The organism is Vibrio sp. Vb1127, from assembly GCF_033338735.1.
Lineage (GTDB): Bacteria > Pseudomonadota > Gammaproteobacteria > Enterobacterales > Vibrionaceae > Vibrio > Vibrio alginolyticus.
Map to the genome: position 1 here is coordinate 1 of NZ_JAWOTF010000014.1, position 96,708 is coordinate 96,708.

At 43.6% G+C, this 96,708-nt stretch carries 83 protein-coding genes and 1 pseudogene; 57 read left to right on the forward strand and 27 right to left on the reverse strand.

Going from position 1 to position 96,708, the window contains the following annotated elements; genetic code table 11:
• The 4 genes and pseudogenes from R7H07_RS17180 to R7H07_RS17195 form a co-directional block, all read left to right on the forward strand.
• Window positions 1–71 (forward strand): annotated as a pseudogene (locus R7H07_RS17180) (elongation factor Tu); the annotation flags it as partial.
• A 331-nt stretch (window positions 72–402) separates the two neighbouring features.
• Window positions 403–591 carry a (2Fe-2S)-binding protein gene (locus R7H07_RS17185; protein ID WP_005381360.1) on the forward strand — a complete coding sequence of 63 codons (189 nt, stop codon included), beginning with the start codon at window positions 403–405 and terminating at the stop codon, window positions 589–591.
• A 93-nt stretch (window positions 592–684) separates the two neighbouring features.
• On the forward strand, window positions 685–1,161 hold the full coding sequence (gene bfr, locus R7H07_RS17190; RefSeq protein WP_005381359.1) for a bacterioferritin: 477 nt from the start codon (window positions 685–687) through the stop codon (window positions 1,159–1,161).
• Between the two features lie 206 nt (window positions 1,162–1,367).
• Window positions 1,368–2,645, forward strand: coding sequence for a malic enzyme-like NAD(P)-binding protein (locus R7H07_RS17195; RefSeq protein WP_025768085.1), 1,278 nt, complete (start codon window positions 1,368–1,370; stop codon window positions 2,643–2,645).
• 112 nt (window positions 2,646–2,757) lie between these two features.
• Here the strand turns inward: R7H07_RS17195 and metJ are convergent, their stop codons facing one another.
• A complete protein-coding gene (gene metJ, locus R7H07_RS17200) occupies window positions 2,758–3,078 on the reverse strand; it encodes a met regulon transcriptional regulator MetJ (protein WP_005381353.1) in 321 nt (106 codons plus the stop codon).
• A 225-nt stretch (window positions 3,079–3,303) separates the two neighbouring features.
• Between metJ and R7H07_RS17205 the strand changes: the two genes are divergently transcribed.
• The 3 genes from R7H07_RS17205 to metF all read left to right on the forward strand — a co-directional run bounded on the left by R7H07_RS17205 (window position 3,304) and on the right by metF (window position 8,053).
• Window positions 3,304–4,464 carry an O-succinylhomoserine (thiol)-lyase gene (locus tag R7H07_RS17205; protein ID WP_005381350.1) on the forward strand — a complete coding sequence of 387 codons (1,161 nt, stop codon included), beginning with the start codon at window positions 3,304–3,306 and terminating at the stop codon, window positions 4,462–4,464.
• Window positions 4,465–4,479: 15 nt separating this feature from the next.
• Entirely contained in the window at window positions 4,480–6,888 is a 2,409-nt protein-coding gene (locus tag R7H07_RS17210; protein WP_017633523.1) for a bifunctional aspartate kinase/homoserine dehydrogenase II, read from the forward strand.
• A gap of 262 nt (window positions 6,889–7,150) precedes the next feature.
• Window positions 7,151–8,053, forward strand: coding sequence for a methylenetetrahydrofolate reductase (gene metF / locus R7H07_RS17215; RefSeq protein ID WP_005381345.1), 903 nt, complete (start codon window positions 7,151–7,153; stop codon window positions 8,051–8,053).
• Between the two features lie 70 nt (window positions 8,054–8,123).
• Here the strand turns inward: metF and R7H07_RS17220 are convergent, their stop codons facing one another.
• From R7H07_RS17220 to argE, 3 genes are all read right to left on the reverse strand, one after another.
• The gene (locus tag R7H07_RS17220) at window positions 8,124–8,663 is read right to left on the reverse strand and encodes a PadR family transcriptional regulator (protein ID WP_005382791.1); all 540 of its coding nucleotides are present in this window, start codon (window positions 8,661–8,663) and stop codon (window positions 8,124–8,126) included.
• 424 nt (window positions 8,664–9,087) lie between these two features.
• Window positions 9,088–11,721: a phosphoenolpyruvate carboxylase gene (gene ppc, locus R7H07_RS17225; protein ID WP_005381336.1), complete on the reverse strand. Its 2,634-nt coding sequence runs from the start codon at window positions 11,719–11,721 to the stop codon at window positions 9,088–9,090.
• 272 nt (window positions 11,722–11,993) lie between these two features.
• Window positions 11,994–13,130: an acetylornithine deacetylase gene (gene argE, locus R7H07_RS17230; RefSeq protein WP_005381335.1), complete on the reverse strand. Its 1,137-nt coding sequence runs from the start codon at window positions 13,128–13,130 to the stop codon at window positions 11,994–11,996.
• 144 nt (window positions 13,131–13,274) lie between these two features.
• Between argE and argC the strand changes: the two genes are divergently transcribed.
• The 4 genes from argC to argH all read left to right on the forward strand — a co-directional run bounded on the left by argC (window position 13,275) and on the right by argH (window position 18,508).
• The gene (argC, locus tag R7H07_RS17235; RefSeq protein ID WP_005381334.1) at window positions 13,275–14,279 is read left to right on the forward strand and encodes an N-acetyl-gamma-glutamyl-phosphate reductase; all 1,005 of its coding nucleotides are present in this window, start codon (window positions 13,275–13,277) and stop codon (window positions 14,277–14,279) included.
• Between the two features lie 21 nt (window positions 14,280–14,300).
• Window positions 14,301–15,092 (forward strand): acetylglutamate kinase, encoded by a 792-nt coding sequence (gene argB / locus R7H07_RS17240; protein WP_005381333.1) that lies wholly within the window; start codon window positions 14,301–14,303, stop codon window positions 15,090–15,092.
• Window positions 15,093–15,176: 84 nt separating this feature from the next.
• Window positions 15,177–16,391 carry an argininosuccinate synthase gene (locus tag R7H07_RS17245; protein ID WP_025768084.1) on the forward strand — a complete coding sequence of 405 codons (1,215 nt, stop codon included), beginning with the start codon at window positions 15,177–15,179 and terminating at the stop codon, window positions 16,389–16,391.
• Window positions 16,392–16,633: 242 nt separating this feature from the next.
• The gene (gene argH / locus R7H07_RS17250) at window positions 16,634–18,508 is read left to right on the forward strand and encodes an argininosuccinate lyase (protein ID WP_005381331.1); all 1,875 of its coding nucleotides are present in this window, start codon (window positions 16,634–16,636) and stop codon (window positions 18,506–18,508) included.
• Between the two features lie 194 nt (window positions 18,509–18,702).
• On the opposite strand, the gene R7H07_RS17255 is transcribed toward argH, so the two are convergent.
• From R7H07_RS17255 to R7H07_RS17265, 3 genes are all read right to left on the reverse strand, one after another.
• Window positions 18,703–18,984 carry a DUF3624 domain-containing protein gene (locus R7H07_RS17255; protein ID WP_025768083.1) on the reverse strand — a complete coding sequence of 94 codons (282 nt, stop codon included), beginning with the start codon at window positions 18,982–18,984 and terminating at the stop codon, window positions 18,703–18,705.
• Window positions 18,985–19,356: 372 nt separating this feature from the next.
• Window positions 19,357–20,829, reverse strand: coding sequence for a dihydrolipoyl dehydrogenase (locus R7H07_RS17260; RefSeq protein ID WP_047104141.1), 1,473 nt, complete (start codon window positions 20,827–20,829; stop codon window positions 19,357–19,359).
• 190 nt (window positions 20,830–21,019) lie between these two features.
• Complete coding sequence (locus tag R7H07_RS17265; RefSeq protein ID WP_005382781.1) at window positions 21,020–21,748, reverse strand: redoxin family protein; 729 nt, start codon at window positions 21,746–21,748, stop codon at window positions 21,020–21,022.
• A gap of 169 nt (window positions 21,749–21,917) precedes the next feature.
• On the opposite strand from R7H07_RS17265, the gene oxyR reads away from it, so the two are divergent.
• On the forward strand, window positions 21,918–22,829 hold the full coding sequence (oxyR, locus tag R7H07_RS17270; protein WP_005381326.1) for a DNA-binding transcriptional regulator OxyR: 912 nt from the start codon (window positions 21,918–21,920) through the stop codon (window positions 22,827–22,829).
• A gap of 52 nt (window positions 22,830–22,881) precedes the next feature.
• Here the strand turns inward: oxyR and R7H07_RS17275 are convergent, their stop codons facing one another.
• Window positions 22,882–25,443 (reverse strand): penicillin-binding protein 1A, encoded by a 2,562-nt coding sequence (locus R7H07_RS17275; RefSeq protein ID WP_005381325.1) that lies wholly within the window; start codon window positions 25,441–25,443, stop codon window positions 22,882–22,884.
• A 144-nt stretch (window positions 25,444–25,587) separates the two neighbouring features.
• Here R7H07_RS17275 and pilM point away from each other — a divergent pair, with 144 nt between their 5' ends.
• The 14 genes from pilM to rplI all read left to right on the forward strand — a co-directional run bounded on the left by pilM (window position 25,588) and on the right by rplI (window position 36,776).
• Window positions 25,588–26,604 (forward strand): type IV pilus biogenesis protein PilM, encoded by a 1,017-nt coding sequence (gene pilM / locus R7H07_RS17280; protein ID WP_017821733.1) that lies wholly within the window; start codon window positions 25,588–25,590, stop codon window positions 26,602–26,604.
• Window positions 26,588–27,163, forward strand: coding sequence for a PilN domain-containing protein (locus R7H07_RS17285; protein WP_206959977.1), 576 nt, complete (start codon window positions 26,588–26,590; stop codon window positions 27,161–27,163). The genes pilM and R7H07_RS17285 overlap by 17 nt, the downstream gene beginning before the upstream one ends.
• Window positions 27,156–27,749: a type 4a pilus biogenesis protein PilO gene (locus R7H07_RS17290; protein ID WP_033907305.1), complete on the forward strand. Its 594-nt coding sequence runs from the start codon at window positions 27,156–27,158 to the stop codon at window positions 27,747–27,749. The genes R7H07_RS17285 and R7H07_RS17290 overlap by 8 nt, the downstream gene beginning before the upstream one ends.
• Window positions 27,739–28,254 (forward strand): pilus assembly protein PilP, encoded by a 516-nt coding sequence (locus R7H07_RS17295; protein WP_005382766.1) that lies wholly within the window; start codon window positions 27,739–27,741, stop codon window positions 28,252–28,254. The genes R7H07_RS17290 and R7H07_RS17295 overlap by 11 nt, the downstream gene beginning before the upstream one ends.
• 25 nt (window positions 28,255–28,279) lie before the next feature.
• On the forward strand, window positions 28,280–30,025 hold the full coding sequence (locus R7H07_RS17300) for a type IV pilus secretin PilQ (protein ID WP_005382765.1): 1,746 nt from the start codon (window positions 28,280–28,282) through the stop codon (window positions 30,023–30,025).
• Between the two features lie 187 nt (window positions 30,026–30,212).
• Window positions 30,213–30,731: a shikimate kinase AroK gene (aroK, locus tag R7H07_RS17305; RefSeq protein WP_005381319.1), complete on the forward strand. Its 519-nt coding sequence runs from the start codon at window positions 30,213–30,215 to the stop codon at window positions 30,729–30,731.
• 32 nt (window positions 30,732–30,763) lie between these two features.
• Entirely contained in the window at window positions 30,764–31,864 is a 1,101-nt protein-coding gene (gene aroB, locus R7H07_RS17310) for a 3-dehydroquinate synthase (protein ID WP_005381318.1), read from the forward strand.
• 52 nt (window positions 31,865–31,916) lie between these two features.
• Complete coding sequence (locus R7H07_RS17315; protein WP_065274914.1) at window positions 31,917–33,428, forward strand: SPOR domain-containing protein; 1,512 nt, start codon at window positions 31,917–31,919, stop codon at window positions 33,426–33,428.
• Between the two features lie 69 nt (window positions 33,429–33,497).
• A complete protein-coding gene (locus tag R7H07_RS17320) occupies window positions 33,498–34,337 on the forward strand; it encodes a Dam family site-specific DNA-(adenine-N6)-methyltransferase (protein WP_005382762.1) in 840 nt (279 codons plus the stop codon).
• A gap of 92 nt (window positions 34,338–34,429) precedes the next feature.
• Window positions 34,430–35,101, forward strand: a complete 672-nt coding sequence (gene rpe / locus R7H07_RS17325) for a ribulose-phosphate 3-epimerase (protein ID WP_005381300.1) — start codon at window positions 34,430–34,432, stop codon at window positions 35,099–35,101.
• Between the two features lie 244 nt (window positions 35,102–35,345).
• A complete protein-coding gene (rpsF, locus tag R7H07_RS17330; RefSeq protein ID WP_005381299.1) occupies window positions 35,346–35,735 on the forward strand; it encodes a 30S ribosomal protein S6 in 390 nt (129 codons plus the stop codon).
• 8 nt (window positions 35,736–35,743) lie between these two features.
• Window positions 35,744–36,046 carry a primosomal replication protein N gene (priB, locus tag R7H07_RS17335; protein ID WP_005381298.1) on the forward strand — a complete coding sequence of 101 codons (303 nt, stop codon included), beginning with the start codon at window positions 35,744–35,746 and terminating at the stop codon, window positions 36,044–36,046.
• A 16-nt stretch (window positions 36,047–36,062) separates the two neighbouring features.
• Window positions 36,063–36,290 (forward strand): 30S ribosomal protein S18, encoded by a 228-nt coding sequence (gene rpsR, locus R7H07_RS17340; protein WP_000090472.1) that lies wholly within the window; start codon window positions 36,063–36,065, stop codon window positions 36,288–36,290.
• A 33-nt stretch (window positions 36,291–36,323) separates the two neighbouring features.
• Window positions 36,324–36,776, forward strand: a complete 453-nt coding sequence (gene rplI, locus R7H07_RS17345; RefSeq protein ID WP_005381278.1) for a 50S ribosomal protein L9 — start codon at window positions 36,324–36,326, stop codon at window positions 36,774–36,776.
• Between the two features lie 77 nt (window positions 36,777–36,853).
• Here rplI and R7H07_RS17350 read toward each other — a convergent pair whose 3' ends face one another.
• Complete coding sequence (locus R7H07_RS17350; RefSeq protein ID WP_005381276.1) at window positions 36,854–37,618, reverse strand: DUF481 domain-containing protein; 765 nt, start codon at window positions 37,616–37,618, stop codon at window positions 36,854–36,856.
• 221 nt (window positions 37,619–37,839) lie between these two features.
• On the opposite strand from R7H07_RS17350, the gene R7H07_RS17355 reads away from it, so the two are divergent.
• The gene (locus R7H07_RS17355; protein WP_005382759.1) at window positions 37,840–39,240 is read left to right on the forward strand and encodes a replicative DNA helicase; all 1,401 of its coding nucleotides are present in this window, start codon (window positions 37,840–37,842) and stop codon (window positions 39,238–39,240) included.
• Window positions 39,241–39,253: 13 nt separating this feature from the next.
• Window positions 39,254–40,330 carry an alanine racemase gene (gene alr / locus R7H07_RS17360; protein WP_031777284.1) on the forward strand — a complete coding sequence of 359 codons (1,077 nt, stop codon included), beginning with the start codon at window positions 39,254–39,256 and terminating at the stop codon, window positions 40,328–40,330.
• A gap of 266 nt (window positions 40,331–40,596) precedes the next feature.
• Here alr and R7H07_RS17365 read toward each other — a convergent pair whose 3' ends face one another.
• Genes R7H07_RS17365 through R7H07_RS17375 form a run of 3 tightly spaced genes read right to left on the reverse strand, consistent with a single transcriptional unit; the run spans window position 40,597 to window position 43,918 of the window.
• Window positions 40,597–42,219: a UvrD-helicase domain-containing protein gene (locus R7H07_RS17365; protein ID WP_069522809.1), complete on the reverse strand. Its 1,623-nt coding sequence runs from the start codon at window positions 42,217–42,219 to the stop codon at window positions 40,597–40,599.
• A complete protein-coding gene (locus R7H07_RS17370; RefSeq protein WP_242539624.1) occupies window positions 42,216–43,049 on the reverse strand; it encodes an ATP-dependent nuclease in 834 nt (277 codons plus the stop codon). The genes R7H07_RS17365 and R7H07_RS17370 overlap by 4 nt, the downstream gene beginning before the upstream one ends.
• Window positions 43,010–43,918 (reverse strand): AAA family ATPase, encoded by a 909-nt coding sequence (locus R7H07_RS17375; protein WP_242539623.1) that lies wholly within the window; start codon window positions 43,916–43,918, stop codon window positions 43,010–43,012. The genes R7H07_RS17370 and R7H07_RS17375 overlap by 40 nt, the downstream gene beginning before the upstream one ends.
• Window positions 43,919–45,276: 1,358 nt before the next feature.
• Here R7H07_RS17375 and qatA point away from each other — a divergent pair.
• The 4 genes from qatA to qatD are packed head-to-tail and all read left to right on the forward strand — an operon-like array spanning window position 45,277 to window position 50,205.
• Window positions 45,277–47,223, forward strand: a complete 1,947-nt coding sequence (qatA, locus tag R7H07_RS17380; protein ID WP_206959975.1) for a Qat anti-phage system ATPase QatA — start codon at window positions 45,277–45,279, stop codon at window positions 47,221–47,223.
• Window positions 47,223–48,083 carry a Qat anti-phage system associated protein QatB gene (gene qatB / locus R7H07_RS17385; protein WP_206959973.1) on the forward strand — a complete coding sequence of 287 codons (861 nt, stop codon included), beginning with the start codon at window positions 47,223–47,225 and terminating at the stop codon, window positions 48,081–48,083. The genes qatA and qatB overlap by 1 nt, the downstream gene beginning before the upstream one ends.
• The gene (qatC, locus tag R7H07_RS17390; protein ID WP_045544969.1) at window positions 48,080–49,444 is read left to right on the forward strand and encodes a Qat anti-phage system QueC-like protein QatC; all 1,365 of its coding nucleotides are present in this window, start codon (window positions 48,080–48,082) and stop codon (window positions 49,442–49,444) included. The genes qatB and qatC overlap by 4 nt, the downstream gene beginning before the upstream one ends.
• Window positions 49,444–50,205, forward strand: coding sequence for a Qat anti-phage system TatD family nuclease QatD (gene qatD, locus R7H07_RS17395; protein ID WP_206959971.1), 762 nt, complete (start codon window positions 49,444–49,446; stop codon window positions 50,203–50,205). The genes qatC and qatD overlap by 1 nt, the downstream gene beginning before the upstream one ends.
• 111 nt (window positions 50,206–50,316) lie before the next feature.
• Here qatD and R7H07_RS17400 read toward each other — a convergent pair whose 3' ends face one another.
• The 7 genes from R7H07_RS17400 to R7H07_RS17430 form a co-directional block, all read right to left on the reverse strand.
• Complete coding sequence (locus R7H07_RS17400; protein ID WP_139151471.1) at window positions 50,317–50,523, reverse strand: hypothetical protein; 207 nt, start codon at window positions 50,521–50,523, stop codon at window positions 50,317–50,319.
• Between the two features lie 77 nt (window positions 50,524–50,600).
• A complete protein-coding gene (locus tag R7H07_RS17405) occupies window positions 50,601–50,978 on the reverse strand; it encodes a hypothetical protein (RefSeq protein ID WP_242539622.1) in 378 nt (125 codons plus the stop codon).
• An 838-nt stretch (window positions 50,979–51,816) separates the two neighbouring features.
• Window positions 51,817–52,218, reverse strand: coding sequence for a hypothetical protein (locus tag R7H07_RS17410; RefSeq protein WP_206959967.1), 402 nt, complete (start codon window positions 52,216–52,218; stop codon window positions 51,817–51,819).
• Window positions 52,202–54,211 (reverse strand): hypothetical protein, encoded by a 2,010-nt coding sequence (locus R7H07_RS17415; RefSeq protein WP_206959965.1) that lies wholly within the window; start codon window positions 54,209–54,211, stop codon window positions 52,202–52,204. Before R7H07_RS17415 ends, R7H07_RS17410 begins: the two co-directional genes overlap by 17 nt.
• A complete protein-coding gene (locus R7H07_RS17420) occupies window positions 54,211–55,956 on the reverse strand; it encodes a site-specific integrase (protein WP_206959962.1) in 1,746 nt (581 codons plus the stop codon). The genes R7H07_RS17415 and R7H07_RS17420 overlap by 1 nt, the downstream gene beginning before the upstream one ends.
• Window positions 55,940–57,220, reverse strand: coding sequence for a site-specific integrase (locus R7H07_RS17425; protein WP_048852589.1), 1,281 nt, complete (start codon window positions 57,218–57,220; stop codon window positions 55,940–55,942). The genes R7H07_RS17420 and R7H07_RS17425 overlap by 17 nt, the downstream gene beginning before the upstream one ends.
• 68 nt (window positions 57,221–57,288) lie before the next feature.
• Window positions 57,289–57,669: a secondary thiamine-phosphate synthase enzyme YjbQ gene (locus tag R7H07_RS17430; protein ID WP_206959960.1), complete on the reverse strand. Its 381-nt coding sequence runs from the start codon at window positions 57,667–57,669 to the stop codon at window positions 57,289–57,291.
• Window positions 57,670–57,975: 306 nt separating this feature from the next.
• Here R7H07_RS17430 and pgi point away from each other — a divergent pair, with 306 nt between their 5' ends.
• Window positions 57,976–59,628 carry a glucose-6-phosphate isomerase gene (pgi, locus tag R7H07_RS17435; protein WP_005381270.1) on the forward strand — a complete coding sequence of 551 codons (1,653 nt, stop codon included), beginning with the start codon at window positions 57,976–57,978 and terminating at the stop codon, window positions 59,626–59,628.
• Window positions 59,629–59,727: 99 nt separating this feature from the next.
• Here pgi and R7H07_RS17440 read toward each other — a convergent pair whose 3' ends face one another.
• Both R7H07_RS17440 and zur read right to left on the reverse strand, forming a co-directional pair.
• Window positions 59,728–60,189, reverse strand: a complete 462-nt coding sequence (locus tag R7H07_RS17440) for a chemotaxis protein CheX (RefSeq protein ID WP_005381269.1) — start codon at window positions 60,187–60,189, stop codon at window positions 59,728–59,730.
• A 9-nt stretch (window positions 60,190–60,198) separates the two neighbouring features.
• Complete coding sequence (gene zur / locus R7H07_RS17445; RefSeq protein ID WP_005381268.1) at window positions 60,199–60,663, reverse strand: zinc uptake transcriptional repressor Zur; 465 nt, start codon at window positions 60,661–60,663, stop codon at window positions 60,199–60,201.
• A gap of 638 nt (window positions 60,664–61,301) precedes the next feature.
• Between zur and repA the strand changes: the two genes are divergently transcribed.
• Window positions 61,302–62,270 carry a plasmid replication initiator RepA gene (repA, locus tag R7H07_RS17450; protein ID WP_001909787.1) on the forward strand — a complete coding sequence of 323 codons (969 nt, stop codon included), beginning with the start codon at window positions 61,302–61,304 and terminating at the stop codon, window positions 62,268–62,270.
• Window positions 62,271–62,948: 678 nt separating this feature from the next.
• The gene (locus R7H07_RS17455) at window positions 62,949–63,176 is read left to right on the forward strand and encodes a pyocin activator PrtN family protein (RefSeq protein WP_170826434.1); all 228 of its coding nucleotides are present in this window, start codon (window positions 62,949–62,951) and stop codon (window positions 63,174–63,176) included.
• Between the two features lie 1,201 nt (window positions 63,177–64,377).
• On the opposite strand, the gene R7H07_RS17460 is transcribed toward R7H07_RS17455, so the two are convergent.
• Window positions 64,378–64,947, reverse strand: coding sequence for a competence protein CoiA family protein (locus R7H07_RS17460; protein ID WP_031841443.1), 570 nt, complete (start codon window positions 64,945–64,947; stop codon window positions 64,378–64,380).
• Window positions 64,948–65,711: 764 nt separating this feature from the next.
• Between R7H07_RS17460 and R7H07_RS17465 the strand changes: the two genes are divergently transcribed.
• The gene (locus tag R7H07_RS17465; RefSeq protein ID WP_017788943.1) at window positions 65,712–65,840 is read left to right on the forward strand and encodes a hypothetical protein; all 129 of its coding nucleotides are present in this window, start codon (window positions 65,712–65,714) and stop codon (window positions 65,838–65,840) included.
• 116 nt (window positions 65,841–65,956) lie between these two features.
• Window positions 65,957–66,922: an integrase domain-containing protein gene (locus tag R7H07_RS17470; RefSeq protein ID WP_001203214.1), complete on the forward strand. Its 966-nt coding sequence runs from the start codon at window positions 65,957–65,959 to the stop codon at window positions 66,920–66,922.
• Between the two features lie 299 nt (window positions 66,923–67,221).
• Here the strand turns inward: R7H07_RS17470 and R7H07_RS17475 are convergent, their stop codons facing one another.
• Window positions 67,222–67,698, reverse strand: coding sequence for a hypothetical protein (locus tag R7H07_RS17475; RefSeq protein ID WP_000131758.1), 477 nt, complete (start codon window positions 67,696–67,698; stop codon window positions 67,222–67,224).
• Window positions 67,699–68,083: 385 nt separating this feature from the next.
• Between R7H07_RS17475 and R7H07_RS17480 the strand changes: the two genes are divergently transcribed.
• The 3 genes from R7H07_RS17480 (at window position 68,084) to R7H07_RS17490 (ending at window position 69,660) form a co-directional block, all read left to right on the forward strand.
• Window positions 68,084–68,506, forward strand: a complete 423-nt coding sequence (locus R7H07_RS17480) for a hypothetical protein (RefSeq protein ID WP_000220974.1) — start codon at window positions 68,084–68,086, stop codon at window positions 68,504–68,506.
• A 417-nt stretch (window positions 68,507–68,923) separates the two neighbouring features.
• Window positions 68,924–69,232: a hypothetical protein gene (locus tag R7H07_RS17485; RefSeq protein ID WP_001277004.1), complete on the forward strand. Its 309-nt coding sequence runs from the start codon at window positions 68,924–68,926 to the stop codon at window positions 69,230–69,232.
• A 146-nt stretch (window positions 69,233–69,378) separates the two neighbouring features.
• A complete protein-coding gene (locus R7H07_RS17490) occupies window positions 69,379–69,660 on the forward strand; it encodes a hypothetical protein (RefSeq protein ID WP_206959957.1) in 282 nt (93 codons plus the stop codon).
• Window positions 69,661–69,702: 42 nt separating this feature from the next.
• On the opposite strand, the gene R7H07_RS17495 is transcribed toward R7H07_RS17490, so the two are convergent.
• Together R7H07_RS17495 and R7H07_RS17500 are read right to left on the reverse strand one after the other, a co-directional pair.
• Window positions 69,703–70,416: a hypothetical protein gene (locus R7H07_RS17495; protein WP_000988730.1), complete on the reverse strand. Its 714-nt coding sequence runs from the start codon at window positions 70,414–70,416 to the stop codon at window positions 69,703–69,705.
• 63 nt (window positions 70,417–70,479) lie between these two features.
• Window positions 70,480–71,337, reverse strand: a complete 858-nt coding sequence (locus R7H07_RS17500; protein ID WP_001015844.1) for a hypothetical protein — start codon at window positions 71,335–71,337, stop codon at window positions 70,480–70,482.
• 222 nt (window positions 71,338–71,559) lie between these two features.
• Here R7H07_RS17500 and R7H07_RS17505 point away from each other — a divergent pair, with 222 nt between their 5' ends.
• The 10 genes from R7H07_RS17505 to iteS all read left to right on the forward strand — a co-directional run bounded on the left by R7H07_RS17505 (window position 71,560) and on the right by iteS (window position 86,321).
• Window positions 71,560–72,930: a conjugal transfer protein TraH gene (locus R7H07_RS17505; protein ID WP_001232588.1), complete on the forward strand. Its 1,371-nt coding sequence runs from the start codon at window positions 71,560–71,562 to the stop codon at window positions 72,928–72,930.
• On the forward strand, window positions 72,927–76,385 hold the full coding sequence (locus R7H07_RS17510) for a conjugal transfer protein TraG N-terminal domain-containing protein (protein WP_206959956.1): 3,459 nt from the start codon (window positions 72,927–72,929) through the stop codon (window positions 76,383–76,385). Before R7H07_RS17505 ends, R7H07_RS17510 begins: the two co-directional genes overlap by 4 nt.
• Window positions 76,386–76,746: 361 nt before the next feature.
• Window positions 76,747–77,088, forward strand: coding sequence for a hypothetical protein (locus R7H07_RS17515; protein ID WP_000608474.1), 342 nt, complete (start codon window positions 76,747–76,749; stop codon window positions 77,086–77,088).
• A gap of 89 nt (window positions 77,089–77,177) precedes the next feature.
• Window positions 77,178–77,426, forward strand: a complete 249-nt coding sequence (locus R7H07_RS17520; protein WP_077672958.1) for a hypothetical protein — start codon at window positions 77,178–77,180, stop codon at window positions 77,424–77,426.
• Window positions 77,427–77,576: 150 nt separating this feature from the next.
• On the forward strand, window positions 77,577–78,197 hold the full coding sequence (locus R7H07_RS17525; protein WP_000128321.1) for a hypothetical protein: 621 nt from the start codon (window positions 77,577–77,579) through the stop codon (window positions 78,195–78,197).
• 34 nt (window positions 78,198–78,231) lie between these two features.
• Window positions 78,232–78,744, forward strand: a complete 513-nt coding sequence (locus R7H07_RS17530) for a FlhC family transcriptional regulator (protein ID WP_236111104.1) — start codon at window positions 78,232–78,234, stop codon at window positions 78,742–78,744.
• A 90-nt stretch (window positions 78,745–78,834) separates the two neighbouring features.
• Entirely contained in the window at window positions 78,835–81,615 is a 2,781-nt protein-coding gene (gene traN, locus R7H07_RS17535; protein ID WP_000233384.1) for a conjugal transfer mating pair stabilization protein TraN, read from the forward strand.
• Window positions 81,616–82,241: 626 nt separating this feature from the next.
• Window positions 82,242–82,790, forward strand: a complete 549-nt coding sequence (locus tag R7H07_RS17540; protein ID WP_001219760.1) for a recombinase family protein — start codon at window positions 82,242–82,244, stop codon at window positions 82,788–82,790.
• Between the two features lie 153 nt (window positions 82,791–82,943).
• Entirely contained in the window at window positions 82,944–84,062 is a 1,119-nt protein-coding gene (locus R7H07_RS17545; protein WP_033838957.1) for an AAA family ATPase, read from the forward strand.
• A 6-nt stretch (window positions 84,063–84,068) separates the two neighbouring features.
• Complete coding sequence (iteS, locus tag R7H07_RS17550; protein WP_001034302.1) at window positions 84,069–86,321, forward strand: S8 family anti-phage peptidase IteS; 2,253 nt, start codon at window positions 84,069–84,071, stop codon at window positions 86,319–86,321.
• 122 nt (window positions 86,322–86,443) lie between these two features.
• Here the strand turns inward: iteS and R7H07_RS17555 are convergent, their stop codons facing one another.
• Window positions 86,444–87,508, reverse strand: a complete 1,065-nt coding sequence (locus tag R7H07_RS17555; protein ID WP_001143855.1) for an Abi family protein — start codon at window positions 87,506–87,508, stop codon at window positions 86,444–86,446.
• Window positions 87,509–87,878: 370 nt separating this feature from the next.
• On the reverse strand, window positions 87,879–88,997 hold the full coding sequence (locus R7H07_RS17560; RefSeq protein ID WP_000146090.1) for a tyrosine-type recombinase/integrase: 1,119 nt from the start codon (window positions 88,995–88,997) through the stop codon (window positions 87,879–87,881).
• Between the two features lie 97 nt (window positions 88,998–89,094).
• Between R7H07_RS17560 and dusA the strand changes: the two genes are divergently transcribed.
• From dusA to R7H07_RS17595, 7 genes are all read left to right on the forward strand, one after another.
• Window positions 89,095–90,138 carry a tRNA dihydrouridine(20/20a) synthase DusA gene (gene dusA / locus R7H07_RS17565; RefSeq protein ID WP_277987617.1) on the forward strand — a complete coding sequence of 348 codons (1,044 nt, stop codon included), beginning with the start codon at window positions 89,095–89,097 and terminating at the stop codon, window positions 90,136–90,138.
• Window positions 90,139–90,302: 164 nt separating this feature from the next.
• On the forward strand, window positions 90,303–90,518 hold the full coding sequence (gene pspG, locus R7H07_RS17570; protein WP_005381266.1) for an envelope stress response protein PspG: 216 nt from the start codon (window positions 90,303–90,305) through the stop codon (window positions 90,516–90,518).
• A gap of 98 nt (window positions 90,519–90,616) precedes the next feature.
• Window positions 90,617–91,276, forward strand: a complete 660-nt coding sequence (locus tag R7H07_RS17575) for a TIGR04219 family outer membrane beta-barrel protein (RefSeq protein ID WP_064368809.1) — start codon at window positions 90,617–90,619, stop codon at window positions 91,274–91,276.
• A 157-nt stretch (window positions 91,277–91,433) separates the two neighbouring features.
• Complete coding sequence (locus R7H07_RS17580) at window positions 91,434–91,664, forward strand: hypothetical protein (protein ID WP_005381264.1); 231 nt, start codon at window positions 91,434–91,436, stop codon at window positions 91,662–91,664.
• Window positions 91,665–91,781: 117 nt separating this feature from the next.
• A complete protein-coding gene (locus R7H07_RS17585) occupies window positions 91,782–93,653 on the forward strand; it encodes an assimilatory sulfite reductase (NADPH) flavoprotein subunit (RefSeq protein WP_206959955.1) in 1,872 nt (623 codons plus the stop codon).
• Window positions 93,653–95,389, forward strand: a complete 1,737-nt coding sequence (cysI, locus tag R7H07_RS17590; protein WP_017821724.1) for an assimilatory sulfite reductase (NADPH) hemoprotein subunit — start codon at window positions 93,653–93,655, stop codon at window positions 95,387–95,389. The genes R7H07_RS17585 and cysI overlap by 1 nt, the downstream gene beginning before the upstream one ends.
• The gene (locus tag R7H07_RS17595) at window positions 95,382–96,161 is read left to right on the forward strand and encodes a phosphoadenylyl-sulfate reductase (protein ID WP_005382748.1); all 780 of its coding nucleotides are present in this window, start codon (window positions 95,382–95,384) and stop codon (window positions 96,159–96,161) included. Before cysI ends, R7H07_RS17595 begins: the two co-directional genes overlap by 8 nt.
• Window positions 96,162–96,708 lie beyond the last annotated feature (547 nt).

Consider the following 96,708-nt stretch of genomic DNA (forward strand, 5'->3'; position numbering starts at 1 on the left):
GTCTACGTTTCGCGATCCGTGAAGGTGGCCGTACAGTAGGTGCTGGTGTTGTTGCTAAGATCTTCGACTAATTCATAACGAATTAAACGAAATCTTGCACTGTTCTTCTTTTTGAAGAAAGCGCATCGAAAAGGGAAGCTTAGGCTTCCCTTTTTCATTTCTAGATTACATTTAGTTATAAGTGTTGAAATAAAAGACGTCACTTTTTCGATTTAAAAACAGAGTTTTACCGACTTTATTTCTTAACGCTTTTACTCACCCCTCTTAACCCTTTGATCTTTTCCTGCAGCGGTAAAATCGTTATAACCAAATATTCTGAGCGGATACCATAATGCGACTGGTAACAAGAACTATTCTTGTTTATATTGTTTGTCACAGATTAGTTTTATAGGTTTTTTGAGTATGTACGTTTGTCTTTGCCATGGTGTCTCCGACAAAAAAATCAGGAAGTTGGCGATAGATGAAGGCGTAACAGATATTAAAGGAATCAAAAAGTGCACGGCATTGGGCAGCCAATGTGGTAAGTGCATCAGACAGGCCAAGGAAATTTTAGCGGAAACTAGTTACACGGAATTTAAACAAGCCAGCTAATTGCTGTAAGTATGCAGTAATTATTTGCCTTACATTTTGACACCTTCTCATTTGCTTCTACATTTAAATGAAGCCAAAGAGGAGGGTTTTGTCATGAAAGGCGATCCAATCATCATTCAACATCTCAATAAAGTGCTCGGTAACGAGCTCGTCGCTATTAATCAGTATTTTCTTCATGCCCGAATGTATAAAGACTGGGGCTTAAAGCACCTAGCAGACAAGGAATATCACGAATCTATCGATGAGATGAAACATGCCGATCATCTAATTGAGCGTATTTTGTTCCTTGAAGGCTTACCGAACCTACAAGATTTAGGTAAGTTGATGATTGGTGAAGATACCAAGGAAATGCTCGAGTGTGACTTAAAGCTTGAAATGGCGGCTATTCCAGATTTAAAAGATGCGATTGCTTACGCTGAAGACATTCGAGATTATGTGTCTCGAGATTTATTCCAAGACATTCTTGAAGATGAAGAAGAACATGTTGATTGGCTAGAGACGCAACTTGGCTTGATTGAAATGTCTGGTATTGAGAATTATCTCCAAGCGCAATACGTGGACGAAGAGTAACGATACTATCTAAGTTTGCATACTCCAATAATAGTAATAAGAAAGAGCACCTGACTCGAAAATCGGGTGCTTAACCCCGTTATCTGGTCTAATCTCTTTTATTATCGGCTTTTTAAGGATATTGCTCGCAATCTTGCCTATGAAGTTTGATTTCTATCCGATAGAATTTATGCCCCCTTACCTAAAAATAAAAAAGAGAAACGTCCATGTCTGAAGACAACCACCAAGCAGCCACTCCAGAAGAAGAACATCGCCAAAAAGCATTGGATTACCATGCTTATCCAACTCCAGGAAAGATTGCTGTCGAACTGACAAAGCCTGCGGAAACGGCGGGTGATCTTGCCCTTGCATACAGCCCAGGAGTTGCAGAGCCAGTGCGTGAAATCGCACAAAACCCGGATAACGTGTACAAGTACACTGCAAAAGGGAACATGGTTGCTGTTATTTCTAACGGTACCGCTATTCTAGGTCTAGGTAACCTAGGTCCACTTGCATCTAAGCCAGTGATGGAAGGTAAAGCGTTACTGTTTAAGCGTTTTGCAGGTCTTGACTCTATTGATATTGAAGTTAAGCACCGCACGATCGATGAATTTGTTGATACTGTTGCGAGCATTGCAGACACTTTTGGCGGTATTAACCTTGAAGATATTAAAGCACCAGACTGTTTTGAGATTGAAAAGCGTCTGATTGAACGTTGTGATGTACCAGTATTCCACGATGATCAACATGGTACTGCTATTGTAACGGCAGCGGGTATGCTGAATGCAATCGAACTTCAAGGTAAGAAACTTGAAGATTCAACAATTGTTTGTCTTGGCGCTGGCGCTGCCGCTGTAGCGTGTATGGAGCTTCTGATCAAATGCGGCGCAATGCGCGAAAAAATCTACATGCTAGATCGCAAAGGTGTGATTCACACTCGTCGTGATGATCTTAATGAATATAAGCAGCTATTTGCGAACAATACAGATAAGCGCACACTAGAAGACGTGATTGAAGGTGCAGATCTGTTCCTAGGTGTATCTGGTCCAAACCTATTGCCAGCGGAAGCGTTGAAGTTGATGGCAGATAAGCCAATCGTATTCGCATGTTCTAACCCGGATCCTGAAATCAAGCCGGAACTTGCTCACGCAGTTCGTGATGACTTGATCATGGGTACTGGCCGTAGTGATTATCCTAACCAAGTTAACAACGTATTGTGTTTCCCATTTATTTTCCGCGGTGCTCTTGATGTGCGTGCAAGTGAAATCAATGATGAAATGAAACTTGCAGCCGTTGAGGCGATTCGTGAGCTAGCAAAAGAGCCTGTACCTGAAGCCGTATTGAAGGCTGCAGGTGTTGATAAGCTAGAGTTTGGTGCGGACTATATTATTCCAAAACCAATGGATTCACGTTTGCTACCACGTGTTGCAAAAGCGGTTGCTCAGGCGGCGGTTAATTCAGGTGTAGCTCGTATCGAGATGCCTGCAAACTACATGGAAGAGTAATATATCTTTCTGATGTGATACATAAAAATGGGACGCTATTGCGTCCCATTTTTTATGTCATTCATTTGGCTCGAGGCAAGAGTTATTACCTGAAACATTTTATCAGGCTTTTTTATTCTTCGTCGAATGACTCAAATTCGATGCCCATTTCCGTCATCAGCGCTTTTACTTCTGTTGGAATATCATCAGGACGGTCTTTACGAAGGTCTTCATCTGTCGGAAGTGGCTGACCTGTGTACGCGTGCAAAAATGCCTCGCATAGCAATTCGCTATTGGTTGCATGGCGTAAGTTATTGATCTGACGGCGAGTACGCTCATCAGTTAGCACCTTTAAAACTTTTAGCGGGATAGAGACGGTAATTTTTTTTACTTGTTCGCTTTTTTTGCCGTGCTCTGCATATGGGCTAATGTATTCGCCATTCCAGTCAGCCATTGCACACCTTCATTTATGTAATCGGTTAAAAATAATTTAGGTGCTGATTTTAGCTGCATTTACCGCCATAAGCAAAGACATATAGACGTCTAGAAGTGTTGACGTCTCATTTTTTGACGAGTAAAGTGAACATAACAGCAAAGGAAGCGTGTTGATCACTTTATGTTACTCATTAGATATAGCGCATTCCTATTTAGAAGTCATTACCCGTGAAAGGATACACCCATGAGCACTCGCAAACCTGCGACCATTGCAGTACGCACTGGTATTGAATCAGACAGCCAATATCATGCTGTCGTTCCACCTATTTATCTTTCCACTAACTATGGTTTTCCTGCTTTTGGTGAAGTGCCCAAGTATGATTACACACGATCTGGTAATCCAAACCGCGGACTGTTGGAAAGTGCGCTATCTGAACTCGAGTCTGGAAAAGGAGCGGTTGTTACTAACTGCGGTACGTCGGCATTAAATTTATGGGTTTCCGCTTTTCTCGGCCCAGATGATCTCATTATTGCTCCTCACGATTGTTATGGTGGTACCTATCGTCTTTTTAATACCCGAGCTAATAAAGGCGATTTTAAGGTTCAGTTTGTCGATCAATCAGACGAACAGGCTTTAGATGCTGCATTGGCACAAAAACCAAAACTCATTTTGCTAGAAACTCCGTCAAACCCTCTGGTTCGCGTAGTGGATATTGCAGCTACTTGTGAAAAAGCGAAACAAGTCGGCGCGTTAGTTGCGGTGGACAATACCTTTTTGACACCCGTGTACCAAAAACCTTTAGAGCTAGGTGCGGATTTTGTTATCCACTCCACAACAAAGTACATCAACGGTCATTCGGACGTAATTGGTGGGGTAATCATCACCAACACAGAAGCGCATGCAGAAGAGCTTGCATGGTGGGGCAATTGTATTGGTGCAACGGGCACACCTTTCGATAGTTACATGACACTGCGAGGTATTCGTACGCTTGGTGCTCGTATGAAAGTACATGAAGAGAGCTCACAGCAGGTACTGGCTTACCTACAGAAACAAGCGTTAGTTAAAACTATCTATCATCCAAGCCTGCCGGAACATCCAGGTCACGACATTGCTAAAAAGCAGCAAACGGGCTTTGGCTCTATGTTGAGTTTTGAGTTTGCTGGTTCGTTTGAGCAGTTAAAGGTGTTTGTGAAAGAGCTCCAACTGTTTTCATTAGCTGAATCATTAGGTGGTGTAGAAAGTTTGATTTGCCACCCGGCATCCATGACTCACCGTGCAATGGGTGAGGAGGCACTGGCGGAGGCTGGGGTCTCTCATCAACTATTGCGTTTGTCTGTCGGTTTGGAAGATGCACAAGACCTCATCACAGATTTAGAACAAGCGTTCGCTAAAGCTACCCAGTAATAGGAGACGATAACAATGACTGTACAACGTCAGCTGCATAAGTTTGGTGGCAGTAGCTTAGCAAACCCAGAATGCTACTTACGCGTTGTGGGTATTCTCAAAGAGTATTCGACAGAAAATGATCTTGTGGTCGTCTCTGCTGCAGGAAAAACCACTAATCGCTTGATTGAGTTTTTGGAAGGGTTAAATAAAGATGGCCGAATTGCGCATGAAGCGCTTCAAAGCTTAAGACAGTTCCAAACTGAGCTAATAGAAAGCTTGTTGGAGAGTGAAGCAAAAGAAGAGCTGTTAGCTTTATTACATGATGAGTTCAGTACTCTCTCGGAGCTGACTGCACCACTCACTAATGCGCAAAAAGCTGCGGTACTGGGACACGGAGAAGTATGGTCTGCTCGCCTATTGGCCGCGTTATTATCTCAACGTTCTATCCCTGCGGTTGCACAAGATGCACGAGCGTTTTTACGTGCAGAAGCGGGAACTCAACCAGAGGTTGATCGCGCTCGTTCATACCCTTTAATTAAAGAGATCCTCGCGCAGCATAACCATAAACGTGTGGTAATTACTGGCTTTATGGCTCAGAACGAGGCAGGAGAAACCATTCTACTTGGTCGTAACGGCTCTGACTATTCTGCAACGGTCATAGGCGCGCTTGCTGAAGTCAGTACTGTCACGATTTGGAGTGATGTTGCTGGTGTTTATAGTGCCGATCCACGTTTGGTGTCTGACGCTTGTTTATTACCGTTACTTCGATTGGATGAAGCCAGTGAACTTGCTCGCTTAGCTGCCCCAGTGCTACACAGTCGTACGCTTCAGCCTGTGGCGCAAAGTACCATGGACCTTAATCTCAAGTGTAGCTATCTGCCAGAGTCGGGTTCTACTCGTATTGAGCGTGTATTGGCATCTGGTCGTGGCGCTAAAATTATTACTTCACTGGATGATGTTTTATTGGTGCAGTTGTCTTTCATGCATGGGCACGACTTCGAAAAAACACAGAGTGATGTATTACAAGCGTTGCAGCGCGCGCAATTAGAGCCACTGGCATTTGAAGCTCAATCCGATCAGCACACGCTACGCTTGGCTTACACCGCAGAAATCGCCGGTGGTGCATTGAAACACTTGCAAGAGCTTGCGGTAGAGGCTGAAATTAAGCTAAAAGAAGGTTACTCGCTCTTAGCTGCGGTAGGTGCAGGCGTTACGAAAAACGCCAATCATTGCTTTGGCTTTTATCAGAAGCTAAAGCACTCTCCGGTAGAATTTATCTCTGAAACAGACTCAGGGCTGAGCCTAGTCGCTGTTTTGCGCCGTACTGATACCGAGGCGTTGGTTCAAACGATTCATAGCCAGTTGTTCCAAGCGCAAAAACGCGTGGCAGTGGCTTTATGTGGCAAGGGTAATATTGGTTCTAGTTGGCTAAATTTATTTGCTACGCAAAAAAGTGAGCTCGAAAAACGTCATGGTATGAGCTTTGATCTTGTCGCGGTTGTGGATAGCCAAACCTATTGGTTCGATGAGCAAGGTATTGAGGCGGCGAGTGTTGCTGAACGATTTGATGATGAAAGCATAGCAAACAATGGGGATTGGCTGGCACGTTTGGGAGCACTTAAAAGCTATGATGAAGCCGTCGTGCTTGATGTTACCGCGAGTAAAGAGTTAGCTCAGCGCTACGTAGAAATCGCACAGCAAGGCATTCATTTGATTTCCGCTAACAAAGTGGCCGGTTCCGCAGATAGTCAGTACTACCATCAGGTTCAAGATGCATTCGCTAAAATTGGTCGTCATTGGCTATACAACGCAACGGTTGGTGCTGGGTTACCGATAAACCATACCGTGCGAGATCTTCGTGAAAGTGGGGATGAAATCGTCGCTCTATCGGGGATTTTCTCGGGGACGTTATCATGGCTGTTCCAACAGTTTGATGGTTCTGTACCATTTAATGATTTAGTCGATCTTGCTTGGCAGCAAGGGTTAACCGAACCTGACCCTCGTTCTGATTTAGATGGCTCCGATGTAATGCGTAAGTTAGTCATCTTGGCTCGAGAATCGGGCCTAGATATAGAACCAGACAGCGTTAAAGTTGAGTCTTTAGTGCCAGAAGAATTAAGAGAACTGAGCTTAGATGATTTCTTCGATAATGGAGCGTTGTTGAGTGAAATACTTCAAGAGCGTCTGACAAAAGCACAGAGAAACGATCAAGTGCTTCGCTATGTGGCGCGTTTAGAAAAAAATGGTAAAGCAACGGTGGGAGTCGAAGCGTTGTCTCGTGAGCACGCGCTCGCCAACTTATTGCCATGCGATAACATTTTTGCCATAGAGAGCAAGTGGTACAAAGATAACCCTCTGGTCATTCGAGGACCAGGCGCAGGCAGAGAAGTGACAGCCGGCGCTATTCAATCCGACCTCAACCGATTGGCTGGTTTATTTTAAAGTTGCGATTGACCTAAAAACCCTGGAATTAATCCAGGGTTTTTTATTCCCCTATCAGTGCCATACTGAAGTCATAACCCGTGCAAAATGGCGAGATGATGCTCAAGTAGAAACTTGAACTATCTTCATTATTAACTTGAGAAAAATTCATAATTACAAGGTTGACATTAAATCGTATTCAATACATTCTGTAGACATATAGACGTCTAAACGTCGATTTTAAGGATTTGTTTTCGTGGCGGAGTGCCGCAGGGAGAGTAAGATGGGATATACGCACGCAGGCCATATCGACGCCTTGAACCAGAATATTGCTGAGTTATCAGATAACATCAATGTATCGTTTGAGTTTTTTCCGCCAAGCAGCGCTAAGATGGAAGAAACACTTTGGAATTCAGTGCACCGTCTTAAAACGCTTCAACCTAAATTTGTTTCTGTGACTTACGGTGCGAACTCCGGCGAGCGTGACAGAACACACTCCATCATTAAAGAAATTAAAGCAACAACCGGATTGGTTGCCGCTCCCCATCTCACTTGTATTGATGCGACTCGTGAAGAGTTGATTAATATTGCCGATGATTATTGGAACAATGGTATTGAAAATATCGTCGCTCTGCGTGGTGATATTCCTCCAGGTGGCGGTGCGCCTGATATGTATGCCTCGGATTTGGTTGAGCTGCTGAAATCACGCCACGATTTCGATATCTCCGTTGCTGCATTCCCTGAGGTTCACCCTGAAGCTAAAAGCGCTCAGTCTGACTTATTGAACCTAAAACGTAAGGTAGATGCAGGTGCAAACCGTGCTATTACTCAGTTCTTTTTTGACGTTGAGTCTTACCTGCGATTCCGTGACCGTTGTGTCGCAGCAGGAATTGACGTAGAAATTGTGCCAGGAATTTTGCCTGTATCGAACTTTAAGCAAGCGTCTCGCTTTGCGGCACAGAACAATGTGAAAGTACCAGGATGGATGAGCAAACAATTCGATGGCTTGGATGATGATCCGGTGACTCGCCAGCTTGTAGGAGCTAGCCAAGCTATTGATATGGTGCGTGTACTGAGTCGTGAAGGGGTTAAGGACTTTCACTTCTACACACTAAACCGTGCAGAGATGACTTACGCGTTATGCCATACGTTGGGTGTTCGTCCTCGCGCAGTAGTCGGTGCGTAAATCTGGTTTCAAAAAGATAAAAGGCTTGCCAAGTGGCAAGCCTTTTTCGTTTTATCAAAGCAAAAGGAGTTTAACCAATCACTTCAAGTTCAGTTAGAACTTCTTCTGCCCAAGTGATCCAAGTTTCACGTAACAGAAGGTTACGGCGAAGCGTTAGACGTTCTAGGCGAGCTTGTTTATCTAAAGTTGACGGCGTTGCGTAGTAAGCCGCTTCAATTTCTTTGTAGTGAGAAACCAGTTTGCGAGACTCTTCAACTAGCTCGGCGAGTTGGTCACGGAATGGAGCCGCAGGTTGAACGGCACATGCCATCAATTTCGCTGAAAACTCATCACGAACTGTTGGGTGTGCAGTTGGTTGATCAAACCACTCTCCTAAAGCGCTGCGACCAGCGTCTGTAATGGAGTAAACCTTGCGGTCTGGTTTGCCTTCTTGGGGTTCTAATACGCAAGTAACCAGTTCTTTCTCAGCCATTTTGTTGAGTTCACGGTACACCTGTTGGTGGCTTGCTTTCCAGAAGTAACCGATGCTAGCAGAGAATTCTTTAGTGATATCGTAACCGGTTGCGTCGCGAGTGCTAAGAACAGTTAAGATTACGTGTGGTAATGACATGTCTTCAATCCAAATGGTCAATAAACTTGTAAACAAGCTACTTATACTTTCAGCTGCGCTCTTACTGGCACTTGAGTTTTTTAATGTATAAGTAGCACCAACAATGTTGGTCCTGTCACCTTAAAGCCGTTTATCACCTAGAGAGATGGGGAGTCCCATCAAGGCTGGAGCAGGTATGATTGGATTTATGAGCTCTCAGCAGGCAGTAGTATATAAATAATAAGCATGAAGTGGAATAGTAGGACAAAATTACCCTAAAAAACTAACATAATAATCAATAGTGTTAACTTGTGGTTTTTTGTTCTTTTATTTTGGTATTTTTTGGGTCTATTATGGTTTATTTGACTGCTTTTGTTTTGGTGCGATTATCCTGTGATAAAAAAAAGCTGAGCATTTGCCCAGCTTTTTATTAAAAATGAAACGATTAGCCTGTGTTGCGCATACCAGCAGCAATACCAGCAATCGTCACCATCAACGCTTCTTCCAAGTTTGCAGAAGCTTCTTCGGTTTGACGCGTGCGGTATAGCAGCTCTGCTTGTAGCATATTCAATGGCTCAACGTAGATATTGCGTAAGCGAATAGACTCGAGTCCCCAAGGGTCATGCTGCATCAAGTTTTCATTGTTCTCTACATTCAGTACCGCTTTGATGTCTTCTTGAAGCTGAGCACGAAGCTTTTCACCGAGTGGACGGAGCGACTCATCCACCAATCGCTCATCGTAGTAGCGAGAGATATCAATATTACACTTCGAGTACACCATTTCCAGCATGCCGAGACGAGTTGAGAAAAATGGCCATTCGCGGCACATCTCTTCGAGCAATGCTTGGTGGCCTTTATCGATCGAGTATTGAATCGCTTCACCTGCGCCTAGCCATGCAGGAAGTACCAAACGGTTTTGACTCCATGAGAAGATCCACGGGATTGCACGTAAGCTTTCTACTCCGCCCTTAGGGTTGCGTTTTGCAGGACGAGAACCAAGTGGCAACTTGCCGAGTTCGAGTTCTGGTGTTGCTTGGCGGAAGTAAGGCACGAAATCTGGCTCGCCACGAACCACATTTCGGTAAGACTCACAGCTTACTTCTGATAGCACTTCCATCAAGTCGCGCCATTCTTGTTTTGGCTCCGGTGGCGGTAACAAGTTGGCTTCCAGAATCGCACTTGCATATAGGTTAAAGCTGTTTACTGCGACATCTGGGAGTCCCAGTTTAAAGCGGATCATTTCGCCTTGCTCTGTTACACGTAAACCGCCTTTCAAGCTTTTTGGTGGTTGCGACAAAAGCGCAGCATGCGCAGGTGCGCCACCGCGACCGACTGTGCCCCCACGACCATGGAATAGAGTTAGCTCAACGCCTTCTTCTTCAGCCACTTTAACTAACGATTCCATCGCATGATACTGAGCCCAACCAGCAGACATAACACCTGCATCTTTCGCTGAGTCAGAGTAACCAATCATGACCATCTGGTGGTTTTGGATAAAACCACGGTAAAGGTCAATCCCCATAAGCTGCTTAATGACCGATTCTGCGTTGTTCAAATCGTCTAGCGTTTCGAACAGAGGACACACATCCATGCGGTAAGGGCAACCTGCTTCTTGTAGCAGTAGATGAACGGCTAGTACGTCAGAGGCGGTACGTGCCATTGAAATAACGTAAGCGCCAAACGCTTCACGCGGTTGTGCTGCAACAATCTTGCAGGTATCCAAAACCTCTTTGACGGGTTCAGACGGTTCCCAATCACGAGGGAGAAGCGGACGTTTAGATGCCAGCTCGTTAGTTAGAAAAGCAATCTTATCTTGCTCACTCCATTGTTCGTAATCACCAATACCTAAGTAGCGAGTTAGTTCAGACAAGACGTCTGAGTGACGCGTGCTCTCTTGGCGGATATCAAGACGTACAAGATGGATACCAAATGCTTTTACGCGGCGTAGTGTATCCAGTAGTGAGCCGTTGGCTATTACACCCATGCCACATTCGTTTAGTGACTGGTAGCAGGCATACAGCGGTTCCCAAAGTTGCTCGACTTTTTGCAGTGGTGCTTTAACGGCCAGTTTTTGACCGTGGATCTTAGCATCGAGAATATCTTTGGTTTCATTGAGCAGAGTGCGTAATTGCTTCAGGATCGCACGGTATGGTTCGTGCTGATCTTCGCCAGCAAGTTCACGTACTTGATCGTTTGAAACTGTCATAGACAGCTCGCTGATCAACTCGTTAATGTCATTGAGATAAAGATCGGCGGCTTTCCAACGAGACAATAGTAAGACTTCACGCGTAACGTTGTGAGTAACAAACGGGTTACCGTCACGGTCACCGCCCATCCAAGAGGAGAAGTGCACTGGGCGAGCATCAATGGGTAAACCTTCTCCAAGGTAAGATTTTAGACGGTCATTCATCTCACGTAGGAAGTCCGGTACTGCTTCCCATAGCGAGTTTTCAACGACCGCAAAGCCCCATTTTGCTTCATCCAACGGAGTTGGGCGTTGTTGTCGAATCACGTCTGAATGCCAGCCTTGGGCAATCAGTTGCTCTAGGCGGCGTTCGGTTTTTCTGCGCTCTTTAGAAGAAAGATCGCTTAGCTCCAACTTTGATAAGCACTCGTTTATCTTGACCAGTTTGTTGATCATCGTACGGCGCGTAATTTCTGTTGGGTGAGCCGTCAATACCAATTCAATATTTAGATCACGAACCGCTTGGGCAGTGTCCAGTTTGCTCACATCGTTTTGTACCAGTTTAGAAAACAGCGAGTTAATCGCGTCTGGTTCACAAATGTGCTCTTCACAATGGCGTGAAATCGTGTGGTATTGCTCAGCGATATTGGTGAGGTTTAGAAATTGGTTAAACGCGCGAGTAACGGGCGTTAGCTGCTCATCAGGTAGATGTTTGATTTCTTCGATCAAGCTGTCCCTGTCTGCTTGATTCCCTGCTTGAGCTGATTTGGATAATTTACGAATGGTTTCCACTTTCTCGAAGATTTCTTCGCCATGGGCATCGCGAATGGTGTTACCCAATAAGTGGCCTAACATGCGCACATTACTTTTGAGTGCGGCGTATTTCTCGTTCATTGTCGTCCTGCCTCGTAAAAAAACTACATCCATTGTCCTTGTTAAGACTCCAATCTAGCGAAAAGCACCAGTTATAGTCAAATAAAGCAGACTAAGTTTGCAATTATTCCGCTGTCTCCTGATTTAGAGCAAATTTACGGCAGCCATAGAGTAAGAAGTGAAAATTAATTACAAAATAACAAGTTAAATAAGTGTTAAGACTAGCGCTAAATTGTGAAGATAAAAAGATGCAGCTCAATCGAGCTGCACAGACTTTTGAGCTTAAACGCGTATTAACAGCAGTACTTGACCATCGCCTTTGAAAGCACATCAATTGTGGGGTCGATAAAGTCGAAGGATAGAAACTCATCCGGTTGGTGGGCTTGGTCGATTGACCCAGGGCCGAGCACCAAGGTTGGACACAACTGCTGTAGAAATGGTGCTTCAGTACAGTAGTTCACGGTTTCTGAACTGGTTTGGCAGATCTCTTCAACACCACCAATAAATGGGTGGTCATGTTGGCATTCGTAACCTGGAATAGGCTCATGCAATGGAATAATCTCCAGTCTCCCAGGCCATTTCGCTTCGACTTCTTTTAATGCTCCGCGCAACATGTTCTCTAAACCATCAAGACTAATGCCGGGAAGAGGACGCACGTCGTAATGCAGTTCGCAGCAACCACAAATACGGTTAGCGCTGTCACCACCATGAATGTGTCCAAGATTTAGGGTTGGGCTTGGAATGGCAAAACCCGGATGGTGATATTCTTTAATCAATTTGTCACGCAGTTGCATCATGGCGAACATGACTTCATGCATGATCTCAATAGCGTTAACGCCAAGCGCTGGGTCCGATGAGTGACCGGACTTGCCTGTTACGCGAATGGCATTTGCCACATGCCCTTTATGACCTCGAATTGGTACAAGGCTGGTGGGTTCACCAATGATGCAGTAATCCGGCTTAAATGGGGCGTTTGCTGTGAAATGTCGCGCGCCCAACATGGTGGTCTCTTCGTCACAAGTGGCTAATACGTAAAGTGGTTTGCTCTGCTTGCTCCAATCGACTTTCTTCACTGCTTCATAAATAAAGGCGAAAAAGCCTTTCATGTCTGCTGTGCCTAAACCGTAGAAGCGGTTGTCTTTTTCCGTCAGTTTATGCGGATCAAAATTCCATCGCCCTTGATCGAATGGCACGGTATCACTATGGCCAGCAAGTAAAAGGCCACCTTCTCCCTCTCCCATACGTGCGATCATATTGTGCTTGCCTGGCTCGACTTCGATCACTTCAACGCTAAAACCCAGATCTTTAAACCAAGATGCGAGTTTTTCGATGACTTTTGCATTGCCCTGATCCCAGCTCGGATCCGTGGAGCTGATAGAAGAGGTGCTGATGAGTCCTTCATAGACCTCTAGAAAAGTTGGTAATTGCATGGATTCTTCAAATCTCCTGTTGACAGACAGACCACAAAAATGTAAAACACATATTAAATCATATTTAATGAATAAAAAATCAAAATAAAGCAAAAATTAAATATGAATAGTCATTTGAGCCTTTAAGTATATGGATGTCACACAATGCTAAAAACCACGATTATTGGAGCCAGCGGTTACACCGGCGCAGAGTTAGCGTTAATGGTTAATAAACACCCACAACTCACGCTATCAGGTTTATACGTTTCCGCCAACAGTGTTGATGCGGGAAAGAGCATCGCGCAGCTGCACGGTAAGCTAGCGGGCATCATTGATATGCCAGTTTTACCACTAACGGATCCACTGCAAATCGCTCAAGAATCGGACGTGGTGTTTTTGGCAACGGCTCACGAAGTCAGCCATAATTTAGCCCCAACTTTCTTGGAGGCAGGCTGTCAGGTATTCGATTTATCGGGTGCATTCCGTGTGAAAAGTGAAGGCTTTTACGACACTTTTTATGGCTTCGCACATCAACATAACAACTGGCTAGATAAAGCAGCATACGGCTTAGCTGAGTGGAACCAAGAATCAATAAAAACCACTCCTTTGATTGCAGTAGCAGGTTGCTACCCAACCGCTTCACAGCTTGCAATCAAACCTTTATTAGAACATGCGTTGCTCGATACCAACCAATGGCCAGTGATCAACGCAACCAGTGGTGTATCAGGTGCAGGGCGTAAAGCCTCCATGGTTAACAGCTTCTGTGAAGTGAGCTTGCAACCCTATGGTGTATTTAACCATCGTCACCAGCCAGAGATTGCTCAGCACTTGGGTTGCGATGTGATTTTTACTCCGCACCTCGGCAACTTTAAACGCGGCATTCTTGCCACTATCACCATGAAGCTTGCGCAAGGTGTGACAGAAGCACAAGTGGCACAGGCGTTTGAACAAGCTTATCAAGGCAAGCCTGCGGTGCGTCTTAAAGGCGACGGTATTCCACGTATTCAGGATGTCGAAAATACCCCTTTCTGTGATATCGGCTGGAAGGTACAAGGCGAACACATCATTGTGATTTCAGCTATCGACAACCTACTTAAAGGTGCATCGAGTCAAGCGATGCAATGTCTCAATATTCATTACGGTTACCCAGAACTGACAGCGTTGCTGTAGTCGTTGAAAGAGGGAAATGCGATGACGCAAACCAATCAAGCTCCTTTAGTCATTAAGCTAGGTGGTGCAGCTCTATCATGCACTCAAACCTTAAGCCAACTTTTTGGTGCCATTGCGGCTTACCAAAAATCGGCACAGCGACAAATCGCCATCGTTCATGGCGGTGGCTACCTAGTTGATGAGTTGATGGCAAAGCTTCAGCTTGAAACCGTAAAGAAAAACGGTTTACGCGTAACACCTTACGATCAAATTCCTGTGATTGCAGGCGCGCTTGCAGGCACTGCGAATAAGTTACTTCAAGGTCAAGCGATTGCGGACGGTCTTAACGCTGTGGGCCTTAGCCTTGCGGATGGTGGTTTGTGTCTTGTTGAAGAACTTGACCCAGAACTCGGCGCGGTAGGCAAAGCATCACCGGGTGACTCAGCACTATTACAAGCGGTGCTAAACACAGGTGCACTGCCGATCATCAGTTCAATTGGTTTAACCAAAGATGGCCAGATGATGAATGTGAATGCTGATCAAGCAGCAGTCGCGGTTGCGGGCGCATTAGATGCGGAGTTAGTCCTGTTATCAGACGTGAGTGGTGTATTAGATGGAAAAGGCCATTTGATCAAAACCCTGTCAGAGCAGCAAGCTAACTCGTTGATCGATGGACATGTGATCACCGATGGCATGATCGTCAAAGTTAAAGCCGCTTTGGAGGCCGCCAATGATCTTGGCCGTCCAATTGAAGTCGCGACCTGGCGTTACCCAGAAAAATTAGCACAGTTATTCGCTGGTGAAAGTATTGGTACTCAATTCTTGCCTCAATAAGCATCAGCAAAAGAATTCAATATTAGGAAGTCGTAGTTGGCACTGACCGCCGAGCGCAGCGCCAGTTAAGTTTGGAGAAAAAACATGAGCAAAGTGAACGTAAATAAAGTGGTAGTCGCATACTCAGGCGGTCTAGATACTTCAGTAATTATCCCGTGGCTAAAAGAGAACTACGACTGTGAAGTAGTGGCTTTCGTTGCCGATGTTGGTCAAGGTGCCGAAGAGCTAGAAGGCATTGAAGCGAAAGCAAAAGCCTCTGGTGCTTCTGAGTGCTACATCGCTGACTTGAAAGAAGAAATGGTCGCAGACTACATTTACCCAACGCTAAAAACCGGCGCGTACTACGAAGGTAAGTACCTGCTAGGTACATCAATGGCGCGTCCAATCATTGCCAAAGCGCAGGTTGAAGTGGCACGTCAAGTGGGCGCGGACGCTCTGTGTCATGGCTGTACAGGTAAAGGTAACGACCAAGTACGTTTTGAAGGCGCATTCGCAGCACTAGCACCGGACTTACAAGTGATTGCACCTTGGCGTGAGTGGGACCTAGTGAGCCGTGAAGAGTGTTTGGATTACCTAGCTGAGCGTAATATTCCTTGCTCTGCGTCTCTTACTAAGATCTATTCACGTGATGCAAACGCATGGCACATTTCGACGGAAGGCGGCGTTTTAGAAGATACGTGGAACGCACCAAACGAAGACTGCTGGGTGTGGACTGTCGACCCAGAGCAAGCGCCAAATGAAGCGGAATACGTCACGCTGAAAGTAGAAAAAGGTGAAGTGGTCGAAGTTGATGGTGAAGTGATGACACCATACAACGCACTGGTTTACCTAAACGAGAAGGGCGCTAAGCACGGTGTTGGCCGTATCGATATCGTGGAAAACCGTCTTGTTGGAATGAAGTCTCGTGGTTGCTATGAAACACCGGGAGGCACCATCATGATGGAAGCGCTGCGTGCTGTAGAGCAGCTTGTGCTAGACAAATCATCATTCGAATTCCGTGAGGAGCTAGGTCTAAAAGCGTCTCACCTTGTATACGATGGCCGTTGGTTTACGCCACTATGTAAATCTATCCTTGCTGCTTCAGAAGAGCTAGCGCAAGACGTTAACGGTGAAGTGGTTGTTAAGCTTTACAAAGGTCAAGCGACAGTCACGCAAAAACGTTCTGACAACAGCTTGTATTCAGAAGAGTTCGCGACTTTTGGTGAAGATGAAGTTTACGACCAAAGCCATGCAGGTGGGTTCATCCGTCTTTACTCGCTATCAAGCCGTATTCGTGCATTGAACAGCCAGAAGAAATAATCCCTTAACATCCATCTTGGATTGAATAAAGACCCGCCATTTATAGGCGGGTCTTTTGGTTTCTAAAAGCGGGTACCTAAATTTGGCTTGAATATATATGTAAAAATATTGAATTTATACTTTATTTTTTATCGAAATTGCCGTAACGTTGACACATAAGAAAAAGTGAGCAAATGACCATCAAATTGGTTACTACTCATTCGAGAACGTTAGAGTAAGCAATAGTCATCAGGAGAGACGCAATGGCATTATGGGGCGGAAGATTTACCCAAGCGGCAGACACCAGATTTAAAGAGTTCAATGATTCGTTGCGTTTTGACTACCGATTGGCTGAGCAAGACATCGTAGGTTCAATCGCATGGTCTAAAGCTCTGCTTTCTGTTGATGTGCTATCGGCAGAAGAACAGCAAAAACTGGAACTTGCTTTAAATGAGCTGAAGTTAGAAGTGATGGAAGACCCTCACCAAATTCTTCGCTCTGATGCAGAAGATATCCACTCTTGGGTTGAACAGCAGCTAATCAGTAAAGTGGGAGATTTAGGTAAAAAACTCCACACTGGGCGTTCTCGTAATGACCAAGTCGCCACAGACTTGAAACTTTGGTGTCGTCAGCAAGGTCAGCAATTGTTGATTGCTTTAGATCGCCTACAAGCACAAATGGTCCATGTTGCTAAACAGCACCAAGGCACCGTATTGCCAGGCTATACTCATCTTCAGCGTGCTCAACCTGTAACCTTTGCTCACTGGTGCTTGGCTTATGTTGAAATGTTCGAGCGTGACTACTCTCGTCTGAATGATGCCTTACAGCGTCTCGACACTTGTCCACTTGGCTCGGGTGCTTTAGCGGGAACGGCTTATCCGATTGATCGCGAACAATTAGCACATAATCTCGGTTTCCACCGTGCTACGCGTAATTCACTAGATTCGGTTTCAGATCGTGATCATGTGATGGAACTGATGTCGGTGGCGTCGATTTCTATGCTTCACCTTTCTCGTCTTGCAGAAGATATGATCTTCTACAATTCAGGCGAGTCAAACTTCATTGAGTTAGCGGATACGGTGACATCTGGTTCGTCATTAATGCCACAGAAGAAAAACCCAGATGCACTTGAGTTGATCCGTGGTAAGACAGGGCGTGTCTATGGCGCATTATCGAGCATGATGATGACAGTTAAAGCTTTGCCATTGGCGTACAACAAAGACATGCAGGAAGATAAAGAAGGGTTGTTTGACGCTTTAGATACATGGAACGACTGCATGGAAATGGCAGCTCTGTGTTTTGACGGTATTAAAGTGAATGGCGAGCGCACACTAGAAGCGGCGAAACAAGGTTACGCAAACTCGACGGAGTTAGCTGATTACCTAGTGGCGAAAGGCATCCCATTCCGTGAAGCTCACCACATCGTCGGTGTCGCGGTCGTTGGTGCTATTGCTAAAGGTTGTGCGCTAGAAGAGCTGTCTATCGAAGAGTTAAAAGCCTTCTCAGAAGTCATTGAAGCGGATGTGTATGACATTCTGACTATCGATTCGTGTTTGGAAAAGCGTTGTGCTTTGGGGGGGGTTTCGCCTCACCAGGTCGCTTACGCGGTAGAACAAGCGGATAAGCGCCTGAGCCAGCGTGACAGCTCGGCGGTGAAAGTGCGTCCTGCACGTTTGACGGACATTGAAACGTTGGAAGGTATGGTTGCTTACTGGGCGAACCTTGGTGAGAATCTTCCGCGCTCTCGTAATGAGCTCGTGAGAGATATTGGCTCTTTTGCGGTGGCTGAGCATCATGGTGAAGTGACGGGTTGCGCTTCTCTATATGTGTATGACTCAGGGTTGGCAGAAATACGCTCTCTTGGTATCGAAGCGGGCTGGCAAGGCCAAGGGCAGGGCAGTGCGATTGTGAACTATTTGGTTGAGAAAGCGCGCCAGATGGCGATCAAGAAAGTCTTTGTTCTAACGCGAACGCCTGAGTTCTTTATGAAGCAAAGCTTTTTACCTACATCGAAGTCATTACTGCCGGAGAAAGTTCTGAAAGATTGCGATCAGTGCCCACGTCAACATGCATGTGATGAGGTAGCGCTTGAGATCAATTTAATGGAGCAAGTGATCCAAAAAACGCATGTGGCATGAACTGAAGTTGTGGAGTGATTTTATTAGCATTCAATGACATAGTCATTTTCCTGTTTACTTACATCAGTATTCGCTAAAAAAATCGAAAAAATTTGGAACCTTTGAGAGGAAGCCCGGTCTATTAAAGTACCACTGCTTTTTCTTAGAAGAATCTAAGAGAGCCCCAGAACTGACATTGGTTTTGGGGCTTTTTTCTATCTGTCACTTTTCTCTTTTTTATTGGCCTTTTTTTGTCCCTTTCGACGTTGCCAAGGCAAGATGACAAAACGCATCCATAAGTGTAGAAACAACAAAACGTTGAAAGCGAAGCCGGCAAAGATCAAAGCGATCGACTCGATGCTTTGTGGATCATCTTTGAGCGTAAACCACCACACAATCCAACACAGTACAGAAAGTACCGTCAATTGATCCAAGCATCGTTGGCAACGTCCAAGTTTTTTCCAAAACCAATGTTCCTCGCAGCGGCGACAAGTCATAGTGTTTTCCAAACCATTAGTGTTGCTTCAGATTATATATCTAACTAAATGGTGGAAAGCGTTTCTTACACGGGCTTAGAGCGCCATGACACAACCAAAAATGGAAAGTTAGCTTTGTAAAAGCTTTGTGGCACGTAATTGATGTATGGTGTGCTGTCAGTCTTTAACAGGAAATATAATGATGTCGACAGAGTTGAAACTTGCGCTGAGTATCGCTGGTGGGTTCTTTATGATCGGTGTTGTCGCGATTTATATGGTCAGCCGCTATGCAATGATGGCAGCGTAAGAGAGATTTTATTGCGCCGAAGTAGCAAAGCAAAGCCTCGTTGATGACGAGGCTTTGCTTTATATTTAGATAGAAGCCTGAAAGCGTTAGCAGCCAGGGCCGCAGTCAAGACAATGTTTCACCATTTCTGGCCCTAAGTGTAGTTTTGCATTCAAATCACGTAGAGCGGTGCGGACGCCTTCTTCAATCACTGGGTGATAGAAGGGCATATCTAACATCTCAGAAATCGTCATCCTATTTTGGTGCGCCCATGCTAAAAGGTGAGCAAGATGCTCTGCATTCGGGCCCATCATTTCTGCACCTAAAAAACGTCCAGTGCCTTGCTCTCCGTAGACATGCAGAATGCCTTTATTACGAAGCATGACGCGCGAACGTCCTTGATTTTCAAACGAGACTTCACCGGTTGCGAAACATCCACATGTGCCTAGACGTGTTTCTAGTTGTTTATATGTTTCTCCAACCATAGCAATTTGAGGGTCGGAGAACACGGCTGAAATTGGTGAGCGACGCAGACCCGCACGAATATCTGGGAAACGGCCTGCGTTGTCTCCAGCAATACGGCCTTGGTCAGCGGCTTCGTGCAGCAGTGGAATTTGGTTACTTGCATCACCTGCGATGAAGATGCTCTCTACCGAAGTTTGCAATGTGTAGTGATCCGCCGTTGGTACGCCACGTTCATCGAGAGCCACATTGGTGTTCTCGATCGCCAGCTTATCGACGTTTGGACGACGACCCGTTGCGGCCAATACGTAATCGACAACGAAAGTTTCTAATTCACCATCATGGTTGATGAATTGGATTTCGACCTTGTCTTCGCCGTCATTGCCTGACGAAGCAATGCGTTTCATACTTTCGACTTTTACATCTGCATCAAGGTAGAACTCTTCCTTAAAGGCTTTATCTGCATACGCCATCACCTCTGGGTCTGTCAGTGGGCCCACTTGTCCTCCAAGGCCAAAGAGCTTCACGTTTACTCCTAGGCGGTGTAAAGCCTGACCCAATTCAAGGCCGATGACTCCTGGGCCAAATACTGCCACTGACTCTGGTAAGTCATCCCAGTCAAATACATCATCGTTAATCACTAGGCGATCACCCAGTTCATTCCAAGCTGCCGGATATGCTGGACGAGATCCTGTCGCAATAACAATGCGCTGTGCGGTGACCTGAGTATGATCATCTATGATGAGAGTGTGGTCATCGGCAAACTTCGCGTAGCCCGATAGTTTGTCTTCAGCGGGAATATCATCGACACTTTCAAGCACAAAGCCAACAAAACGATCGCGTTCGCGCTTTACACGATCCATAACTTCTCGTCCGTTAATTCGTACTTCACCTTGCGGGTGTATCCCAAATCCAGGTGCTTTTTCGATTTGATGAACACTTTCTGCTGCCGCAATTAACAGCTTAGACGGCATGCATCCGACACGAGCACAGGTTGTTCCGTAGGGACCGCCCTCAATCATTACCACGCTGTTGGTATGAGCTTTTGCTGCTCGATAAGCACCAAGACCAGCCGTCCCGCCACCAATAATCGCTACGTCGACATTAACTTGTTTCATCGTGAACTCTCGCTTTTGTTCTAAGCCAAGCTAGCTACATTGAGCTTGGAGAGTGAATTGGATAGTTGAATCTGGATAAGTAGTCACCTTATTGGCAGATAACTACTTATCTAGACTAGTAGAAGAAGTGGTTTAGGGTTGGCCTCCGAGCCAAAGGCACCGGAGACCGAGGGTGTAGGCTATGGACAGCTTAGCCTAGATACGCTTCTAGCTCTTCGCTACCGCCGATGTGCTTGCCACCGATAAAGACTTGTGGAACAGTCGTGCGACCAGATATAGCTCGTAGACTAACTGTTGTTGCGTCTTTACCCAGAATCACTTCTTCATATTGAAGACCGTGGTCAATCAGATTTTGTTTCGCTTTCATACAGAAAGGGCAGCCTGGTTTAGTGAACACCGTGATGGACTCTTGCGTTTTGTAGTCAGGCGCTATGTAGTTCAGCATCGTATCTGCGTCTGACACCTTGAATGGGTCGCCTGGTTCGTTTGGCTCAATGAACATTTTTTCCACTACGCCATCTTTTACTAGCATACTGTAACGCCATGAACGTTTGCCAAAGCCGATGTCATTTTTATCCACTAACATACCCATGCCATCGGTGAATTCACCATTACCATCCGGGATGAAGGTAATGTTTTCTGCTTCTTGGTCTTGTTTCCATGCATTCATCACGAACGTATCATTGACCGAGACACAAATAATCTCATCCACTCCGTGCTCTTTAAATACAGGGAACAATTCGTTGTAACGAGGTAGATGGCTTGATGAACAGGTTGGAGTAAATGCACCCGGTAAGCTAAATACGATAACGGTCTTACCTTTAAATAGTTCATCGGTCGTTACATTCACCCAAGAGTCACCTTGACGAACTGGAAAAGTAACTTGAGGGACTTGTTGACCTTCTTTAGATACAAACATAATGATTTCCTTTAACTATTTTAAATTATGCGTATAGAGCTTAGCGTTTTTCGTCGCTCTGTTTCGTTTTGTTGAGCCCATTATTGTAAAAATCCTTTGATAGCTCTAATCGTTTGGTGTTATGGTTTTGATAGGTATTAGCTATTGTTAAAGAAGCGAAGCGTGAATTATGAATATTCGAGATTTTGAGTACTTAGTTGCACTTGCGGAACATAAGCACTTTCGCAAAGCGGCAGAGGCATGTTTTGTTAGCCAGCCAACATTGAGTGGGCAAATTCGTAAACTAGAGGATGAACTCGGGACCACGCTTTTAGAGCGAAGCAGCCGACGTGTTTTGTTTACCGATTCAGGGTTACAGCTGGTGGAGCAGGCTAAACGCATCTTAAGTGAAGTGAAAACCTTCAGAGATATGGCAAGCGGTCAAAGCGGAGCCATGACTGGACCGATGCATATTGGTTTCATCCCGACGGTTGGGCCTTATCTATTACCCAAAATTCTGCCGCAGATAAAAGAAGCATTTCCTGAGCTGGAGCTATTTCTGCACGAAGCTCAGACACATCAATTAGTGCGTCAATTGGAAGAAGGCAAACTAGATTGCTTAGTTTTAGCTTCGGTTGATGAAACTGCGCCATTTAAAGAGATCGAAGTGTATCAAGAGCCATTAAGTGTCGCAGTGCCATGTGACCACGAGTGGGCCTCTCTCGACCATGTTGATATGTTGGAGCTGAATGGTAAAACCGTTTTAGCGTTGGGAGACGGCCACTGTCTGCGAGATCAAGCGTTAGGTTTTTGTTTTGCCGCTGGTGCAAAAGACGATGAGCGTTTTAAAGCCACCAGCTTGGAGACGTTACGCAACATGGTTGCTGCCGGTGCGGGGATTACGTTATTGCCTCAGCTTTCTATCCCTAATGAGAAGCAAAAAGATGGCGTATGCTACGTACCAGCTGTTAACCCAACCCCCTCGCGTAATATCGTGCTCGTATACCGTCCGGGCTCACCATTACGAGCTAGGTTTGAAGCTTTAGCAGCGAAGATTAAAGAGGTGTTGGCTTCTTATCCATCATTGAATGCTGCAGCATAAAAAGCAGAAATAAAAAGGGAGAGCTTGATGCTCTCCCTTGTGCTTTTGTGATTTAGAACAGTTCTTCTGCGCCAGAACCTGAAGAATAAATACTATCTTCTAAACGGTCGCCAGCGTATTCGGTAGGCTCCGTGCCTTTTTCAAAGTATTCGAACATTGATGTGCTATCTACCTTGTGCGTTAGCATACCGCTGTTGCGATCAATACGAACTCGAATAATATCCTCTGGAATATTTTTACCTTGCTCCGGCGTCCCTTCTAGCGCAACACGCATGAAGTCAATCCAAGCAGGCTCTGCGGTTTTCGCACCCGACTCGGCACCAGAAATTTGGCCTTGCCCTAGGTTGCTGTTAACTGTGGTGCGGCCAAGTGCACGTGAGTGATCATCAAAGCCAACCCAAGCTATCGCAACGACACCAGGTCCATAGCCATTGTACCAAGCATCCTTGGAATCATTCGTTGTACCCGTTTTACCTCCGATATCACGACGACCAAGTTTTTGCGCGCGCCAGCCTGTACCATTCCAACCTGTGCCTTCACGCCAGTTACCGCCACCCCAAATGTTGCTGTACATCATCTCACGCATTAAGAATGCATTCTGTTCAGAGATAACTTGCGGTGCATATTGAGGTTCATCATTTTCAAGGGCATTGTCTGTTGCAAGGCCGTCAATTGCGACGTCTTGTTCGCCAAATTCATCAGCGTAGCGATTTTCTGGCTGCTCGCTCATTTGTGGACAATCCTTATGACAAACACTCTTTGGATTGGCTTTAAACAGTACTTCACCGAATGCATCTTCCACGCGTTCTACATAGAATGGTTCAACGTAATAACCACCGTTCGCAAACACAGAGTAACCTTGTGCCACTTTCATTGGTGTTAAGCTGCCAGCTCCGAGTGCGATGGTCTCTGAGCGCGGTACTTGGTTAATATCAAAACCGAAACGAGTAAGGTACTGACGTGTCTCCTCGAGGCCAACTTCACGGAGTGTACGCACTGCCATGACGTTTTTTGATTGAGCTAAGCCGAGGCGAAGACGCGTTGGACCACCATAAGTCGGTGGTGAGTTTTTTGGTCGCCAAGCTGAACCAGAACCTGCATCCCACTTGTTGATCGGCGCATCGTTAATCAAAGTGGCTAGAGTCAGCCCTTTGTCAATTGCTGCCGAGTAGATGAAAGGCTTGATACTTGAACCAACCTGACGCACTGACATGGTTGCACGGTTAAACTTGCTGTGAACAAAGTTGAAACCACCAACCAGCGACAATATCGCGCCATTTTCTGGGTTCATCGCAACAAACGCGGTGTTTGCTGTCGGCACTTGGCTCAGTTTCCAGCTCAGTGTTGTGTTGTCATCTTCATCGGTTTCACTTACTTCGCGAACCCAAACTTGTTGACCTGTCGCTAGCACATCATGCGCTGACTTTGGTGTTGAGCCTTGGCGGTTATCAGTAATGTACTTACGCGCCCAGTGCATTCCAGTCCAAGGGATGGTTTGCTCTTCATGGTTCTTAACCCATACTTGTGCCGTCTTATCATCGACTTTCGTCACAACCGCAGGGTAAAGGTCACCATAAGTTGGCTGTTTCTTCAGGTGCTTTTCTATTTGCTCATTGTCCCAGGCCGCTTCCCCTTCTTTCCAAAGCACACTTTCTGCACCACGGTAGCCATGACGTTCATCGTATGACAAGAGGTTATTTACCGCAGACGTATTTGCAGCATCTTGCAGTTTAGAATCCACAGTCATGTAGATATTCAAGCCAGAGGTATAAGCTTCTTCTTCACCGTATTCTTTTACTGCCCATGCACGAGCCAACTCTGCTACGTAAGGTGCGGAAAGCTCAATCTCAGCGCTATGATAACGCGCCACAATAGGCTCATTGCGTGCTTCGTCATACTGCTCTTGTGTAATGTATTTCTCATCAAGCATTCGCATTAATACAACGTTACGGCGTTTTGTTGCGCGCTCAAGAGAGTAAATTGGGTTCATGGTTGATGGCGCTTTTGGCATACCAGCGAGTGTTGCAATCTCACTTAACGTCAATTCATCAAGGCTCTTGCCAAAATACACTTGAGCGGCAGCACCAAAGCCATATGAGCGGTAACCAAGGAAGATTTTATTGACATAAAGCTCCATGATTTCTTGCTTACTTAAAAGCTGCTCAATATGGATAGCAATAAAAATCTCTTTAATCTTACGCATGATCTTCTTCTCATTAGATAAGAAGAAGTTACGAGCTAGCTGTTGCGTAATCGTACTTGCACCCTGTTTAGCCGAGCCTGAAACCGCAACAACAACAGCTGCACGAGTGATGCCGATAGGGTCGATACCAGGATGCTCATAGAAACGACTATCTTCGGTTGCGATGAGCGCGTGAATTAAGTCTTGAGGAATTTCGTCATAAGTAACAGGAATACGACGCTTTTCACCGAACTGTGCGATCAGCTTCCCGTCTTGACTAAACACCTTCATAGGTGTTTGTAATTCAACGTCTTTTAGAGTTGCAACATCTGGCAATTCAGGCTTCACGTACTGATAGAAGCCAAATATTGTGGTGACTCCAAGAATTATGCAAATCAATGTTAAAAATAATAAACGCTTTATGAACTTCACCGGAGAATCCCTGATTGGTTGAGGCTGTGTAACGGCAAACCCTTGTACTCTTAGGTCAAAAATTTAGCACATAAGAGATATTAACTCTTATTTGGATGCTAATAACAACCTTTGCACGAAGAAATTTCGGAGCGAGAGTAAGAGATGGATAAGCTAATCGTTACCGGCATCGATATAGGCCATAACAGCCTCAAAGCCGTAGTACTTAAACCCACAGGCAACAATTACGCTCTGTTGGGTTACAAAGAAATATTACTAAAGGAAGGTATTGTCGCTGAAAATAACACCATAAATCATCAAGAAATTGTAAAGACCCTCAAGCAGATAAAAAAAGAACTGCCTTTTGGCGCTAAAAAAGTTGCGATTTCAGTTCCTGATAACTCGGTAATTAGCAAGAAACTGCAAATAGAACAAAATCTTGAAGAGAGTGAAGTTGAGTTTGCAGTGATACAAGCCTTTTCTCATCAATCGCCATTCCCTGTCGAAGAGCTGAGTTTAGACTTCGTTCGTCTTCGCGCTGAGGGCGGGCAGAGTGGCAGTGATAGCTATCAAGTGTTTGCGACAAGAAAAGATGTGGTAGAAGGCCGAGTCGATGCATTACAAAAGTCCGGACTAAAACCTGTTTTAGTGGACGTGCATTCGCAAAGCCTTGGTCATATCTGGAAGCTCACCGCCGATCGCTTTCCTGACAAAAACAAATACTGCTTACTCGATATTGGCACCTTATCGAGCTCCTTCACCATGTTTACCGAACAAGGTGAACTGTTTCACAAAGAGTTTGCTTACGGCACACGCGGAGCAAACAGCGCTTCTCCAGTCGATTTTCTGTCCGATGATGCTCAGGAGAAAACAGAGCTGTTTAACCGTCAAATCATAGAGCGAGTAAAGCGCCAGATGCAGCTCTATACCTCAATCAATGGCTCACAAAACATCAAGGGTATCTGGTTATCAGGGGAAGGGGCCTCCACTCCCATGCTCGCAGAGGAGTTGTCTCAACAATTGTCGTTAGAGTGTGAATTGCTAAATCCGCTAGGGCTATTTGAGATGAAGGTGTCTAAGCGTAAGCGTCGTGCTGTGGATTGGCAGCATTTCTCAACAGCAGCCGGACTGGCCGTTCGTGGCATTCATTGGCTAGGAGGCGCCCGTGCTTTATCGCATTAATTTACTTCCTTGGCGAGAGAATCAAAGAGAAGAGCACCGACGTCGTTTCATCAGTTTGGTCGCATTAGGCATGTTGGTCGCTGTTGGCATCCAGTGGGGTATTGGAAAGTTTTTTGAGTACCAACAAGATCAACAACAGGATCGGCTCGATTACCTCACTCACTACATTGCCGAACTCGACCAGCGTATTGAAGCAATGAAAATTGCAGAGCAAGAGCACAGCAAAATCCTCGAACGTCTAAAGGTCGTTGAAGGTTTACAAAACGGACGAAACAAAACGACCGAGTTCATGAACTTAATGCCTGCCGTTATCCCTGAAGGTGTATATGTCGACAAGATCAAAATGAATGATCTGGAAATTGAGATCTCTGGGATCTCAGATAGCACTCCAAAACTTGCCACGATGCTGGACAACATGGAGCACTCGGCCAAGTTGAACGACGTAGAAATGCATTCCATCGTTCACGGCAAAGCCCGTTTTGGGAAAGAGTTTCAAACATTCAAAGTGTCTTTCATGTTCAAAGTAACGGAGAAGAAATTGGAGGCTCAACGTGGTTGATTGGCAGGATCTCGAAATAGATGAAATGGCCGAGTGGCCATTGTTGCCCCAGATTGTAGTAATCGCGCTTCTGATCATGGCGATTCAAGGCTTAGGTTATTGGTTTTACCTTAAACCGAAAGAAGAACAGTTGAATCACTTGATCCAGCAGGAGCAGACACTCAAGGTGGCATTGAAGATCAAAGCGAACAAAGTGGCAGCGTTGCCTCAGCTTCAATCTCAATTGGATGAACTTACCACTCGTTACGAGTTATTACTGCAACAACTGCCTGCGCAAAAAGAGCTGGCTACAATGCTCGCTTCAGTGAATGAGCTTGGCATCGACAATAAGCTGACTTTCACCCGAATCGACTGGGGTGAAAAACAATCAGAGCACTTCCTTTATCGTCTTCCTTTAAACATAGAGTTAACGGGCGACTTTCATGACATCGGCCATTTTTCTCAGGCGATAGCGACGCTACCTCGAATCATCACGTTTAAAGATGTGACTTGGCAACGTGTCAGCCAAGAGAGTGAAACCCTGCACTTTCGGGTGCGCGCTAACACCTATCAGTTTAAGCCGGAGGAGACGAAAAATGACAAGTAAGTCTTTGTTGCTGGTACTGATGGGTTCTCTATTGATGGGTTGCCAGGCGAATGATGAATCATTGACGGATTTTATTCGAGGAGTGGAAACACAGGCGCGTCGAGAGGTCGAGAAGCTTAAGCCCGCAGACAAATATGTTGCAGTCACGTACGCACCGGAAGTACAGCGTGCACCCTTTGAATTACCCAAAGAAGCCACTATCGCGACTCAGCCAGTTGCAAGAAAAGATTGTTGGCAACCGCCCTCAAGAAGGCGAACTGGTAAATTAGAAAAATTCCCATTAAGCCAATTACGTTTGAAAGGTGTCATGGGCATGGATAACACGGTTTCTGGCCTTGTTCAGGCTCCCAATGGCACCGTCTATAAAGTTAAGCCGGGTCAATACCTCGGACGCAATAATGGCAAAGTGACCCATGTCAGCCACTCCTACTTGTTGATTAATGAAACGTTGCCCGACGGCTTAGGATGTTGGCAAAAACGTAAAGTTAAGTTGGCTTTGAGATAGCCCCATTTATTTTTGATATTGAGTAATGAAAATGAGACAAGGATTAACACGTACACCAAGGATACTTACTGGGCTCTTCTCCTTATGGTTGTTTGTATTTTTAGCCCCTTTAGCGGCAGCTGAAGAAGTTTCGTCCAATGCCCTAAAAAGTATCGACTTTCGAACTAATAAAGATAAAGACGCCGTGATTGTCGTCGAATTGGCGTCACCGGCCGCGATTGTAGATATCAAGCGTGTACAGGAAGGGTTAAGTATCGATTTGCTTAACACTTCAGTAAAAGACGAGCAATTGTATCTCCTAGACGTGAAAGACTTTTCGACTGTGGTTGAGAGCGTAGAAGTGTTTCGCGACACCTCGACGACGCGCTTGGTTGCGCACATCAATGAAGAATACATGCATGATTACCGTTTAACGGGGCGTTTTTTGGAAATCAAAGTAGCGAAGATCAAACCCAATGAGAAAGCCCCAGATAAAAGCATTTTAGAAAGAGAAGGTAAGCTTATTTCGATTAACTTCCAAGATATTCCTGTGCGAAACGTCTTGCAGCTTATTGCTGATTACAACCAATTCAATTTGGTTGTCTCCGACTCTGTAGAAGGCAACCTCACGCTTCGTCTTGATGGTGTCCCTTGGCAGCAAGTGCTGGATATTATTTTGCAAGTTAAGGGGTTAGATAAGCGTGTTGATGGCAACGTGATTTTAGTTGCTCCGACTGATGAGCTGGACTTGCGTGAGAAGCAGCAGTTAGAAAAACAAAAACTGACGGAAGAAATGGGAGAGCTTTCATCTGAAATCATCAAAGTTAATTTTGCTAAAGCATCAGACATTGCGGAGATGATCAATGGTGAAGGAAATATCAGCATGCTGTCAGAGCGCGGCAGTATGACCATTGATGAGCGAACTAACTCGTTATTGATTAGAGAGTTACCTGAAAACATCGAGGTGATTCGAGAAATTATTGAGTCTTTGGATATTCCAGTTAAACAGGTTCAAATTGAGGCGCGTATTGTGACCATCAATGAAGGTAACATGGACGAGTTAGGGATTCGTTGGGGTTTTACGTCTATTAATGGCAGTAATACAGTGGGTGGTTCTATTGAGAACAACCTCGCCACGATCGGTCTCTATAATGGAGAAGGGGGTGATGACGGTGGTGACGGTGATGGAGTAGGGATCGATGACTTCCTAAATGTAAACTTAGCTGCAACCAGCCCGAATGCGACCAGCATTGCTTTTCAGGTCGCAAAGTTAGGTTCAGACACCTTGTTGGATCTTGAGCTTTCTGCGCTGCAACAAGAGTCTAAAGCTGAGATTATCTCGAGCCCACGTTTGATCACTACCAATAAGAAACCTGCCTATATCGAACAAGGTACAGAGATTCCTTACCTAGAGTCATCATCAAGTGGTGCAACGACGGTGACGTTCAAAAAGGCGGTATTAAGTTTGAAGGTAACCCCGCAAATCACACCGGATAACCGCTTAGTATTGGATTTAAGTGTCACGCAAGATAGACCAGGACAAGTCGTGAAGACAGGCACTGGTGAAGCTGTTGCGATTGATACTCAACGTATCGGGACGCAAGTGTTAGTGAATAACGGTGAAACGGTCGTTCTTGGTGGTATTTTTCAGCACAGCATTACTAACTCGGTGGACAAAGTGCCTTTGTTGGGCGACCTGCCGCTATTAGGTGCTCTTTTTCGTCGAAGTTATGAGAATGTTGGCAAAAGTGAGCTGTTAATTTTCGTCACGCCTAAGGTGGTGATTCAGTAGTTCTGTCTCGGGAAAAACTGATTAAATCAAAAATAAAGTTGCAATAGTGGCACCATGCTTGGATAATTTCGGGTCTTATCACGAATTATCTGTGAGGAACTGGTGCCACAAGCCTTGTAGAACAGCAGTTTAGCTGTGTTTTCTTGTGGCGATCTTATTGAATCAATGTTGTAAATTACTGCTAAACATGGCTGAGAAACGTAATATTTTCCTTGTTGGCCCAATGGGCGCCGGCAAAAGTACAATTGGTAGACATCTAGCACAGCAACTGCATATGGAGTTTGTTGACTCCGATACAGTGATCGAAGAACGCACTGGTGCAGACATCTCTTGGGTTTTTGATGTAGAAGGTGAAGAAGGCTTCCGCAAGCGTGAAGAAGCGGTACTTGAAGACCTAACACAAGAGCAAGGCATCGTGCTTGCGACTGGCGGTGGCTCTGTTAAGAGCAAAGAAAACCGCAATCGTCTTTCGGCACGTGGTGTTGTTGTTTACTTAGAAACGACGATTGAAAAGCAACTTGCGCGTACAAACCGCGACAAGAAGCGTCCTTTACTTCAAACGGATAACCCTCGCGAAGTACTGGAGCAATTAGCTGAAGAACGTAATCCTTTATATGAAGAAGTAGCGGATTACACTGTTCGCACTGACGATCAAAGTGCAAAAGTGGTAGCCAACCAGATCGTAAAAATGCTAGAAGAGAGATAAGTCTTTATCTTTTTTTTAATTGGAGCAAACCGATGGAACGGATTACGGTCAACCTAGCTGAGCGTAGCTACCCAATCTCTATTGGCGCCGGGTTATTTGAGGACCCGGCGTACCTCTCTCAAGTTCTCTCAAACAAAAATGCAAAACAAAAAGTTGTTGTGATCAGTAATGTCACAGTGGCGCCTTTGTATGCAGACAAAATTTTAAAGCAACTCGAGCAGCTCGGTTGTAGTGCATCCTTGTTAGAATTGCCTGACGGTGAACAGTACAAAAACTTGGATGTATTTAATCAAGTAATGAACTTCTTACTGGAAGGGAGTTATGCTCGTGATGTTGTGATCATCGCGTTAGGTGGTGGTGTTATTGGCGACCTTGTGGGTTTTGCGTCTGCCTGTTACCAGCGTGGGGTCGACTTTATTCAAATACCGACCACATTACTATCCCAAGTGGACTCTTCGGTTGGTGGAAAAACCGCGGTTAACCATCCGTTGGGTAAGAACATGATAGGTGCGTTTTACCAACCTAAAGCCGTGATCATTGATACGAACTGCCTGTCGACGTTGCCTGAACGTGAGTTCGCTGCGGGTATCGCCGAAGTCATTAAGTACGGCATTATTTACGATGCAGATTTTTTTGTATGGTTAGAAGACAATCTTGAGCGCTTGTATGCGTTGGATGAAGAAGCACTAACTTATGCGATCGCACGTTGCTGTGAAATAAAAGCGGAAGTGGTGGCTCAGGATGAGAAAGAATCGGGCATCCGTGCTTTGCTTAACTTAGGTCACACCTTTGGTCATGCGATTGAAGCGGAACTTGGCTATGGCAATTGGCTGCATGGTGAAGCGGTATCTTCCGGCACTGTTATGGCGGCCAAAACGTCGCATCTACGCGGTCTGATCTCGGAAGAGCAATTTGAGCGTATTGTTGCGATTTTGCGTCGTGCAAAACTGCCTGTGCATACTCCAGACAGTATGAATTTCGATGACTTCATCAAGCACATGATGCGAGATAAGAAAGTCCTCTCTGGTCAATTACGATTGGTTTTGCCTACAGGCATTGGCACTGCCGAGGTAATTGCTGATACGACGCAAGACGTACTCAAACAGGCGATAGACTTCGGTCGCGATATTTAACCTTGTAATGGCGCCTTTGGGCGTCATTCTTGTAGTGTATTAAGGTTATTAGATGAGTGTTGCTCACGTACTGGAATTAGATTCTCAAATCGAGTTGCTTGATAGATTAGGTCTACTGACTAACTTTGGTTCCAATCTCATTGCGATTAATGGTCATGATGGGTACGGGAAATCTTGGCTAGCGCAGCGATACCTTGAAGTGGGTGCCAGTAACAAGAATCAATGTTTGTTACTTTGTCATTCTAATCAAGACGATGTGCAGCATCGCGTCCTTATTTTGAGTCAACTGGTTTCAGACGCATTGTTTAATCAGCAAGAGCCTTTACTTGATAGCCTTGAAAGGCTTTTAGGTGATGAGCCGTGTGACATTGCAATTGTTGTAGATGATGCGCATTTATTGAGTGAGACACTTATCTCTGAGCTTTGGATGCTGGTCTTAGAGGCGCACCATAAGCCAAATTGGACCATCAATATCCTACTGTTTACACAGTCTGGACGTTTAGAAGGTTTGCTAGCACGTCTCAGTTATGGACAAGAGATAAAGCCTGTTGAGCTTGATATTGATATGTTGTCCGAAGTGGAAGCTCGTCGTTTCTTTGAGTCACTTGTTGCGCGCTACGTCGATGATGAGTCTGAGAAACGGGTTAGAGATGCATTTAAAAAAGTCGACCCAGTACCGGGTGACATCATGGCGTTAGGAGAGATGAAAGTGGAAAAAAGGATCATTATCCGCTCGATTGTCGGTTCACCCCTGAATATTGCGTTGGTGGTATTAGTATTACTGTTGCTTGCTGCTGGTGGCTATTGGTGGATGCTTAGTCAACCAAGCCCTGATGATAAAGCGCAGCAAATTGCTGGCAGTTTAGAGCAAACGGCTATTCCAACTTTTGAAGAGTCAGGAATCAGTGCAGCGCAGTCTTCACTGCAACCTGTAACCGATGGTTCTAGCAGTCCTGATAAGTCTGGTGCGGTTGATGATTCTGATTCATTACCGCCAGCAGTGACAGAAGAAGTAGCGAGCGTAGGCAGTGATGACAATCAACAAAGAGTGGTGATTGAGTCGAATGTGGTCGATGCATTGCTTGAAGGTAAAACTGATTCAGCAGACACAAAAGCGATTGATGACGTCGTAGGTATTGAGAAGACAGAAACCGCCGATGAAACTAGCTCTCCTTTGATTAAAGTCGTAAAACCGAATCAAGATATGGCGCAAGCACCTGCTCAGTCAGAAGAGGGTGACGTAAACCAACCTGTTGTGAAGTTTTCATTTGCCCGTGAAGAACTAAAAGCGCTATCGCCAAGAGCTTATACTTTACAACTCGCAGCTATGACCTCAATGGAAGATGTACAATCCTTTCTCAATGAGCATCAACTGAATAATCAAGTGCGAATTTATCCTACCGTTCGTAATGACACCGAGTGGTATATCATCACATATCAAGATTATCCGACAATTCAAATGGCTCGTGATGCCGTCGCAAGCTTGCCAGATTCGGTTAAGTCGGTGAGTCCTTGGGCAAAATCACTCCGTCAGGTTCACCGTGAAATTGAACGAGTGAAATAAACCTGAGCTTCCCTGAAAAATATGTTACATTCCGCAGCCTTAATTTTTGGTCGATAGATAGAGCAGTAGATGAAAAAGCAACGAGCCTTTCTTAAATGGGCAGGAGGAAAATACGGACTTGTTGAAGACATCCAACGTCATTTGCCGCCGGCTCGAAAGCTAGTTGAACCTTTTGTTGGTGCGGGCTCAGTGTTTCTGAATACCGATTATGACCATTATCTACTTGCAGATATCAATCCAGATTTGATCAATCTGTACAACCTGCTGAAAGAACGCCCTGAAGAGTATATCTCTGAAGCGAAGCGTTGGTTTGTCGCTGAGAACAACCGCAAAGAAGCCTACCTACACATTCGCGCTGAGTTTAATAAAACCGATGACGTGATGTACCGCTCTTTAGCGTTTTTGTACATGAACCGCTTTGGTTTTAATGGCCTATGCCGTTACAACAAAAAAGGTGGCTTCAATGTACCGTTTGGCTCTTACAAAAAGCCGTATTTCCCTGAGGCGGAACTGGAGTTTTTTGCAGAAAAAGCCAAAAAAGCTACGTTTGTTTGTGAAGGTTATCCTGAAACATTTCGTCGTGCGCGCAAAGGGAGCGTCGTGTATTGCGATCCACCTTATGCGCCGCTTTCAAATACGGCAAATTTCACCTCATACGCAGGTAATGGTTTCACGTTGGACGACCAAGCTGCATTAGCCGACATTGCTGAAAGAACAGCGACTGAACGTGGCATTCCTGTGTTGATTTCTAATCACGACACTACCTTGACACGTCGGTTGTATCACGGCGCGGATCTTAATGTGGTAAAAGTAAAGCGTACCATTAGCCGTAATGGTAACGGTCGTAATAAAGTTGATGAGCTACTTGCGCTTTTTCATGCCCCAGACATGGATAAATCAAGCTCTTAATTCTCACACTATTATATCTAAATAGTGGATCTCCCCACTGGCTTCGGTAGAATTGCGCGCAGATTGTTTGCTCATTACTACTGAGGTCAGGTATGAAAGATTTTCTTATTGCTCCATCCATTTTATCGGCAGATTTTGCTCGTCTCGGTGAAGATGTAGAAAAAGTACTCGCAGCGGGTGCGGATGTGGTGCATTTCGACGTTATGGATAACCACTATGTACCAAACCTGACTTTTGGTGCGCCTGTGTGTAAAGCACTACGCGATTATGGCATCACAGCGCCAATCGATGTTCACCTAATGGTGAAACCCGTTGACCGTATTATTCCTGATTTCGCAAAAGCGGGTGCGTCGATGATTACGTTCCATGTAGAAGCTTCTGATCATGTAGACCGTACACTGCAGTTAATTAAAGAGCACGGCTGTCAGGCTGGTGTGGTACTAAACCCAGCAACGCCACTTGCAAGTCTTGAATTTATTATGGATAAAGTCGACATGATTCTACTGATGTCGGTAAACCCTGGTTTTGGTGGTCAATCATTCATTCCTCATACACTAGATAAACTGCGTGCCGTTCGTAAGATGATTGACGAGTCTGGTCGTGATATCCGCTTAGAAATCGATGGCGGTGTGAAGGTTGACAACATTCGTGAAATTGCAGAAGCGGGCGCAGACATGTTTGTTGCAGGCTCGGCGATTTTCGGTGAGCCAGATTACAAACAAGTGATCGATCAAATGCGCGCTGAACTGGCTGAAGTTAAATAAGCACCGATAAGCCAGCGCAATAACACGCTGATTTTAAAGGCTGCCAGCTTGTTGGCAGCCTTTGTGTTTTCTAGTATTAGAAGAAATTAAATATCCACTGCGCTGAGCAAATAATCACTTGCCTATTTTACGCCCTTTCTGTACTATTCGTGCTCCTTAAACTCAGTCAATTATCTTTAGTTCCTTGCTTCCTCTGGACGACTGAGCCATTTGTGGAAGCTGAATAATCCGTAAGGAGCAACCAATGCGTCATTACGAAATCGTATTCATGGTGCACCCAGATCAAAGCGAGCAAGTTGCTGGCATGATCGAGCGTTACACTGGTTCAATCACTGAAGCTGGCGGTAAAATCCACCGTCTAGAAGACTGGGGCCGTCGTCAACTGGCTTACCCAATCAACAAGCTTCACAAAGCTCACTACGTTCTTATGAACGTTGAAGCTGACCAAGCTGTAATTGATGAGCTAGAAACTGCTTTCCGTTTCAACGATGCAGTTCTACGTAACATGATCATGCGTACTAAAGCAGCGATCACTGAGCAATCTATCATGCTTAAGCAAAAAGAAGAGCGTGCTCCACGTCGTGAAGAGCGTTCTGAAGCTAAGCCTGAAGCTAAGTCAGAAGCTGCTGAGTAAGTTTTCTTATGGCCAATCGAATGGAGCTGAGCGGCACCATTGCCAAACCGCCCATTCGTAGTAAAAGCCCTGGTGGCATTGAACACTGTCGGTTTTGGCTGGAGCATCGCTCTACTATTATCGAAGCTGACTTACCTCGACAAGTTTATTGTCGTATGCCGGTAGTCGTCAGCGGGCTTGGGTCACAAGCACTAACTCAGAATTTAGTTCAAGGCAGTAACATTAAGGTAAGTGGTTTTGTCACTTATCAAACCGGCCGAAATGGCGTGGGAAAATTAGTGTTACACGCCGACAACATTACTCAAATTTAAGATCAGGAGATAGCCCATGGCTCGTTTCTTCCGTCGTCGTAAATTCTGCCGTTTCACTGCAGAAGGCGTACAAGAGATTGATTACAAAGACGTAGCAACTCTTAAAAACTACATCACTGAAGCTGGTAAAATCGTACCTAGCCGTATCACTGGTACAAGCGCTAAGTACCAGCGTCAACTAGCACGTGCTATCAAGCGTTCACGCTACCTAGCTCTACTACCGTACACTGACAAGCATCAGTAATCGGTTCATTTTATTAAGAAAGAGGATTAAGCAATGCAAGTTATTCTACTTGATAAAATTGGTAACCTAGGTGGTCTTGGCGATACTGCAAACGTTAAATCTGGCTACGCTCGTAACTTCCTTATCCCACAAGGTAAAGCAGTTATGGCAACTAAAGCTAACGTTGAAATGTTTGAAGCTCGTCGTGCTGAACTAGAAGCTAAAGTTGCTGAGCAACTAGCTGCTGCAGAAGCTCGCGCAGAGAAAGTTAACGCTCTAGAAGCTGTAGTTATCGCTTCTAAAGCTGGTGACGAAGGCAAACTATTCGGTTCTATCGGTACTCGTGACATCGCTGACGCTATCACAGCTGCAGGCGTTGAAGTTGCTAAGAGCGAAGTTCGCCTTCCTGAAGGTGCTCTACGTACAACTGGTGAGTTCGAGATCAGCGTTCAACTTCACTCTGAAGTTTTCGCAACTGTGAACCTACAAGTTGTTGCTGCTGAGTAATTCAGTATCAAGACGAAATACTAAAAAGCACCTCCTTGGAGGTGCTTTTTTTATTTCTAAAACTGAGAGAAAAAGGGTTAAAAAGCGAAAAGTAAATTAACGGAAAATACGCTGTCTGCTTTGCTTAAGCCTTCAGGCACTTTATCGTGATACTGACGAGAGTGCGCCAGTTTCAGTGCAATATCTTCAGTAATATCATTGGTTACACTGAGTTCACTATCAGTACGTGTGTTACTTCTACCTGTTACCAACGTAATATCAGCTGCGAAACTTAAATTATCCAACGCATGCCAAGTTGTGTTGATATTTCCTCGAAAAATGCCTTCTCTAACGATATCGGGAAAGACAATATCGTCATCATCTATTTCGTCTAAGTTTGGCTCTTGATAGCGAAAACCAGGGCCTACCTCTACCTCTAAAATGAAGTTCTCAGTGTAGGAGAACTGGTAACCCAAACCACCTGACAACGTATAGTCTTTAAAATAAGCACTGTAGCGAGAATCCACCCCTTTAAAGCTGCCATACAAATATGTCTTAGGGCCCAACTTGTAGTCACTCTGTAGGGAGTAGGTGGATGAGCGTTTGTCTTCTTCACCGTCTTTGTACAAGTTGTAGTACTTCCATTCACCATTAGAACGGTGTCGACCTGACGTATATTCAGCACTCAAACGAGCATTCAGGGAACGAGAGTCCGTGTTACCTGTGTGAGCTTGATAGCCGAACTCCACCTCGGTTTTTAGTGGGTCGGGTACATCAATATTTTGCTCTGGCTGTACTGATTCGTCAGCATACGATGCACTAGCGCACAGTAGGCTAAAGCTAAGTAACCAGTATCGGGACACATCAACCTCGAACGTAATCAAAAAGGAGGGGCATGATACTGATACAGATATTTGGTTGGGTCAATGGTAGGTTAATTTTTATTAGAGCTAGACGGAAGAACCAGGCTATTACCCGGGTGGTTCACATGATGATTTCTTAACAAGTAATTGTCGCTTCGGGGAAGCATCTCAGTTAGGTTAAGGTTATAATCGTGGGTCAATAGTAGTTATCGAGCAAAGTCATGGCGGAAAACAGAAATCGCAAACCTTCAGACAGTCAGGTCGACGCAATCAAAGTGCCACCTCACTCACTAGAAGCCGAGCAATCAGTAATTGGTGGTCTTTTACTGGATAATGAACGTTGGGACACCGTTGCCGAACGTGTTGTGAGCAGTGATTTCTATAGTCGTCCACACCGCCTGATTTTTGAAGGTGTAAAAACCATTCTTGAAGCGGGTAAACCTCTCGATCTTATTACTTTATCGGAATATCTAGAGCGTCACGAGTTGTTAGAAGATGTAGGCGGTTTTGCTTACCTCGCTGACTTGGCGAAGAATACGCCAAGTGCAGCTAACATCAATGCGTATGCTGATATTGTCGCTGAGCGTGCGATTGTTCGTGGCCTTATTGGTGTCGCGAATGAAATTGCGGACGCGGGCTATGACCCTCAAGGTCGCAGTTCTGAAGATTTAATAGACATGGCGGAGAGTAAAGTTTTTGCTATCGCCGAGTCTCGAACTAGTGAAAATGAAGGACCACAAAACGTCGACAACATCCTCGAAAAGACGTTAGAACGTATCGAGTTGTTGTATAAAACGCCACAAGATGGTGTTACCGGGGTCGATACCGGTTTCACCGATCTCAATAAGAAAACCGCAGGTTTGCAAGGCTCTGATTTGGTGATTGTCGCAGCACGTCCATCGATGGGTAAAACGACCTTTGCGATGAACTTGTGTGAAAATGCGGCCATGCAACAAGAAAAGCCCGTACTTATTTTCTCGTTAGAGATGCCAGCTGAACAGTTGATGATGCGTATGTTGGCCTCTTTGTCTCGTGTTGACCAAACCAAGATCCGTACGGGTCAGCTAGATGACGAAGATTGGGCGCGTATTTCTTCTACTATGGGTATCCTGATGCAGAAGAAAAATATGTACATTGATGATAGCTCTGGCCTAACTCCGACCGAAGTGCGTTCGCGCGCTCGCCGTATTGCTCGTGAACATGGCGGTCTATCGATGATCATGGTCGACTACCTTCAGTTGATGCGCGTGCCTTCGTTAACCGACAACCGTACTCTTGAGATTGCTGAGATCTCTCGCTCTCTTAAGGCGCTGGCAAAAGAGCTAAATGTGCCTGTTGTGGCACTGTCGCAGCTAAACCGTTCCCTAGAGCAACGTGCGGATAAACGACCAGTAAACTCGGACTTGCGTGAATCCGGTTCCATCGAGCAGGATGCCGACTTGATCATGTTCATCTACCGTGATGAGGTTTATCACCCAGATAGTCCGTACAAAGGTACGGCCGAAATCATTATTGGTAAACAGCGTAACGGTCCTATCGGCTCTGTTCGCCTCACTTTCCAAGGTCAACATTCGCGTTTCGACAACTACGCGGGTCCTGCATTCGATATTGATGATGAGTAATCCCATGAGCTATATGAAAGCGGCCAAGGCGTGCATTGATTTGTCTGCGTTGCAGCACAACTTACAGCGCGTAAAAGCTCAAGCGCCACAAAGTAAAGTGATGGCTGTCGTCAAGGCCAATGGTTATGGTCACGGATTACGTCATGTCGCAAAACATGCTAACCATGCGGATGCGTTTGGTGTGGCTCGTATTGAAGAAGCATTGCAACTGCGCGCTTGTGGAGTAGTAAAGCCGATTCTATTGCTAGAAGGTTTTTACTCTCCTGGTGACTTACCTGTTCTTGTGACGAACAACATCCAAACCGTGGTGCACTGTGAAGAGCAGCTTATCGCCTTGGAGCAAGCAGACCTTGAAACTCCGGTTGTCGTGTGGCTGAAGATTGACAGTGGCATGCACCGCCTTGGGGTTCGTCCTGAACAATATGACGAGTTTGTAACGCGGCTGAAGGAGTGTCCAAATGTAGCGAAACCGTTGCGTTACATGAGCCACTTTGGCTGTGCAGATGAGCTGGATAGCGATATTACCCCACAACAGATTGAGCTGTTTAAATCGTTGACTTCTGGTTGCCAAGGGGAACGTTCACTGGCGGCATCTGCGGGGTTATTGGCATGGCCTCAAAGCCATTTAGATTGGGTTCGTCCGGGTATTATCATGTATGGTGTGTCGCCATTCGATGACAAAACGGCGCAAGATCTTGGGTATCAGCCTGTCATGACACTTAAATCCCACCTTATTGCGGTACGTGAAGTGAAGAAGGGCGAAAGTGTTGGCTATGGTGGTATTTGGACCAGTGAGCGAGATACAAAAGTTGGGGTCATCGCTGTAGGGTATGGCGACGGTTACCCAAGAAGTGCTCCAAACGGTACGCCGGTGTGGGTTAATGGCCGTAAAGTACCTATTGCAGGTCGAGTTTCCATGGATATGCTGACGGTCGATTTGGGACCAGACGCAACGGATAAAGTCAGCGACGAAGCGATTCTTTGGGGGAAAGAGCTCCCAGTAGAAGAAGTGGCGGGTCACATTGGTACGATTGCGTATGAACTCGTGACTAAGCTAACGCCTCGCGTCGAGATGGAATACTCCAAATAAACAACGAAAGGCTAACCCAAGGTTAGCCTTTGTTTTATCTACTCACCGTTAATCGTAGCAATAACGCGGCGGCCGCCACCAAAGTCTCGATGCTCACCCGCGCACTAAATACGTGTGACTCTTTTATTGACATATTGTAACCCTTTTAAAATTTGAGGATATAACTATTCATCTATGTCAATAGAAAGCACCGGATTTTGTTACAACTATTGACATGTTATGTCAATGCTTTAAATTTTTAACCACAGATAAATTGGAAACTGACTCTAAGCATATAGCCCTTCGAGTTGAGGTAGCCTAAGAAAATAGGATGGATTCGACTGACTAAACCCCCCGTTTCTATTTTGTCTTTGTGTCACATTGATCAGAATGCAGCAGTTCTCTGCACGTGTAATGCCTACATAATGTAAGTTTATATCTTGCCTTAAGCTAGGATAAATTGGATTATCCCAATCATTATTTTCAACCTGTTGGAATGGAAGTGACCATTCTTCTAGATCAAAATGAAATACAACTTTGAATTCCAGCCCTTTAGACTTATGTAAAGTCATAACTTGAATTTCACTGTCATTCAATGGGGTAAACTGCTTTATGAGTTCTTGTTTCTGAAGAATTTCTCGTACAGCATTATCTGACGTCTCAGTATCATCAATTCCTACTAGAGAAGCTAGCTCATGAAATTTTATAACAAGTTTCTCAACCTGGTCTATTTCACGAATCGCTTTGACCGCTCTCCTAATCGAATATAAGTTTTTATCTTCTGTGATAAATAGATCAAATTGATTATCAATGAGCTCTTGAATGTTAGGTATTGCGCCATATTTAAATGCTAATAGGTGCGAGTAAAAATCTGAGCAATCAGAGCCTATTTCATCAAGAGGGTTATCTGAATAGATTCTGTAATCGATATTTAAACCATGTGTTAATAAGCGGAGAGATCTTTCCTGTTTTGCAAGAATTGCAATATCAGATGGCTTAGTTATTCCCCACTCATTTTTAGAAATCCAATCTGAGATCCAACCGGTTATTTCTTGAGCTGCATTTGTAAGATTTCCAGTAATGGTTCTTCTGAATATGTACATTTGCTCGCATTGGACTAACTGAAAATTAGGGTTGAGTAGTCTAGATGCGTAGTTAACAATAGAAGGGTGACATCTATGATTAATGTTAATTTCATAATGTTCAAAATTGTTTTTATCATATACTAGGCTATTTAACAGGTCAGGGTTACCGCCTCGAAACTCATATACTGACTGTGATGTATCGCCAACAGCAGTAGCCGTGAGTCCAAGTTCAAATAACTTCATGAATAGCTGATGTTGTGCTTCTGAGGAGTCTTGATACTCATCGATAAAAACATGAGAGTACTTAGCTTTTATGTAGCGTTGCGCTGCTATTGATTGATTTAAAACGTGTAGTGCAAGAGCTGAAAATGAGTTCATCCAAAGAAAACCAGATTCATAAAGGCGTTTGAAACCATCATCATTTAATATGTTATCTACTGTTGGGGACCGATATTGTTTATTCAGAAATAGCGAGTAAGGCTCTTGAAGGCGCTTAATGACTTTACATTCCAGAGGTTGTCCTCCCCATAGTCTAGAAACAAAAGGTAGGATTAGTTCCTTTAAGCAGAAACTATCAATAGTTCCAAAAAAGCTTTGTTTCATGTCATATGCATTATGTTTGCACCGTTGCTTTAATTCTTGGCTTGCCTTCTTGGTAAATGTAATCGCAATTACGCCTTTGTGGTCTGGTAAGCAAGGAGTAACCTTCCGAATTTTTTCCGTCATAACAGTAGTTTTGCCACTACCAGGACATGCAGTAATGACCATGCTACCATCAAAATCGATAGCAACTTGCTGTTGTGGTGTAGGTTGAAAGCCGCTCATGATACTGCCTTACTTATCGCTAACAGTTTATGTAATGGCTTTGCTAAGTCCCCTGAATTCAATAAGCTTAAGCTTGTCTTAAGATTTCTTAAGAGTTCTCGCATACGAAGTGCTTTTTTCTTTTGAAGGTACTCAATAGCTTTTGAGTTCTCAGTCAGTTCTAAAGCAGCGAGCACTTTCTGAGATAGTTCATTTATTAAATCTGTTTCTAAATCTACCTTGGATAAAAATATTCCTTGGTCAGCTGTATGTGATGAAACTAAATGCCAATATCCGTAATCTACGGAATCTTGAGGTGATAGAGAGATATAACTGTTAGCATATTTTAAAGAGCCAGCTAATTCTAAACATCTATTGATGCCTGCATACTGCCACTCATTTTTACGAGGGACCTTGGAGATATCATTGTCAGTACGCATTACCCAAGGGATTTCTAAAGCATTCAAAATGCTAGCGTATACTTTAAAAGAAATACCATCAACGGAGAGAATTGAGAGATTTTCATAATCAAGTTCAATATTTAACTGTTCTGCTAGTTCATTGTAGAAAAGGATCTCTGATGGACCTTCAACTAGGAATACACCGTTAGAGAAAAAGGCTTCAGCAGGCAAGATGCTCATGCGGTAGCTCATATCTTCCCAGCCTTCAGCAATACAATTAGAGCAACCATTGCTGGCAGCAACGGTTGCTCCATTTTTACTGAATAGTCTAATGATTGAGTCAGGCTTGAAGTTAACCGCTATTTGAGGAGAGTGAGATGAAATAATAGTTTGACCAGGTAATTCATCCATCAGATAGCTAGCAAGCTTTCTTTGTTGGTGTGGGTGCAAATGGGCCTCTGGCTCTTCAATGACGTAAAATACGACCTCATGATCCGTGTCGTGCTCGATAATACTTTTCGCTTTCCAAAGGCCAGAAGAATTTGGTTGTTCCTACCATCTCCACCAAGCATCACACTTGAACCATTAGTTATTGCGCCAAGTTGAAGTTTGTCGATGAAGTCATTGACTTCAATTGCACCAGTATCGAGTTGAACTTCATAGTTTGAATGGTGGTGAGCTAGTTTTTTCAGCTCTTTGTTTACATCATTAGTTGCTGATTTAACGTATTTTAATTGTGAAATTTTAGTATTCAGTGCAGATAGGTCATTACTGATATTGGCAAGTAATGCTTCATCATTTTTTGCATCATTTTCATTTAATAATTGCTGGGCAATTCGAAGCAGTTGCTTTTTTTCCTTACTGATAAAGCGTTCTAGATCTCGTTGTGACTGAATATACTTGAGATTTACATACTTGAGGTAGAACCTGCTTGATACCTCTTGTAGTTCTTCTAGAGAATGCCCGACGAAAATCTTATAACTTAAGTCGGCTCTTTGAGCTACATACTTTAGGATTGTTGTACCTTCATCACTAACATTTCCCTTTAATATAGATAAGACAGCATCTTCAGTTATCTGACTTAATGTAATCATTATCTCTGCCTGTTCAGCAATACCTTCATTTCCTATATGAAAGTCTAGCTCGGATGGTTCGATATCTACTTCTGATAAGCTCTTGTCAAGCATAACCCGCAGAGCATGAAGCATGTTGCTCTTGCCTACATCATTAGAGCCAAGAACTAGTGTGCTCTTGTTGAAATTAATCAGTGCGTTACTAAAGTTTCTAAAGCCTTTTAAATAAAGAGACGTTATTTCCAATTTCAATTCCTATATTTTAATTATTGTCTATACAACTTTTATAAAACCCAGCTCAAATTTAGGAAGTAGGTAGAGTAGAGATGTCTGAGAAGGTGGCCAATGGTACTGTAACTCGTTCAATGAGGTTATGCATATTATCAAAAGCCAAATCAGTCACGCTGCATTTAACATATTTACGTAGGATGAACTCGATGGATTGTTGTTGCAAGCTTGATTCATATCTAGTGGTGGATCCGTTTGGTAGATGCTTAGTCGCTTTCCCTCCTTTTTGAGACTAGGAGCTGGATGATCATGTTATTGAGCGACTTTCACATGTGAAAGTCGGAGGGGGCTCATACCTAATGGCGATAAAGTCAGATAAGGTCCAATAAATTTGCTTAATTTAAGCCTTAAAATGTGAGCAACTGGTTTGTAGGCATGATAGTGATGGTATCTCGTCGATTGACTTTCACATGTGAAAGTCAGGTTGGTTCTCATATCAGAGGACGATAAATTAGATCGTTTTTCAAACAAAAATAACCTTTCTATGTATATGGAACTGTTAATTTTTTGTCCAAAAGTTTGGACAACTAATTGTGAAATAAGAGAATGAAATGAGAAGTACATTAAGTGTCAAAGCACTCAAATACGATAAGAGCCACTAGAAGTGGCTCGATAAAGATCAACCTTCAATGCTCGATGAGTTAAAAATAATAGTTCAACTTTCGTTCATACATCTACGAGTGGAGTCGCAACCACGTTTCTCATAACAAGCTCTGGGAGTATATTTTTGACATATCCAAAGAATGGATTATTTGTTATTAATCAATTGTTTATGGTTAATTTTTAAAGTGCGTGTGTACTATTTCTGGTATGTTCATTTCACAGTATTTCTAAAGTCTCAGTAGTATGTACAGCTTTTACGATTAAATCACTCTTAAAGCTGCCATTACCTTTCACGTTGTGAACGCTTCTGTCTCTAGTTTTCTGACAAAGGAAGGTGTAGGGGGGAGCTTCGCTATCATGTGCAGAAAAATGCTAATTTGATCGTGGTGAAACAGCTAGGTCACAGGAGTGAGACTGACCTTGACCTAAAGTAACAGTAAGAGCAATTTGAGATTTAAAAAGAACATGAACATCATATGCAATAGCTTAATCTTTAAATGATTTTTATGAGCATCATTGCACTATTTGACGAATAAATCATGTAGCATCAAAGGCCTATATCCCACCTCTTTCATTTTGGAATGAAGTTGACGCCTGATTTGTTTGAGCGGGGGTAAACAGAGTAAGAGTGTCAGATTTAGTTAATAGTATGAATTACCCCCATAGCGGATTCGATAATAAAAAGTCAGCTATGGGTATTTTGAGGGACTGAAATGATCCTAACCGACAACGAAACAAAGATTGATCTTCTTAACAATGAAGCTATTGCTAGTACGATTATAGAATTACTGCGTTCTCGCCCTAACCATCCTATCACAATTGGTGTACATGGAGACTGGGGTGCTGGTAAATCTAGTGTGTTAGAGATGATTGAGTCAGGGTTGGATAGTGAGAATGAAGTGTTATGTCTCAAATTCAATGGTTGGAGATTCCAGGGTTTTGAAGATGCCAAGATCGCATTAATTGAAGGCATTGTGTCGGGGTTAATAGAGAAACGCCCTGCATTAACGAAAGCCGCTACCACTGTTAAAGATGTATTCCATCGTATTGATTGGTTAAAACTGGCAAAACGTGCTGGAGGGCTGGTAGTCACTGCATCCACAGGAATTCCGACGATTGATCAAGTCCAGACTTTGGTTGGTTCGCTTCAGTCAATAGTCAACAACCCTAGCGAGCTTGCTACAAAGGAAAACCTTTTAGCTGCCATTGAAGACGCGAAAGGCATCTTGAAGCCAGGTGAAGCAAAGAACGTTCCTGAAGAAGTAGAAGCGTTCCGAAAAGCTTTTGATGACTTACTTAAGGAAGCTGGTGTTAAGCAGCTTATCGTTCTTGTTGATGATCTTGACCGCTGTTTACCCGATACAGCGATTGAGACCCTTGAAGCTATTCGATTATTTGTTTTCACAGCTCGGACTGCGTTTGTTGTCGCAGCAGATGAAGCGATGATCGAATACTCAGTACGAAAACACTTTCCCGAGTTACCAGATAGTACAGGTCCTAGAGATTACGCACGTAATTACTTGGAGAAACTCATACAAGTGCCGTTCCGTATCCCAGCGCTTGGAGAAACAGAAACGCGTATCTATGTAACATTACTGTTGGCAGGAATAGACCTCGGAGAAAATAATCCCGATTATTCAAAACTTATAGATGCCGCTAGAGAACAACTAAAGCGACCATGGATGAGTGGAGGGCTGGATGCGGCGATATTCCGAAAAGCATTAGGCAGCAGCGCGGAGAAAGCAAACAATGCTCTTGTATTAAGTGATCAAATTGGCCCTATCCTAGCCAGTGGAACGAAAGGGAATCCACGACAAATAAAACGTTTTCTCAATACGTTGTTATTACGTGAGCGTACAGCAATTGCTCGAGGTTTTGGTGAAGACATTAAACTTCCCATTCTTGCAAAATTAATGCTTGCTGAACGATTTATCCCAAAGCTTTTTGAGCAAATTGCTTATGTCGCTGCGACTCACCCCAAAGGCCAATGTGCAGATCTAGAGAGACTTGAAGAAGATTTAAAAACCGTGGTTCCAAGTGAGGATCACTGCATTGATGATGACGCTAAGATAGAACATTTAGAAATATCTCCCCGCATAGAAACTCCTGTACTAGCAGAATGGAAAGCGACTGAAGTGGTGCGCGATTGGGCTCTTTTAACACCATACCTCACGGGTATTGACTTACGACCGTACCTTTTCGTAACCAAAGATAAGAAGGACTTTTTTGGGCCGGTATCAGTTTTAGGTCATTTATCTGCTGTAGTAGATAAGCTGTTTGGTGGAAAAATGGTTGTACAGGGCCTTGAAGCCGAGTTAAAGCAACTCGCTCAACCAGAAGCAGATAAAGTATTTGAAGCTGTGCGTAGCAAAATAGTTAGCGCTGGAGATTTCAGTACAAAGCCAGAGGGCATAGATGGTCTTGTTGTTTTAGTAAAAGCGCAGCCTAGCTTGCAAGGCGCGCTGTTAGATTTCTTGACATCCTTACCTAAGGATAAATGCGGACCTTGGGTTGTGGGTGGATGGCAAAGTGCAATTAAAGACCAAGAGCCAAAAACACGTTTTACAGCTTTGTTGGAAACATGGAGCAAAGTGACAAATAATCCATTTTTGAAAGCTGCGGCAAAACAAGTACGCGATCAATCTAAAGGAGGACGTTGATGGGAACTTCAACAGCATATGGTGGCCCAGGAGGTGATACTCCGCTAATTCCGTCTTGGCTTGGTGATCGCCCCGAAACTGGACCTGATTCTGGCCAAAACGGAGCCCCTTCTTCTCAAGACGGTTCTGTCCCACCTCTAGGCAAGCCTCCAATACCAATGCCTGCGGATTCCAGTAGATTTACCGGAGCTCGTGGTAACTTTACTCGGTTTGCTAGATCTGGGGGGAGTGATAGAGCGAGTCTAGGTCGAGCAATTTCGAGCTATGTTTCAACCTCCACAGGAGGGGCGCGTCAAGCAGCCCAGCGTATGGGGGCGTCACGAGGGGCTGGAGCGCGGCTACTAGGATTTCTTTCTGATGCCAATGCGAGAGGAATGCAGGCAGCTTTACGAGAGTTCAATCTGGACGCTATGGCTGGGCGTCCAATATCAGAAGTATTTGTTGCTTTAGCGGATCATATTTGTCCTGGAGCTGGTACTGTTGATGAAGGAATAGCAAGAGAGGCTTATATAGAGACAATTATTGATCTTGCTGGTGAAGGGCTCGCGAACCTAGATTCTTTTACTCTCGAACAAATGGATACCGTGTTTGAGCTGTATGCCACACATGCGATTGAAGCAAGAATTTGCAATGACATAGGCACTAAAGTCGTGACTATGCCCGCCAATGCCCAAGTTGCACGTCAGGTTGAAAAACAATTACAAGACTTCATTCGCGGAGCTGTAAGTGACGCTCTTACTAGGGCTCGCGAGAGTAGGCCGAGCATAACTAATGACCAAGTTCTCTCTTTTGTAGACTCGGTATATGAATCGGCTTTTTCTATTTTGAAGTCTTTAGGTGATGCGGAGGCTGATCAATGAAGCGACAACTGTTGGTAGGGTGTTTTGGAACAGATGAGCAATCTGATGTTCCGGTGGGGAGTGATGAGCAGAGAACTGTTTTGCAACTTGTCTCTGGAAACAATAAGTTAGATCACGGTATTGGGTATGCCCTATCCAGCTTAAATAAACTAGGAGTTTATCCTTCTGAAATGGGCTTGGATTTACTAGTTTTGGCTGCGATGGTTCATGCCGCGGATACTCGAATTTCCAGAGTACAGCAATCCCAAGACTCATGGACTAGAGAAATTCACCTAGTAGTACCAGTGAGCAACCCGGATAAATGGAATTCTGCAAGACCAGTATTAAAGAATATGTTGAACTTTTTGACGGGAGATCTTTGGGAGTTTGGATTTAGAAAGCGCCCATTGAAGTTCCAGTCTATCGTTAAACAAGCTGAGGGAGATATTCCCCCTCCTTATGATACTCTGAGTCTATTCTCTGGAGGACTTGATAGTCTGATTGGTACCATTGACTTATTAGAGAACGGTAAAACACCTCTACTGATCAGCCATTCAGGTGATGGAGCAGCAAGTGATGCTCAGAATAAGTTGCTTTTGGGTTTGAAAGATCACTATAAGGAAAACTCTTTTGAGCGTTTACGCGTAAATATGACTTTTAAAAAAGGGTTAGTAGAGGGAGTTGGTTCAGATAAAAATACACGAGGAAGGTCTTTTCTTTTCTTCACATTAGGAGTGTTTGCTGGTACAGGTTTTGGGCAGCACTTTACTCTTCGAGTACCGGAGAATGGACTGATAGCGTTGAATGTTCCCTTAGACCCTTTAAGACTAGGTTCTAATAGTACTCGAACGACTCACCCCTATTACATGGCACGTTGGAATGATCTGTTACGAGTCCTGGATATAGATGGAGAAGTACAAAATCCATATTGGGATAAAACTAAAGGTGAGATGGCTTCAAACTGTTCGAATGGAACTTTACTAAAGAAATTAGCCACCGATTCCTTATCGTGCTCTTCACCGACGAAAGGGCGTTGGAATGGGTTAGGAATTGAGCATTGTGGATATTGCCTTCCTTGTATAATTAGACGGGCTTCATTAGAAGCTGCGTTTGGAGCTAACAATGATACAACGCGTTATACTGTTTCTGACTTGTGTTCGAAAGAGCTGAATACCCTTAAAGCAGAGGGGGTTCAAATTAGGTCATTTCAATATGCAATTGAAAGAATAAAGAAACAACCGAAGCTTGCAAATTTATTAATCCATAAACCTGGTTCTCTTGCCGATGAAATAGCAAATCTAGATCAACTTGCTGCTGTTTATCATCGTGGGCTTATGGAAGTCAGCAGGCTAATATCAGGAGTACGAACTAGGCCAAAATAATGGTAGAGAGTAACCAAGTTAAATCAGGATTAGTGGATTTTCACTGCCACCTCGATCTTTATCCGGATCATGAAAAAGCTGTAAAAGATGCGGAATCAGCTGGTGTATTTACGCTCGCAGTTACGACAACGCCACGAGCTTGGCCTCGTAATAATGAGCTAACGCAAAATACAAAATACGTTCGTGCGGCTTTAGGATTACATCCGCAATTGGTAGCTGAACTCGAATCCGAAATCACAATTTGGGATGACTATCTGTCTGAAACTAGATACATTGGAGAAGTAGGTCTTGATGCTGGACCGCGTTTTTATAAATCGATTGACGCTCAAAAAAGAGTATTTCGACATATATTAATGAGATGCGCAGAAGCCGGAGATAAAATTCTATCCATTCATAGTGTAAGAACTTCGAAATTGGTATTGGATTATATTGAGGAGCTGCTGCCATCAGGAAAAGGAAAGGTTGTTTTACACTGGTTTACTGGCTCAAAAAAAGAGATTCAACGAGCTGTTAATCTGGGCTGCTATTTCTCAATCAATTCAACGATGTTAGCTAACGAAAGGCACCTTCCCATGATCATGGAAATACCCATAGACAGGATACTAACGGAAACTGATGGTCCTTTTACAGTATCTTCGGGTCGACCATCAGTACCGTCAGATGTGGCTAAGGCAATCGAGATCCTTGCTTGTTTTCATAATAAGTCGTCGTGTGAATTTTCCGCGATTGTTAGAGCTAATCTTAGAAAGCTACTTACCTAAAGCTGATTTGCTCCAATATAAAAATTGTAAGTGAGTTTACTAGGCTAAAAATCTATTCTATGAACCATATAGTTATAATATGAAACGCCTTCGTATGAAGGCGTTTTGTTTTTAATGGCTGCCGATACCTGAGCTTATCGGTGGTTTTAGCTCTCGCAGAGAAAGGTTCGTATCCAGATCATTTCCATTAAGAATATTTGGATTTGTATTAGGTTTTATCTGGATGTAGCCTTTATTGTTTGGTATGTAAACAACGTTAACACAGCCATTCAAGGCTATCGTCAGTAGTGCTGCAAGCAGCGGCTTTGGATTTCTCATGTTTGTTTTTTTATAAACGTAAGAATTAAATCCAGAGAATGCAAATTTTTATTTTATAATTTATTTTTGCTTTTAATTCAGTTGGTTGAGGTATCGAGTTCTGTGGTTGCTTTGTAAAGTGGTGCTGAATAACGTTGGAAAATACTCTTGTACTGCTCTTGGTCATCTAGGATAAAAACGACTCTAATGTGGTCTATGTTGTTGGTTGTAAGAATACTTCGTAGCCAACCTGCTAACGAAGTATTTAGTAGAGCCTGGCAGTTGATAAACCAAACCCAAGTTAGCTGCTCTTCGTTTTGGATGATATTCAAGATTTGCGATTGATTTCGGTAATCCGCACCTAAACTAAGAAGATCAATGTAAACGACTTTAGCACCTATACTATGATTTATGCGATTGTACCTATCCTGAATAGCCTTCTCGCACTGGTGAAAAAATGTATGGAATCTCATCATGCGCAGCTGCCAACACCCATGTATGAAGCGTTCAGGAGAGCCGACAGGCCATTTGTTAAAATTACACTTCAAAAAACACCCCAACATGTCAATGTGTTACATTTAATTCATTCAGTATTTTAAGGAATTTCTTCCTCGCGTTAACTACTGATGCCATTTCGTATTGAAAGCCTAAATTTGAAAAGAGATCTGCCACACATTCTGCTGCATCATACAGAGTTTCAATCCTTCTGTTATTCGATTGAGGACGTTTCCATTGTACTTGTTTGGTTTCATATAATCTGTCGCAAAATAAACCTACGAACAACATTGATACCATACTCTTATTTTTAATTATCTGCCTTTTGTAGGTTTTTGTACGTATGTTAATCGGGAGGTAATGTGTATATATCTCTAATGGTTTCTATCGGAATTTGTTTCTTGAAAAGATATGACTTTATGTACTCCATAGTTGAGTCGAACATTGCTTCGTCCATTTGTTTTGGCAAAGCGATGATGTGGAAATCCTGCATTGTTTACCTTCAATTATGGTCGTCCTAGTTACTAATTAATTATGGAATATGCCAAAGGGTCACATGTTAGGCGTGGCTCTTTGGTCCATGCTTGACTTAGCGACAATGGTTCATATTCAGGCCGAAGTTAATGTTGAGAGTACTTGTCCTGCATTTCTATTTAACTGTGCACTCCAGTAAAGCGATTTAAAGGCAGGAAGGAGGTCGATGGCTACTATCTAATTGCTCAATAAAAATCGCTCAAAAAAAAGCTATATTGCCCTGTCTTTCGACTGTTTATATCCTTAGATATACTTTTATTCGTTGTCAGGTTTAATAAAAAGCGCCTATTTCTGTTTTTTTCTACTAATATCTAGAACTTTACCTTCTTCAAGCATTTGGATTTTATCATAAAGCTCTTCGATCAGTGTTTGTTGAGAATGGTATATCGATAATAGTTTATCCCTTTGCCTCTTACAATCCGACAGTCTTTTCTCTATTTTTCTAGCGCGATTTTGAGAAGATTTTTTCCCCTGCTCTTTTTTATTCGATATGTACAGTTGTATCTTTAACAGAAGATCAGGATAACGCTCTGCTCTAAGAGCTGATGGATCGCGACCTGCTTCTCTAGCAACGTTGTTTTGAGTAACTGGAGTACCTTCAGGTAAGTTGATAGGTGTATTGTTTTTAAGACGCTCAAATGCTTCAGTGAACAATTCCACCGCAGGCTTTCTATGTGTCGACGACATTTAAGTATACCTCAATAGCATAGATTTCTTGTTTCAAAGACCAATATCGCATATTTTCCTGTGTAAGAGCATTAAGCTGATTTTCGTGATTGCCCTTCAGTTTGATAAGTTTTTCTCTGTTCTTTCGAACGAAAATAGCGTCGGCACAGACTCCTTTTCCATCGCCACCTGCACATTTTGATACTGACTCAATGCCGCCATATTCGCATGAGCCTGGCTTCATACAGAACCCTAGAAGAGTGCGGCGACATCCAACTTTCTCAGTTTTTATTAGTTCTAGTAGTTTTTTCTCTTCATGTTTATCAATCAGTTCGATAATAGGTATCACACATAAGTTAGTCTTATGTGGCCTTACATTTTCTATCTCATCCTCAACTACTTCGACCAGTTTTCTGTAAATGCTCCGGTAAGACTCGAGTATGAGTGTTTTCTCTACTTTAGAGTCCAGCCTTAAACTTGTATAGTTTCGGCCATAATAAAGAGTCATTTGTCTCGATAGGTGTTTCATTTGGTGTTGAATAGAACTGACAGAAACGTCATCTGATGTGAACATATTTATTGCAAGAGTCCTTCTTGCTTGATGTGTTGTGAAATTCCATTTCTTTCCTTCATCAAACCATTCTCTATTGTGTAGATTTGGAGTGAGTGCAAGCGCAATATTATAGTCTTCTTTAGTTATTATTAATTTTTGTTCATCAAATAGTTTAGAACCACGGCGTAAGATGTTGAAATAGTCTAAAGTTCTTCTGTTGTTCAACAATTTGTTATACCCGGAAAGATCTTTTGTTGCACCACCGCTACTACTCCAAAGTTCACACGCTGCGGTAAGTAGGTAAGGATTATTTTTGATATCTTGAGGCACGTGGTAATTATCTGGCAATGACTTCAGCCTTAGCCTTGCTATCCATGTAGCCAAATCCACTGCCTTTTTCACAGTTTTAGGAACTACCCACCTAGCATCTGAGTCCGAATCTGTTTTAGTTGTTTCGCCCGTTAAAATGCAAATATCCCCTAAATGCTTATCTTTTTCTATATAGAAACAGTCACTTCTTAAAGACGTTGCTTCGGACTTTCGTTGCATACTAAAGTTTAGAATGAAAATAATGGAGATGTCTCGAACCAAGGATAAGTACTTTGAAAAACATTGTGTGTTAAAAGCACCATGCATCTTTTCAGAAGGATCAATCCATCGCTTAAGCAACTCGATTAGGCCAAATTCAGTCAAAAAATCATTGAAATTACCATCGTAGATTATACGATTTTTATAAACAGATCTTTCGGTGAATGGCGATTGATAATCTTGAGGACAAATTTTACGATTGTAACTATAAGCTTTATGTAACCATAAGAAAGCTTTCTCAATATCATGCTTGTGCTTTATAAAATCATCTATGGCATCATTGAGACGTTGAACTTGATAATTCCAAATTCGAGGAGGAATATAAGGATGTTGAGTGCTTTCATATTTCTTTGATTCTCGTGTTAGTTGCTGTAGAAGTCTATTGTCAGCAATTACAAATCCAAGCTCGTCACTATATAAATTTAATTTATGCAATTGAGAAATTCGATCGTTAATTCTAGCACACTGAATTTCTTTGGTAATCATAGGATATAAATTAGGATATTTATGTAAATCTTTAATTAAGATTCCATTTTTCTCACAAAATATGGCAATTTTCTTTAAGTTCTGAAAATATCCGTTGCAGCTTTTTATTGTTCCTGGAAATATTTTTGGATGGTACATAATAAATAACATTGTTTGCTTGAAAAGCTCACAGTTTTCAGGTGAAAGGCCATGCTTACCGAACTCAAAACCGTGAAAACCAAATGCATTAAAGTCCCAATAGTCATCTCCATAAAGTGATAATGCGATTCCCTGAGTATCAACCGTTACTGGCCAATCTTGTTTGGGAGGAAATGATGTAGGGCGATAAGTGGAAGATCGACTCGTCACTAAAGTTGATGGGTGCATGAATCGAAGTATTTGTTCCATTACCCCTCCAAAAACTCAATCAAGCCTAACCAGTGTGGATGAAAGTCGCCTTCTTCAATCCTAATCTCAGCTTCTTCTACCCATTTATTCCGTTCATCATTGGACTTTTTGAACCAATCGATTTTTTCAGTCAATTTTGCAATAACTAAATCTGAAGGTATTGTTTCTTTTATGTTCACTCCAGATGCTTCAATAGTTTTTAGGTATCGGAATGAAAAAAGAGACCAGATGTAGTCAAATGAGTCTATGTCTCTGAAATTCTCACACCAAAGGCAACCTGACTGATTTATACAATTAGGAGTAACAATAGAGGCAGGTTTATCATGTGTCGAAATTGGAACACCATTGCACTGACTAGTTATTAAGGATGCTTTAATTTCTCCTTTTTTTATGGGATCATTCTTATTCCAAAACTTGGTCAACTCGACCATAGAGCGATGCTGGCTTGGACGCTCATAATTGTTTCTGAGAGTTTCCATGAAGTGTTGATGCATTTCTGAAGTCAATTTAACGTCACTGCTAGAACGTCTTAAGCACCAGTTTACTCGTGTTTCTCTGAGGCATTGAGGTGATATCCAAGGTATGTTGTATTTATTTAACAATTTTCTGAGAGACAGATAGGAAAATGCTCTTCCCTTTGATAGTTGACCTCCTGTGTCATGCCAAGGGAATAATAGATCAGACTCAGGGAAGAAGTGGTCTATGAATTTTAAATATTTTTTTATGAATGGCTTATAAGATTTATATATTTTAAAAGATACTTCACCTGCTCTCCGGTTCTTAAATGTTTTTACCTCCCAACTTTCACCTAATGGCCTATATTTAAATTGATTTCTCTTTAAAGCTTTAGCCTGAGAGACATTCATGCCTGTTTGAGCTATGAAGATTAAAAATTCAGCTTGTACTCTCAATGAAACAAAGTAATGTCGCTTGGTTCCTTCGATACTTCTTACTTCACTCCGAGTTTTCATTATTGTTTTTACCGTATCTCTTTCCCTCGGAGTAAGTGATTCAAAAGGCATGTTCAGTAGATTGGTTTTTTTTGAGCAAAGAGAATTTAGTGTTAGAGTTATTTCTTCATTTTCATCTTTAATATTCCTTGCATGAATAGTGAAAGGTAACTTTCCATATATTTTTTCAATAGTTATACCTGATACAATATCAACTAAGAAGCATCCCATTCTAGATATGTCTTCTAAGTTTTGTTTGTCCGATTTCCTACTAACAGCCTTCTTTGATTTTTTAGTATAGGGGAGCCTGGTCCTATTGATTAGTTCAATGCTAACTGGTATTTCAAGTAGCTCTCCAAATATTGATGATAACTTAGTTGCGTAACCGTAGGCTGTGCTTTTTTTTAGTGTTGAATTTATCTTGTTGGATCTGATAAATAAGCCTTCACAATATTCAAGATAAGCGCTTTCTAGATTTTTTAAGGTGATGTATTCTTTGTCTTTAAAAAAATCAAAAAATAACTGTAACGTTGAAAGACTACTTTCAATTGTCGATATTGAACTTCCGGTTTCTAATTTAGTTTCAAGAAGTTCCTTGATCGCTAGGATTAATTCTAGCCGTTCCATTTGAGGTGGGCCAATTTCTCCTGTATCTATTTTTCGAAAGAACCACCGTGAATCCAGCGCCTTTCCACTTTTAGTATACGGTCTTTGGTACAAAAATCTTCGCAGATCGTACCTTGCTCTCGTTTCCAGGCGTTGACTTTGAATCATGAGATTAGGAATTAGAGCCATATGTTACTTCTTCAATTAAAAGCTCAGAGCCATCATTGCCACCAAAGAAGTGAAAGAATTCGTCTGACAGCATCTCTTTGATGGGCTCATTTTGAACAAAGGTTATGTATTTCCATGTTGTAGATTCATCTTTGTGAAACATGGCATCTCTAACGAAAGCAATTGCTCTTTGTGGATCTTTAAGCGTTTTCAAAGCATATAACATTAGCTGGCTCCCATATGTTGCCCTGCTTTGATGAAATTTAAGCTGACGGAACTCACCTAACCCATTACTAACTAATTTCTTCCTCAATTTTGACATTACGCTGGTAAATGAATTGTCTTCATATTTCTTCCCATTTGAAGTTAGAAATAGCAAAGATTGGTTGTCATTGGAGGCTCGTGCCTGACGTACCAACCTCCTTGGACTTACAGCGTACTTTTTTAGTTGTTCTATTAGTAGGGCAGGAAAAAGTAAATCGCCACTAACCCCATATTTTGTTTTCACTTGCGTGGGTGGACCAACAGGAATTCTTTTTAGGTTGATTGCTGAAGGATCTTCAAATACATTGTCAAGACTACTAACGCGCAATGTACGAATGGTTTCAATTCTGGCACCAGTAAAAAAACCAACCATAAACATATAGTACAACTCGGTCATTTCGTGTTTTAGGAGAAAGTTAAGTAACCTTTTTCGAGATGAATCGCTAATAGGTAGAAGACCATCTTCTAGTGTTGCACCTGGCCTTTTTCTGTTTGGGATCGCAAGTTCGCTAGAATTGACTAGGATCGATCTTTTTAGACCAACCGTATTGTAGGTATGAACCGTTTTTTCGCGATCTTGCCAGAGCTCATCGCTCTTGATTAGTCCTTCAGCTTGTGCCCACCGATAGAACTTAACTACGGAACTCATTCTAGATGAAGTAGTACTAGGTGATAACTCTCCTGTATCTCTTTGACAAATTAGATATCCACGATATTTAAAAAGACACCGTTCCTTTTTCTTGATAGGAAAATATGTCCAATCTAGTCCTTCAGATTCTAACCACTCAGCGTAGTCACGTAAGTGGTTCATGTCTGATAGGACTGTCTTGATATTCGTCTGTCTCTCAAGACGGGCTACTGCATATAAATTCGCTGCCAGCCAAGGCTCGCCGCTGTCAAAAAATATCTGAGGACATTTTGGAATTGTAAGCTGATGAGCATCAACTATCCATGGCAGGTCATCGGAATGTCCCTCCAGGAATTTCATCGGTTGGTAGTGGGTTCGTTCTAAATTAGCCATACCATCAACTTTAATACTGAGAAGCAGTGAAGTTTATGTCAACGGTATAGTAGTGCGTATGTAATATGTCAATGAGTGAGGACGTGTTTAAAGTAAATACCTTGCCATGTTCCTAAAGCTAATCGACCATTTTGGATTGGTACCGTCACACTACTGCCAAGCAGTGATGCTTTAATATGTGCCGGCATGTCGTCGTCACCTTCATAGGTGTGCTGATAATAAGGAGCACGCTCTGGCACAAACTTATTGAAGTGCGCTTCCATGTCCATACGCACGGTTGGATCAGCATTCTCATTTAAGGTCAAACTGGCGGAGGTGTGCTGAATAAATAAGTGTAATAAACCTACTGAAAGTTCGTTTATTTGTGGTAATTGTTGTTCAATTTCATCAGTTATCAGGTGAAAACCGCGGCTTCTCGCTTTTAATTGCAGTGTTTTTTGTGCCCACATACGTGTTCCTTTGGAAATTTATAAATTGGCGTCTATCCTATTCCAATTAGAGCCTGTCATTAGTAAATGATATGATTCTTGTCATCGTAAATGAATTGTTCAATTTCAGGGCAGGGAACGTGACCTAACTCAATGTGAGTGTAAAAGCTCTCGGTCATAATTGGCGCCTGAAAAAAAATTACAAAGACTTGTTTTGTGGCAATTTGCCCAAACATCTAATTTATATTCTATTTGCTAAATCGGGGATTCCACAGTTTTCGCTAGACTGTAAGGAATGGAACCTACTGTAACATCGGGATAAAGACCATGTTGAAAAATATCAATCCAACGCAAACACAAGCTTGGAAAGCGCTAACGGCGCATTTCGAATCTGCACAAGATATGGATCTTAAAGAGCTGTTTGCTCAAGACGCAGCGCGTTTCGACAAATACTCTGCACGTTTCGGCTCAGACATCCTAGTCGATTACTCAAAGAACCTCATCAATGAGGAAACTCTGAAGCACCTGTTTGCTCTTGCGAAAGAGACCGAGCTGAAATCTGCAATTGAAGCGATGTTCAGTGGTGAAGCGATCAACCAAACAGAAGGTCGCGCTGTTCTTCACACTGCACTACGTAACCGCGCTAATACTCCAGTTATGGTAGATGGCGAAGACGTAATGCCAGCAGTGAACGCGGTTCTAGAAAAAATGAAATCATTCACTGAGCGCGTTATCGGCGGTGAATGGAAAGGTTACACAGGCAAAGCAATTACCGATATTGTGAACATCGGTATCGGCGGTTCTGACCTTGGCCCTTACATGGTGACGGAAGCTCTAGCGCCATACAAAAATCATCTAAACCTTCACTTCGTATCTAACGTTGATGGTACACACATCGTTGAAACGTTGAAGAAAGTTAACCCAGAAACGACGTTATTCTTGATCGCGTCTAAGACGTTTACAACACAAGAAACCATGACTAACGCGCACACTGCTCGTGATTGGTTCCTAGAATCGGCGGGTGATCAGGCTCATGTGGCTAAGCACTTTGCTGCGCTTTCAACAAACGCGACAGCCGTGTCTGAATTTGGTATCGATACAGCGAACATGTTTGAATTCTGGGACTGGGTTGGTGGCCGTTACTCACTATGGTCTGCGATCGGTCTATCAATTGCACTAGCAGTAGGTTTCGACAACTTCGTTGAGCTGCTTGATGGCGCTCACGAGATGGACAAGCACTTTGTATCAACAGATCTAGAAAGCAACATCCCTGTGATCCTTGCGCTTATCGGTATTTGGTACAACAACTTCCACGGTGCGGAATCAGAAGCTATTCTGCCTTACGATCAGTACATGCACCGTTTCGCGGCGTACTTCCAGCAAGGTAACATGGAATCAAACGGTAAATACGTTGACCGTGACGGCAATGCTGTAACTTACCAAACTGGCCCAATCATTTGGGGTGAACCAGGTACCAACGGTCAGCACGCGTTCTACCAGCTAATTCACCAAGGTACTAAGCTTATCCCATGTGACTTCATTGCACCTGCAATTAGCCACAACCCAGCTAGCGATCATCACCAAAAACTGATGTCTAACTTCTTCGCGCAAACTGAAGCTCTAGCGTTTGGTAAAAATGAAGAAACCGTGAAAGAAGAGTTGGTGAAAGTAGGTAAGAATGCTGAAGAAGTGGCAGCGATTGCGCCATTCAAAGTGTTTGAAGGTAACCGTCCAACAAACTCTATTCTAGTGAAGCAAATCACGCCTCGTACGCTAGGTAACTTGATCGCAATGTACGAACACAAAATTTTCGTACAAGGTGTTATCTGGAATATCTTCAGCTTTGACCAGTGGGGCGTGGAGCTAGGTAAACAACTGGCTAACCAAATCCTACCTGAGCTTGCAGACGAGTCTCAAATCAGCTCGCATGACAGCTCAACAAACGGTCTAATCAACGCATTTAAAGCGTTCAAAGCTTAATGTTTGAATAGATAAAGAAAAGGTCAGCAAATGCTGACCTTTTTATTGCCTGAGGCAAAAACAAAATAGGTTGGCCAGTGCCAACCTATTTTTTCTCTTTTATTCGAAGCAAATTTCGATAAAGGCATTTCCCCATTGGGAAGAGAAAGGCATGATAATAATTGAGCCTTCACACTTGTGGCGAATCGTATGACCTCGGCCCGAAACCACAACCGGTGTTGCCATATCAAAGTCAAAACCACTTTCCGCCAGAATGCGTTTCGCACCACCAGTAACCATGTTGGTGATCTCACCCACCATATCGGTCACTTCTTCATTGAGCCCATTTGGACGCTCACCAAGCATGTTCTGCATGATTTCTAGGGCGAGTGCTTCATCAAAGGTGATCGACATTGAACCACGAGTTTGTGGGCCTACCATACCAATCAGACCAGAAACGTCACCTCGTGCGATCTCATCTTTTTTGATTCGCGGTTTTTGTGGCTTCAGCTCAAGAGAAGCCATAGTTTTTAGCACGTTCATTAAAGAAGCTAAAAACGGGTTTACAAATTCAGCGCGCATAACGTTCTTCTATACTTTTTCTTTCGTCTCGGAGGAACAGGCCTGGCATTCACCATGAGTTTCAATAACTTGGTTGGTCAGTTTGAATCCATGCTTCTCGGCGTTTTCGGCTAACAAGGATATCAGCGTCTCATCTTCGAGTTCAACGACATCACCACATTTATCGCAAATTAGTAATTGGAAAAAGTGCTGCTGAGTATTGAAAGAACAACAAGTAATAAAGCTATTTGTCGATTCCACTCGGTGGATGAAGCCTTGCTCTAGGAGAAAATCTAATGCTCGATAAACAGTGGGCGGCTTAGCCTGAGGCTCACTCTCTTTTAGTTGCTCCAATAGCTCATACGCACTTGAGGCGCGGCGATTAGAACAAATGAGTTCAAATACGCGTCGGCGTTGCGGAGTCAGTCGTACTCCACGCTCTGCGCAGATACTTTCAATTTGTTCAATGATTGTTGGGTTCAAACCTTTCACCATAACTATCGGACGTGCTCTATGATAAATCATTTCTATACGAAGTTCGTTTAGAAATGCTTCATTTTACCCACTATCAGAACGAAAATCATGAATTAAAGCAAGTCGGTGGTGGTGTGAAGGCGGAATAATCATCACAGAATGAATCAACGAATGACAGATTCGTATTACTTCTGCGTATTCCTAAGCACTTGGCTAGTCAGCCAACCAAATCATTCTCGCTGAAACTAGCACCCAGAGGTGCTTGGGTATACAATACCCGACTTATTTTTTGAGCGTACTGCTGCGCTCGACCTTGGCAACATAAAAACGGGTGTTTATATCATGACTCATTCTTGCAGGCTCTCCGTAGCACCAATGCTCGATGGGAGTGATTGTTTGCTTAAGGCTCTGAAATAATTGTGTTTTTTCTTTTTGAGGGACACGTAAGGGGGCACGTTCACTTTCACATGTGAAAGTGGGACAGATAGCTACGCTAATCAAAGACTTGATGACAGATAAAACAAAACCCGCTGATAACGGAGTTGGCGCTCCTCGCGGGTTTAGTCTTTCATTCGAGGATTAGTGTAGCAAAATGTGGATTTTTAACAAGTCAAATTTGTTGAGATTGCACTACTTCTCCAGAGCGGAGAAGTGCCAAGGTGTATTCTAATAACGTAAAATTAGCAGGAAGGGGAGCGAGCTCTCACTCCAATGGCTTGTGTTGTAAAAGTACCAAACGCAAGAGAGGAACTCACAGCACCTGTTGCTTAAACCCAAAGCCCGTTTACGTCCGTCCTGCATCTTGGAAGAATTTACCGGGTGAGCTGGGTAAAACGTTCAACTTCTGTCGTAAGCGCGACATTTCCCGTGATCCTCACTTTGTCCACTTGCGTCAGGCCGCAGGCCGTCAGCGAGACTTCAAAGACGTGCGTCGCAATCTCATCAACCCGATGTTTCAAATGCTGCTTTCACGCCATGATCTGGCTACAGGTATCGTGGAACTCGATCTGGAAGATATGGCCGCCGAACTATCCAAAATGTGGGTAACAGACCCGGAAACAGGTGAGCAATACATCACTGAAAGCAAAGTAACCGTAAGTCGGATCAGCCGCTTCATTGATGAAGTCATGATCCCGTTTGGCCTCTGTTACGTTCACGCTGATGGTGATGAAGCCAACCCGAAAAGCGGCATGGTATGGGATCAGGCTAATGGCTTTTGGTTCCCTAAAGTTCTGGTGCTTACTAGCGAGTTTTACCGCCTTGCGGGGGCTGATTTAGATAAACTTTACACTCAGGCTGATGAGCAACTGGCTTTGCGTAATAGTGGACTCACTGAGGCGGGCGAGGTTATCACCCTAAGAGAAGCGCGTAACCGTAAGCGTAAACAAATTTTCAAACGTGCATGGGATGCCCGCAAACAGAACGCTGGCGCTCAACGCCGCCGCAACAAGCTGGCATCCAAGAGCTTGGACGAACGCAAGCATGAAGTGGCTACGGCACTTACCAAGTCTATGCCTGCCCATGAGCTTGCCCAGCTAAGCAGTGAGCAGTTCAATAAGCTAGTTTGGGAACGCCTGAACAGCATGGATATAGGCATTAGTCACCGGCCACCTGATACCATTCAATAAATTCAATCGGATTAAACCTAACCGGGCACATGCCCGGTGTTTGTCGTTCCTGTAAGCGAAGATCCGGCAAGATCTCCCCACCTTTTAACTTTACCCCCTCTTATTATTGATGCGTTCAGGGGCATTCTGCGGCCTTCCTTGTGGATTATTTTTGTTATCCACTCTTATCTGCAAGCGGGTAGATTAGTTTATCTGCGACCATAACGAAGTTATGCGCAAAACCCGCTCTTTCATATCTTTCTAATAAATACATATATATTTCTATATCTCACTTTCTGTGAGTTATGAGGAAAAGAAAATAATGCCTGGCCATTTCCTAGCTAAAGCTAGGGGCCAGTGATACCCCCTCCGCCCCCAAGGGGGAACCCCTCGCCGCCGGGGACTCAGGAGGATGGCGCGGCCTTCGGCCTAAAGCCAACCTCCTAAGTCAAGGCTATTACGTTCCAATCCAGTCAAGGGGTGGCCGCTTTAGCTCATAGAGCGCGTTTAGTTCATTTTTCCATAGCAGGGCAAGGCTGGCGCTTTAAAGCCCGGAGAACGGCCACTGGAACCCTTGACAGGCTTTCCACTTAAAAAACGTCTCTAAGTGCCTAGAAAGGGCAGATCCGCGGTATGTCTCGCATGTTGAAATAAACGAAAATGATGGCGTTTAGTTGAGGAATGGATATTGGTCTTTCTATGAATACACTTTTTTTACTGATGGCGGAATTTAATACACCAGTTGTACCTTTAGGACAAATATGTGAGAAATATTTTGGCTTAGCGCCACGTACTGCGAAAGATCGCGCCACGGCAAATCGATTACCTATCCCAGCTTGGCGTGAGTCGCAAAAGGCGGAGTATTTAGTTAGCTTAATTGACTTAGCTAATTACATCGATGAAAAACGGAAAGAGGTAAACATGTGAATACGAAAACTAGATTGAAATTTTCTTTGATTACGAGGGATGAGGCTATTACAGAGACTCCAAATAAACAGTATTTTTCAACAAGCTTTAGTTCACTTTAAGAACTAGATATGTAGTACTTTTGTAAAGTGGTGCTGAATAATGTTGAAAGATGCTCCTGTATTGCATTTTGTTATCGAGAAGAAAAGCCACTCTTAGATGCTCCACATCACAGGTAGTTAGAATCGATCGTAGCCAACCAGCAAGCGAAGTATCTAATAGAGCGTCGCAGTTGGTAAACCAAACCCAAGTCGGTTGTTCATTGTTCCTGATGATATTTAAGATTTGTGACGAATTTCTATAATTCACCCCTAAGGTAAGAAGGTCAATGTAAACCGTATTTACACCTATTCTATGATTAATTTCATTGTACGTTTCCTGGAGCGTTTCGCCACACTCATTGGTGAACGTATGGAGCCTCATAATGCTCAACAGCCAGCATCCATGTATTAAGCGTTCTGCCGAACCTACGGGCCACATATCAAGATTAGGGGGAAAAGACTGTCGAGTTGCGTTGTATTTCAAGCTATCACCTCTATCAATCATAGCCTGTGTAATAAATAACAAATGGCTTCAAGGTTTCAATGACCTAAATTTTTATAATATAGCTCATAATTGAGCTACTTGATTTGCTCTCTAGCCCAAGCTTTACCGTTAAAGAGTAAAGTCTGCGGCTTCATAAGTTATTTTCTTTAAGCATACAGCCCTTATTTTGACTGCATTCAGATTTATGCCCAATGGTATGTTTCTTAGTATTCTTTGGTAGCACTGTTTTCGTTGCTCATTTGTGGCTCCTGGCCAATTTCCTGCCTTATAGCCATCAACTATCTTGTACGATGCTGTTTTTCCTTTTCCTTCTTTCGTTAAAAATCCAACACCTTCCCAAGCTCCTAATAGGGCTGCTACTTGCGCTTGGCTTTTAGGGGTTCCTATCCCATTCATTAATCGCGATTTTTCTATTGACGATGTTGTAGCCCAGCATTGAAGTGTAGCAAATAGTAAGCGGTGAATGAGTGTATAAGAGAGCATTGTTTGATTCGGCATTCTTTGTCTATCCGCAGGGAGCATTGGGTAATTAAATTCGCTAGAATTTTCAATCGATAGCGACCACCAAAAGGAGGTGAAAAATTTAGGTTCAGAGCTTCCATATCTCACAGCTTTTTCACTTGGCTGAATGTTCGACCAGCTTTTCGTAATCAATGGTGTGGCACTCACCCAGTTTTTCGTAGCACCATTGGCGATTTTTTTGGGTATTTGCCTGCTTCCCAAGCCACCAAGTAACGTCAATTCCTGCTTTTCTGTAATCATTCGTTCTCTCCTCTAACTCATTGGGTGTGATCGCACTTAACTGAACTTCATGGGCAACAACCCATCCATTAGGGAAGATAAAAGCAACATCAATGATTCGCTTTATGGATTCAACAGGACATTCGAGCTCTACACGTGCATTGCTATACTCATCAAGATCTTTGGCTAAGTCTCTTGAAAGGAGCTCTTTAAAGAATAAGTGTTCGGGACTTTCTGGATGATGTTTGTATTCTCCTTTGCACTCATTTGATAGGTGCATGAAGTGTATTTTGGGTACGCTTATTCTAGAGTTTCCTCTGATCACCAATTCCTCTTTACAGTATCGACATACTATTTGACCTCGTTTAAATATTGCTCTCGGGTCTTCGTAGTTAAGGATGTTGACACGTTTGTCATTAACCGTGTCATGTCCAATAAACGGCATATGTATTTTCCTTCGCAGCGTAGCTTCATGTTTCTCATGTCAAAATACTATCTCAAGATAGTATTTTGATTACGGCAACAGGTATGTTTGTATGTGTATGTTTGAGAGCCCTCGAAAAGTTGCTTTTGGATTAACAGTTGTGACGATAGGACTGAAAATTACGTCGAAAAGCAACCTAAAAAGCCTCTTTTGATAGCAGTTGACACACAGACTAACGAAACTATCATAAAAGATGGAATACCGCTCAAAGTCGGTCGTTGATAGCTAGTCATCGTTACCAAGAAATAGCATAAACCACTTCAAAATACTTACAGCCGAATGGCTCTACATAGTTAACCCATCTGGGGGATGTGACCCCTGATAGGGCACTCCTCCGCCTGAAATCTAACAGAACGGAGGAAACATCATGTTTCTATTCTTATTGTTTGCAGCGTTGTGCTGCTGCATTGCTGTATGCGTTTTGCGCTGCACAATGCTTCTTACCTGTGATCAGCCAAAGGTCTCAGCTTCTAGGCTCCCTCCTGAGTCAGTCAAAAATGCTCGATCTCCTCCTGAGCAACAACCTGTAACTGATGTTGCTATTGCTGTGGAGCTGATGCTTCGCCCCCGTCTCTGTCTACCGTCAGGGAACAGAGACGGGGGGCGAGCCACCCGACGAAAGCCTTGCGCCTCAACGGCGCTAGGCTTTCGACCCGCGCGGGGAAACGCGCGAAAAATCCCGGCTTCGCCGGGTCCTTTCCAGTATTGGGAAGGAATCAGAGACGATGACATCAGCCGGATCTGCCGTCAGTTTGCCATTTCAGGCAGGCCAGACGGTTGAGAGCAGAGCCCCTGCCATAGCAATGTTTGGTCGTAATAAAGTAGACGTGGGCATCGTCTTATCTGCCCTTTGAAGCGGCGAGAACCGCTTAGCCAGCAGCACGCAGAGCTGCCATCAAAAACTGCATATCACTTAACACCAGTTAGGGGCATGGCTAATGAGGACAGAACAACTAAGAGGGGAGCATCAGTGCGATGTGAACGAACGAATCCGGATGCCAAAAACTTTGGCCTTAAAAGTCGTGACATGGGCTATGCCGGGTTAAATGCGCTGAAAGAAGAGTACAAGTCATTTGAGTCTATTAGCACGATCCATGACCGCTGGAATGTATTTTGCTCCTGGGTCAAAGCTGAACAGGGAATTAAAGATCTTAGAAAAGTTGAAGTTTCACACTTAATGCAGTACGCGGATCATTTAAGAGATCGTTTTGAAAATGGTGAGATAAAAGCATCAACTGCACAAAACTATTTAAGTGCGGTTAATAGAGTAATGGAAATCGCTCGTGGAGATAATAAGGTTCGTGTTGATCCAGTAAAACAAGGTGATTTACCTAAGCGGAGTGGCATTAGTGAAGGGGACAAAAGTATTTCTCAGGAGCGTCACGATAAAGCAACTTACATTGCAACTGAGCGAACTGGAGCATTGTTAAATTTGCAACGAGAACTAGGTCTCAGGTTTGAAGAGTCTGCAAAATTGAATGCAGATAAAGCTCTGGCTCAAGCCCAGAGTAAAGGATGTGTAGAAATAAGAGACGGAACGAAAGGAGGTCGCCCTCGTTTTGTTCCTATTTTTGAGCAATCACAAATTAAAGCGCTAGAGCATGCCAGGGATATTCAAAATGGTCGCAGTATGATCCCAGCCGAACAGAGCTATAAAGAGTTTCGGCAGGATGCTTACAAAGAAGCGGCAAGATTGGGTGTTAAATTCCACGGTGAGCGTCATGCGTATGCTCAAAATAGGTATGAGAAATTATCTGGTGTGAAATGTCCAGTCAAAGCGGGAATAAAACATGGCAACGCACATCATAAATATATTTCCAGAGAAAAGGGAATTAGCGTTGAAACAGCAAAGTCTCTTGATCGTGAGGTCAGGATGCAAATAGCAAGAGAACTGGGTCACGGTCGTGTCGACGTGACAAATTCGTACTTGGGGTGAGCGGATATGGAAAAATGGATTAAAGAACGGTCGCATTCATATCTACGCCACGGTGGTAAGCAGACAAGGAGAGCTCAGATCCGGCTGCTGGTAAATGCGTGCAATGACATTGCGGCCAATGAACCAGGGGTGAGTACACCACCTCAAATCGGTCGGGCACATATCCACCGATACTATGCCAGAAAGTCAGATCTGACACAGAAAACACTGGCAACTCACTTTTATGCTTTTCGTGTGCTCTGGCAGGTGCTGCTAAAGCGCCCCGGAGATCCACCGAGACCTCCGGAACTGTGAATTGATTACATGAAGTAGATGTCACGCTCACGGTTAAATTCACGAAGGATAGATGATGCTTCGGAAGGGTGTTCCATCGGCGTGAGCAGAGTTTTCCAGAACTCTTCGTCAAACGAACGCTCCAGGTACAAGTAACGGCAAATCTTGATGAGATCGACGCGATCCCATTCACTACCATAGCCACCGTGAACGCCTAGCTCATCTTCCAGGGCATAGAAAGTCAGTTCTTCTTTGGCGTCCCATGCTGTACATAAGCGATCAAATAGCCGTTGCACTTTGTCTTTTGGGGTCTTGAAGAACTCGGCATAGGGTTCATGAGGCATCCTGATCACACTGCCATCGGTGTCTTGTAGGAGCGGATAGGTGCCAGACTCCCAAGCGTGCAGGTAAGAGTCAGAAAACTCGTTATGATGCACGCCCAGATTCATGATTTGCAGGCGCTGCTGGATGAACAGTGCTTCCATTGCTGTATTGTCGGTCATAGGTACTCCAGAGGTTAATTATCCCTATGTTATATGGAGGGTAAAGTTGCTGATTTCAATGACGGACTGGATTCACTTTCACATGTGAAAGTCGCTGTTCTGACTGAGCTGAGACGTAATTGGTGTTCAAATGGGGTTAATCGCTTTCTTGGGGGGAGGGATGCTGAACAGTTTGTCGCCCCAAAAGGGCAGATGGAGCGATTTGTCTAAGTAGGACAAGCTGTTATCTTGGAAGCTCATTCAGCTCTTGTAGCTCATAAGTGCGATAGCTGGTCGCCAAAAACAAACAGCAAACTAACTTTGAACCCACTCGGGAGCTAATCCCGTGTGGGGATAGCTCCCTAGATTGGTAATATTGAAAAACCTTACAAAGGAGTATTTAAACATGACATATCATTTACATCTTAACTTTGAAAACAAAGAGTATTTTTATTCCGAGCAAGCTTGGTCAACTCAAGAGACAATCCAAGGCCTTCTTCTTCCTATCTCAGCGCACCGTTGCGCAGAGGATAAAGAAGTTGTGAGTGCTATTGATGAAGTTAAATCTTTGATAGATGAAGTGCTAATCAAAGTTGATGTTGAGTGGAACGACTGGATGACCCAAAAGCCGACAATTATTTATCAGGACGGCGTTAAGTCTCTGATTTCTAAATTGCAGAAGGAGTTTTTTATCAACTCATTCTGGGCTTATTTTAACGGTAAGAAATGTACCGCCCAGGCAAAACTGAGCCTTGAGGAGGAATTTCTTACTGAGCTGAAGCAGCTTGAACATGAGGGCACCTTTATTTTTAAAGGTGTAGATAATTAAACGGCTTTGTGCCCGTGAGGCCATAAGTTAAACGGGTGCTAGAGATTACGATGCAGCGCATGTTGTAATAGTTTCTTTAGTGTGACCGGAATAATCAAAGGGCCAGCTTGTCTGGCCCTTTGCTACTTTTTACTGTGGTCACTTTTGGAAGTTTGTACCTCTATAACTACCCCCGTAAAAACGGTACTGAGTAATCGTTGCGTTCAGGAACTTTCACATGTGAAAGTGCGCCTAAAAAGGGCAGTTGGAGCGATTTGTCTAAGTAGAACAGCCTGTTATCTTGGAAGTTCATTCAGCTCTTGTAGCTGATGAGTGCGATAGCTGGTCGCCAAAAACAAACAGCAAGTTAACTTTTTGAACCCACTCGGGAGCTAATCCCTTGTGGGGATAGCTCCCTCAAAAATATGAGGTGAAGCTATGTCTGCAACCACTTTCTTCTTAATTATGATCGTTACCGTCGCACTGTTTTCGGTTTCAGCATCTCTGCTCGCTCGCGGAATGCTGTATATGCTCAAAGCTGCGTTTGGTCTTTTTAAGAAGCGGCCTGTAAAGGCCGTTATGCCTACCCAAGTGAGTGACAACTCTGTTGTTGGTGAGTGGCTCAGCCGCGAGCCTAAAGCTCACAAAACGCCTTGCGCTTTCATCGAGTCTGCGCCGATTGACGGCCAGATCGTTCGTGGAACACGCCACTTATCAGGGGTTAAGCGCTGCCTAGAGGTGTCCTAATAAGTCTGTTCTATTTGAATGTTGAGGAAGTTACGATGCAACGACTGATTTTAGTCTATTAGTCGATAAATTAATTAAATCAAATGCAACCCTGCCGGGAAAAATCCCGGTGGGGATTCCCGGCCTAACCGTATTAGGAGACTGTTATGTCGGTACAAACTCAATGCGTTATACGCAAGTATGATGTTGTTGGCACTATGTTTTACGCTTTCAACAATCACAAACATCAGGAACTGTTTTCAGAGACGATTTCAGCGACATCTCACGATGAAGCTGAAAACCGTTATCGGGAGTTGGTTACTGAACAATGTGAAATGCGGTCGCTGGAACTGGATCGAATCGAACTGAAATTTGTTATCGACTTGGATGCTGCTGAAAGCGGTGAATCCTGGGAGAAAGCGTTCGGTGTCGATGAAGCTGCTCATTGATCGTGAAAAAAGCCGGGTTTCCCGGCTTTTTTCGTTTCTGATTTAGCGTTCGTAGATGGTGACAAGTGTTCTAATGCCCTGATCATTTAGTACAAGGAAGTAGAGCTCACTGCTCGGATGGCCCCATTCCTCAATATTGTCAGCGGTGCCGTACTTTTGGGTTTTGCGACGACGCTCTCGTTCCGCAAGAGGGTAAATGCGAAGCTCCGGGTTCTGGATGCGTTTGACCAGTGACAGCCACGGGGCTTTGGGCTTGCCTGAGGTTATCCGCTCGCTGTATCGTGATACAGCGTGAGCTGTTACCAAGACCGTGCCCATTGCAGGTGTTTCGATAGCATCAAAGGTGCCTGCATATCGCTTTCGTTCAGCCAGCAGTAGTTCTGTAGCCTCTTCCTCAATGTTGGCCATGTACTCTGTTTTAGTGGAGACCTCGATCTGCACTCCTGCCAAACGAGATTGTAGGAAGGCCGAAAACTTTTGGGCGCACTTTTTGTCAGATCTTCCCCGTGCCAGTTTCTTGATGGCACCTTTTGATACAACCAGTTTGTAGCCTCTTCCTGTTCCTGGGACTCGGCCAAAAACTTGTTTTTCGAGCAGCAGGTAGCGAATGGCGCATAACTCGCAGAGTAGGGCGCTATCGTTGCTTTCAAAATCGAGGGTGACATTGAGTATGCCTTTTCGTTGGGTACCCACACGCCAAAATACTCGGCTCTGAATGCTACTAAGTTGTTCTGATACGGTCGTTAATGTCATCATAATTTTGTTTCCATTGAGGAACTGGTATGCAGCGTTGCCAGTTCCGCCCTTATATGGTTTCAGTTAGCTTTGAGGAGTTACGAACATAAGCTGTTGACCATGTTCATAAAGCACCGGATAAGGTAGTGTTTGCCCATCCTTAAAGACGGTATTAGGAGGAAAGTACATAGCTGACCATGCAGGGAGGTTGGCACTTAACTGCCGATAGAATTCATCTACCGGAAAGGAAACCTTTTCAGTTGTCTGCTGGAAAATAATTCGGCTGTATTGACTAGGGTGATTAGAATCTAGAATAAAACTTGCACCTGGCCCAGAAGTGATAAATTCAGGTGTTTGCCAATCATTTATCCGAGCAACGTGAGTTGCAATTACGCAATGCTCAGGTTTGCAGCCGAACTGAGGCGCATCCACTGTCCATATATTGATATCCCAGCCATTCAGTTTTGGCATCGTAATACCTTTATCGGCCAGTTTTTCAACGATCATTCCCATATTCTGGGCTGTATTTATTAGGCTTGCATCCACAAGTTCCTCGAACTTGATACGTGCATCATCTGTATTAGTAGCTTCTGTTTTGGGCATCCAGGCCATTAACGATGGGCGAGCGGACGGGTTATCAGGTGTCGCCATGATATTTCCTGCATTGAATGCTAGAGTCTGAGCGCCAGTCATCCCAGACAATGGCGCATCGAGTGAAGTTAGTAGGGCTGTTGCATTTAGTGCGCGAAGCAAAAGTGATTTTTTGTAGGAGTTAGTACCATCTGAGGAGTCTTGTAAATCTTGATCGTAAATCCCGCCAGCTCTAGCAATGTTTAGTGCTCTACTCTGTTGTGTATCGTATTGCTTTGGTGATACAGCACAGCCGTTTAAAAAGAGGCTGCAAATGATAGTTGATAATAACAGTGTCAATTTGTGGTTCATTCGTCATTCTCCATTTTGTGAGATTTATTTCATATATAACATCTCATGGAAAACCATAAACGCAAGTCTAAGAAAGTGGCTTTTTCAAATGTTTTTAACCTGTCACGAAAGAACAATTTAAAGTTAATCCCGATTGCTCCCAAAGTGGGCAATTAGAGCGCTAAGGAATAGCGCTAATGATTGAGAAAATAGAAACTCAAATTCGGATGGAGAGTTTCTATTATGCGGAAAACAATTTTGGCGGCGATTATCGCTGCATCGACAGTAACCGCCCCGGTTTCCGCCGGGGGACTACAGTCTGAAATGGATCGCTTATTCAATGAAATGAGCAATACCACTTTGCCTGGTGTTCATGAGTCACAGCGTCGCGGAGTCTTCACTGGGGGGCGCTATACCGTTAAGTCACGCATCTATGAGCAGAACCTTGTTTCCTTTACTCCACCATCCTGGAAGGCGGGATGTGGTGGGGTTGATATGTTTGGCGGGTCGTTCTCATTTATTAACGCTGAGCAGCTAGTCACGATGATGCGAGCAGTTGCGGCCAACGCGAAAGGTTATGCGTTCCAGTTGGCTCTGGATAACGTTTTCCCGGATGGAGCGAAGTGGATGGAGAACTTTCAGAAAAAGGTTCAAGCATTAAACCAGCACTTAGCGAATAGCTGCCAATTGGCGCAAGGGATTGTTAATGACGCGACGTCAGCATTTGATATTCAGCATAAAACCAAGGCATCTATAAAGGCAACGGGGGCTGGGCTTTATGACGATATGTTCGGTTCGGTACAAGAACAAGACGGGGAAACTCCACTACGGAAATTGAAGAATAACGATCCAACCAAATATCAAGAAATGATCGGTAATATTGTTTGGAAGCAACTGAAAGTTAACTCTGTAAGTACCTGGTTTCAATATGGTGACACTGCCCTGCTTGAGGCGATGCTTTCACTTACTGGTTCGGTGATCGTTGGCGATTTGGTGGCAGATGCCAGTGGAGGTGATACCAACCCTGTCTCACGCCTCCCAGGAGGCTTAGTCTCCCTTTCAGATCTTGTAGGCGGCGGTCAAGTTAAAATCTATGAGTGTGACGATGATTGCTTGGCTCCAGCGAGAAAAACTGTCACCTTAACTAGCGTTCGTCAAAAAATTTATGAAGCGCTCACAGGAACAGATTCTCGACCAGGAATCATTTTCAAGTATAGAAGTAATATTGGTCCAATCACTTCCGATGAGCAAGCACTGATCACAAACCTTCCAGCCTCAGTAGGCACAATTATTCGTAACTTGGCTGCTCTTTCTGACAGTGTTGCTAATTCATTTGCAGATGAAAGTGCTACTGTTATTGCCAATGCGATCGTGTACGACCTAGCGACACAGATGATTTCCGCGGCAGAATTAGCAGTATCTAATGCCGACTCACCGCATAAAAATGAGGTAATGGGTCAGTTAGAGCGAGCGCGTATAAACATCGAGAACGAACATCGGCAGATGGTCGAGCAGTACGGTTCAGTCAGTGAGATTGTGACTCGCTACAACCAAATCATAAAAAATGTTCAGGCGCAACGTCTCAGCCTCACCAGCTCTAGGGGAGGTGCATGATGCCTGAGTTTACGATTTATAGCATCGGTGATTCGGAACTACTAGAGCAGGTACTGATTGCCGTTGCGATGATCACTGGGACGAATGACTTCACTAAAATGGCTTCCATCGGTCTTCTGGTGTCCGTGGTTATTGTGTGCGTTAAGGGGGTAGTACAGGGAGGGCGTGGTATTGAGATCCAGCAGGTGCTTATCGGCTGGATTGTATATGCAATGTTTTTCGGGGCATCAGCTCTGGTCAAAATCGAGGATGCCTACACTGGTGATGTCCGTGTTGTTGCCAACGTACCCTTGGGACCAGCCGCGATTGGGGGAATGATCTCGAATATCGGCTATGTCCTGACCGACAAGTTCGAGACCGGGTTTGCGACTATTACACCTCAGATAACGCGGAAAGGGTTTCTGTCCTCATTAGAGTTGATCAGTGCGCAACGCCAGCTTGCGGGAAATGCCGCACTCTGGGCTAGCTGGGATAGTGCTGTCGGAGGTGGCTCAGCAGACATGCAGCGTAGCTGGCGAAACTACGTTGCTGACTGTACCGCTATCCGTTATCAGTTGGCTGACGTATCCGAATCGAATTTGAAGAATCTGACCTGGCGCGAGGCATTGCGCTTTTCGTCAACGGTCTATGGTACTGAGATTTTTGTGTCACCTAGTGGGTCGACAACTCCAAATTGTACTGACGCCTGGACTGATCTAATGGTTGCCACGGATACGGCATTCGACTCTGGAACTTCTCATGAATCGATCAATTACCTACTGGGTCTGACTGTCGCTGGTACAAGTGGCGTTAATCCTGTGGCGGAAACAAACAACGCGCTTAATGACCTGTCGGCAACAGGAATCATTAGCTCTGACATGCTTAAGGCAGCGATCCTAACCCCGGTGCTAACCGAGGGCATGGGGCAATATTACGAGTCCATACAGCAAGGGACTGCCTCACTGATGATTGAGCAGGCGGTGCAGCAGCGAAATACTCAGTGGACTGCGGAGCAATCGGTATTTGCTACTGTTGTCAGGCCGATGCTGACATTTATCGAAGCTCTGGTATACGCCATTGTGCCGCTAATGGGGCTGCTCATCGTGCTGGGAATGATGGGGATTCAACTGGTCTTTAAATACTTTATGACGTTGATCTGGATTCAGCTATGGATGCCAGTTTTGGCTGTGGTGAATCTCTTTATCTATAATCGCAGCACTGCCTCCTTACAGGACTACATCACTTCTGGCGGTGATCCAACAAGCTTCGAGGGGATTCTTCACGTAACGGATATGATGAGCAATGATCTTGCTGTAGGTGGAATGATGGCTTCTGCCATACCAGTCCTTACTTTGTTCATTGTTTCTGGGTCAATTTACTCACTGAACTCTCTGGCTGGCCGCATGAGTGGTGGTGATCATATCAATGAGAAGATCTCTTCCCCTGACTTACTGCAACCTGCGCCGTTAGCCCAACAAATGCCAGCCCACGCTTTCAATGCTCTTCAGGGCGGCTTACAGGGAGGTGCTAATGGCCTAATTGATAAAATGAATTTCTCTAAAATGTCTTCTGAAATGGTAAGCAGTGGACATGCAAGAGCTGCGGTTGCCCAAGACGCTTTTCAGAATCAGCTCTCGAACTCATTCTTCTCTGGGAATAGTGCTGACAAGTCCTATCAACGACTCCAGAGTTTTGGGCAGATGCTGAGGGCATCTGATAGCAGTCAAGCCAAAGCGATAGTGAATGCTGGTCAACAGTACGCTAAAGAGCATGGCCTTGATGGATCTCAGACCAACGCAGTTATTGGTGCGATTGGTGCCAGAATGAGTGCTGGCGTGGATGCAGGAAAGTTGGTTTCAACTTTAATGGGGCCAGCTGGTTCGGTTGCCAGAAAAGCTGCTAAAGCGGCTGGAGCAGAAAATCCTGTAGATATGAGAGGAGACCTCAGTGCAAATGCTGAAACCCGCTCAACTGCCGCAAGAACTCAAATGACGAAGGATTTGGATCGAATTGCTAATGACATTGGATTCTCCAAGGATGATACAGCAGCACTGACCAATGATGTTGCTAATCAGATTAGTGACGATAAAACGCAGCGGTTTACTGAGTCTGTTGGTGAGGATCAGCGTCGTGGACTGACTCATACTGCCTCCCAGATGCTGACTGCTCAGGATACCTATCAGCGATTAGCAAGTGCTCAAGAAGTGCTGGGCAGTGTGACGTCAGTAGACATGCAAGCTATTGCTGGATCGGTTTTGAGTGATCAGGCGTCAATGGCGAATTTGAGCCAATACATGCGGCAGGCTCCTAGTGAGTTACGCCAGGCCGCAACTAATCGAGCACGACATTATAAAGGTCTTGGTATGGACGGAGACCGGGCTTCAGTGGGTGGGGCTCTGTATGCGATGCTTAACTCAGAAGATTTGCAACATAGAACTCAGGCAGCGGAAATTGTTGCAGGAACAATTGGAGCTAAAAACCCGATTGCAAATGCCAGTGAGGCGCAAAGGCACAGCCATTTAGATAGCGGGGCTCCCCAAATAGATAGCACACTAATCACCCAAGGGGAGAAAAACTTGAACGCCCCTAAATTGATGACAGCTGAGCAGAAAGCCAAACCTAAAACGGATCTTCCCGGAGGAGATAGCGATGTTTATGCCGCTCACGGTGAGAACCTGGATAACGTAAACGCGCAACACGGTCAAAATCGGAGCGATTTTACAGGGCAACGTTTAGGGGAGCTACGCAACCGCATTATGGCTAATGATGTTGCTCCCTCAACTTCATCTCAGGTTTTCGCTACAGCCGAAGGAGCTGGCCGATTTATCGAGAAATTATTTGGTGGAGCAGGAGCTGCTGTAGATGGCTTCTCTGATAATTTTGGAAGTTCAATGGGTCGTCTTGCCAGTATGACCTCTGAGCAGCGTGATCAATTCATTGAAGATGCTAAGCGTGGTGATGAATACGTTGAGCAGGAATGGGGGGTTGCAGGTAAGGCATTAACAGGAATGGCTTCCCTTGGTCGCGGTATTATGGGAGCGGGCGTATCAGGATACAACGCAGCTAAAGAGTGGCTGACTGGTGAATCGGATCTCTCCGAAGCAGCTAAAGGAATGAGTCTCCAGGAGAGAGGGATGTTTTTTGCGTCAGCATTGGCTGCTGCTAGTGAACACAGTGTTGAAGCTGCGGAACAGTTTGTTGAGCAATATGGTGATGAGTTTAGGAGTATGGCTACGGTTGCCGGGGCCGAAGCCGGGCTCAATCAAACAGGTGCTCAGTTGTTCGCGGCTTCATTGACAGGGGATGATCAGCAAGTCGCCAACTTGAGGGAGCAGATGCGAACTGAGGTTGGCGACACTGAACTTGCTGACCGTATGAGCGACATCATCCAGACTTCCGCAGACGCGGGTAAAGATCAAGCTGCTGGGTATCTTAATCCAGTGGCGCGATATATGAGTGTAAGCAGAGGTCAGTAGGTTCTTTCAACTGAGCTAATGTGCGGATCGTATGGGTGCTCATTCGGTCCGTAACAGTAGCTTGATGACCAAGATTGAGTGTCTCTGAGACTGTTTGTTGTGTATCTATTTTCAATATTATTAACATTCAGTATTGAAGATGCTGAGCGGCCATTGAGCCATTGTGCATAGAAGCACACGGCAATGATTAAAACAATCAGACCCAAAATTCCGGCTACTTTGACACAAAAGAACAAAGCAGCCATGAAGGCTGAAAACTTAATTGTTTCTCTGAACATTACTGATCCTCTATTAATTTAGATGTCCCTAATTGACATTTAACATGGAATTTATTTTTGTCAATGCGAGTGGAGGAATTTAGATGATAAATAAAGATAGAGATTTAGGTTATTTACTTGAAGAACTTAAAATACAAATGATCAGGGGGAGAGGTCCCTGGCTTGTAGGAAGAGTATCGCTTGAATATGAGGGAAAAGTGATTGTGGTAAGCGGGAAAGCCCTAGAGCTTATGTTGGAAAAAACACAGTCTATATTGTCGATGATACATGTTCGGGCGACTATCATCGCTGGACAAAGACGGAATCCTTTTCTCTTGTATTCAAAGGAGTATGAGAAATTATTTCTCATCATAGTGAAAGAGAATGAAGAATGCTTAGTTTTAAGAGACAAAATAAGATCGGACTATAAAATTAAAAGACCATAAAATGATTTCATAAAAAAATATCATGTGTGTTTTTTGAACTCCCACTTGACCCTCAAACGGGAAAGTATAAATTTATATCTAGGTTATTTATGAAACATGTTGATTTATTAAAAATGTTCCGTCAGAACAAAGTTGAAATTGTAATTCTGAGGGAAGTCAGAAAAAACTATTTTCAGATTGAAGTTAACGCTGAGATTCTTATTTCAAAAAGAGGAGGTAGGCGCGAATTGAAAATTGAGACAGCTAAAAAATATTTGGAACAGCTAGGGTGTGAAAAATTTGTCGTATTACTAAAGGATGAAAATAATGAAGAGGTTAATTTATTGGGTAGGAGTTAGCTATACGCTGGGTGTAGCAGCAACTGTAACATTCAGCGGTATTGAGACAAAGCAATGGTTATATGCATTAGCGTTTCCGGCCGTTGTTACAGCACTGTTTATTGCTCGTCCTAGCTTAGTCAGAAAAAACTGATAGAGGAGAGCGTTTCAATGACATGTAATAGCAGCTCCTTGATTCCGAAAATGATAGATCATGCTCAAAAGAGTTTTGGCGTAGCCCGATTTAATGAAAACGTATTTGAATTTGATCTGTGTCTATGGACGCTTTTGAAAAGCCTGTCCAGCCTTTATCCGAAAGAAGTCTCCGAGCAATTTTCTCTTCCATTGGATACTGTGGCCGCTTTGGCTTCGGCAAGCGAAAGTCAACTCAAACTGTTGTCATCTGGTGCCATAATCTCCTTCAAACTCTCTGGTTGTGAAAAGGACTACATCGAGTACCTAGAAGGTCACTATGATCACGTCAGCCTTATAAATAATCAGGATGCAGGGCTCAGCTCCGCCTATTGGCTGCTCATGGGCCGAATAGCACATGACAATACGGACATAGCAGCCCAGATATTTGATGTAACTACATCCCTAACCAAATCGGTGGCCGCAGCCACCGACAACCAGCTTCGTAGCTTAGCCTGTGACAAGGATATGCCATTCGTAATCCGTTTCTCTCCCGAACTGGTGAAAGAAATTCTGGAGAGTGACGAATGCCACGTTACTCATCTCATCTTAAAAAAACATCAACAATCTTTAAGCACTGGAGGCAGATATGAGCTGTAACAGTAACTTGTCACGATGGGGCATAGCTAGGAATATGGCACTCATAGGCTACATAAGCCAAATTATCATGATCGAAACCGGGCTCACTTATAAGCAGATTCGCAGATTATACAAAGAACTCAAAGATGAAGGACTTACGATCCGTAGGAAGAGCCACAAAGTTCGTGGTGGTGCAACAATTATCCATAGTCACACCTCAAAGATAGAAGCATCACTGCTAATGCAGCTCTATTTTAATATCACAGGAAAAGCAGCATTGCGATCTATCAACATCAATACTCTTCATTCTGCGTATAAACTTTACAGCGCAGTCAGAAGTGAAACGCTTGGTATGCATGGAGCGCGCTGGCAGATGCTAGATATTACAGACGCATGGTGTTTAGCCCAAGAGCTGCGGTCTGGTGAAGCGATGATAGAGACATGTCCTAGCTGTAAGTGCAATTACTTTACATCAGTGAATCAACGAACATCTGTGAATTGCCCTTTCTGCTTAAGCTCACCACAAGCTAGTAGCACAAAAAAAGAAGCAACGATTACGACAGTTTGATGCCAAATACACCCCAAATGGGCAATTACAGGTGCGTAAGAATTTTAAATACTGAAATAGCATGAACCATTGAAAACGGAGGTATCATCTATGGTTCATCACCCCACATCAAGGTTTATCTCGTGTGTGCTTATTGTCACAATGTCACTGTTGCCAACCCACGGATATACAAATCAACCAACAAATCCTGCTAAGACTGGTCGAGAAGCTCAAAATTTTGGTCTTGAAATGGCCGCAGAGTTTGAGCAGCCCTCATATGAGGCTGGCAATGTTCACTTTAGCGGCGGTGAAGCCATCAATGTGAATGATCTTTTCCCTGGCACATCAGGCCAGAACGATGATCCGTTAAGTGACTATTTTGCAGACGGTACACAACCTAATGTGGACGCCCTGAAAAATATCTGGGACTCCAGTGATGGGATGGATGATGTAGGGAGCAACACTAAAAGCTCCCTGTGGCATGATGCTAACAGCGATAACCCTTCGGTTTCTGGAGCTGCTTATAAGGTTCTCCTCGATGCCACGAACCAGTCCAAGCCCGATTTCAGCAATGATCCGTTGATGAATCTTAGCCGAGAGACCTACGACAATATCGACATAATAGCCGAGGGGTTTGGGGATTGTTCGGCTGAAACCATTATCAAAGATAAAACCATTAAGTCACATGTGCCTGATTATTATACATGTGACCGACTGTATAAGCCTAAAGGTAACTGTGCTATCACTCATACGATAGAGATTGCCGCAGAGCCAGCTGATATTGTCTTTCTTATTGATAATTCGGGTTCAATGGGTGGGGTCATTCACGATTTAAGGAACAACGTAGGGGCTTTTGCTCAATTGCTAACACAAGATGGTAGTGATGATTTAAGGCTTGGAGGTGCTGTTTACAGGCACAGTGATTATATCTTTAATCGTGTGGAATTGACTCCGGATTTTAACGCTTTTAAAACTTGGCTAGATGGCGTGAATGCAGCTAGCGCACCTACTTACCCATTTGATGCTATTACATGGGCTGCGAATCATTACCAATGGCGTGGAGGGGATATTCGAAAGGTTCTTGTGTTAGTGGGGAACGATGATTCCGCTGGAAATAAGTCAGCAGCAATCTCTGCACTAGCTTCAAATCAAGTAGAGCTTTTTTCTTTTCACAACAGTGGGGAAGTAAAGAGCATTGGTACACCATTAGCTGATTACTTCTCAGGGCCTTTACTTTTAAAGTTTGCGCAGAATCTTACCGTTGTCTCCGATAGATGGACGCCTCAAAGTTGCATTGAGAATGGGATTGCTTCATTAGAGGAGTTCTGTACGGGTTCTTATAGTGCTTCACCATCTAATGATGATACGTGCGTAATGCTTTCTGGCTTCCAAGTATGTAAAGGCGATCCTGTTTATAATTTACTTGGTGAACCGCCTTTGCCCAATGTACCGAAGTTAGCTGCACGAGTAGATGTCTCACAATTAGAATGTTCATTTAACCAGGGGCAAGGAACTTGTTGGTTCGATAAAGATGGCAACGAGCAATGTCTGGAAAATTACCAAGATATTGAGCAGTGTAAAAAATATGAAGATAACCCCCAATGTGGTTTCATTAGCTCAGAGTGTGTTGATGGAGCGAGAGGCTCACAAGGTAACTGTTATGTGCATGAAGAGAAATATGATTGTGGTTACGATGTAGAAGTACCTAGCTTAGAAAAAGAAACCGAGTATTCATGTGGTGGGCCAATCCGATGTATGGGGGATGATTGCCTTGATATAAACAAAACTCAGAGTGCTGATTTTGCAAGAGCTTCTGCATTGTTAAATGCGGCACAGTTCATGACTCAGGATATGAGCTGTGAAGATATTACAGGAGAGAACAACACATATTGTAAAGCGTTTAGCGGTGATCAAGGCGAGTGTAAGGTAGCGGTTGGCGGTGCTCAGGATTGTTGTGAAAAGCCTAGCGGCTTATCGATGGGGGATTATCTCACACTTATCATGTCAGTGCCGAAACTGGACGGTGCAATTCTTTCTCTTCAAGATGGCAGTGCAATAAAAGGTGCATATCAGGCTATCCGTGATCCTGCTATAAGTGGGTGGACAGAGATAACGAAACCTTTCACGTCTTATATGGAAAATATTACAGGTGCTATTGATAACTTTACTAAGCCAATAACCGACTTAGCTAAAGAGGCTATCCAAGCGTTAAAGGATGAAATCGCCAAAATTACAGGTAAGGCTCTTGGTAATGCATCTGCTACGGGGAGCACAGGTGTTGCTGTTGATGCACCCGAGGGGATGATGGAACAAATAGTCGGAGAACAAGCGGCGAGTATGCTCAGCGGCATTATGGCCGCATATACCGCTTACGTAGTGGCAATGATGATCATTCAGATTGTGTGGAAATGTGAAGAAGAAGAATTTGAGCTTAATGCAAAAAGAGCTTTGAATAGTTGCCATCAGGTTGGGTCATATTGCAAAACAAAAGTGCTTGGTGCTTGTATCGAGAAGCGCCAAACTTACTGTTGTTTCAGTTCGCCATTATCAAAAATTATCCAGCAACAAATCAGACCGCAGTTGGGGCTGAGTTGGGGTTCTGCGAAGGCTCCTCAATGTGACGGCATTCCTTTGAACCGTTTGGCTGAGGTTGACTGGGAGCAAGTAAACCTCGATGAATGGTTAGGATTGTTACAGGCGAATGGTAAGTTTCCAGAGTCATCTGCGATTGACCTTGATAGCTTAACTGGTGCTGGGAGTATTTTTAATACCGATGGCACTCGTTTGAATGCTGAGGATAGAGTTCATGCTCGCCTAGAGGGAGTTGATCTGGAAAAGGTTCGTAAGGATATAGCGGATTCAATCTTGCTGGACAAAGGAGCTGGGAACTAACAATTATAGATATGCGTCTGTGTTACTCTGAAATGACTAGTGCAGGCAAAGGGGGAACTATGGAATTATGGATTTGGTTGATTGGTCTTATCGCCACGATCGCCAGTGTTGGGGGGGTGTTTTGGTACGCAGGGCACTACCAAAGTAAGCCGAAACGGGATGTCTCTAAATGATCTCTAGAGTTAGGTATCGTGTTGTTTTCGGCAACCCTACTCGATATCTTTTCAAGCGGTAAGTTAATAAGTTCAGTTGCTTATAGTTAATTAGGGGCAGTACCAAGTGTACCGTTTTTAACTGTACCGTCTGGCTGGTACAGTTTTCAGCATTTACTTGTGGCTGGAATTTATACCACCCCTTGTAGCTTAAGCAACTTCGAGATATTTGGACTTATACCTAGTTTGGTGAAACTGTACCGATTCGCGACAAAACGGTACACCAACTCCTTGGGGTAACTGTACCGGTCGCTGATTCATTTGAGTCAACAATGCTGACTTGCAAAACAAACGAGGGTTTTCTTTCCAGGATAGGCTTCTTTCTCATTTCCTCAAGAAAGCTAAGTTTCTTGTAAATAAATCCGTAAATTAATCAATGTAAAAATAAGGGTGCTTAAGTTTACAGGAGGGGCTATGAGAATTGGCTATGCACGTGTCAGTACTGACGAGCAGGATACCTCACCTCAGATCGATGCGCTCAAGTTAGCTGGTTGTGAGCGGATCTACAGCGAGCACATCAGCGGAAAATCGAAAGAGAGGCCCGAGCTAGAGCGATTGCTAGATGCTGTGCGGAATGGTGACGTGGTGATAGTTCAGAGGCTTGACCGCTTGGGACGTAGCTTAAAGGATCTCATCGAGCTACTGGATTGTTTCAATCAGAGAGGGATTAAGTTCATATCGCTGAGTGAGAACATAGACACAACGACAGCAACAGGAGAGCTGGCCTTCCATATGATAGGAGCCATTGCTCAGTTTGAACGTCGCCTAATCTCGGAACGGACCAAAGTTGGTCTAGCTGCGGCCCGAGCGCGTGGCCGAAAGGGGGGGCGGAAAGCAAAAATGAGTAGCGCTGATGTTCGCAAGGCACAGGCTATGTTGCTTGATCCTACTGTAACAAAAACGGAAGTTGCAGAGCATTTTTGTGTCAGTAGACCGACATTGAATAAGTACTTAGGTCAGTAGCGTGTACGACATTTCTTACTGTTAAATTTCATGATTTTTGGGTTTTGTTTCATCTTTGTTTTGTTTTTTTTCATATTGACGGTGTTAATTTCACTTATTGATATTTTTTTTCAGCTATGCTCTAATCTGAACATTAGACTTAAGGTGATTGAGATGTTGTTCATACCGGAAATTTTGAAAATTATTGAGGGAGGAGTTAAAAGCAACTCCTCTCAAGTTATTGCATATGCAGAGTTGCTTGCAGATAAGATGGAAAAAGAAGGGATGGATAGGCCTGCTAAGAACATAAGAAAGAAGCTATCTTCTCAGTCTGCTTCCGGACTGTCTTCGACGTCTGTAGCAAACATGCAAGGCGCGATTCTACCTGTTGATAGAGATAGTCGCTTGACTCTAGGTGATGAAACTTACCCATGTATCGATGATATATCTATAGAACTACCAACGTTTGTTGAGCAATCTGTAAGTGAGTTTTTATCTTTTATTGATAAAGCGCACTTATTAGCTGATGCGGGCGTTGGCATTACACCGTCAATGCTTATATATGGTCCTCCAGGCTGTGGAAAAACTCAATTAGCTAAGTACATATCTGCTCATTTGGGTCTACCTTTGATTACTGCACGAGGAGATACTCTAATATCATCATTTTTGGGGTCTACAGCAAAAAACTTGAGAAGCTTATTTGATCATGCAGCGCAGAGACCATGTGTATTATTCTTAGATGAATTTGATGCTTTTGCTAAAGCGCGAGACGATCAGCATGAGCTAGGTGAGCTAAAGAGAGTTGTTGTTAGCCTTTTGCAAAATATAGACGCTCTACCAGAGGGAACCATTTTGCTTGCGGCAACAAATCATGAAGATTTACTAGACCCAGCAGTTTGGCGACGCTTTGCATACAGAGTTCAAATCCCTCTTCCAGACATCGATACCAGAGAGAAGTTAATTCATGGTTTTCTTGGACAGTATTGTCCAGCGAATATTAAAACACTTGTTGAGATCACTGATGGGATGAGTGGAGCTTTAATTGAGCAGGCTTGTAAAGCGGAAATTCGTAATTCAATCATAAGTGGAAAGGATCAAATAAGTGTAGATTCACTGGTTTTAAAGTTGGTTGGTGAAATGTATCAGGATGTGATCCGCTCAGGGTTAAGTGTAGAAGAAAAAGCTATAAAGTTGAGGGAAAGGAATAAGAAAATATTTACTGTCAATCGCCTTTCCGCGTTGTTGGGGATTTCTGTAGGAAAAGTTTCAAAAATTACTTCCACAAAAGGCTAGGAGCTTATGAATAAAAAAGACAACCCTATTCAAGTAGTTTCGATTCGTGAAACTGATCATCGACCTCCAGGCCCGATGAGCTCTAATGATAAAATATTCGGGGATGGTGCAAGCAGGGAAAGACGCGCACAACTTGCAAAAGAAGTTAAGGAAGTATCAGATTACTTTAAGTTGTCTTTTAATAAGTGGCCGACCTTACCTGTAGTGGCAAAAGTTACGTTGAAAGAGGAAGCACTAGCAAAGTCTCATCGTCCTACAGCTCTTTTCTCCAAAACTACATGCCCAATTATCGGTACAATGGATTACGGTGAGCTATTAGTTAGTGCAACACAATCCGGACTTGATGCTTTACAACGTCGGATAAAAAACAATACGGCGAAAAAACAAACTGCAAACATTTCAGCGATAGAAAAAATAGAACCTTATATCGCAGGTGAATGGATTTCCCGTATTTTAAAAAATGACAGTAAAAAAGTTAAATTAAAGCTATTTGATCATAAGGATCAAGAAAGAAACGAGTCATTGGAAAAAGCTTTTTCAGAGTTTGTTGGTAACAATGAACTTAATGTAAACCGAGTTCGTTATGGTAAACAGGAAGTATTAACAGTAGACTTTCACAAGGGAATAGAGAAAAAATTGGCGGGTTTTGTTGGGTTAAGATCTGCTGCACCTATGCCAGAGTATTTTCCTTTAGATATGAATCTTCAGGTTACTCCTATTGCTAATGCTAACTTGGAACATTGTCCCGCACCTTTGGTGGGAGAGGATTACCCTGTGGTTGGCGTAATTGATTCTGGTGTTTGTCCGAAGTGCAGTCTTTTAGACCCTTGGATTGTTGCAAGAGAATCGTATGTCCCTCTTGGTATGGAAGATTATGGTCATGGAACTATGGTCGCAGGGCTGGTAGTGAATAGCCACCGTATAAACCATAGTGATCCTGCCTTTCCGATGTCTCAGGCAAAAATTGTTGATGTTAATGTTTTTCCAAAAAACTCCAATGTTTCAGAAGAAGATTTAGTCGCGATAATTGAAGAAGTGGTAGTTAAATATCCGTCAGTTAAAGTATGGAACTTATCTTTAGGAGCATCTTGTCCTGTAGGTTGTAGTGAATTTTCTGACTTTGCTCGTTTTTTGGATGAAATGCATGATGAATATGGCTGTTTATTTGTTGTCGCGGCGGGAAACCAAAATGATGCCGCATTGTGGCCAACGACGTCAAAAGCTCCAACTTTAAATAGAATATCTTCGCCAGGGGACTCTATAAGAGCTTTGACTGTTGGCAGTATTGCCCATAAAGATACTCCAACGACCCTGGTCAAAATGGGAGAGCCATCTCCTTTTTCTCGCATTGGTCCTGGCCCCTGTTTTATCCCTAAACCAGAAGTCACTCATTACGGGGGCAACAATACCGCAGCTGGGAGCTTTGCCCAAACAGGTGTTTTGTCCATGGGGCCAAACAATATGATTTATGAGTCAATAGGAACAAGTTTTGCCACACCGATTGTAAGCAGCCAGGCGGCTTCTTTGCTTCATTATTTAAAAGGGCATAGTGTAGATGATATCCCGCCAGAGCGAATTAAAGCTTTAGTCATACACTCTGCTTTGTTAGCTAATCCTAAGGTTAACTCTGATTCTATAAATGGGCATGGTTTTGGTAAACCTTCCGATATCGTTGATATGTTATATTGCGATCCTCATTGTATAACACTGTTTTTTGAAACGGACTTAAAACATGGCGGTTTTGAGTTTGAACGGTATCCTTTTCCTATTCCGGACTGCATGCTAACTGATGAAGGTAAGTTTAAGGGGGAGATAGCTATGACATTAGTTTATTCTCCAATAACTGATGAAGACTACGCATCGGAATACTGCCGAACAAATGTAGATGCTGGTATGGGAAGCTATGATAAAGACGATGAGGGAAAAAGAAAGTTCCACTCTCGGGTTCCTGCTGCACCAAAGGATATAAGTAAGTTGTATGAGAAGTCACGAATTGAGCATGGCTTTAAATGGTCTCCTGTCAAAGCTTACCATCATATATTTCCGCAAGGTGTTAGTATTGATACATGGCGCTTGAAGTTGAAGGTCGAGCGACGAGCAGAAGAACAAAAGCCTGAAGTACCTCAGCGTGTATCATTAGTTGTTAGTTTAAGGGCTTTGGACCCTTCTCAACCTGTGTATAACGAAGCCATTAGGAAGATGAACCAATCTGGCTGGGTTACGCATGATATAGATGTTAATGTGAGAGTTAGACAGTAACGGAGTAATGTGCAGCACCTTTTGGGTGAGGTCTAAGGTAGTTAAAAGCAAAGGTAAAGAGAAGTGCAGCCTAGACAGGCTACTCAATCGTAGCCCAGTCTTAATGCTGCATTCTTTTGCTTTTATTGCTTTACTTGAGTCGCATTGGGATGTTTGCCTTGAGCAGGGGCTGGTTTGGGAATGAAAGTTACATCAATACCAACAGGTAAAGGCCAAGCTTTCCGTCTCTTCTGCATAGATTTGTTGGTGTAGAATACCTGATGTGACTTTTTGCAGCGTATAATTGCATAGCCAGCCGTTGCACTAACTACTTCACCCTGGCGTCTGGTGTTGATTTCATGCCTTTCTTTCCATTCAATAATGTCTGGAACAGAAGGAAGTCCCGATGCTAACATTTTACTTCGCCATAGCGTATGTTGAGAGCAGGCTATTCCCATCAGTTTGTCGTTGTCTATGACAGACAACAACTTTAAGTTGTTGGGATTGATCCAACGGATGACTTTTAAGCACTGTTCGTAATGTGCCACAACAGTATTTATGCTGTCATCGGAATCAAATAAATCTGTTGCTTTCCAGATCGGTTCATGATGTGCGATACGATTTCTAAGTTTATTGATTTCGAATAAGTTTGAGCTGATATGGTTAATACTCAAAGGTGTGCCGTTTAAGTCCTTAGCATATGGAAAAACTAAACTGTTAAGACTCGGCCAAAGCTCAATAATAGGAGGATTTGCAGGAGGTTGGCTTGAACGATGGTTTTTGTCCGTTAAGTGTACCCAAAAACCAAACGTTAGTTTTGCAATTAGATTATCAGGTGTAATAGCTTTCCCCTCTCTAACTAAATCCCCCTTAGCTTTAGTTATCTGTTGAAATGCTGGGCGATTATTTTGATTTGTATAAGAATTGCAAAACCAAAATCGGTCGATATTAGCTTTCTCTTTGGTCCAATCTTGCTGTTGAAAACTTGCTTCGACTAACTTCTCATGATATTCGATGTAAGCATTATTAATAGCATTGCGCAAAGAAACTTCTAATACTTGAAGCACGGGATAAAAGAGACCTGATAGCTGTTTGTTCCACGCATATAGTCCTAAGCTTTGTTCATCGCTTGCATCGCATAAGTTTGGCTTTTTGTAAGTAGAGAGTCGAGGGCTTGATAGTGTTTTAATTATTGATTCTACAGGCATATTAGTGTTCCGCTGTGATGATGATAAAGTATACCTATACTTCCGACGGTGAACAAACTACTTGACATAGGGCTGGGATTAGCTAGAATCCAACTATCGACGGAAACGTCACTAGATTGAAAGCGCGGTACAGTGTGAAGCTGGTTGGTCTTAGACCCCGTTAGCGAGATATTTTCGAAGGGCTCCTTTTAGGAGCCTTTTTCGATCTAACTTTCCTATCCTGCCTACTTGCATCTTGTTAACTGCACTCTGTTTCTATTTATTAGGTCCAAACTTCTAATTGGTTAAGCTTGGATTAGTTCCTCAATGTCCGCTTTTAGAAAATGAACTGACGTCTTTTATTTTTGTTTTATCTCAATAAATCGTGTTTTTATGATGTCTTGTGAGGTTTTTCACTGACTTGATCTAGTTGTTTTAATCTTTGGAGTGAATTGAATTTTTCATGCACGCGATTTGGGAAAAGCTCAGTGTAAATTTGCCAAAGTGTGTTTAGATTTCTATGACCAGTCACTTGAGCTACTTCTTCAATGGAAAAACCTTGTTCAAATAAACGGCTTGCTCCTTCTCTCCTAAGATCATGATATCTAAGGTCTTGGATCCCTAGTGAGCTTCTTACACGTTGGAAGCCTGCGGAAACACTTTTGCTGTTGTAGGGGAAGATACGGTCGCAAGTTTTAGGCTGTCTATTCAAGATTTCCCAGGCTTCTCCTAAAAGTGGAACCCACATATGATTCCCTTCTTTTTTACGAGGGTCTTTACGATCCCGTACCTTAACAGCTCTAGTTCCTTCGTCTACGTCTTCCCATAGAATTTTGCACACTTCTCCAATCCGCATACAGCTCAAAATAGAAAAATCTAGAATATCTAAAAATGGGATATGAGCGGCACGATGTTCTTGTCTTCTCCGAAGTTCTACTTTGATTCTGTTCAGCTCTGACGTTTCAGGGCGTCGGCTTCTTCGGTTTGATTTAGCAATTAGATTGTGTTGATAAAGAGTATAGTAAGCTTCCTGTACGACAGAATCGTTAACATCTATACCAAAAATTGGCTTTGCTGCTCTAAGAACACTGCGAAGATATGAAATATCACCGGACACTGTTTGAGGGCTTGTTCCCGCGTCATTACGATCTTTACAGTGCTGAACAAGGTTGGCTACGGTCAACTTGTTCGCTTGTATTTTCGCTAATTCTGTATCAATTAGCATGTTAAGACCGTAACGTTTTGAACGACCAATACCTTTCGCAATGTGAGGTTCATTTAAGTACATGATGATCAGCTCTCGAAGAGTAACTTCTGGGGTTTTACCTGGTAGGCCATGCGTTTCGAGTTTAGATACAAGCGCCGTCCCCCATGCTTTTGCGTCGGCTTTTTTCCCGAAAGTACGAGATTCACGATATACTACGTCATTACCTTTTTTTAATCGAACAACACATCTATATCGCAGTACCCCTTTGCTGGTTTTACGTCTCTCCAATGTAAAGCTGGCCATCTATGGTTCCTTGATAGTTGTTCGAATGCGTGCCCCATATGATACTGGGATACATATGGGGCACGCAATAGCGAAAAATGATTGAGAATAATTGAAAATGAACCGAGAACAGAAAATAGATAATTCTTTGCAAAATATAGACTTGTCTAGTAATATTGATGTGTCAAAGAGTGGGAGATTTAGCGTAGCACCCATGTTAGATTGGACTGATCGTCATTGTCGCTACTTCCATCGCTTAATGACCAAAGAAACCCTGTTGTACACTGAAATGGTGACGACAGGTGCGATCATTCATGGAAAAGGAGATTTCCTGGCTTATAACGAAGAAGAGCATCCGTTAGCCCTTCAACTTGGTGGTTCAAACCCAGCAGATTTGGCTACGTGTGCCAAGCTAGCGCAAGAGCGTGGCTACGATGAGATTAACCTAAATGTGGGGTGTCCATCTGACCGCGTACAAAACGGTCGATTTGGTGCTTGCCTAATGGCTGAACCGCAGTTAGTTGCGGATTGTGTCGCAGCAATGAAAGACGTGGTCGATATCCCTGTAACAGTCAAGACTCGCATTGGTATTGATGATCAAGACTCTTACGAGTTCCTAACGGATTTCGTTTCTATTGTTTCAGAAAAGGGTGGCTGTGAGCAGTTCACTATCCATGCTCGTAAAGCTTGGTTAAGTGGTTTAAGCCCAAAAGAAAACCGCGAGATCCCACCATTGGATTACCCACGCGCTTACCAATTGAAGCAAGACTTCTCACACCTAACGATTGCGATTAACGGTGGCGTGAAATCATTAGAAGAAGCAAAAGCACATCTTCAGCATCTTGACGGTGTGATGATTGGTCGTGAAGCATACCAAAGCCCATATCTACTGGCATCGGTAGACCAAGAGTTGTTTGGCTCTAATGCTCCAGTGAAGAAACGCAGCGAAATTGTTGAAGAGATGTACCCATACATTGAAGCGCAATTAGCGAAAGGTGCGTACCTTGGTCACATTACCCGTCACATGTTAGGTTTGTTCCAAAGCATGCCCGGTGCTCGTCAATGGCGTCGTCATATCAGTGAAAATGCGCACAAACCAGGTTCTGGTCTAGAAGTATTGCAAGACGCGCTAGCTAAGATTCCAAAAGAATTGAATGTGTAAAATTCGCCAGTGAATGGCTAAAATTACCAACTAAAGAATGATAAAGCCAGAGTGCAGAAATGCCTCTGGCTTTGTTTTTTTATTAAAAATCATAATCTTAACTTCGTTTCTGTAAGTTGGTATGGAAACTGCTCTGTTTATTGAAAACAAATGGAGAAGTGATTATGTTGGAGCTAATCTTTATTTTAGTCTTTGCGGCGACCTTGTTGGTTACGGGGATCACAATGATGACCGTATTCGCAGCAACTGGTATTGCGTTAGTTGTGATGTTTTTACTGGGAATGGTTGGAGCGGTACTCAAACTATTACCATGGTTAATCGTGATTGCATTGGGTATTTGGTTCTTCAAGAATTACGTTGCTCAGCCCCGCTATAAATAATGAGTAACATCATTTAGTTGATGGAGAGGCGTGAGAATATGGTATATTTCCTCTCACGTCCTCTACGTGAATATCAGCTATCTCGGAGTAAATACTACATGACAAATAAAGCGAACATCGCTTTAACGGCATTATCGTTGGCAGTATCTTTTCCTGTTTTTGCAGAGTACTCTGTATCGACAAAAGTCGGCGCAGAGGTATGGGCTGCCGACACTAAAGTTAATGAAGCGAGACGAGATAGCAGTACCACAGGCACTTTTTACGCGGCGATTGAACATGATGTTAAATACGTCCCTAATGCGCGCCTTCGTTACTCAAGTGTTGATGCGAATTACATGGGGTTCGATAAGCTCGATTTAACCTTGTATTACCACGTTCTAGAGCATGATTTATTGCACTTTGATGCGGGTCTTACGTTCAGTAATTTAAGTGACACTAAATATATTGATGCTGGCTCAAGCAGGCGTGTAGAAGAATTTGATGAGCTGATTTGGGCTTGGTATGGCTACGCAGAAATTCAAGTTCCGGATACAAAATTTGATGTGATTGGTGAGATAAACTTTGGTGACAACAAAGGTATCAAAAGCACCGATTTCATGGCAGGTGTTCAATACAATGTACCGCTCGAAAAAGCTCGACTGGCTTTTCGTGGAGGTTACCGTGTGATTGATTTAGAGTCCGATAAATTCATGTCGGATCTAGGGAAAGAGTTTATTTTTGCTAACGGCTTCTTTGTGAGTGCGGAATACGCGTTCTAAATTCAGCCATGTTAGATATTCGATTTACTTAAAACGTCGCTTTATAAGCGGCGTTTTTTTATATCACTTCATTATATCTAATCGAAATTTCTCCCTATTTGGCTGACTTAGACCATGCTTACCTAGGAGCAATGTGAAAGTTAAAGCAGGGATAGCGATGACAATAAATGAACTAAGACATCTATTCCGTGAAAATCAGCTTATCGAAGCGATTATTGAGCCTGCAATCCAAGAGGGTGGTTGGGTTGTAGAGTTCAGACATGCGCGCGGTGGTTTTGTTTTTCTAACGGACAGTCACGGCGAAGAATGTCTTTATGAAGATTTGGATACTGCGTCAAAATCGGCAATGGCAGTAGGCTTTCAACAAGTCCGCATTGAAGATCGATGAGCAAAAAGTAAGCCGTTCTTACTTCCAAAAAGTTATAAAACATTCACTTCTATTCTTTCTTGTTATTAAGGAGAGTGGGTACTCTATCGTCACGCAATGAATAGGGATGTCGTGATAATGTCTTTTCAAAAGAATGAGTATTCTCACAAGAATGTGTCTGAAGATAATAATGGGCAAGGAGGAAATCCTCCAATCGCAAGCCCTCTGAATGACCAACAAATTAGCTCACTCCAACAAACTGTCTCTGAGTTGTCTTCACAGCAACTTGCTTGGGTCAGTGGGTATTTTTGGGGATTAGCTCAAAATCAACCAAACACAGCGGTAACGCCAATTGCACAAGCGACGGCAGCCGTATCAGCGAAGCCAGCAGGTAAGTTGAGTATTATTTTTGCTTCCCAAACGGGCAATGCTAAAGGTGTTGCTGAAGCTCTGGAGCAGGAAGCAAAAGCAGAAGGAATTGCAGTCGAACTTGTTGATGCAAGCGATTACAAAGGTAAAAACTTAGCCAAAGAAACGCATGTCATTATTGTGGCATCGACTAACGGCGAAGGCGAAGCGCCAGACAATGCCATTGAGCTACATGAGTTTTTGCAATCGAAGAAGGCACCTAAGCTGCCAAACCTGCAATATGGTGTTATTGCATTGGGAGATTCTAGCTACGAGTTCTTCTGTCAGACCGGTAAAGACTTCGACACTTACTTATCAAAGCTAGGCGCGACTCCATTTATCGAGCGTCTTGATTGCGATGTGGATTATGAAGCCCCTGCAACTGAATGGCGTAAGAATGCGTTAGACAAGGTAAAAGATACACTGTCTTCTGGCTCTGAAGCGGATGTGGTTCAACTTCCTGTGGGTCAAGCTGTGACTGCGCACTCTCCTTACAATAAACAAAATCCGTACACTGCGACGTTACTGACCAGTCAAAAAATCACGGGCCGTGACTCTGGAAAAGACGTTCGTCATATAGAAATCGACTTAGAAGGCTCGGGCTTAACGTATCAGCCTGGTGATGCACTAGGTGTGTGGTTTGAAAATAGCTCGGAACTTGCAAATGCCATTCTTGGTAAGGTCGGTTTGTCTGGGGTTGAGACTGTTGACGTTGATGGTGAAAGCTTGTCAATCCACAGTGCTCTTGTGAGTAAATATGAAATCACAACATCTAACCCACAGCTCATCACAAAGTTTGCCGAGTTATCCGGTAGCAAGAAACTACAAAAGTTAGTTGAAGATAAAGATAAGCTTCGCGAGTACTCTGCAAATACTCAAATCGTTGATGTACTGGCAGAAAAGAAAACCAAGTTAACCGCAGATGAATTGATTGGTTTGCTTCGTCGTCTTACTCCACGCCTTTACTCTATTGCATCAAGCCAAGAAGAGGTCGATGAAGAAGTACACCTAACGGTTGCTTTGGTTGAGTACGAACAAAACGACGAAAAACGATATGGTGGAGCGTCTAGTTTCTTAGCACAGCGTCTCGAAGAGGGAGATGAAGTTAAAGTATTTGTTGAGCATAACAACAACTTCAAACTGCCGGAAGATGATAGCACTCCAATTATCATGGTTGGTCCTGGCACAGGGATCGCACCATTCCGTAGCTTTATTCAGGAACGTGAAAACCGCGATGCTGAAGGCAAAAACTGGTTGTTCTTTGGTGATCGCACGTTCACTCAAGACTTCTTGTACCAAGTGGAATGGCAAAAGTATCTCAAGTCAGGAGTACTAAGCCGATTGGATGTTGCCTTTAGTCGTGACCAAGTAGAAAAGGTTTACGTACAACATCGCATCTTAGAAAACGCAGCTCAAGTGTGGCAGTGGATCCAAGAAGGCGCTTATATCTATGTCTGCGGTGATGCAACGCGTATGGCAAAAGATGTGCACGACGCATTGGTTATCGTTGCTGAACAAGAAGGCAAGATGCCGCGTGACGATGCAGAACAATTTATTAATGATCTACGTAAAGCGAAACGTTATCAGAGGGATGTGTACTAATGACTTTTTCTACGGACAATAATAAGCAGGTTGTATTAGGTGAAGAGTTAGGGCCGCTATCTGATAACGAGCGCCTGAAGCGAGAAAGCAACTTATTACGTGGCACTATTGAGCAAGATTTACAGGACCGTATTACAGGTGGCTTTACTGCCGACAACTTCCAGTTAATTCGTTTCCACGGTATGTATCAACAAGACGATCGTGATATCCGTAATGAACGCACAAAGCAAAAACTGGAACCATTACATAATGTGATGCTTCGTGCTCGTATGCCTGGAGGCATCATCACGCCAACGCAATGGTTAGCGATCGACAAGTTCGCAACGGAGCACTCTTTATATGGAAGTATTCGTCTGACGACTCGCCAAACGTTCCAGTTTCATGGGGTATTAAAACCGAATATTAAGTTGATGCATCAAACGCTCAACAGTATTGGTATTGATTCGATTGCAACCGCGGGTGATGTAAACCGTAACGTGTTGTGTACCACTAATCCAGTGGAGTCAGAGTTACACCAAGAAGCTTACGAATGGGCGAAGAGAATCAGTGAACACCTGCTTCCGAAAACACGCGCTTATGCAGAGATTTGGCTAGACGGTGAAAAAGTAGAAAGCACGGAAGAAGACGAACCGATTCTAGGCAAGAACTACTTACCACGTAAGTTTAAAACTACAGTGGTTATCCCACCGCAAAATGACGTAGATGTACACGCTAACGATCTCAACTTCGTAGCGATTGCAGATAACGGCAAGCTGGTTGGTTTTAACGTCCTGGTCGGCGGCGGCTTAGCGATGACGCATGGCGATACATCAACTTATCCGCGCCGCGCTGACGACTTTGGCTTTATTCCGCTGGACAAGACACTTGATGTTGCCGCAGCTGTAGTAACAACTCAGCGCGACTGGGGTAACCGTTCAAACCGTAAGAACGCAAAAACCAAATACACATTGGATCGTGTAGGTAGCGATGTCTTTAAAGCGGAAGTCGAGAAACGTGCTGGTGTTAAGTTTGAGCAAAGCCGTCCATATGAATTCACAGAACGTGGTGACCGTATTGGCTGGGTAGAAGGAATTGATGGTAAATATCATTTAGCGCTTTTCATCGAAAACGGTCGCTTATTAGACTTTCCAGGTAAACCACTTAAGACGGGTGTTGCTGAAATTGCCAAAATCCACAAAGGCGATTTCCGCATGACAGCGAACCAAAACCTAATTGTTGCGGGTGTACCTAAAAACGAAAAAGCGAAAATTGAAAAGATCGCTCGTGAACATGGCTTAATGGACGACGGCGTAAGTGAACAGCGTAAGAACTCAATGGCGTGTGTTGCTTTTCCAACTTGTCCGCTAGCGATGGCAGAAGCTGAACGTTTCCTTCCTCAGTTTGTTACTGATGTGGAGGGGATTCTGGAGAAGCACAACCTACCAGAAAATGACAACATCATTTTGCGTGTAACTGGGTGTCCAAATGGTTGTGGTCGCGCAATGTTGGCTGAAATTGGTCTAGTTGGCAAAGCGCCGGGTCGTTACAACTTGCACCTAGGTGGTAACCGTGCCGGTACTCGAGTACCAAAAATGTATAAAGAGAACATCACGGATAAGCAAATCTTAGAAGAGATTGATCTGCTGGTGGCTCGATGGTCGAAAGAGCGTGAAGAAGGCGAAGCCTTTGGCGATTTCACTATTCGTGCTGGCATTATCCAAGAAGTGCTCGTATCAAAGAGGGACTTTCATGCTTGATTCTGTAGCATCCAAGCTGGAGCTCACAGAGTTACTGACATTAACAAAGACGGAGCAAATCCTCCGTCTTGCTCAAATTAATGTCGAGCTCGAAAAGCTTTCAGCACAAGAGAGAGTAGCGTGGGCTTTAGATAATCTAGAAGGCGAGTTCGCGGTTTCTTCTAGTTTTGGTATTCAAGCCGCGGTTATGCTTCATTTAGTTACTCGCGCCAAAGCGGACATCCCCGTCATTCTAACCGATACTGGTTACCTGTTTGCTGAGACGTACCGATTTATCGATGAGCTGACAGATGCTCTCAACCTAAATTTAAAAGTTTATCGAGCCAAAGAAAGTGCGAATTGGCAAGAAGCTCGATATGGAAAATTATGGGAGCAGGGTGTAGAGGGAATTGAAAAATACAACAAGCTCAATAAAGTTGAGCCGATGCGTCGAGCGTTAAAAGAGCTTAATGTTGGAACGTGGTTCTCTGGATTGCGTCGAGAGCAAAGTAAATCTCGTGCAGGTTTACCGATTCTATCAATTCAGAACGGTGTGTTTAAATTTCTACCAGTAATTGATTGGACTAATAAAGACGTTCATTACTACTTAGAACAACACGGCCTTAAATACCACCCATTATGGGATGAAGGTTACCTTTCAGTTGGTGATACACATACCACTCGTAAATGGGAGCCGGGAATGTCAGAGGAAGAAACTCGATTCTTTGGCTTAAAGCGAGAATGTGGCCTACACGAAGATGATGGCTCTGAACAAGATGGGTCTGGCATATAGCCATAATGCTCTTTAAATAGAGTTTAGGTTAAGTTTAATAAAGATAGCTGCAACAAAGCAGCTTTCTTTATTTATGGTACTTGAAAAATACGTCTCAAAGAACAACTCTGTGGATAAGTTGTGTGAGAGTTTGGGGTAAAGTTGAATAAATAAAGGTTTGATCGAAAACTCATCGTTTAACCATTATTTTTGCAATTTTTGAAAAATAACACTTGCCAATGTGAGCGCGATCTCTATAATGCCTCCTCGTCGACAGGGCAAGGGCTCACAAGGGTTTAAGCGAAGTTGATAAGGCTGAAAAGAAAAACGAAATAATTTGAAGAAAGTGTTTGACACAATAAATTATATCGCTAGAATGGCCGCCTCTTCCGAAGTGATGTCAATCACAAAGAAGAGTTGCTCTTTAACAATATAGACCTATCAATCTGTGTGGGCACTCGTTGATGATAATCCAATTCGATACCTCGGTATCAAATTAGGTTTCAATGATACGAAGTGACCATTGAATCGAAAGATTCAGCACAGTCAATTCAAACATTACTTCTGC

What these genes read in the sequence shown, in the direction of transcription:
- R7H07_RS17185 (WP_005381360.1), top strand. Translation starts at nt 403, where the DNA reads ATGTACGTTTGTCTTTGCCATGGTGTCTCCGACAAAAAAATCAGGAAG.
- bfr (WP_005381359.1), top strand. Translation starts at nt 685, where the DNA reads ATGAAAGGCGATCCAATCATCATTCAACATCTCAATAAAGTGCTCGGT.
- R7H07_RS17195 (WP_025768085.1), top strand. Translation starts at nt 1,368, where the DNA reads ATGTCTGAAGACAACCACCAAGCAGCCACTCCAGAAGAAGAACATCGC.
- metJ (WP_005381353.1), bottom strand. Translation starts at nt 3,078, where the DNA reads ATGGCTGACTGGAATGGCGAATACATTAGCCCATATGCAGAGCACGGC.
- R7H07_RS17205 (WP_005381350.1), top strand. Translation starts at nt 3,304, where the DNA reads ATGAGCACTCGCAAACCTGCGACCATTGCAGTACGCACTGGTATTGAA.
- R7H07_RS17210 (WP_017633523.1), top strand. Translation starts at nt 4,480, where the DNA reads ATGACTGTACAACGTCAGCTGCATAAGTTTGGTGGCAGTAGCTTAGCA.
- metF (WP_005381345.1), top strand. Translation starts at nt 7,151, where the DNA reads ATGGGATATACGCACGCAGGCCATATCGACGCCTTGAACCAGAATATT.
- R7H07_RS17220 (WP_005382791.1), bottom strand. Translation starts at nt 8,663, where the DNA reads ATGTCATTACCACACGTAATCTTAACTGTTCTTAGCACTCGCGACGCA.
- ppc (WP_005381336.1), bottom strand. Translation starts at nt 11,721, where the DNA reads ATGAACGAGAAATACGCCGCACTCAAAAGTAATGTGCGCATGTTAGGC.
- argE (WP_005381335.1), bottom strand. Translation starts at nt 13,130, where the DNA reads ATGCAATTACCAACTTTTCTAGAGGTCTATGAAGGACTCATCAGCACC.
- argC (WP_005381334.1), top strand. Translation starts at nt 13,275, where the DNA reads ATGCTAAAAACCACGATTATTGGAGCCAGCGGTTACACCGGCGCAGAG.
- argB (WP_005381333.1), top strand. Translation starts at nt 14,301, where the DNA reads ATGACGCAAACCAATCAAGCTCCTTTAGTCATTAAGCTAGGTGGTGCA.
- R7H07_RS17245 (WP_025768084.1), top strand. Translation starts at nt 15,177, where the DNA reads ATGAGCAAAGTGAACGTAAATAAAGTGGTAGTCGCATACTCAGGCGGT.
- argH (WP_005381331.1), top strand. Translation starts at nt 16,634, where the DNA reads ATGGCATTATGGGGCGGAAGATTTACCCAAGCGGCAGACACCAGATTT.
- R7H07_RS17255 (WP_025768083.1), bottom strand. Translation starts at nt 18,984, where the DNA reads ATGACTTGTCGCCGCTGCGAGGAACATTGGTTTTGGAAAAAACTTGGA.
- R7H07_RS17260 (WP_047104141.1), bottom strand. Translation starts at nt 20,829, where the DNA reads ATGAAACAAGTTAATGTCGACGTAGCGATTATTGGTGGCGGGACGGCT.
- R7H07_RS17265 (WP_005382781.1), bottom strand. Translation starts at nt 21,748, where the DNA reads ATGTTTGTATCTAAAGAAGGTCAACAAGTCCCTCAAGTTACTTTTCCA.
- oxyR (WP_005381326.1), top strand. Translation starts at nt 21,918, where the DNA reads ATGAATATTCGAGATTTTGAGTACTTAGTTGCACTTGCGGAACATAAG.
- pilM (WP_017821733.1), top strand. Translation starts at nt 25,588, where the DNA reads ATGGATAAGCTAATCGTTACCGGCATCGATATAGGCCATAACAGCCTC.
- R7H07_RS17295 (WP_005382766.1), top strand. Translation starts at nt 27,739, where the DNA reads ATGACAAGTAAGTCTTTGTTGCTGGTACTGATGGGTTCTCTATTGATG.
- R7H07_RS17300 (WP_005382765.1), top strand. Translation starts at nt 28,280, where the DNA reads ATGAAAATGAGACAAGGATTAACACGTACACCAAGGATACTTACTGGG.
- aroK (WP_005381319.1), top strand. Translation starts at nt 30,213, where the DNA reads ATGGCTGAGAAACGTAATATTTTCCTTGTTGGCCCAATGGGCGCCGGC.
- aroB (WP_005381318.1), top strand. Translation starts at nt 30,764, where the DNA reads ATGGAACGGATTACGGTCAACCTAGCTGAGCGTAGCTACCCAATCTCT.
- R7H07_RS17315 (WP_065274914.1), top strand. Translation starts at nt 31,917, where the DNA reads ATGAGTGTTGCTCACGTACTGGAATTAGATTCTCAAATCGAGTTGCTT.
- R7H07_RS17320 (WP_005382762.1), top strand. Translation starts at nt 33,498, where the DNA reads ATGAAAAAGCAACGAGCCTTTCTTAAATGGGCAGGAGGAAAATACGGA.
- rpe (WP_005381300.1), top strand. Translation starts at nt 34,430, where the DNA reads ATGAAAGATTTTCTTATTGCTCCATCCATTTTATCGGCAGATTTTGCT.
- rpsF (WP_005381299.1), top strand. Translation starts at nt 35,346, where the DNA reads ATGCGTCATTACGAAATCGTATTCATGGTGCACCCAGATCAAAGCGAG.
- priB (WP_005381298.1), top strand. Translation starts at nt 35,744, where the DNA reads ATGGCCAATCGAATGGAGCTGAGCGGCACCATTGCCAAACCGCCCATT.
- rpsR (WP_000090472.1), top strand. Translation starts at nt 36,063, where the DNA reads ATGGCTCGTTTCTTCCGTCGTCGTAAATTCTGCCGTTTCACTGCAGAA.
- rplI (WP_005381278.1), top strand. Translation starts at nt 36,324, where the DNA reads ATGCAAGTTATTCTACTTGATAAAATTGGTAACCTAGGTGGTCTTGGC.
- R7H07_RS17355 (WP_005382759.1), top strand. Translation starts at nt 37,840, where the DNA reads ATGGCGGAAAACAGAAATCGCAAACCTTCAGACAGTCAGGTCGACGCA.
- alr (WP_031777284.1), top strand. Translation starts at nt 39,254, where the DNA reads ATGAAAGCGGCCAAGGCGTGCATTGATTTGTCTGCGTTGCAGCACAAC.
- R7H07_RS17365 (WP_069522809.1), bottom strand. Translation starts at nt 42,219, where the DNA reads ATGAGCGGCTTTCAACCTACACCACAACAGCAAGTTGCTATCGATTTT.
- qatA (WP_206959975.1), top strand. Translation starts at nt 45,277, where the DNA reads ATGATCCTAACCGACAACGAAACAAAGATTGATCTTCTTAACAATGAA.
- qatB (WP_206959973.1), top strand. Translation starts at nt 47,223, where the DNA reads ATGGGAACTTCAACAGCATATGGTGGCCCAGGAGGTGATACTCCGCTA.
- qatC (WP_045544969.1), top strand. Translation starts at nt 48,080, where the DNA reads ATGAAGCGACAACTGTTGGTAGGGTGTTTTGGAACAGATGAGCAATCT.
- qatD (WP_206959971.1), top strand. Translation starts at nt 49,444, where the DNA reads ATGGTAGAGAGTAACCAAGTTAAATCAGGATTAGTGGATTTTCACTGC.
- R7H07_RS17400 (WP_139151471.1), bottom strand. Translation starts at nt 50,523, where the DNA reads ATGAGAAATCCAAAGCCGCTGCTTGCAGCACTACTGACGATAGCCTTG.
- R7H07_RS17405 (WP_242539622.1), bottom strand. Translation starts at nt 50,978, where the DNA reads ATGATGAGATTCCATACATTTTTTCACCAGTGCGAGAAGGCTATTCAG.
- R7H07_RS17410 (WP_206959967.1), bottom strand. Translation starts at nt 52,218, where the DNA reads ATGTCGTCGACACATAGAAAGCCTGCGGTGGAATTGTTCACTGAAGCA.
- R7H07_RS17415 (WP_206959965.1), bottom strand. Translation starts at nt 54,211, where the DNA reads ATGGAACAAATACTTCGATTCATGCACCCATCAACTTTAGTGACGAGT.
- R7H07_RS17420 (WP_206959962.1), bottom strand. Translation starts at nt 55,956, where the DNA reads ATGGCTCTAATTCCTAATCTCATGATTCAAAGTCAACGCCTGGAAACG.
- R7H07_RS17425 (WP_048852589.1), bottom strand. Translation starts at nt 57,220, where the DNA reads ATGGCTAATTTAGAACGAACCCACTACCAACCGATGAAATTCCTGGAG.
- R7H07_RS17430 (WP_206959960.1), bottom strand. Translation starts at nt 57,669, where the DNA reads ATGTGGGCACAAAAAACACTGCAATTAAAAGCGAGAAGCCGCGGTTTT.
- pgi (WP_005381270.1), top strand. Translation starts at nt 57,976, where the DNA reads ATGTTGAAAAATATCAATCCAACGCAAACACAAGCTTGGAAAGCGCTA.
- R7H07_RS17440 (WP_005381269.1), bottom strand. Translation starts at nt 60,189, where the DNA reads ATGCGCGCTGAATTTGTAAACCCGTTTTTAGCTTCTTTAATGAACGTG.
- zur (WP_005381268.1), bottom strand. Translation starts at nt 60,663, where the DNA reads ATGGTGAAAGGTTTGAACCCAACAATCATTGAACAAATTGAAAGTATC.
- R7H07_RS17455 (WP_170826434.1), top strand. Translation starts at nt 62,949, where the DNA reads ATGAATACACTTTTTTTACTGATGGCGGAATTTAATACACCAGTTGTA.
- R7H07_RS17460 (WP_031841443.1), bottom strand. Translation starts at nt 64,947, where the DNA reads ATGCCGTTTATTGGACATGACACGGTTAATGACAAACGTGTCAACATC.
- R7H07_RS17465 (WP_017788943.1), top strand. Translation starts at nt 65,712, where the DNA reads ATGACATCAGCCGGATCTGCCGTCAGTTTGCCATTTCAGGCAGGCCAG.
- R7H07_RS17475 (WP_000131758.1), bottom strand. Translation starts at nt 67,698, where the DNA reads ATGACCGACAATACAGCAATGGAAGCACTGTTCATCCAGCAGCGCCTG.
- R7H07_RS17480 (WP_000220974.1), top strand. Translation starts at nt 68,084, where the DNA reads ATGACATATCATTTACATCTTAACTTTGAAAACAAAGAGTATTTTTAT.
- R7H07_RS17485 (WP_001277004.1), top strand. Translation starts at nt 68,924, where the DNA reads ATGTCTGCAACCACTTTCTTCTTAATTATGATCGTTACCGTCGCACTG.
- R7H07_RS17490 (WP_206959957.1), top strand. Translation starts at nt 69,379, where the DNA reads ATGTCGGTACAAACTCAATGCGTTATACGCAAGTATGATGTTGTTGGC.
- R7H07_RS17495 (WP_000988730.1), bottom strand. Translation starts at nt 70,416, where the DNA reads ATGATGACATTAACGACCGTATCAGAACAACTTAGTAGCATTCAGAGC.
- R7H07_RS17500 (WP_001015844.1), bottom strand. Translation starts at nt 71,337, where the DNA reads ATGAACCACAAATTGACACTGTTATTATCAACTATCATTTGCAGCCTC.
- R7H07_RS17505 (WP_001232588.1), top strand. Translation starts at nt 71,560, where the DNA reads ATGCGGAAAACAATTTTGGCGGCGATTATCGCTGCATCGACAGTAACC.
- R7H07_RS17510 (WP_206959956.1), top strand. Translation starts at nt 72,927, where the DNA reads ATGATGCCTGAGTTTACGATTTATAGCATCGGTGATTCGGAACTACTA.
- R7H07_RS17515 (WP_000608474.1), top strand. Translation starts at nt 76,747, where the DNA reads ATGATAAATAAAGATAGAGATTTAGGTTATTTACTTGAAGAACTTAAA.
- R7H07_RS17520 (WP_077672958.1), top strand. Translation starts at nt 77,178, where the DNA reads ATGAAACATGTTGATTTATTAAAAATGTTCCGTCAGAACAAAGTTGAA.
- R7H07_RS17525 (WP_000128321.1), top strand. Translation starts at nt 77,577, where the DNA reads ATGACATGTAATAGCAGCTCCTTGATTCCGAAAATGATAGATCATGCT.
- R7H07_RS17530 (WP_236111104.1), top strand. Translation starts at nt 78,232, where the DNA reads ATGGCACTCATAGGCTACATAAGCCAAATTATCATGATCGAAACCGGG.
- traN (WP_000233384.1), top strand. Translation starts at nt 78,835, where the DNA reads ATGGTTCATCACCCCACATCAAGGTTTATCTCGTGTGTGCTTATTGTC.
- R7H07_RS17540 (WP_001219760.1), top strand. Translation starts at nt 82,242, where the DNA reads ATGAGAATTGGCTATGCACGTGTCAGTACTGACGAGCAGGATACCTCA.
- R7H07_RS17545 (WP_033838957.1), top strand. Translation starts at nt 82,944, where the DNA reads ATGTTGTTCATACCGGAAATTTTGAAAATTATTGAGGGAGGAGTTAAA.
- iteS (WP_001034302.1), top strand. Translation starts at nt 84,069, where the DNA reads ATGAATAAAAAAGACAACCCTATTCAAGTAGTTTCGATTCGTGAAACT.
- R7H07_RS17555 (WP_001143855.1), bottom strand. Translation starts at nt 87,508, where the DNA reads ATGCCTGTAGAATCAATAATTAAAACACTATCAAGCCCTCGACTCTCT.
- R7H07_RS17560 (WP_000146090.1), bottom strand. Translation starts at nt 88,997, where the DNA reads ATGGCCAGCTTTACATTGGAGAGACGTAAAACCAGCAAAGGGGTACTG.
- dusA (WP_277987617.1), top strand. Translation starts at nt 89,095, where the DNA reads ATGAACCGAGAACAGAAAATAGATAATTCTTTGCAAAATATAGACTTG.
- pspG (WP_005381266.1), top strand. Translation starts at nt 90,303, where the DNA reads ATGTTGGAGCTAATCTTTATTTTAGTCTTTGCGGCGACCTTGTTGGTT.
- R7H07_RS17575 (WP_064368809.1), top strand. Translation starts at nt 90,617, where the DNA reads ATGACAAATAAAGCGAACATCGCTTTAACGGCATTATCGTTGGCAGTA.
- R7H07_RS17580 (WP_005381264.1), top strand. Translation starts at nt 91,434, where the DNA reads ATGACAATAAATGAACTAAGACATCTATTCCGTGAAAATCAGCTTATC.
- R7H07_RS17585 (WP_206959955.1), top strand. Translation starts at nt 91,782, where the DNA reads ATGTCTTTTCAAAAGAATGAGTATTCTCACAAGAATGTGTCTGAAGAT.
- cysI (WP_017821724.1), top strand. Translation starts at nt 93,653, where the DNA reads ATGACTTTTTCTACGGACAATAATAAGCAGGTTGTATTAGGTGAAGAG.
- R7H07_RS17595 (WP_005382748.1), top strand. Translation starts at nt 95,382, where the DNA reads ATGCTTGATTCTGTAGCATCCAAGCTGGAGCTCACAGAGTTACTGACA.